Origin of the sequence: Colwellia sp. C1TZA3, assembly GCF_007954265.1 — a bacterium.
Lineage (GTDB): Bacteria > Pseudomonadota > Gammaproteobacteria > Enterobacterales > Alteromonadaceae > Cognaticolwellia.
Map to the genome: position 1 here is coordinate 1 of NZ_VOLS01000012.1, position 90,085 is coordinate 90,085.

68 protein-coding genes and 2 pseudogenes are annotated in these 90,085 nt (G+C 39.1%); 37 read left to right on the forward strand and 33 right to left on the reverse strand.

What is annotated here, in order from left to right; all coding sequences use genetic code 11:
- Positions 1 to 190: 190 nt before the first annotated feature.
- From ESZ39_RS05455 to ESZ39_RS05470, 4 genes are all read right to left on the reverse strand, one after another.
- Entirely contained in the window at positions 191 to 1,333 is a 1,143-nt protein-coding gene (locus ESZ39_RS05455) for a polysaccharide pyruvyl transferase family protein (RefSeq protein ID WP_146878801.1), read from the reverse strand.
- A 2-nt stretch (positions 1,334 to 1,335) separates the two neighbouring features.
- Entirely contained in the window at positions 1,336 to 2,154 is an 819-nt protein-coding gene (locus ESZ39_RS05460) for a glycosyltransferase family A protein (protein WP_191321710.1), read from the reverse strand.
- Positions 2,155 to 3,671: 1,517 nt separating this feature from the next.
- A complete protein-coding gene (locus ESZ39_RS05465) occupies positions 3,672 to 3,935 on the reverse strand; it encodes a hypothetical protein (protein ID WP_146878804.1) in 264 nt (87 codons plus the stop codon).
- A gap of 3 nt (positions 3,936 to 3,938) precedes the next feature.
- Entirely contained in the window at positions 3,939 to 5,246 is a 1,308-nt protein-coding gene (locus ESZ39_RS05470; protein WP_146878806.1) for an arylsulfotransferase family protein, read from the reverse strand.
- A 443-nt stretch (positions 5,247 to 5,689) separates the two neighbouring features.
- On the opposite strand from ESZ39_RS05470, the gene ESZ39_RS05475 reads away from it, so the two are divergent.
- Positions 5,690 to 5,869, forward strand: coding sequence for a hypothetical protein (locus tag ESZ39_RS05475; RefSeq protein ID WP_146878808.1), 180 nt, complete (start codon positions 5,690 to 5,692; stop codon positions 5,867 to 5,869).
- Between the two features lie 519 nt (positions 5,870 to 6,388).
- Here ESZ39_RS05475 and ESZ39_RS05480 read toward each other — a convergent pair.
- Together ESZ39_RS05480 and ESZ39_RS17735 are read right to left on the reverse strand one after the other, a co-directional pair.
- Complete coding sequence (locus ESZ39_RS05480; protein ID WP_317615706.1) at positions 6,389 to 6,898, reverse strand: IS1634 family transposase; 510 nt, start codon at positions 6,896 to 6,898, stop codon at positions 6,389 to 6,391.
- A 17-nt stretch (positions 6,899 to 6,915) separates the two neighbouring features.
- The gene (locus ESZ39_RS17735; RefSeq protein ID WP_191321711.1) at positions 6,916 to 7,068 is read right to left on the reverse strand and encodes a hypothetical protein; all 153 of its coding nucleotides are present in this window, start codon (positions 7,066 to 7,068) and stop codon (positions 6,916 to 6,918) included.
- A 153-nt stretch (positions 7,069 to 7,221) separates the two neighbouring features.
- Between ESZ39_RS17735 and ESZ39_RS05485 the strand changes: the two are divergent.
- From ESZ39_RS05485 to galE, 10 genes and pseudogenes are all read left to right on the forward strand, one after another.
- Positions 7,222 to 8,283: pseudogene (locus ESZ39_RS05485) on the forward strand (IS3 family transposase); the annotation flags it as partial.
- A 592-nt stretch (positions 8,284 to 8,875) separates the two neighbouring features.
- The gene (locus ESZ39_RS05490) at positions 8,876 to 9,214 is read left to right on the forward strand and encodes a hypothetical protein (protein WP_146878812.1); all 339 of its coding nucleotides are present in this window, start codon (positions 8,876 to 8,878) and stop codon (positions 9,212 to 9,214) included.
- Between the two features lie 64 nt (positions 9,215 to 9,278).
- On the forward strand, positions 9,279 to 9,500 hold the full coding sequence (locus ESZ39_RS05495; RefSeq protein ID WP_223270258.1) for a DUF234 domain-containing protein: 222 nt from the start codon (positions 9,279 to 9,281) through the stop codon (positions 9,498 to 9,500).
- 444 nt (positions 9,501 to 9,944) lie between these two features.
- Entirely contained in the window at positions 9,945 to 11,594 is a 1,650-nt protein-coding gene (pgi, locus tag ESZ39_RS05500) for a glucose-6-phosphate isomerase (protein WP_146878816.1), read from the forward strand.
- A gap of 582 nt (positions 11,595 to 12,176) precedes the next feature.
- On the forward strand, positions 12,177 to 13,076 hold the full coding sequence (cysD, locus tag ESZ39_RS05505) for a sulfate adenylyltransferase subunit CysD (protein WP_146878818.1): 900 nt from the start codon (positions 12,177 to 12,179) through the stop codon (positions 13,074 to 13,076).
- A gap of 791 nt (positions 13,077 to 13,867) precedes the next feature.
- Complete coding sequence (gene cysN, locus ESZ39_RS05510; protein ID WP_146878819.1) at positions 13,868 to 15,292, forward strand: sulfate adenylyltransferase subunit CysN; 1,425 nt, start codon at positions 13,868 to 13,870, stop codon at positions 15,290 to 15,292.
- A gap of 322 nt (positions 15,293 to 15,614) precedes the next feature.
- Entirely contained in the window at positions 15,615 to 17,342 is a 1,728-nt protein-coding gene (locus tag ESZ39_RS05515; RefSeq protein WP_146878821.1) for an SLC13 family permease, read from the forward strand.
- Between the two features lie 173 nt (positions 17,343 to 17,515).
- The gene (cysC, locus tag ESZ39_RS05520) at positions 17,516 to 18,118 is read left to right on the forward strand and encodes an adenylyl-sulfate kinase (RefSeq protein WP_146878823.1); all 603 of its coding nucleotides are present in this window, start codon (positions 17,516 to 17,518) and stop codon (positions 18,116 to 18,118) included.
- Positions 18,119 to 19,042: 924 nt separating this feature from the next.
- A complete protein-coding gene (locus ESZ39_RS05525; RefSeq protein ID WP_146878825.1) occupies positions 19,043 to 19,999 on the forward strand; it encodes a DHH family phosphoesterase in 957 nt (318 codons plus the stop codon).
- Positions 20,000 to 20,052: 53 nt separating this feature from the next.
- Positions 20,053 to 21,063 carry a UDP-glucose 4-epimerase GalE gene (gene galE, locus ESZ39_RS05530; RefSeq protein WP_146878827.1) on the forward strand — a complete coding sequence of 337 codons (1,011 nt, stop codon included), beginning with the start codon at positions 20,053 to 20,055 and terminating at the stop codon, positions 21,061 to 21,063.
- A 414-nt stretch (positions 21,064 to 21,477) separates the two neighbouring features.
- On the opposite strand, the gene ESZ39_RS05535 is transcribed toward galE, so the two are convergent.
- The gene (locus ESZ39_RS05535; protein ID WP_146878829.1) at positions 21,478 to 22,698 is read right to left on the reverse strand and encodes an EAL and HDOD domain-containing protein; all 1,221 of its coding nucleotides are present in this window, start codon (positions 22,696 to 22,698) and stop codon (positions 21,478 to 21,480) included.
- A gap of 289 nt (positions 22,699 to 22,987) precedes the next feature.
- On the opposite strand from ESZ39_RS05535, the gene putP reads away from it, so the two are divergent.
- Entirely contained in the window at positions 22,988 to 24,475 is a 1,488-nt protein-coding gene (gene putP, locus ESZ39_RS05540; protein ID WP_146878831.1) for a sodium/proline symporter PutP, read from the forward strand.
- Between the two features lie 678 nt (positions 24,476 to 25,153).
- Here the strand turns inward: putP and ESZ39_RS05545 are convergent.
- From ESZ39_RS05545 to ESZ39_RS05580, 8 genes are all read right to left on the reverse strand, one after another.
- Positions 25,154 to 25,867 carry a DUF3379 family protein gene (locus ESZ39_RS05545; protein WP_146878832.1) on the reverse strand — a complete coding sequence of 238 codons (714 nt, stop codon included), beginning with the start codon at positions 25,865 to 25,867 and terminating at the stop codon, positions 25,154 to 25,156.
- Positions 25,860 to 26,402 (reverse strand): sigma-70 family RNA polymerase sigma factor, encoded by a 543-nt coding sequence (locus tag ESZ39_RS05550; RefSeq protein ID WP_146878834.1) that lies wholly within the window; start codon positions 26,400 to 26,402, stop codon positions 25,860 to 25,862. Before ESZ39_RS05550 ends, ESZ39_RS05545 begins: the two co-directional genes overlap by 8 nt.
- Positions 26,403 to 27,790: 1,388 nt before the next feature.
- Positions 27,791 to 29,470 carry a BatD family protein gene (locus ESZ39_RS05555; RefSeq protein ID WP_223270249.1) on the reverse strand — a complete coding sequence of 560 codons (1,680 nt, stop codon included), beginning with the start codon at positions 29,468 to 29,470 and terminating at the stop codon, positions 27,791 to 27,793.
- The gene (locus tag ESZ39_RS05560) at positions 29,464 to 31,347 is read right to left on the reverse strand and encodes a vWA domain-containing protein (protein WP_146878835.1); all 1,884 of its coding nucleotides are present in this window, start codon (positions 31,345 to 31,347) and stop codon (positions 29,464 to 29,466) included. Before ESZ39_RS05560 ends, ESZ39_RS05555 begins: the two co-directional genes overlap by 7 nt.
- 1 nt (position 31,348) lies before the next feature.
- Positions 31,349 to 32,368 (reverse strand): vWA domain-containing protein, encoded by a 1,020-nt coding sequence (locus ESZ39_RS05565; protein ID WP_146878837.1) that lies wholly within the window; start codon positions 32,366 to 32,368, stop codon positions 31,349 to 31,351.
- Positions 32,365 to 32,931 carry a DUF4381 domain-containing protein gene (locus ESZ39_RS05570; RefSeq protein ID WP_146878839.1) on the reverse strand — a complete coding sequence of 189 codons (567 nt, stop codon included), beginning with the start codon at positions 32,929 to 32,931 and terminating at the stop codon, positions 32,365 to 32,367. The genes ESZ39_RS05565 and ESZ39_RS05570 overlap by 4 nt, the downstream gene beginning before the upstream one ends.
- Entirely contained in the window at positions 32,919 to 33,932 is a 1,014-nt protein-coding gene (locus tag ESZ39_RS05575) for a DUF58 domain-containing protein (RefSeq protein ID WP_146878840.1), read from the reverse strand. Before ESZ39_RS05575 ends, ESZ39_RS05570 begins: the two co-directional genes overlap by 13 nt.
- A gap of 15 nt (positions 33,933 to 33,947) precedes the next feature.
- A complete protein-coding gene (locus tag ESZ39_RS05580) occupies positions 33,948 to 34,904 on the reverse strand; it encodes an AAA family ATPase (protein ID WP_146878842.1) in 957 nt (318 codons plus the stop codon).
- A gap of 274 nt (positions 34,905 to 35,178) precedes the next feature.
- On the opposite strand from ESZ39_RS05580, the gene fadI reads away from it, so the two are divergent.
- From fadI to ESZ39_RS05595, 3 genes are all read left to right on the forward strand, one after another.
- Positions 35,179 to 36,486 carry an acetyl-CoA C-acyltransferase FadI gene (gene fadI / locus ESZ39_RS05585; protein ID WP_146878844.1) on the forward strand — a complete coding sequence of 436 codons (1,308 nt, stop codon included), beginning with the start codon at positions 35,179 to 35,181 and terminating at the stop codon, positions 36,484 to 36,486.
- Positions 36,486 to 38,639 carry a fatty acid oxidation complex subunit alpha FadJ gene (gene fadJ / locus ESZ39_RS05590; RefSeq protein WP_146878846.1) on the forward strand — a complete coding sequence of 718 codons (2,154 nt, stop codon included), beginning with the start codon at positions 36,486 to 36,488 and terminating at the stop codon, positions 38,637 to 38,639. Before fadI ends, fadJ begins: the two co-directional genes overlap by 1 nt.
- Before the next feature lie 238 nt (positions 38,640 to 38,877).
- On the forward strand, positions 38,878 to 39,081 hold the full coding sequence (locus ESZ39_RS05595) for a hypothetical protein (protein WP_146878848.1): 204 nt from the start codon (positions 38,878 to 38,880) through the stop codon (positions 39,079 to 39,081).
- Positions 39,082 to 39,308: 227 nt separating this feature from the next.
- Here the strand turns inward: ESZ39_RS05595 and ESZ39_RS05600 are convergent, their stop codons facing one another.
- The 3 genes from ESZ39_RS05600 to ESZ39_RS05610 all read right to left on the reverse strand — a co-directional run bounded on the left by ESZ39_RS05600 (position 39,309) and on the right by ESZ39_RS05610 (position 47,271).
- Positions 39,309 to 39,563, reverse strand: a complete 255-nt coding sequence (locus ESZ39_RS05600; RefSeq protein WP_146878850.1) for a hypothetical protein — start codon at positions 39,561 to 39,563, stop codon at positions 39,309 to 39,311.
- Between the two features lie 141 nt (positions 39,564 to 39,704).
- Complete coding sequence (locus ESZ39_RS05605) at positions 39,705 to 44,279, reverse strand: EAL domain-containing protein (protein WP_146878851.1); 4,575 nt, start codon at positions 44,277 to 44,279, stop codon at positions 39,705 to 39,707.
- 196 nt (positions 44,280 to 44,475) lie between these two features.
- Positions 44,476 to 47,271, reverse strand: coding sequence for an insulinase family protein (locus ESZ39_RS05610; RefSeq protein ID WP_191321712.1), 2,796 nt, complete (start codon positions 47,269 to 47,271; stop codon positions 44,476 to 44,478).
- A 235-nt stretch (positions 47,272 to 47,506) separates the two neighbouring features.
- On the opposite strand from ESZ39_RS05610, the gene sixA reads away from it, so the two are divergent.
- Positions 47,507 to 47,986, forward strand: a complete 480-nt coding sequence (gene sixA, locus ESZ39_RS05615) for a phosphohistidine phosphatase SixA (protein ID WP_146878854.1) — start codon at positions 47,507 to 47,509, stop codon at positions 47,984 to 47,986.
- A 74-nt stretch (positions 47,987 to 48,060) separates the two neighbouring features.
- On the opposite strand, the gene smrB is transcribed toward sixA, so the two are convergent.
- A complete protein-coding gene (smrB, locus tag ESZ39_RS05620) occupies positions 48,061 to 48,603 on the reverse strand; it encodes an endonuclease SmrB (protein ID WP_146878856.1) in 543 nt (180 codons plus the stop codon).
- Between the two features lie 86 nt (positions 48,604 to 48,689).
- On the opposite strand from smrB, the gene prmB reads away from it, so the two are divergent.
- From prmB to ESZ39_RS05635, 3 genes are all read left to right on the forward strand, one after another.
- Complete coding sequence (gene prmB / locus ESZ39_RS05625) at positions 48,690 to 49,622, forward strand: 50S ribosomal protein L3 N(5)-glutamine methyltransferase (RefSeq protein WP_223270250.1); 933 nt, start codon at positions 48,690 to 48,692, stop codon at positions 49,620 to 49,622.
- Between the two features lie 94 nt (positions 49,623 to 49,716).
- Positions 49,717 to 50,808, forward strand: a complete 1,092-nt coding sequence (gene aroC / locus ESZ39_RS05630; protein ID WP_146878860.1) for a chorismate synthase — start codon at positions 49,717 to 49,719, stop codon at positions 50,806 to 50,808.
- A 39-nt stretch (positions 50,809 to 50,847) separates the two neighbouring features.
- Complete coding sequence (locus ESZ39_RS05635; protein WP_223270251.1) at positions 50,848 to 52,017, forward strand: MFS transporter; 1,170 nt, start codon at positions 50,848 to 50,850, stop codon at positions 52,015 to 52,017.
- A gap of 688 nt (positions 52,018 to 52,705) precedes the next feature.
- Here ESZ39_RS05635 and lipA read toward each other — a convergent pair.
- The 13 genes from lipA to leuS form a co-directional block, all read right to left on the reverse strand.
- The gene (gene lipA, locus ESZ39_RS05640) at positions 52,706 to 53,674 is read right to left on the reverse strand and encodes a lipoyl synthase (protein WP_146878862.1); all 969 of its coding nucleotides are present in this window, start codon (positions 53,672 to 53,674) and stop codon (positions 52,706 to 52,708) included.
- Entirely contained in the window at positions 53,664 to 54,326 is a 663-nt protein-coding gene (gene lipB / locus ESZ39_RS05645; protein ID WP_146878864.1) for a lipoyl(octanoyl) transferase LipB, read from the reverse strand. The genes lipA and lipB overlap by 11 nt, the downstream gene beginning before the upstream one ends.
- A 71-nt stretch (positions 54,327 to 54,397) precedes the next feature.
- Positions 54,398 to 54,661, reverse strand: a complete 264-nt coding sequence (gene ybeD / locus ESZ39_RS05650; protein WP_146878866.1) for a DUF493 family protein YbeD — start codon at positions 54,659 to 54,661, stop codon at positions 54,398 to 54,400.
- A 487-nt stretch (positions 54,662 to 55,148) separates the two neighbouring features.
- Positions 55,149 to 56,336, reverse strand: coding sequence for a serine hydrolase (locus tag ESZ39_RS05655; protein WP_146878868.1), 1,188 nt, complete (start codon positions 56,334 to 56,336; stop codon positions 55,149 to 55,151).
- A gap of 184 nt (positions 56,337 to 56,520) precedes the next feature.
- Entirely contained in the window at positions 56,521 to 57,438 is a 918-nt protein-coding gene (locus ESZ39_RS05660; protein ID WP_146878870.1) for a septal ring lytic transglycosylase RlpA family protein, read from the reverse strand.
- Positions 57,439 to 57,511: 73 nt separating this feature from the next.
- Positions 57,512 to 58,627, reverse strand: coding sequence for a rod shape-determining protein RodA (gene rodA / locus ESZ39_RS05665; RefSeq protein WP_223270252.1), 1,116 nt, complete (start codon positions 58,625 to 58,627; stop codon positions 57,512 to 57,514).
- The gene (mrdA, locus tag ESZ39_RS05670) at positions 58,627 to 60,606 is read right to left on the reverse strand and encodes a penicillin-binding protein 2 (RefSeq protein ID WP_146878873.1); all 1,980 of its coding nucleotides are present in this window, start codon (positions 60,604 to 60,606) and stop codon (positions 58,627 to 58,629) included. The genes rodA and mrdA overlap by 1 nt, the downstream gene beginning before the upstream one ends.
- Positions 60,607 to 60,609: 3 nt before the next feature.
- The gene (gene rlmH / locus ESZ39_RS05675; protein ID WP_146878875.1) at positions 60,610 to 61,080 is read right to left on the reverse strand and encodes a 23S rRNA (pseudouridine(1915)-N(3))-methyltransferase RlmH; all 471 of its coding nucleotides are present in this window, start codon (positions 61,078 to 61,080) and stop codon (positions 60,610 to 60,612) included.
- Positions 61,081 to 61,091: 11 nt separating this feature from the next.
- The gene (gene rsfS / locus ESZ39_RS05680) at positions 61,092 to 61,409 is read right to left on the reverse strand and encodes a ribosome silencing factor (protein ID WP_223270253.1); all 318 of its coding nucleotides are present in this window, start codon (positions 61,407 to 61,409) and stop codon (positions 61,092 to 61,094) included.
- Between the two features lie 180 nt (positions 61,410 to 61,589).
- Positions 61,590 to 62,249, reverse strand: a complete 660-nt coding sequence (nadD, locus tag ESZ39_RS05685) for a nicotinate-nucleotide adenylyltransferase (protein ID WP_146878879.1) — start codon at positions 62,247 to 62,249, stop codon at positions 61,590 to 61,592.
- Entirely contained in the window at positions 62,236 to 63,279 is a 1,044-nt protein-coding gene (holA, locus tag ESZ39_RS05690; RefSeq protein WP_146878881.1) for a DNA polymerase III subunit delta, read from the reverse strand. The genes nadD and holA overlap by 14 nt, the downstream gene beginning before the upstream one ends.
- A gap of 10 nt (positions 63,280 to 63,289) precedes the next feature.
- Entirely contained in the window at positions 63,290 to 63,796 is a 507-nt protein-coding gene (gene lptE / locus ESZ39_RS05695; RefSeq protein WP_146878882.1) for an LPS assembly lipoprotein LptE, read from the reverse strand.
- A gap of 109 nt (positions 63,797 to 63,905) precedes the next feature.
- Complete coding sequence (gene leuS, locus ESZ39_RS05700) at positions 63,906 to 66,497, reverse strand: leucine--tRNA ligase (protein ID WP_146878885.1); 2,592 nt, start codon at positions 66,495 to 66,497, stop codon at positions 63,906 to 63,908.
- 319 nt (positions 66,498 to 66,816) lie between these two features.
- On the opposite strand from leuS, the gene ESZ39_RS05705 reads away from it, so the two are divergent.
- The 18 genes from ESZ39_RS05705 (at position 66,817) to hppD (ending at position 89,736) form a co-directional block, all read left to right on the forward strand.
- Entirely contained in the window at positions 66,817 to 67,305 is a 489-nt protein-coding gene (locus tag ESZ39_RS05705) for a zinc ribbon-containing protein (RefSeq protein ID WP_223270254.1), read from the forward strand.
- Positions 67,306 to 67,432: 127 nt separating this feature from the next.
- Positions 67,433 to 69,823 (forward strand): Lon protease family protein, encoded by a 2,391-nt coding sequence (locus ESZ39_RS05710; RefSeq protein ID WP_146878887.1) that lies wholly within the window; start codon positions 67,433 to 67,435, stop codon positions 69,821 to 69,823.
- 660 nt (positions 69,824 to 70,483) lie between these two features.
- Entirely contained in the window at positions 70,484 to 70,987 is a 504-nt protein-coding gene (gene ndhC / locus ESZ39_RS05715) for an NADH-quinone oxidoreductase subunit A (RefSeq protein WP_223270255.1), read from the forward strand.
- A gap of 47 nt (positions 70,988 to 71,034) precedes the next feature.
- Positions 71,035 to 71,625 (forward strand): NuoB/complex I 20 kDa subunit family protein, encoded by a 591-nt coding sequence (locus ESZ39_RS05720; RefSeq protein ID WP_411266858.1) that lies wholly within the window; start codon positions 71,035 to 71,037, stop codon positions 71,623 to 71,625.
- A 111-nt stretch (positions 71,626 to 71,736) separates the two neighbouring features.
- Positions 71,737 to 73,536 carry an NADH-quinone oxidoreductase subunit C/D gene (gene nuoC / locus ESZ39_RS05725; RefSeq protein WP_223270256.1) on the forward strand — a complete coding sequence of 600 codons (1,800 nt, stop codon included), beginning with the start codon at positions 71,737 to 71,739 and terminating at the stop codon, positions 73,534 to 73,536.
- A 101-nt stretch (positions 73,537 to 73,637) separates the two neighbouring features.
- Positions 73,638 to 74,162 carry an NADH-quinone oxidoreductase subunit NuoE gene (gene nuoE, locus ESZ39_RS05730; RefSeq protein ID WP_146878891.1) on the forward strand — a complete coding sequence of 175 codons (525 nt, stop codon included), beginning with the start codon at positions 73,638 to 73,640 and terminating at the stop codon, positions 74,160 to 74,162.
- On the forward strand, positions 74,155 to 75,546 hold the full coding sequence (gene nuoF / locus ESZ39_RS05735) for an NADH-quinone oxidoreductase subunit NuoF (protein ID WP_146878893.1): 1,392 nt from the start codon (positions 74,155 to 74,157) through the stop codon (positions 75,544 to 75,546). Before nuoE ends, nuoF begins: the two co-directional genes overlap by 8 nt.
- Position 75,547: 1 nt before the next feature.
- Positions 75,548 to 78,601 (forward strand): NADH-quinone oxidoreductase subunit NuoG, encoded by a 3,054-nt coding sequence (gene nuoG / locus ESZ39_RS05740; protein WP_146878895.1) that lies wholly within the window; start codon positions 75,548 to 75,550, stop codon positions 78,599 to 78,601.
- Positions 78,594 to 79,565, forward strand: a complete 972-nt coding sequence (nuoH, locus tag ESZ39_RS05745; protein WP_146878923.1) for an NADH-quinone oxidoreductase subunit NuoH — start codon at positions 78,594 to 78,596, stop codon at positions 79,563 to 79,565. Before nuoG ends, nuoH begins: the two co-directional genes overlap by 8 nt.
- 57 nt (positions 79,566 to 79,622) lie before the next feature.
- A complete protein-coding gene (gene nuoI, locus ESZ39_RS05750) occupies positions 79,623 to 80,138 on the forward strand; it encodes an NADH-quinone oxidoreductase subunit NuoI (RefSeq protein WP_146878925.1) in 516 nt (171 codons plus the stop codon).
- A gap of 54 nt (positions 80,139 to 80,192) precedes the next feature.
- Complete coding sequence (nuoJ, locus tag ESZ39_RS05755; RefSeq protein ID WP_223270257.1) at positions 80,193 to 80,723, forward strand: NADH-quinone oxidoreductase subunit J; 531 nt, start codon at positions 80,193 to 80,195, stop codon at positions 80,721 to 80,723.
- Positions 80,720 to 81,028 carry an NADH-quinone oxidoreductase subunit NuoK gene (nuoK, locus tag ESZ39_RS05760; protein ID WP_146878897.1) on the forward strand — a complete coding sequence of 103 codons (309 nt, stop codon included), beginning with the start codon at positions 80,720 to 80,722 and terminating at the stop codon, positions 81,026 to 81,028. Before nuoJ ends, nuoK begins: the two co-directional genes overlap by 4 nt.
- Positions 81,028 to 82,935 carry an NADH-quinone oxidoreductase subunit L gene (nuoL, locus tag ESZ39_RS05765; protein WP_146878899.1) on the forward strand — a complete coding sequence of 636 codons (1,908 nt, stop codon included), beginning with the start codon at positions 81,028 to 81,030 and terminating at the stop codon, positions 82,933 to 82,935. The genes nuoK and nuoL overlap by 1 nt, the downstream gene beginning before the upstream one ends.
- Positions 82,932 to 84,374 (forward strand): NuoM family protein, encoded by a 1,443-nt coding sequence (locus tag ESZ39_RS05770; RefSeq protein WP_146878901.1) that lies wholly within the window; start codon positions 82,932 to 82,934, stop codon positions 84,372 to 84,374. The genes nuoL and ESZ39_RS05770 overlap by 4 nt, the downstream gene beginning before the upstream one ends.
- Positions 84,375 to 84,377: 3 nt before the next feature.
- Positions 84,378 to 85,886, forward strand: coding sequence for an NADH-quinone oxidoreductase subunit N (locus ESZ39_RS05775; protein ID WP_146878903.1), 1,509 nt, complete (start codon positions 84,378 to 84,380; stop codon positions 85,884 to 85,886).
- 25 nt (positions 85,887 to 85,911) lie between these two features.
- A complete protein-coding gene (locus ESZ39_RS05780; RefSeq protein WP_146878905.1) occupies positions 85,912 to 86,190 on the forward strand; it encodes a hypothetical protein in 279 nt (92 codons plus the stop codon).
- Between the two features lie 354 nt (positions 86,191 to 86,544).
- Positions 86,545 to 88,356 carry a DEAD/DEAH box helicase gene (locus ESZ39_RS05785; protein ID WP_146878907.1) on the forward strand — a complete coding sequence of 604 codons (1,812 nt, stop codon included), beginning with the start codon at positions 86,545 to 86,547 and terminating at the stop codon, positions 88,354 to 88,356.
- A 336-nt stretch (positions 88,357 to 88,692) separates the two neighbouring features.
- Complete coding sequence (hppD, locus tag ESZ39_RS05790; RefSeq protein WP_146878909.1) at positions 88,693 to 89,736, forward strand: 4-hydroxyphenylpyruvate dioxygenase; 1,044 nt, start codon at positions 88,693 to 88,695, stop codon at positions 89,734 to 89,736.
- A gap of 185 nt (positions 89,737 to 89,921) precedes the next feature.
- Here hppD and ESZ39_RS05795 read toward each other — a convergent pair.
- Positions 89,922 to 90,085 (reverse strand): annotated as a pseudogene (locus tag ESZ39_RS05795) (IS1595 family transposase); the annotation flags it as partial.

A 90,085-nucleotide genomic window follows, 5' to 3' on the forward strand; every position in this document is an offset into this window, starting at 1 on the left:
AACTTAATCAAAGCACACCCACTAACAGATAGTGTTGCAGGTAAAATGCAGCGGGCATGTTGGGATGCTAAATTTAGAGCGGAAATTTTATTTGGTTAAAAATAAAGCAAAGCATAATCCCGCCCTGCGGTATCTTTTAAAAAATGTAATAAACCATATCCTTTGGTAATATTGATAGGGTTAAGGAAATTTATGTTTGCATTTTATCAAATACAATTTTCCACATCGCTTTACATTGATTGTTATGTATTTGTGATAAACGTAGTAGCTTTCTTGATTGTTGCTCACGTTGGTTAATGATTTTTTCTATTTTTTTTAATAATTCTACTTTACTTATCGTTGTTTCGAGTAAAAAATCTTCGCATTGATATGAACGGTATAATTCTTCATATTTATGGCTCCAACTCGTCGATATTGCAGGTACTCCTTGAGAAAGGCTACTGATACAACCGTGAAAGCGTGACGAAATACAAAAAAAGCTCTGTGCAATGACTTTTTTTACTTTCAATGCATCTAACTCATTCAAAATTATTAATTTATTTTTGTTTTGTTCAACAATAGTTAAGCAAATATCATAATCTTCTTTACCTTCATGATTGAGTAATACCGGCGTCAAACCACATTCTTCAATCGCTTTTATACTAGTTATCAAAAACTGAATATAACATTTTTTATCCGCAGGTGACTTTTGTGAGAACATTTTGTGGTTGGGAATAACACATACATACTTTGTAGGAAGATGCTCAGGTAGAGATATTTTATTCACACTGAGTAGTGTTGTAAAATCTGGGAAACATAACGCCTCACCTCTTTTAGCTAACAATGATACATGTTTATAAGATACTTGATCTCGTGTAATGATCAGTTGTGATTTAGCAATTATTTTTTGCATTAACTCATCATTTTTACCCGTAAATGGACCAAATGCCTGAGGTAAAAAAATATAACATTGACCATTTTTTTGCATTTTTGTTAACTGCTTAAGGGTTTTTTTTAATCTGTTTTCTCCCCACTCATCACTATAAACAAAACCTGAAGCATCGAGTACTATGTCAATGTCTTTTTCAACGATAATACCAAAATGATGTAACATTTTTCGTATTTTCGTAGGAAATAAGTTACCTAGCCATGTCCAATCTATTCCAAAAAATGAAAAACTAAATTTTTGCCAAGCACCCAGTTTTGCTCTTTTTTCATAGGGTAATAAATGACCTGGAGATAAGACTAATTGATAGGTATGTAAATGGATGTCAAGAGCTTGAATAATACTGAGTAGCATAAGTTCAGCACCTTTATTATTAAACTCAACACCTTTGATTTCTATTTTAAACATGGTTATTTATGCCACCTAGGTAAAAAATTTCTGCGTATATAGTATTTGAATTTATTTAATATATAGCCAGCAGGTAAGTGTGAGATAAAGGTTTTAAAGGCATAGGGAGCGTCACGGGCATACAAATCTCTAAACTCATGATTAATTAAATTATGAGTATTCATCTTATGTTTATGTTTTGCTAAAAATTGATGATTACCGATAATATTGTTATCACTTGATGTTACACGTTCTATATCACGACATCTATTTAAGATATATGTGGGGTGATCAATACGTAAAGCACAACCATACCTTTCAATTAAAAGTGTCCAAGAATCATAATCAATTCTTGCCACTAAATTATTATCAAAACCACCGATTTTCATAAGCCGTTCTTTTTTAACTAAAACTTGAGTCGTCGCATGATTATAGTTTAGTTGTTCCGTCAAATTAATGATTTTACGGCGACTGTCTGCTATTTTTGTCCTAACACCAAAATCCCATATGACACTGCTGCAAATAAAGCTGTATTTATCATCGTAAGAGACCATTAAAGAGCTTAAGCGATCAGGATAAAAATAATCGTCATCATCAATACCGGTTACAAATTCACCAGAGCAGCTTTTCAGTGCTTGATTTCTTGCTTGAGCAATACCTTTACTAGTTTTATTGTGAACGCAGTAAATGTTTGCATATCTATTTTGATAATCTTGTAATACGAAAAGTGTATCATCTGTAGAGCCGTCATTAATAATGATAAGTTCAAAATTTTCATAATCTTGATTTAATACCGAGTCGATAGCTTTTTTTAATAAGCTAGACCTATTCTTTGTAGGCATATACACACTGATCAATGGCCACTTTATGTGATTATTCATAATTAAATCAAGTTCATACTATTTTTAAAAGATCTGTTCAATGTTTGGTTCAAGTTATTACTTAACAAATTATTTCTCGAGATGATAATTTATTTTAATTATATTGACAAAAAAAACACACACCTATTTTTTCCATCACATCTTGGTGGTTTGAAACAAATGTTTAAATATCATTAGAGTGTACTTTTTTGAAATACGCATCGTGGTTAAGTACGGTATTAATTTCCTGTTGAGAAATATCTAAATCTATTAAGTCAAAAAAATGATTAAGATAACTAGATTTATCTGCCAAAAAATTCTTGCATCACAATGGGTAAACGTCAATACCGGCAGATTTAAATTCAATCAATAATTCATGTCTTCGAATAAGAATATTTTTACACTTCTTAATGAACTTATCAAGACGTTTACAATTAACGATGATATTACCTATGTATTTTTTTGCGTCTGGTCATTAGCTAATTTAAGTTATAAATGACCAGGTTTACCTGTACCGTCATCATAATATTTTGATAATCCGCACCTCAATAAGTCTTGACGCACAGAAAAAGTACTACATCTTTATATTTATTAAATACTTTAGGTAACATATTTTAAATGAATCTCCATTTGTTCTTTGTATTAGTTTACGAACAAGTTTATTCCAAATTGCAACACTAGAGATATGAAATGGGCTGTGTGGATTAATAAAGCGCATCTTAAAACCAACTACGACTTTCCTATGAATTGGAACAAGAGAATGGGTTGATGTTTTGGTATAAATGTCATTGAGCTGCTTGTTGTCGATTGGAGCAAATTTAAATATCTGACCCAGACAAGATTTAAGTGCATCTATGGACATAAGCCAACAGCACTTGACGTCAAAAGGTTTCCATGTCAAGTTTCTACCTGATGAATAATTGACACCTGTTTAAAGTTATCAAGTAATCGGACAGGTGTGCTGCCTTCTTTTTTGGTAAAAAATAATAAAATTACGCATATTTATACTTCTGCAAAGAACGGAAATACCCCCTGGATAGCATAGGGTACACATTTTTTATAATCAAGAATATGTATTCTATCTCAGAGACGTTATCTAGACTCTTTGGCCTACTTATTGTTTGCTCTTAACCGATGTGCAAATAGACCTACCAATAAAAAAGAGACGATATATATTGGAGAATTGAGCAGTGAATAAATTACGTCAATTGAATAACCTGTAACGGGCTCGAGCAGGTATAATATTACAAAAGGTGCACCTAAGCATATAAATGTTAAAAAGCTAATGACAATAAATAGTTTAAGCATCTCAAACGCAGCATTCTGTGATATACGTTCTTTTTCTTTATCACTTATTGAACTGTCGAACAGTGCTTTTTTCGTTTCTTGGGAAAGGGTGATTATATTTTTAGCTTGGCTCACAAGTGTTAATTTAGTAAATAGATAAGAAGTTAAAAATATAGTTAATATTACTTCAATATGAGCAATCATGTCTTGAATCACTCAGATGTTTCATTGTCGATTTTTTGCTCTTTTTGCTCTTTTTGCTCTTTTTGCTCTTTTTGCTCTTTTTGCTCTTTTTGCTCTTTTTTGTTGAGTAGACGTTTAAGTGGGAACCAAAAAAAACCAATTAATGAAAATAAAATTAGGCTTATCAGCGCAATAAAAGAACCGATTGCAGATAATCCACCACCAGGGCCGATGTAAGCAAGTGAGCAAGTTGGATATAGTAGTATTAAAAATAGAACTAGATTTTTGATCATATATTACCTGGCTATACACTCTTGTTGTTTTGTTTTAAAAAAATTGATATTGAATTCAGCTGAAAGGCGCTCTCCACCTTCCATGATACCAGCAATGGACATACTATCCACTATATTTATATATTCCCAAATCAATTTCTTTTGTGGGGAAATCTCGAATACTCTACCATTCATGGATTCAGTTAGTAATAAGTTACCATTGCTTAACCATTGGTGTTTACCCATTATGTTACTATAAAATGGGAGTTGCCTAGTTCCTGAGAAGTAGTTGGTTTTCTGTCCACTCAACGCATCAATAAAGACTATGTTACTTTTGCCTCGTCTTCCTCTGGTAGATGTATTATTATCAAAAATAGACAAGGTATTTCCATCTATGAAATCAGGATCATGCTGTCGCGTAACTAGTCCAGTACTTATAAATTTAATTTTTAAATTTATCGGGTTAAATACAAGCACCGTGCTGATATTTCGTAGTGACACAAGTAAGTCTCCTTGAGAAAAAATGCCTTCTTTAAGGTGAGGGGGGAACTCTTCAATATCATTCAGATGAAACAAATCGCCAGTAACTGGAATATTACGGCTTTTGAGTGTTGATAAGTAAAGTAATCCTTCATAACCATTTTTTTTCAAAAGTGAGGCGATTGATATTTCTTTTAAGACCTCACCTTTTTGAGATACTTTTAATATCAAGTCATCTTTAAACGGAGGGATAAAATTGGGGAATCCAGTAAGTTTATTTTTATACCTGATTTGACTTGGTATCCAAAAATCACCTGACGAAGATTGATTAATAGAGTGATGAGTCAGCCTAGGCAACTTCCAGACTACATTTCCACAGATATCTAGTCTGACTAATCCTAAGTTTTCAAAGTTGAATAATATATCGCCATTAGCCAAAAGTTTGGATCCATGTATGTGTGTACCTGGGAGATTTTTTGGAATCATTTTTTTAGGAATATGCGTTGCATCAGGCCATATTTCGAACCAGTTTAGTTTCCAAGTGTGTACAGTCACTCCGTGTTTATCAATTACTTTAATATTTGGTATAAATGACGGCCCCATTGCTGTTATTAATGTAAGAGCATGTTGTATTTCTGATTGTTTTTGGTGTACGAGGGACTTTTCTACTGAGTGTCTAATATAATACCAAGGAAGCTCTCCTTTAAAGGTACTTATAGCCGAGTTTGTATTACGATAAAGAAAATCGAATGCACGCGAGGGGAATAAATTATATTTACTTGAAATGACTCCTAAGCTGAAAATAATAATGATACAACTGGTAATAAAAAATAGCCTTGAAAATCGTTCCATTTGGTAGCACCTAAGTAAAAATCGATTTACTATACCTAAGTGACTTCAAAATGCGAATTTCATTATTTCCCAGGTATTTCAAGTAAACTACTGTGCACTAAAGTACTAAGCTTCTGATTAGTATTTTAGGCCAGCCATATTTTGCTGACGTTTCTTGATTTGCGATAGCTCTTTTTGCGTTTTTGACTAAGTTCCAGTCTTATGACCGATAACTTTATTTGTGAAATTTAGAAAAGAAGATGAGATCTAATGGGTTTAGTTGATTTACGCAAACACCCGTTGAAAAATCAACCATTGTGTGGCGCGCATCTGACTCATTTTAAAAAATATATTTAAGATTTTAAAATAAGATATTTTGAGCTACTTTATTAAATAATAAAGTAGCTCAAATGTACAGATCCACCTACACAAGAAGCCGTTATGTGAAGAGGTAAATAAAACAAATGAATTTTAAAACATATTTAGGTAATGCAATAAGGAAATTAGAGCAATTTCCGCCATACCTTCTTTTTTATCCATTTTTTATGTCTGATGTAGAAATAGCTATTTTTGACGATGCAATTAAAGAATCACAGTATTATCTGGAGTTTGGCTTAGGTGGCAGCTCTTTACGATCCATTTAGAAATCAAAAAAGATGATGTATACGGTTGAGTCAAGTTCTGAATGGCTAAGTTTTATGCGAAAGTACATAGTTGTTAGATATTTTGAGAATAAACGTTTGAATGTTTTTTGGTAAATATTGGTCCTACAAGGGATTACGGTTATCCAAAATATGCAGGTTCTAAAACGATTTTTGAAATGTATTCTTCAAATTTTTTTGACTCAATTGATGTTAAATTAATAGATTTAGTTTTAATTGATGGACGATTTAGAGCGGCGTGTATTTTGAAAGTGATTATAGAATGTCACAAAAATCTTAGGCTAAAAATACTAATTCATGATTTTTGGAATCGGGAGAAGTATCATATAGTGTTGAAATATTTAAACGTTGTGTGCAGGGCTGACACTATAGGACTTTTTTTATAATAGATGATGTTGATATAGAATTGGTAGAAAGAGATTACGAAGTTTATAAACTTAACCCAGCCTAAATTACAGAACACCTTAAATTGAAAAATTATAACAGACATTGATCAGACCCCTAGGTAACTTTTTGGATTTTATATAAATGCAATGCATGTCCACCAATGAGTCTTATTATCTTTTCCCTTAACTCATCAAAACCAACCAAGCTTATTTTTTCGCCTTGCTGGAGTAGATTAATTTCCTCAAAACACGGAACGACCCAACGTAATGTTGGGTTAGGTATTTCTTTATTGATTTGATCCGCTATGATGGTTCTTTTTTTTTCTTTCTTCAAATTAGCTTTCATTCGTCTTTGCGCGATAGAATAAATTAACAATGAAAGTGTCATCACCATCAACAGAATATCTATTCTACTTGGCTTTTTGATAAATAATGATGATACAAAAAATAAGGGTTCTTTTAAAAACTTAAACTCTTTTTCTACTTCAAATTGTGCTTTGTAATGCTTAAGCAAACCTTCAAGTGAAAGCGCTTTTTTATAAATATTCGTTGCTAATATAAAACACGATTTTTGTTCTACAATCTTTTTTATGGCGGTTTCGTTTTCTTCCATTTCTGTGGTGATTTTCCATTAAATACTTTTTATTGGTGCATTTTTTTATGCCGTCCTTTACCTTCGTAGACTTTATGCTCAATAAACTGTCGAGTCGCTATTTGATGGTGCTTCATCTTTTTCGCCAATTTATCTAGTGCCCGTTGTGCATCAGTTTGACAAGCGAAACGTTGAGCTTGCAAATGAAAAAGATCTTTTTTGATTCCTGTGTATGCCGGCTCAATTTGTCGAATAATGTTTTTTGTGCTCTGCTATTTGCAGCCTCTGAATAATGACATGGTCTAATTGATCCGACTACCTTAGTTAAAACATAATTGACTTTACTCGGGATACAAATGAAAAATCGTAAAAATTATTCAAAAGAATTCAAACTAGATGCAATAGTTCTCGTTAGAGATCAAAACTACGCTGTAGCAGAAGCAGCTAGAAATCTAGAAGTCAGTGTTCAAATACTTGGTTAATGGATCAAAGAAGCTGAAAAAGATTATAGGCATGCTTTTGGAGGTAACGGAAAACTTACGCCTGAGCAAGATGAGATACGTAAACTTAAAGCTCAAGTGAAGTGCCTAGAAATGGAGCGTGAAATATTAAAAAAAGCGACGGACTTCTTTGCAAAAGAAACAAAGTAAAATACGCATTTATTACCCAACATAAGAAGATCTGGCCGGTGATACTGATGTGTCGCGTGCTGGGTGTAAAAAGCAACAACTATCATAATGCTCAAAAAAGAAAGGCTCAAAGGCCGATTGATACAACCTATCAAGAGACGCTGGCACGGGTGAAAGATATCGCAAAATATAGCGATAATACTTATGGCGAAAGACGTATTCAAAAAGCCTTAAATGCACTTAATTTCCTTGTGAGCCCCAGAAAAAATGGTAGTTAATGAAAGAGGCAAACGTTTGGGTACGTTATGAGAAAAAATATAAAGCAACGACAAACAGTAAATACAACAAGCCCGTCTGCGCTAACGAACTTGAGCAAGACTGTGATTTTCAACAACCTGATCAGGCGTGGGTTCAAGACATTACCTACATATTGACTTCACAAAGCTGGCTATATTTGGCGACAGTAAGGGGCCTATATTTTTGTAAAGTGGTCGGTTGGAGCATGGGGACAAGAATGAAAGCTCAACTTGTTTGTGATGCACTCACGATGGTGGTGTGCAACGAAACCCAAAGGCTGGATTGATAGTCCATTCAGATCAAGGTTTTCAATATAGACGAATACTGAGGTTACATGGTTTTGTTAGTAGTATGAGTAAGAAAAGTTGTTGTTGCTGAGATAATGCGGTAACAGAGAGCTTCTTCGGTAGTTTAAAACAAGAGCGAGTAAATTGGTGTAATTACCGAACACGTTATACATCCCAGCAAGATGTACTGAGCTACCTCACGATGTGATACAGCAGCAACAGAATGCACTCATATCTTGATTATCAAAGTCCAAATGTATTTAAATGTAAAGAAAGATAATTGAAAAAGGTAACTTTAAGAACTTAACTAGGGTGACTGAATTTAGTTGACCAAGTCAGCAGTTGTTGGTTGAAGAAGAGTAGGAAAAACACGTTTATTAAAAGAAGCATTCTCTACTATTGATAGTGAATTTTTATATTTGTTTATCATTAGAAAACCTGAGGCTGTACTGGTAAAAGAGTTCGCAAACCTTATAGCTGTGCAACTTTATGTTAAATTTTTTAAACCGTCTTTATTGAGAGATATTTTTGACTTTCTTTTTCATTACACCATGACTACTCCCATTATTGTTTTGGTTGATGAGTTTCAGAATATAGCTAAAATTAATTCTAGTTTGTTTTCTGGCCTTCAGAATTTTTGGGATCCAAGTAAGTCAAAGTCAATGATGCATTTTTTATGTTGTGGCTTTATATAGTTTAATGATTAAAATTATTAAAGGCTCAAAAGAGCCGTTTTTAAATCGCGATGATGACTTTTTAAAATTCAACCTTTAGCCCTTTCTTACATTAAAGGAATAATGCTTGATTCCAACAAGTACTCAACAGAAAAAATGCTGCAGTGGTGGTATTTTTCAGGAGGGATCCCAAAACATCTTGAATGGTTGAAAGGGGCTAGTGATGATGTATTTAACAGTTTACTTTCAGAATACTCTCCTATTATACAAGAAGGGGTGTATAGGTTAGTTGAAGATTTCGGTTCAGATCACAGAACATATTTTAGTGTACTAGGGGGAATATCGAAAGGAAACACAACAAGGGCAAAACTTGAAGGCTTTCTAAAAATGGGTGTTGGTACCGAACTGAACGAGCTAGAAGAGGTGTTTGATGTTATTGAAAAAACATCCGTTAACATCTAAAGAAAACTCTAGAGATGTTAGGTACAGTATAACCGACCCTTTTTTACGTTTTTGGTTTCGATAAATCTACAGTAACAGTAATGCTGTTGAAATGGAGAATTTTAAGTATCTTCGAAGTGTAATATCAAGAGATTTTAAAACCTTTTCAAGCATTGAACTTGAATCATTATTTAAAGCATTACTTATTGAGTCTAAAAAGTATAATGCTATTGGTGGTTACTGGGATAGTGAAGGACATAACGAAGTAGATATTATTGCAGTAAATGATGTTGATAAAAAAATCTGATGGTTGAAGTTAAGCATCAGTCAAAAAATTATGAAGTAGGGAAGTTTGAAGTAAAGGTGGATCTTGGATTAACTAAGCTGAAAAGAAGGGCTATAGTGTCGATATAAGGTGCTTTTCTTTAAATAATATAGAACTGATTTTAATGAGTTTTTATAGTGACGGTGGGTAATGTGGCCAGGTAACCCTGAGATATGGTTTTATATTTTTTACAGGAGGAAACAATGAGTAGGGGATGAAGTAGGGCTTTAGGTATTTTAAAGTACTGCGTATTTTGTGTGTTTGCCTTCTGTTCTTCCTGTGAATAATTTTGTTGTTTAGTTACGTGGAGTGTCTTCCATGGGTTATGATGTTTTTTTGTTGGCTTGGGGTGACGGACTAAGGTCTTACTTACAGGTGCATTGGAATTTTTCTTTATTAACACACATTTATTAAAAGTATAGGTATATGGACGTAACTAATTTATCGCAGTTTACTGAACTGGCACTAACCCGTAATATTTTTTCATTATTTGTAAACCCCAAGCGCAGTGAAAACTATGCCATTTCGGCGGCGGGATTGTTCTTAGATTATGCTAAGCAAAACATTGTTGATAGTGAATTTACGCCACTATTTACTTTGGTTGAGCAGGTTGACCTTGCCGGTAAAATAGCAGCGCAGTTTTCGGGTGAAATGTTAAATACTACCGAGCAACGAGCGGTTTTACATACCGTATTACGTGCACCTGATACGGTTAAAGTTGATGTTTTAGGCGTGCAAGCCGAAGAGGTTATTAACACTGAAGCCAGAATGGCCGCTATTGTTGATGATGTGCACTCAGGTAAGGTTCGCTCGGTTACTGGTGAAAAGTTTACTGATATCCTTGCTATTGGTATTGGCGGCTCTTATTACGGTATTAAGGTGGCCTTGTCAGCACTTGTGCCTTACCATCAGCCAGGGCTGAAAGCCCATGTGCTGGCTAATGTTGATGGTGATGCCGCGCAAGAAAAATTTGCCAAACTTAACGCTTCAACAACACTCGTGGTGGTGATTTCTAAAACATTCTCTACCCAAGAAACTTTGCTTAATGCCACTATTGTAAAAGCTTGGATGCTTAATACTTTGGCTGAACCTCACTATTCGTCGGCAGAGGTTATGGCTCAACATTGGTATGCGGTTAGCAGTAATATTGAGGCTGCAACAGCGTTTGGTATTAATGCCAATAATATTCTGCCAATGTGGGATTGGGTTGGTGGGCGATTTTCTTTATGGTCAGCAGTGGGGTTGCCACTGGCATTGATTATTGGTAATAGCCATTTTAAGGCTTTAAAAGCCGGTGCTTATACCATGGACGAGCATTTTAAAAGCGCCCCGTTTCAGCAGAACATGCCGGTAATGATGGCGTTGCTAGGTATTTGGAATCGAAATGCTTTAGGTTACCCTAGCTTAGCTATTCTACCTTACAATCATGCGCTAAGAGCCTTACCGGGTTATTTGCAGCAAACCGATATGGAAAGTAATGGTAAGTCGGTCTCTAGTACCGGTGAAACGCTGAATTATTTAACTGCACCTGTGGTTTTTGGCCAGGAAGGTACCAATGGCCAACATGCCTTTATGCAGTTAATGCATCAAAGTGCCGATATTATTCCAACAGATTTTATTCTCTCTCTTGCTCCAACCAGTAAACATTTGGCTAATCATGACGCTTTAGTGGCTAATTGTTTGGCCCAGAGTGAGGCATTAATGCAAGGTAAAACCTTGGCACAAGCGAAAGCCGAAATGCTTGATGCTGGCGCTAGCGAAGCTGAAGCGAATAGGCTAGCCGCTCATAAAACCATGAAAGGTAATACCCCAAGTAATACTATTTTAATGGAACGCTTAGACCCCCACTCGCTTGGCGCTTTATTAGCGCTGTACGAACATAAAATATTTGTTCAAGGCGTAATTTGGCAGGTAAATTCATACGACCAATGGGGTGTTGAATTAGGTAAGCAACTTGGTAAAGAAGTGCTGAACGTGATGGCGCAGCCAATGAGCGATCTTGACAGCGAAAAACTTTCTGCCTCGTCATTGGCATTAATCCGTCGTTATAAGAGTAACTTAACCAATAGCATTTAAAATAAATAACCGACTATTCTAAGGGTCTACCTCGGTAATGCCCTTATTACTTTAATGACTTACCGCCATGTAACAATATGGCTTCATGGCATGAGTAAATTTTTTATGTTGATGTGGGTACTTATGTTTAGTCTCGAACAATAAGCATGTGTCTACGGTGTTGTTCCTCGCCATCTTCACCATCTTGGTAATTTCTTCTGCATTACTTTAACGACTTACATTGACGTAAAAATATGGCTTGCTGATATGAGTAAGTCCCTTTCGTTGCTGTTGCCAGCTATGTTTGGCCTATAGTAATAAATATGTGCTTTTGACTATTTATTCTCATTATCCTTATTTGTTATTGGCTCATTAGTTATTAGCTACTCCTTAAAGTTATTATTTAAAGTTATTAGTTAAAGCTATTCCTTAAAGTTATGACTAAATTTACTTGCAATAGCTTTAACTTTTAGAATGAGAAGTTTAATCTTTCTTTCTCTTTATACTTTTTTAGTATAAACAAGCATTTACTTATATGGATAATGATTTGCCGCTGTGGCATGATATTAAACAATAATATCATGTCAACATTAGTGGTCAGCAATGCAATTAACCCATTTACAAAAGCTAGAAGCCGAATCAATGCACATTATTCGAGAAGTTGCCGCAGAATTCGATAATCCTGTGATGCTTTACTCGGTTGGCAAAGACTCTGCCGTCCTTCTTCATCTTGCCCGCAAAGCTTTTGCACCTGGCAAAATACCTTTTCCGCTATTACATGTTGATACCAATTGGAAATTCAAAGAAATGATTGCATTTCGTGACCAAATGGCAAAAGAGCATGGTTTTGATTTGCTGGTGCATAAAAACCCTGAAGGCATGGCAATGAATATTAGTCCGTTTGAGCATGGTAGTGCTAAACATACCGATGTGATGAAAACCCAAGGCCTAAAGCAAGCACTTGACCAATATGGTTTTGATGCCGCATTTGGTGGTGCACGACGTGACGAAGAAAAGTCACGTGCGAAAGAGCGGGTATATTCATTTCGTGATAAAAATCATCGTTGGGATCCTAAAAGCCAACGTCCTGAGCTGTGGAATATTTATAATGGCAAAGTGAATAAAGGCGAAAGCATTCGCATTTTTCCTTTATCGAATTGGACCGAGCTTGATATTTGGCAATATATCTATTTAGAAGGCATTAAAATTGTGCCACTTTATTTAGCTGAAAAACGCCCAGTAGTAGAACGCGATGGCACTTTAATTATGGTTGACGACGAGCGTATGCCGATTGGTAAAGATGAAGTGGTGCAAATGAAAAGTGTACGCTTTAGAACCTTAGGCTGTTATCCGTTAACCGGTGCTGTTGAGTCAACTGCAACAACCTTACCTGAAATTATTCAAGAAATGTTATTAACAAAAACCTCCGAGCGCCAAGGCCGTGTAATTGATCACGACTCAGCAGGCTCAATGGAGAAGAAAAAGATGGAAGGGTACTTTTAAGGCTAAGCTTTAAAAGAAGTTTTAAGCTGTCAGCTTTCAGCAATAAAACTATTTCATGCAAGTTGGGTTTGGTCGATTAGGTTTTATGGCAGCCTGTGGTTGACAGACTAAAGTCCGACCTACAAAAAAATCGCCAAACTCGATATTACCAGCTGTATGCTCTATGTAGGTTGGACTTTAGTCCATCAGCTTTAAAATATAGCGTTAAGTTTAAAGTTTTCTGTGGTTGGTAAGTGAAATAGAAGTTTGAAGCTTTCAGCAATAAAACTATTTTATGCAAGTTGGGTTTGGTCGATTAGGTTTTATGCCAGCCTTGTGGTTGACGGACTAAAGTCCGACCTACAAAAAAATCGCCAAACCCGATATTACCAGCTGTATGTTCTATGTAGGTTGGACTTTAGTCCATCAGCTTTAAAATATAGCGTTAAGTTTAAAGTTTTCTGTGGTTGGTAAGTGAAATAGAAGTTTGAAGCTTTCAGTAATAAAACTATTTCATGCAAGTTGGGTTTGGTCGATTAGGTTTTATGCCAGCCTTGTGGTTGACGGACTAAAGTCCGACCTACAAAAAAATCGCCAAACCCGATATTACTATCCGTAGAGTCTATGTGGGTGCTATGTAGGTTGGACTTTAGTCCATCAGCTTTAAAATATAGTATCAAGTTTAAAGCTGTCGGCGGTCGGTAAGTGAAATAGAAGTTTCAAGAAAAGAATTAAGAGAAGGTTTTAGTGTTTTTACTGACAGCTTCTAACTAATAGCTAACACCTATGTCTTTACATATTTAGGAATGATGATGATAGATTCACCGAAGAAAGATTTACTGACGAACGACTTACTTGAAACCGATATTGAAGCTTATTTGAAGCAGCATGAAAACAAAGAAATGGTGCGCTTTTTTACTTGTGGTAGCGTTGATGATGGCAAAAGTACATTAATTGGCCGGTTATTACACGATTCAAAAATGATCTTTGAAGATCAACTAGCGGCAATTAAAAACGACAGTAAAAAGTCGGGCACTACCGGTGAAGCTATCGACTTAGCTTTGCTCGTTGACGGTTTGCAGTCAGAGCGAGAGCAGGGCATTACTATCGATGTTGCTTATCGTTATTTTGCTACTGATAAACGAAAGTTTATTATTGCCGATACGCCTGGCCATGAGCAATATACTCGCAATATGGCTACGGGCGCTTCAACTTGTGACCTGGCTATTATTTTGATTGATGCGCGTCACGGCGTGCAAGTGCAAACTCGCCGTCATTCTTATATTTGTTCTTTGTTAGGCATTAAGCATGTTTTAGTGGCAGTTAACAAAATGGACTTGGTGGATTATAGCCAAAACCGTTATCAAGAAATTAAAAAAGATTATCGCAAATTTGCCGATGACTTAGCTTTTGAAGATGTGCGTTTTGTGCCTATTTCAGCCCTTAATGGTGACAATGTTGTTGACGAAAGTAGCAAAATGCCCTGGTATCCGGGTGCTACGTTAATGAAGTTATTGAACACTATTAAGGTAGATGATCAAAAACACTTTACCCAATTTCGCTTGCAAGTGCAGTATGTTAATCGTCCAAATTTAGACTTTAGAGGCTTTGCTGGCACAGTTGGCTCAGGGCATATTCGCGTTGGTGATGAAATTGTTGCCTTACCATCAGGTAAGCAAAGTAAGATAAAATCGATTGTAACTTTTGAAGGTAACATTGATCGCGCCGACCACGGTATGGCGGTTACTTTGACCCTTGAAGATGAAATTGACATCAGTCGTGGCGAAATGATTGTCAAAAAAGGCAGTATTCCTATATCAGCTAAAGAACTAAGTGCGACCATTGTTTGGATGCATGAAGACGAATTAGAGCCAGGCCGTGAATATTATATTAAACATGGTAGCAAGCTAACAACAGGGCACGCATTAAAAATTGATCATCGCATTGATGTTAATACCCTAGAGGAATTCTCTGTTGACCAATTAGCGTTAAATGAAATCGGTGTTGCTCAATTTGAAGTGGCTGAAGCGTTACATTTTGACGCTTATGGTGATAATAAAGCGACCGGTGCTTTCATTATTATTGATCGATTGAGCAATGTTACTGTCGGTGCCGGTATGATTAACGGCGCGCTTGAAGCGAAACAAGATCATCAGTACTCAGCGTTTGAGCAAGAACTTAACACCTTAGTTCGCAAGCACTTCCCACATTGGGGCGCACGCGACTTATTGAAATAACATTAAAGTTAAGTGCCTATATGTAGGTCGGACTTTAGTTCGTCAACCGTAAAGCGGGCGATTAACGTGATGGACCTACAGGTTTTATGTAGGTCGGACTTTAGTCCGTCAACTGTGCAGCGGGCAATTAACGTGATGGGCCTACAGGTTTTATGTAGGTCGGACTTCAGTCCGTCAACTGTGCAGCGGACAATTAACGTGATGGGCCAAAAAAATGGCAGAGGATACTGTTTTATCACTCAGTATTTGTACACTTAATTGTTTATAATTTTACGATATTTACTTTTCGAACAGTAGTTAGAACTTGGATTAGGTTTACATTATGTTGTATACGCAGTGGCTACTGGTCGCAATATTTGCATTAACGCTTATTGGACTGGTTTTTTTTCCAAACAAACCGGAACGGGTTTTTGGTAGCACAACATTATTGTGTTTAGCGGCGTCATTTGTTGGCACTGACGATATTCTCAGTAACGCGGTAAATCCTGGTTTAGTCACGTTATTATTATTGGTGTTATGTTCTTTTGCTTATGAACGCACCAGTATTTTAAGGCGTATATCAGCGTTAATGCTCAATGGCAAAGCATCTACTGCAAGTTTTAGAACGCTTATATTTACTGCTTTGAGCTCGGCATTAATTAGTAATACGGCGGTGGTAGCTACGTTAATTTCGGTAGTGAAAAAAAACACCGTGGTCAATCCTGGTAAATTGTTATTACCCTTGTCATTCGCCGCTATTCTTGGTGGCACTTTAACCTTAATTGGTACTTCAACTAACTTAATTGTTAATTCGTTATGGCTAGAACAAGGTCAACAAAGTTTAGGTTTTTTTGACTTTACTTTAGTTGGTGGCGCTGCACTTATTGCCTGTTTATTTATTATATTATTGCGTCAACATACTTTAGCTGATACGCCAAACGAGCAGTTAGGTGATAAGGAATATCTTGTTGAAGCACAAGTAAAGCCTAACTCTAAACTCATTGGAAAAAGCATTGAAGATAATGGCTTAAGAAATTTAGACACTTTGTTTTTGGTCGAGTTAGTACGCTACGGGCGGCTTATTTCCCCGGTAACGCCAGATGAGGTAATACAACCGAATGACAGGCTTATTTTCAGTGGTGACATCAGCAAGGTTTTAGTCTTGCAGCAATTTGATGGCTTAACATTATTTGCTGAGCAAAAGGGTTTGTTACGGGAAAACCTAACCGAAGTATTGATTAAACCTGACTCTGCTATTGTCGGTAAAACCTTAAAAACCGCAGGATTTAGGGCTAGATTTGATGCCGCTGTTGTCGCTATTCGCCGAGAGGGTACGTCGCTTTCTGGCAAACTTGGTGATATAAAAGTTCAAGCTGGCGACTTTTTAGTTTTAGCGGTTGGCTCTGATTTTTGCGCGCGCACTAATTTAACGAAAAACTTTTTTATTCTTTCCGGTCATAAACCCGACGATATGCTAACAGGTTGGCGTGACTCTTTAGCTATTTTTGGCTTTATTATCGCCATTGCACTGACCATGGTGACTAATATAAGTTTATTGTCGAGCTTAATGTTTTATCTTGGGTTATTGATTTTAACTGGTTGTTTAACGGTTAATGAAATTAAGCGCCGATTTCCGATTGAAATTTGGCTAATTGTGCTGGGAGCATTAACCTTAGCGCAAGCGTTTGAATATAGCGGTGTCGCAGGAATTTTTGCCAATGAAATTGAGCAATTGTTAGCAGGAGAAAGTGCCATCATCGCCATGGTGGTGATGTTTTTTATTACCTTAGTCTTGACCGAAGTTATTACTAACAGCGCTGCTGCGGCTTTAGTGTTTCCGCTAGCGTATAATATTGCCATTGGCTTAGGTGTTAACCCTTTGCCGTTAGTTATGGCGGTGGCCTTTGGCGCTAGTGGTAGTTTTATCAGCCCTTATGGTTATCAAACTAATATTATGGTGTTTAATGCCGGTAACTATAAGATTACTGATTTTATTAAATTCGGTTGGCCGATAACACTGACTTATAGTGTAGTGGTGTTAATCTTAATACCGCAAATATTTCCTTTTTAGTTTTGCCTAAAAAGCTCGTACAGTGTTTTTGACCAGGTTATTTTAAACACTAATATAAATTTAAAACTGACTACTATTTTTAACTGAAGGCTAATCGCCTGGCACTTAAAGTGTTAACTGAGCGCTTAAAACGATAAAAATATAGTTAATCAGCAATATGTCACTGGACTAATATGAAAACTGAAAATACGGTTTGGCACACTCAACAAGTAAGCAAAACACAACGCGCTGATATCAAAAAGCAAAAAGCTTGTTTGTTATGGTACACCGGTCTTAGTGGCTCAGGTAAATCGACCATTGCTAATGCGGTTGACGCGCTACTTTTTCAACGCCATTGCCATAGTTATTTACTGGATGGCGACAATGTTCGCCATGGTTTAAACGGCGACTTGGGTTTTAGTGATGAAGATAGAGTTGAAAATATTCGCCGTATTAGCGAAGTGGCAAAACTGTTTGTTGATGCTGGTTTAATTGTTTCAACCGCATTTATATCTCCTTTTGCCGCTGATCGCGTAATGGCGGCAAACAAGCTTGAGGATGGAGAATTTATTGAAGTCTTTATCGATACGCCGATTGCTGTTTGTGAGCAACGCGACCCTAAAGGCTTATATAAAAAAGCTCGAGCAGGTGAGATTAAAGACTTTACCGGTATAGACTCTACTTATGAAGCGCCTGAAAACCCAGCGATTCATCTTGATACGGCTGATAAAAATATTGAACAATGTGCTCAACAAGTTGTTGATTATCTCATTGAACAGGGTTTTATAGCTGCTTAATTTAAGTCAGTAATAAAGCTGTCAGCTAGAAGTAAAGCTGTCAGTTGTTAGTAAAATCAAACAGACAATTATTCTTTTACTGACAGCTACTCTTGACCGATAGTTTAAAATTTTTGTAGGTCGGACTTCAGTCCGTCAACGGTTAAGCAGGCTATATAAGGCGATGGGCCAACAAACATTGGCAGCAGGTGTTGTTTTGTTTGGGATTAATGGCAAGTACGGTTAAATTTTATTTAACTTGATGGACTAAAGTCCAACCTACATCAAGCCTACGGGTGACAATGTAGGTTTAGGTGATTGTTTATGTAGGTCGGACTTTAGTCCGTCAACCGCAAAGCGAATAAAAAATGCAGTAGGGTAAAGCCAAACGGGTAAATAAACTGAAAGTGGTTTTTCTTTAAAACTAACAGCTTAAAATTTCAAACTGATAGCTGTTTTAAAACCTGATTGACTAAAGTTAAACCTACAAAGGCCTAAGGGTGACAGTGTAAATTTAAGCGATTGTTTTGTAGGTCGGACTTCAGTCCGTCAACGGTTAAGCAGGCTATATAAGGCGATGTGCCAACAAACATTGGCAGCAGGTGTTTTTTTGTTTGGGATTAATGGCAAATACGGTTAAATTTCATTTAACTTGATGGACTAAAGTCCAAACTACATCAAGCCTACGGGTGACAATGTAGGTTTAGGTGATTGTTTATGTAGGTCGGACTTTAGTCCGTCAACCGCAAAGCGAATAAACAATGCAGTAGGGTAAAGCCAAACGGGTAAATAAACTGAAAGTGGTTTTTCTTTAAAACTGACAGCTTCAAACTGATAGCTGTTTTAAAACCTGATGGACTAAAGTCCAACCTTGAACCTACAAAAAACTTACAAGTAACCTTTGCGTATTGCATAGGTAAATCATTTTTTATAGGAGATTTTTGCATGCATTATGATGTTTTTAATGGCGATGCTGACGGCATTATTGCCCTGTTACAATTGCGTTTGGCTGAGCCTAAAGCCTCAACACTGATCACTGGCGTTAAACGCGACATTCAATTATTACAGCAAGTACCTGTCGAACAGGCAACTTCTGTCACCGTGCTTGATATTTCTATGGAAAAAAACATTGTTGCTTTAGAGGCCTTACTTAGCAATAATATCCAAGTATTTTATGTTGATCATCATCGCACGGGTGAAATACCAACCTCTCCGTATTTAGATAAAATTATCGATATTGACGCCAATACTTGTACCAGCTTATTGGTGAATCAATATTTAGCTGATAAATATGTTTTATGGGCTATTGTCGGGGCTTTTGGCGATAATATGTTACTGGCGGCAGAGAAGCTAGCGCAGCAAGCCGGTTTGTCAGATAGCGAGCAGGCACAGTTGAAAGCTTTAGGAATTTATATTAACTATAACGGCTACGGTCGCACGGTTGATGATTTACATATTGCCCCTGATGTTTTATTTACCACCTTACTTAGCTATCCAGATCCATTTACCTTGATTAATGAAGCCAATTCTATTTTTGCTATTCTTGAGCAAGCTTATCTAAGTGATATGGCACAAGCTAAACAGGCCAGTGTATTGCACGATGATGCTTTTTTACAGCTTATTGAACTTGAAGATGCTGCTTGGTCACGCAGAGTTAGTGGTGTTTATGGTAATGAATTAGCGAATCAAGAGCCTAATAAAGCGCATGCGGTAATTACCTTAAATATTGATGCTAGTTATACGCTAAGTCTACGCGCACCTATTAATAACAAAGTAGGCGCTGGTGAACTGTGTGCACAATTTGACACCGGCGGTGGTAGAGCCGCAGCGGCGGGTATCAATCAACTGCCAAAAGAAAAACTTGGTAAATTCATTGCGTTGGTGTCAAAATATTATCAATAGTTTACTTTCGAGTATTCAATAATAAATAGCATTAACCTTATAAGGATTTAAAGATGAGTTTGTTGATCACGGGCGGAACGGGCTTTATTGGTAGCCACACCGTTGTTGAATTATTGGCGCTAGATAAAGATATTGTTATTGTTGATAACTTATCAAACTCTTCAACATTAGTGTTGGACCGTATTAAGCAAATAACAGATAAGTCGGTGACATTTATTCAAGCCGATATTTGTGATCGCCAAGCACTAAAGCAAGTATTTGAGCAACATGACATCGAAGCTGTAGTGCACTTTGCCGGTTTAAAAGCTGTGGGTGAGTCGAGTGTTATGCCATTAAGTTATTATCATAATAATGTCTCTGGTTCGGTAACACTCTTGCAAGTTATGGCAGAGCACAAGGTTAAAAACTTAGTATTTAGTTCATCAGCAACAGTTTATGGTGAAAATAATCCCTCGCCACTTGATGAAACTATGCCAACGTCTGCGACCAATCCTTATGGTCAAACTAAACTGATGATTGAAAATATTCTCTTTGATCTAGCGCGCAGTGATGAGCAATGGTCAATCGCTTGTTTACGTTATTTCAACCCGATTGGCGCGCATGAATCTGGCCTTATTGGTGAAAACCCTAATGGTATTCCGAATAATTTATTGCCTTATGTGTCACAAGTCGCTGTTGGCCGATTAGCGCAGTTACAAGTTTTTGGTGACGATTATCAGACACCTGATGGCACAGGTGTTAGAGATTATATTCACGTAGTCGACCTGGCCCAAGGACATGTTAAAGCGTTAGAGGCATTAAGTGACATTAAAGGCTGCGTACCGATTAATTTAGGCACAGGTAATGGTACCTCGGTGTTAGAGATTGTTAACACTTTTCAAGAGATTTCAGGACAAGATATCCCTTATAACATTGCGCCGCGCCGCGCCGGTGATATTGGCACTGTTTATGCCAATGCAAGTGTGGCGAATACTTTACTGGACTGGCATGCAAAACGTGATTTAGCGACTATGATTACAGATACGTGGCGCTGGCAGTCTAAAAACCCTAATGGTTTTGAATAGTTAAGTTACTGAAAATAAAAGTAAAGCTGTCAGCTATCAGTTATAAGCTTTCAGTAAAACCAAGCAGACATTAGTACGCTTGGCAGATGAATAACTGACAGCTATCTTTACTGATAGCTGTATTTAAACTTGATGGACTAAAGTCCAACCTACATAGGGCCTATGGGTGATAATGTATCGTTGGGTGATCGTTTTTTGTAGGTCGGACTTTAGTCCGTCAACCGTTAAGTGGGCGATTAACGAGATCGGCCAACAAGCATTTACAACAGAGTCTTGTTTTTTCAGTCGGTATTGGTGCCAAAGGCAGTTAAATTTCAGTTAACTTGATGGCTTTAAGCCCATAAAGTTAACTGAAAGCTGAGCGCTACTTCACTGACAGCTATGCAATGCCTTTAAAGCCTTGTTAACTGATGACTAATAATTGGCAAGTTTTTGTTCGTCAGCCCAAGCGAGTGCTTGATTATAGCTTTTAAGGACCTTGGCCTTTTTTAAGCCAAGCTTAGCCATTACTATGTTGGTTTTCGACCATTCTGCTCGTTCAATAAACTCTAACAGTATAATTAATGCGGCCATATCCCCTTTGCGGGTTAATAACGTATCTTTGATTTGTTGAGCTAATGGTAGCTTGGTGAGAATATTTGCCAAGTCTTCGTCAACAATGGCATCAATTAACGACAATAAACCGGTTAAAAAGGCGATGGAGTTATCCAGTGGTGATTTAATTTCGCTGGCCATTAAATCACAAAATTTTGCTCGGGTCATAGCTGCGTTAATAAGCTCAGAGGGTTTGTCGGGGTTAATATTTGCTGCAAACATTAAACCAAGAAAACGTATTAATTCAGCTGAACCTAATATAACAAGTGCTTGTTTAATTGTGGAGATTTCAGTGCGGCGTCTAAAAATAGCTGAGTTTGCATAACGCAGGAGTTTATAGGATAAAGTCACATCCCGTTCAAAAACTGATGTAATACTGGCAAGGTCTAACTCTTTTTTTGAGGTTTCATAGAGTAGCTCTGCCATTGCTATTTGTGATGGTGATAGGCTTTTAGTTTTTATCATCTCAGGCTTAGCGAAAAAGAAGCCTTGAAATAATTCAAAATCTAATGCTAATGCTTGGTTATATTCTTGGTAGGTTTCAACTTTTTCTGCTAGCAGTTTAATATGTGGGAAATCTTTAATAGCAGCTTTTACAACTTTTATGGTCTCTAATGTGGTGATTTGCCAGTCAATTTTTATGATCTGTATAAAAGGATAGAAATGTTGCCATACCGGTTGATGAATATAATCATCTAGCGCGATGGTATAGCCTTTTGCATGTAAATCTTTGCATAGCGATAATAACTTTTTACCTGGTGTTACGGTCTCTAAAATTTCAACAACAACTTCTTCTGGTGTTAATGTTTCTGGATAACCCTTTATGAGGGTTTCTAAAGTAAAATTAATAAAGGCAGGTTTGTTGCCAGTAAATTCACTAATGCCAAGATTAAAGTTACTGGCTTCAATAATTTTTGTTGTTGCTTCATCACCATCAATATCAGGGAAAACATTGATGATGCTGTCGCGAAATAATAATTCATAGGCAAATAGATTTTTATTTATATCTAGTATTGGCTGCCTAGCTGCGTAAAAGTACATTCAAATTCCTAATTAATCCTATGTTATAAAAGATAATTTTATTATTTTTATTTAGTATTATTGTTTAGTTAACTTAATTTTCACATTAGCTGACTCATTTATAACACAAATAATTGTTAATACTTACGAAAAACATGGAATCCACTATTAACTAAGCTTATTATTGTTGTTCACGTTCAATTGAGTGGTAATGTGCTATTTATTTGAGCAGTTTTAATACCAAACAAATTAATTACCATAAGTAAAAAAATAGATTAGTTCGGTTGGTAGAATGTTTTTCGGAGGTTAAATGGCTGTAGGAACAATGATTTCATTGGCACTATATTTTGTCGTTATGTTAGGGATAGGTATTTATGCCTATAGAAAATCAACTAGTGATGTTTCTGGCTTTATGCTTGGGGGGCGCAGTTTAGGCCCTGGGGTAACGGCGCTTTCTGCCGGGGCCTCTGATATGAGCGGTTGGATGCTAATGGGTGTACCTGGACTCATGTTCACCGTAGGTTTGAGCAGTGCTTGGATTTCTTTTGGCTTAGTCCTCGGCGCATATTTAAATTATCTCATCGTCGCACCCAGGTTAAGAACTTATACCGAGATGGCAAATGATTCAATTACTTTGCCTGATTTTTTTGAAAATCGCTTTGCTGATAGCTCACATGCCCTTCGCATCACCTCTTCGATTGTTATTATTTTATTTTTTACCTTATATACTTCTTCAGGCATTGTTGCTGGAGGGAAATTATTTGAAAGTTCGTTTGGCTTAACCTATGAAGTAGGCTTATATATTACCGCTGGTGTTGTTGTACTTTATACACTTTTTGGTGGTTTTTTAGCCGTGAGTCTGACTGATTTTGTGCAAGGCTGTATTATGTTTGTTGCCTTGGTGCTAGTGCCTATTGTTGCGATCTCTGATGTTGGAGGGACTGAAGCTATGCTAAAAGCTGTTGAAAATGTTGACCCTGCATTTATAGACTTATTTAGTGGTGTCAGTATTGTCACTATAATTTCTGCTATGGCATGGGGCTTAGGTTATTTTGGTCAACCTCATATTATTGTACGCTTTATGGCTATTCGTTCGGTAGATGATGTACCGGCAGCAAGAAGAATTGGTATGAGTTGGATGATCGTAGCATTATTTGGTGCTATGGCTACTGGTCTTGCTGGCGTGGCTTATGCGGCTAAAACAGGCTTGGTAGTCGATGACGCTGAAACAATATTTATTTTATTAGGGCAGGTACTGTTTCATCCTCTTATTGCGGGCTTTATACTTGCGGCGATTCTAGCGGCGATTATGAGTACCATTTCTTCGCAATTATTGGTGACATCAAGTTCATTAACGGGCGATATTTACCAAGCCTTTTTGAATAAGAACGCTAGCGAAAAGCAATTAGTGTTTGTTGGTCGAATATCAGTTGCCTTGGTAGCCATTGTTGCTATTTTCCTTGCTTACGATAGAGAAAGCTCAATATTAACCTTAGTCAGTAATGCTTGGGCCGGTTTTGGTGCTGCATTTGGACCCTTAGTTATTATGAGTCTGTATTGGAAAAAAATGAATCGACATGGTGCATTAGCCGGTATGTTAACTGGCGCTATTACTGTTTTAGTGTGGATATATGCACCTATAACGATAAATGGTCAGCATCTTAGTGATGTGATGTATGAAATTGTACCCGGCTTTATTATGGCAAGTATTGCTATTGTATTGGTCAGTCGTTTAACAACAAAAGATCAACCAGAGATCGAAAAATTATTTGATGAGGTTGTTGCTAAACATAGCTAATAGATATAGTTAATAGATATAGCTATCAGTGTTAAGTTATTAGCTTTCAGTTGAAAAAAACAGATAGCTGAAAGCTTTAGTTTTAAGTAATACTAGTTCCATTAAGTTTGTGATCTTGTTGTACGCAGGAAAAATAACTCAAGGTAAGGCGCTCGATTGAGCAATAGCTGGCTATTGGGATTGAGAGCAACACAGCCTTGAGCTATTTTAACTAGTACAAGTGAGCAATAACTTAATGGGATTGGTATAAGTTATAAAAGCCGTTAATGTATTATTAACGGTTTTTTATTTGCTCTTTTTTTGTTGCTGACTCATAGTGATTTTTAAGCCGGTTGGTTTAATTATGAGCTGTTTAATCTGTGTGGTTTATACCTAGTTAACTTTGTATAAGCTCGCTCTGCCCTTGAAGTGGAGCGGGTATATAGGTATTTAAGAAATTAAGGTAACGGGGAGTCGCTACCTAGAATAACTATTGACTGTTCAAAAGTTTTGGTAACATTTTTGAGAAGCTTTAGCTGACCTTTAAGCAGAAGCTATGGATCTTTGCCCGTACTAATCAGTAATCAGTATTAAATATAGATACTTAGGTTCAGTCTGGCAAGATGAACCCGTGTCTCTAAGTATTTTTAAGTCTCGCGGAGTGGTATGGAACTTATTAAAATAGGTGTTATTTGGCTACTAAATTGACCAAGTAATATGCTTACTAACTCTTTCTTGCCACTGCTTTATTGGCTCTTGTTTATCTCCTACCACAATGATATTTGAATGATTAAAGTTTAATGACCGGCCTTGTAACTTATCATTAGCAAAATTAGCAATAAATTTTATGTCTTCGTCATCAGGTAAGATAAAAATATTAACTGGACTTGATTGACCTTGAAACACTAAATGCAGACTTTTACTGCCGTCAAAGCGACAATAATCAGCAAAAATTAAGCTACCAAAGGTACTATCAAAACTGCCTTTAAATGCGGCCATTTTTTCGTTTAATGAAGCTAACGTCACTGTTGGTTGATCATTGTTAGAAAAGTGTGATGCCTCATAATTAACATGTGCAATAGCATAGTCACCTAGGTTTTTATAGGTGCTAGAAAACATCATAAAGTTAACGGTTAAGCCCATCACCAATGCAACAGATGCCGCCATCGATAAACGCACCCGCGTTTTACGTTTTTGTTGCTGATGACTCGCAAAAGTTTGGCGTAAAATTAATTTATTAGCTAAATCGTCAGGCACAGTGATATGCATGGCTTGCGCAATTTTATTTTCTAATGTATCAAGTTCTTGCGAAAATTTTTGTTTTGCCGAATCACTTTTAATCGCGGCATTGATAGCATCATCACGGTTATTTGGATCTGCCAACATACTGCGTCTAAACTTCAAGTCATCCATTGTGTAGACCTCTTAATTTTGGCTCGTCGTCTACGGCCTCTTTTAATTGATTGCGTGCACGAAATAATCGTGTCATCACAGTATTTTTATTTAGTGATAAAATGCCGGCAATTTCTTCACCACTGAAACCACCAATCACCTGTAAAACTAATGGCTCACGATACTCTTCAGGCATTTTTGCTATTTTTTCCCGTAGCCAATAGTTTTCAATTTCTTGTTCGCTACTGGTGGCTTTGATATCGGCAATGCTTGCTTCTTCATATTCGCTCATATCAAAACGCTTACGCTCAAACCGGCGAGCGTTTTCTCTGCGCAGAATAGTAATTAACCATGACTTTGCCGCCTTTTCGTCTTTCAACGAGTCAAGCGCGCGCCATGCACGTAAAAATGTTTCTTGCACTAAGTCTTCAGCAATATGCTTATCGTGGCATAACCAATAGCCATAGCGATATAGATCTGCATGTAATGCTTTAACGAGTGCTTCGTATCTAACTTGTTTTGTCGCCATGTTGTAAAAGACCTGAGGCTTTGTCATTATATTTCACACAAATACATTTATTTATATAGGGCCACTATAGCGTGAATAGTTGTCAGTAAAAAATGCTTAGGATATTAACTGTCTTTTTTCAGTAAAAAATAGCGGCCAGTTTTAAGTTTGCTTGCCAAGTTGAGGCATAAATGCGGTCGAAAAAATAATACCCGCTACTGATGTTTTTTGGCTCATCAGATTAATCACCCGCTTAACGATTGACGGACTGAAGTCCGACCTACAAAAAACGATGGCCCATGGCTACATTGTCAGCTGTAGGTTTTACTTTCTTTTATCATGTTGAGTGCACACTTGACGGACTGAAGTCTGTCAACCGCAAGGCAGCCACAAAATATAATAACCTATGCCACCAAAAAAATAACAAAATATCACAGGGAGAAGAGAATGAGGACTACATGAGGACTACATGAGGAAACACCAAAACATAAAATACTTTATCAATATTTAAAGCCCTATCTCATTCATTCCTCATTGTTTCCTCGCTGTAAAAAAATAAAACCTGACGGACTAAAGTCAACCTACATAGGGTCTACAGCTGCCACCATAAACGTTGCAGCTTGTTTTTGTAGGTCGGACTGAAGTTCGACCTACAAAAAAGCGATGGCCCAAGGCGACATTGTCAGCTGTAGGCTTTACTTTCTTCCGTCATGTTAATCACCCGCTTAACGATTGACGGACTGAAGTCCGACCTACAAAAAAACGATGGCCCAAGGCTGCATTGTCAGCCGTAGGTTTTACTTTCTTCCGTCATGTTAATCACCTGCTTAACGATTGTCGGACTGAAGTCCGACCTACAAAAAAACAATGGCCCATGGCTACATTGTCAGCCGTAGGCTTTACTTTCTTTTATCATGTTGAGTGCCTACTTAACGGACTGAAGTCTGTCAACCGCAAGGCAGCCACAAAATATAATAATCTATGTCACCAAAAAAACAACAAAATATCACAGGGAGAAGAGAATGAGGACTACATGAGGAAACACCAAAACATAAAATACTTTATCAATATTTAAAGCCCTATCTCATTCATTCCTCATTGTTTCCTCCCTGTAAAAAAATAAAACCTGATGGACTAAAGTCAACCTACATAGGGTCTACAGCTGCCACCATAAACGTTGCAGCTTGTTTTTTGTAGGTCGGACTGAAGTTCGACCTACAAAAAAACGATGGCCCAAGGCTATATTGTCAGCTGTAGGTTTTACTTTCTTTTATCATGTTGAGTGCCTGCTTAACGGTTGACGGCATAACTGCTGAGCTACAAAACAAGGCTCAAACTATTATGTTAAATGGCATCTTTTAAGTTAAAAGAAATAGCGGTCAGTTAACAAAAGGCCAACCTTGAAAGGGTCGGCGCTATTTGTTTGGCAAAGATTGCTAGGGATTAATGCTGATATCAGCAGAAGGTGATTTACTGAATTTACTTTTATTCAGGGCTTGGATGGCATCGAGTAGATTTTTTCCTGACCATGGACTTGGGCTTTTTCCATAATAACTTTGTTGCAACTCAATAATGGCGTTAGATAGCGCTGGGTCGTTAAAATAATCATGTAATGAGTCAAGTGTTGTTAGTGCTTGGCTTTCATTGCTGCCTGATGATTGTGGTTGAGAGCGTGCCCATGGCAGTAAACAGGCTAAGGCTAATTCGCCATTATTTTTTTTACATGCCGCTAAGATAGTAAGATGAGCATTATTGACTTTGGTGTTAGTTTCGCTATTGGCTTGCTTAGGCTTAAAAGGGCGCTTTGCTGTTATATACCAAGCTAATAAGGTCAGTAGCCATAAGGCTAGAAATAGCCATTGTAAGAAGGTGTTTTGCTGAATTATTACGCTTTCTACAACCCTTGGTGTTGTTGGATTTTCAAGGTTAATGCTTGGTGGTTGCTGCATAGTGCTTGGTGCTATATCGGCGTTGGGTAATACAATGATTTTCTGTCCTGCTATTGTCGCTACTTCTGCTTTATTCGTGACGGTATTCCACCATGGAATATTAATTTCAGGTAATTGATATTCACCGGCTTTACTGGCAACAATGGCAAAGTTGACCACTTTTTGGCTGACTAAACGCTGATTGTTTAGGCCGGTATGCAGTTTAGCTTGATCTGGGTATACTTTCAGTCCTTGCGGAACTTGCATGGTAATTTCAGGTAGTTGCTCCTCTGAAAGCCCAACTGCGGTTAGTGTAATGGTGCGAGTGATCGGCTCGCCCACTTTAAATTCTCTTGGCGCGGGTTGAAACTCTTGCTGCAAAGCGAATAACTCGCTGGGTAACCATAGCCCATTAACTTGCGTTGGAATAGCTTTAACCGTTAACGCTATATCGTCACCGACAACACTGACAGGTTTAGTATCGGCAAAACTTAAAAAGTTAGAACGCCTTGCTGAGGGCATGATAATTTCACCAGAAAAAACCGGTGCTTTTACTATCATATCACCGCTTTTTTGTGGGCTAATGGCATACACGCGTTCAATAACGCGATAACGCTTACCCTTGATAATACTTTCTGATTCTTTATCTTTGCCGATTTGTAAAATATTTGCGCTGATTAGGCTTGGCTCGCTTAAACTGCCACGTTTTAATTCTGCAGCGAAGTGTAGTTTTACGGTTAGGGTAATTTGCTGTTGTACATATAAATCGGTGGCAGAGACTTGTGTAGTGATAAACAGGTCTTGCTGGTTTGAAGTGGCTGATTCGTTTGCCGCTAGTGAATTAATGGTAATGGCTTGCGTTTTTACACCATTAATATCAAACGCGGGAATAATCAGCTCACCTGAATTGCGTGGTATTAACACCGTACTCCAAGTGGTAGTGCGTGTGGTGTCAAAATTGATCATACTAGTTTGTGAGCTAACCGATGTTCTACCGACAATAAAGTCAGTTAATAGTGCGGATGTATCTAAGGCGTTTCTGTCAACATCATCATTGGCGGTAATGGTTAATATTAACGATTCATTAGCCATGGTCAGGTTTTTATCAACCGATGCGCTGACTTTCGTTAACGCGTAGCTATGACATGATAATAAAATAGCCAACAAAGAAATTATAACTTTTACCACTTTTTCTTAACTCCTATATTTCGGCGGTCTTGACGACGTTTTTGATACTCTAACTGCATTTTATTTCTCAGTAACATATAGGGGTCATCAGTGACTTTGTTGAGTAATTGTTGATGTTTTTGTTCGGTTTCTTTGGCTAATTGTTCTGCCATTTTTTGCGCTTGGGCGCTTTGTGCATCGTTTGCTTCTTCACCGTCTTTGGCTTGTTGCGCATTTTTAGCTTGCTGCTCAGCTGACGTCTGTTGTTTATCGCTGTCAGTTTCTTGCTGATTTTCTTGCTCTTGCTGTTCTTTAGCATTTTCTTGCGCCGAAGATTCATCTTTTTCGCTTTGGTCTTGTTGATCTGAGTTCTGCTGGCCTTGCTGCTGATCGCTGTCTTTGCTGTCACTGTTTTGGCTTTGGCTGTCTTGACTCTCACCGTCTTGGTTTTCACCCGGTTGATCATTGTCTTGCTGGTCGTCGCTTTGTTGATCATCTTGCTGTTGATCGTCACCTGATTCTTGCTCTTGCTGTTCTTGTTGCTGCTTTAATTTTTCAAGAATAGCTTTATTAGCTTTTGCATCAGCTAAGTTTGGATCGCGCTGTAAGGCTTGTTCATAGGCCGCTATTGCATCGTCAATTTTTTCTAATTTAGCTAAAGCATTACCTTGGTTAAATAGCGCTTCAGCGCTGTTTTCTTGTTGAAATGCGGCTAAGGCTTGTTGGTAATCACCGGCCTTGTAGTGAGCACTGCCTTGCCAGAGTGGGTTTTTAAATTGTGCTGCTGCTTGTTGATATTGCTCACTGTTAAAGTAGTCTTGGCCTTGTTGATCTTTAGTTTTCCAAAGATCTTGCCAAATATCAGCCTGAGCTTTGTTATTGGGTATTAACATTAGGGCGAACGGTAGCGTTGCTAGCAGTGCGCCGCGTCTGAAATAGCTTAATACCATAGGCAGAATTAATAACAGCAAGTAGGGGCCAAACTCTTGCCATTGATCGCCGGTATTTTCACTGGCTTTGGTGTTGTCAGTGTCAGCGATTAGTGGTTTAAACGTCAGTCGTTCAATATCCTTGTTGTTCTGAGTCAGGGTGGCGTAATTGCCTTTGCCGCGTTGAGCCAAACCCTGTAATGCTTGCACTGTTAATTTGGGCACAATAATCGCACCGTTATCATCTTTCATCAGCTCACCATCACTAAGTTTAATGGGCGCACCTGTTTTTGTACCAATACCAAGAATATTAAGCCGATAAGGATGATCGCGCGACCACTGGGTTATATCTTGAATATCTATATTATCAATACCGTCAGTGAACCAATAAATATCGCCATCTTTATGGCCAGCATTCACTAACATTTCATTGGCCAGTGCCAGCGCAGCAAATGGGTTGCTACCGAGCACCGGCATAAGTTCGGGGCTTAATGACGGTAAAAGTAATTTTATATTATTGCTGTCATCGGTTAACGGACTAATATTAAAAGCATCACCGGCATAGGCAATAAGACCGACTTCACCGTCTTTAATACTATCGAGTAAATCTATAGCTTTATAACGTGCTCGTGTCAGGCGATTAGGAGCAACGTCGGTGGCATACATTGAGTATGACATGTCCATGATCAACACTGAGCCTTGTGCTACTTGATACACCGGCTGTGGTAGTTTTTGCCAACTCGGTCCTGCCATGGCTAAAATTGACAGTAAGCCAATTAACAACGGCAGTACTAATGAGTTAGATTTTGCTTTAGCGTTACCTTGCACTAATACTTTTGCTAAATGTGCCGGTAACAGTTGCTGCCAGCCGGACTGCTTAACCCGCAGTTTTTTTAACATAAACAACATTAAACACAAGACAATAATGGCTAATAGCCATAGCGGGCGAATAAAATGAAAGTCAGCCATATTAATCCGTCACTCCGGTTGCTGCTTTTTTGCCGATAAAAAATTGACCATTGGACATACTTTTAATTAACAGCGTGAGTAGGCTTATCACTAACGCTAAGCCTAAAGGCCAGTAGAATAAAGCGGTTAAAGGTCGCATTTGTTGTTGTTCTTGTTCTACTGGTTCGAGAGCGTCCAATAGTTGATAAATTTTACTCATGTCTTCACTGGCTCGAGCGCGAAAATAATACCCACCAGTTTCATCAGCTAGGCGTTGTAAAGAGTCTTCATCAAGATCACTTGACGGGTTGACGCGACGAGCGCCAAATAATGAGTTTTGCACCATAACATCAGCGCCAATACCGATAGAGTATATGGTAATGTTTTTTGCTACCGCTAATTCAAGCGCTTGGTCGGGGGTAATTTTACCCGCGGTATTTTGGCCATCGGTCAGTAACAATAACACCCTGTTCGACTCTTTCTTTTCATCAAAGCGTTTAACGGCGAGGGCGATAGCATCACCAATAGCGGTTTTTTTGCCAACTAAGCCTAATACCGTTTCATCGAGCATTTGCTGCACGGTTTTACGATCAAAGGTCATCGGCGTTTGCATATAAGCATCGTCACCAAATAAGATCAAACCTAGCCTGTCACCGCTGCGTCGTGCGATAAATTCACCCAGTAATACCTTTAACATATCAAGACGATTAACGCTGCGGCCATTGAGGCTCATATCTTCTACTTGCATACTGCCGGATAAATCAACCGCGATCATCATTTCGCGTCCTTCAGTCGGTACATTGACCGATTCACCGAGCCATTGTGGCTGAGTGCTTGCCATGACCAGTAATAGCCAAATAAGGCTAAGTATTAGTATTGATGACTTTTTCTTTTCTGGGGCGAACTCTTGTGTCTGAATACCCTTAATAATGGTGGGCATTCTAAGTGGCGCGGCTTGTACTTGTTTTTTAGCCGGTAACCAATAAACCAATAATGGCAGTGGTAGGGCGATTAAGGCCCAGAGCAAGTCAAAATGGATCATGATTTTACTCCGTCTTTTTCAATCACTACTTTGGCTGATTTATCTGCTGCTAGGCTACTATGCAAGCTAATGTTTGTATTTTTAGTGATTGCAGGCGCTAACATAGCTAAGTCTTTTTTTGGTGGTAAAGCATGGCTAAGCCATAATTGAGCAGCACTTGAAAATGCAGCAGAATTTTTACTGGTAGCAGCGCTTTGGTAGACAGAAACAAAGTGTTCGGCGCTAAGTTCTGCAAATTTCTGCTGTTGTTTAATCGGTAATGTGGCCATTAAAAATGTTTTAAAAGCATCACCAGTTAAGTGGGCGACTTGTGAGCGTGGAAAGTATTGTAAAGCGGCCCACTTTAGTAAGGCTACCATTGCGCTGATGTCAGTCGCCGTTGATAATTGTTTCAGTGCCATTTTTTGCGCTTTACGTTTAACAAAATATTGACGCAGCTTTAATGTGCCATAAATGATTAATGCTAAAACAATAACGGCTAAAAGCCACCAACCTGGTGCGATAGGATAACTGTGCACATTGGCCGGTAGATGAATATCATTTAATTGTGCTAGCGGATCCATGAGGCTACTCCGCGATGTAATTGAGTTTCGAGTGCTTCGCTGGCACAAAAGTGCAGTAAGCGCGCGCCAGCTTTGGTGAGTTTGTCTTCTTTGGTGTTACTTAAGCTCATGGCCTGTTGATGATATTTTTCAGCAAGTGCTGGGTCACCGAGTATGAGTTGTTGACGCTCATCACCATCAGCACCATTAGTGATGGCAACACTTATTTTTTGTTTTCTATCAGGTAGTTGCTGCTCTAATGGATCGCTGAGCAAGCAAACGACTAATTCACAATGTCGAGTAATATTAGCTAAATGGCGCACCGCCTCATCAGTGAGGCTAAAGGCATCGGTGATCAAATAAACTAAGCTACCCGGTTTAGCGAGGTGACGTAGGCGCGCACAGTTTTGTTCAAAGGCTAATGTTGCTTGCTGATGGTCTAAGGGGTCGCTAGCAATAGTTAAAGAGTCAGCGTGTTTCTTGACCAATGCATGCAAGTAATGCAGCACGCCTTGTTGTCGGCTGCGGGGTTTTAATTCATGGTGACTGTGTTGATTAAAGACCATACCGCCAATGCGATCGCCGCGTGATTTAGCATGCCAAGCCACTAAGGATGCAATATGGGCCGCTTGCACTGACTTAAAAAGTAAACGACTACCAAAAAGCATGCTGGTGCTTAAGTCGGTGGCAATAAGCACCGGGCGTTCCACTTCTTCATGAAATAATTTTGTGTGTGTTTTTCCTGTACGAGCAGTGACCCGCCAGTCAATAGCGCGAATGTCGTCACCATTTTGATAATGGCGAACTTCATCAAACTCCATGCCTCGGCCTTTGCTGCGGGCAAGATAATTACCAGACATTTTGCCGCGTAAGCTTTTTGACGCAGCCAGATTAATAAGTGAGCTTTTAGCTTGATAACGAATTAACTCTTCAATGGTTAATTCGATGCCATTACTGACCAGTTCATTAAGCAATAACTGCGGGTTGCTTTGCTCAGTCGATTTTTTTTGATTAAACCACATAAAGGTAACTTGCGCTTAGGCAACCGCCACTAAGCTGAGTAAGTGATCAAGTAGTTGATTACTACTGATACCTTCTGCTTCAGCTTGATAAGTCATTATTATACGGTGACGCAAGACGTTGTGAAAAACCGCTTGGACATCTTCAGGGCTAACAAAGTCTCGGTTATTTAGCCAAGCTCGCGCTCGTGCACAGCGGTCAAGTGCGATAGTAGCACGCGGGCTAGCACCATAAGCAAGCCACTGTTTTAATTTGTCGTCGTATTTTTCTGGATGACGGGTTGCCATAATCAAGTCAACGATATAATTTTCCACCGCGGGCGCCATGTGAATTTGCATGGTTTCTTTGCGAGCAGCAAAAATATCAGCCTGAGTCATTTTTTTAACGGCTTTTTTATCTACTTTTAATGCTTCACCACGGTTAAGTTTTAAAATTTCTAACTCACTAGTGGCATCAGGATAATCAATTTCAACATGCATTAAAAAGCGGTCGAGCTGTGCTTCAGGCAACGGATAAGTGCCTTCTTGCTCTATCGGATTTTGGGTTGCCATCACCAAAAATAATTCAGGTAATGGGTAAGTATTTCGACCTACAGTAATTTGGCCTTCCGCCATTGCCTCTAATAAGGCAGACTGAACTTTCGCGGGTGCGCGGTTTATTTCGTCAGCTAAGACTAAGTTACGAAATAATGGTCCCGGTTGAAAAACAAAGGTACCATCTTCAGGGCGATAGATATCGGTGCCGGTTAAATCTGCCGGTAATAAATCGGGGGTAAATTGAACGCGATGAAAGTCTGCTTCGATACCTTGCACTAATGCGTTAACAGCACGCGTTTTGGCTAAACCCGGAGGACCCTCGACAATTAGATGTCCATTAGCTAAAAGCGCTATTAGTAAGTTTTCAACAAGGGCGTGCTGTCCAATAATTTGTGAAGATAAATGTTCTTTTAATGAGGAAAAGTGTTCAATAGCCATAGTTTATCGTTCTTATTGATTATAAAAATTTAAGTCAGCAGGTCTGACACATAAATTGATATAAGGTTCAGGTTTTAAAAAAACAACCGCTACGACAAAATTGTAGGGGTTTTTCTTTAGCTTTTGAACACCTTGGTACGCTCTTGGTATGTTACTAGTATAAGTTTGCTTAAATTTTGAAGCTAATGATTGAATTATTTCTGTAGTTGGTTAGAATTATCACAAACCCGAAGAGGTCTGACCTCTTGAGTATTGCAACAAGATGGAATTAAAAATGACAAAATCAAAATTAATAACCGGCAGTGGAGAGCGCATAGCTATAGTTGCCGGCTTACGTACCCCGTTTGCAAAACAAGCAACTGCTTTTCATGGTGTTCCTGCCGTCGACTTAGGCAAAATTGTTGTCAATGAATTACTACAAAAGCATGACGTTGACCCAAAAATTATCGACCAGTTAGTGTTTGGGCAAGTGGTGCAAATGCCAGAAGCGCCAAATATTGCCCGTGAAATTGTCTTAGGTACTGGGATGAATGTTCATACGGATGCTTATAGTGTATCTCGTGCCTGTGCGACTAGTTTTCAATCAACGGTGAATGTTGCCGAGTCTATTATGGCCGGTTTTGTTGATGTTGGTATTGCGGGCGGTGCTGACTCATCGTCTGTTGCGCCAATCGGTGTCTCGAAGAAATTTGCTCGTACCTTATTAGATTTAAGTAAAGCCCGCTCATTTGGCGCAAAAATGGCGCTTATTCGTCAGCTTAATTTTAAAGATATATTACCGGTACCTCCGGCTGTAGCCGAATACTCTTCTGGTTTGTCAATGGGACATACCGCAGAACAAATGGCAAAAACCCATGGTATTACCCGTGAAGCACAAGATGCATTAGCGCATCGTTCACATACCTTAGCCACGAAAAGCTGGCAGGAAGGTAAGTTAGCCGGTGAGGTGATGACCGCCCATAGCGAACCCTATAAGTCATTTATCGAGAGAGATAACTGTATTCGTGAAAACTCAGAGTTAGCCAGTTATGCAAAATTACGCCCGGTTTTTGATCGCAAACACGGGACGGTAACGGCAGCGACAAGTACGCCGCTAACTGACGGTGCTTCAGCTATTTTAATGATGCGTGAAGGCCGAGCTAAAGAACTAGGTTATAAACCCTTAGGTTACATTCGCAGTTACGGCTTTGCCGCGATTGATGTTTGGGAAGATATGCTAATGGGGCCAAGCTATGCCTCGCCAATTGCCTTACAGCGTGCTGGGATGAATTTAGCTGATTTAGATCTAATCGAAATGCATGAAGCTTTTGCGGCACAGGCTCTGGCCAACGTGAAAATGTTTGCCAGTAACAAGTTTGCACAGACGCATTTAGGGCGCGATAAAGCGATTGGTGAAATTGATATGGACAAGTTTAATGTCATGGGCGGTTCGTTAGCTTATGGTCACCCGTTTGCCGCAACAGGCACTCGATTAATTGTACAAACATTAAATGAATTAAACCGTCGTGGCGGCGGTGTTGGCTTAACCACGGCTTGTGCAGCTGGTGGTTTAGGCGCGGCTATGATTGTGGAGACAGATTAATGACTGATGTAATAAATAGTGAACAAGCAGAAAATAATAAAACCTTTAGTTTAGCTCGCCAAGAAAGTGGTATAGCGCATTTGATCATGGACGTTAAAGGCGATTCCATGAACACATTAAAAGCTGAATTTTCTGATGAAATCGCGGAAATACTAAAAGAGATACGTGAAGATAAGTCCATTATTGGTTTAGTATTAGCCAGTGGTAAAGCCGATTCTTTTGTTGCTGGCGCCGATGTGCATATGTTGGCGAACTGTACTTCTGCTGCACAAGCAACTGCTTTGTCACGTCAAGGGCAAATGATTTTTGATCAACTGGAAAATTTAACTATTCCTGTTGTGGCTGCAGTGCATGGCGCTTGTTTAGGCGGCGGATTAGAGCTCGCGATGGCGTGTCATGCCATTGTTTGTAGTGACAGCCCTAAAACAGCACTAGGCTTACCTGAAGTGCAATTAGGTCTATTGCCAGGTAGTGGTGGCACACAACGATTGCCAAAACGTGTTGGTATTCAAAAGTCATTAGATATGATGTTAACCGGTAAGCAGTTACGCGCTAAGCAAGCATTAAAAGCCGGCTTGGTAAATGATGTAGTGCCGCAGAGTATTTTACTGAAAACCGCAGAGCAGTTGGCGCTCTCTGGCAAGGTAAAAGCTAAAGCTCGCCAATTATCAATGATGGATAAGTTGCTTGAAGGTAACGGTGTAGGGAGAAACATTTTATTCTCTAAAGCGACAAAAATGGTATTAGGCCAAACTAAAGGTAATTATCCTGCGCCTTTAAAAATAATTGACTGTATTCGAGCCGGTGTTGAGCAAGCGCCTTCAAAAGGTTATCAAGTGGAAGCTGACCATTTTGGTCAATTAGTGATGAGTGATGTTTCAGTTCAGCTTAGACAACTATTTTTTGCTACCACAGAGATGAAAAAAGAGCAGGGCGTTGAAGGTGTGGTGCCTAAAAAAATAACGAATACCGCAGTGCTTGGTGGCGGCTTAATGGGTGGTGGTATCGCTTTTGTTACCGCGACAAAAGCTAAATTACCTGTGCGCATCAAAGATATTTCAAATCAAGGCATCAGCCACGCCTTAAAATATGGTTATGATTTATTAAACAGAAAAGTTAAACGCCGTTTTATGCGTCATAGCGAAATGCAAAGTCAATTAGCGCTGATAACCGGTACCACAGAATATACTGGCTTTGGTAATGTTGATATGGTTGTTGAAGCGGTGTTTGAAGATTTAACCTTAAAACAAAGTATGGTGGCAGATATTGAAAGTCATTGTAAAGACAATACTATTTTTGCCAGTAACACCTCAAGCTTGCCGATAGGTCAAATCGCAGAGCATGCTTTACGACCTGAAAATGTTATTGGCCTGCATTACTTTTCGCCGGTTGACAAAATGCCGTTAGTGGAAATTATTGCCCATGCTAAAACCTCTGATCAAACGATCTCAACCACAGTCGCATTTGCTAAGCAGCAAGGTAAAACACCGATTGTTGTTAAAGATAAAGCGGGCTTCTATGTTAACCGTATTTTAGCGCCTTATTTGAATGAAGCCGCGACGTTACTACTTGAAGGTTGCTCTATTAAAGCACTTGATAAGGCCATGGTTAAATTTGGTTTTCCCGTTGGACCCATGCAACTATTAGATGAAGTTGGTCTCGATGTTGGTGCTAAAATTGGTCCAATCCTACAAGCAGAATTAGGTGACAGATTTACTCCACCAGCGGCATTTTCTAAATTAATTGATGATGGCCGTTTAGGCAAAAAAACCAAAAAAGGCTTTTATCAATATAATACTAAAAGTAAGAAGAAATTAGTCGATGAAAGTGTCTATACATTGCTCGGACTAAAGGTTAGTAATACCAAGGTGACTGACGCGCAAGCTGAACGCTGTGTTTATATGATGCTTAATGAAGCAGCCCGTTGTTTAGATGAAGACATTATTCGCAATGCTCGTGACGGCGATATTGGCGCCATTTTTGGTATAGGTTTCCCGCCTTTCCTTGGTGGCCCCTTTAAATATATGGATAAAATTGGTGCGGTAACCTTAGTGAGTAAATTAAACCAATGGCAAGCCGAATTTGGTGAGCGATTTACCCCCTGTGATACCTTAGTGAAAATGGCAGAGCAAGGTGAGAGCTTTTATAAATAACGTTAATGCCAGCGCTAACGGTATTTATTTTCCGTGATGGTGGTAATAGTTGATGAACTAAGGGGCAATTTATTGCCTCTTTTTTTATTGGTTTTTTAGGCATAGGTGTCTATTAATTTGAGATAATAAAGAGGACAAGTGAAGACAATTTTTTGAATAATTACTCTAAACTTGCTAAAATATGTGTGTTGATTGGTTTTTTATTTTATAAGTATAATACTTTTGAAGTGAGTAGAGCATGATTTTGTTATTCAGCGGTGCATTAAGTGTTGTTTTTTCGTTATTTTTTTATTGTCAGGCAATCAGTGGTGGTTTAGGCATAAAGCGGTGGGCAATAGCGGGTTTAATTTTTGGTCCGTTTGTTTGGCCAATGTTTTGTATGAAAAAACGTTTAAGGATATATCAACGTTTTGGTTTTGATTGTTTGTTGTTTTCAGCATAATAAGAAAAATATAGCCTGTTTTTATAACAGTAATTTTTAATTTATAAAGACGCTAACTTCCTTGTAGCGTAGTGTCCAATGAGCTTTATAAACATCAACAGGCTTTATAAGACCTTAATTCCACCAAGTACTTGCAGGCATTTCTTTTATTTCAATGTTTGCAGCAATAGTGTTTTCAGTTTTACGAAAAATAAACAAAGATTTAATTAAATTAATCATAAAGCCTCCTAGATGCTGACTTCGTTATGGTTAGTGTCATCTATACGAACTTGGTCACGGCGAGTGCCAATACGAACTTGGTCACGGCGAGTGCCAATACGAACTTGGTCACGGCGAGTGCCAATACGAACTTGGTCACGGCGAGTGCCAATACGAACTTGGTCACGGCGAGTGCCAACTTCTTCTATTATAAAAGCTTCATTGTTTACATCTGCTGTTGGATTTATTGACATTGCAAAAGAAAAAATTAAAGAGTTAAGCATGGTATTCCTTATTGTTATTAAATTAAGTTAAATTCAATAAGAGTAAAGCGAAGATCGTGCCAACAATATAAGCCTTAATTTACAAGGCTATTAGCACGATTTTCACAGTAGATTTACATCGCCAAAAAATTGACGATTCGTTTAAAGAGCATTTTTCCCAAATGCAGTGGATTTATTGGTAATTTGAAAAGAGAGCAAATATTTTTGGAAGTCACCTTTAGGTAGCGGTTTACTATAAAGATAGCCTTGTAACTGCTCGCAACGCAAACCAGATAAAAAGCTCAGTTGTTGATTGGTTTCAACGCCTTCTGCAACCACTTGCATGTCTAGGTTATGTGCGATGGTCACTATAGTTGCCACCATGTTTCGTCCTTGCTCTGAAGTTTCAATATCATCAACAAAGGCTTTGTCTATTTTCAGCGTATTTAAGGGGAATTTTTTTAAATAGGCGAGTGAAGAATAACCAGTACCAAAATCGTCTAGCGATAAATGGATGCCCATTGCACGAATTTGCAACATAATGTCAATCGCTTTTTGTGGCGAATCCATCACTGTGCCTTCAGTTATTTCTAGCTCAAGATATTTTGCTGGTAAGCCACTTTCTTTTAAGGTATCAGCAATCATTGCCACCAAGTTGGGTTGGGTAAACTGCACCGCAGAGAGGTTAACCGCGACACGGCCGTCAAAAAGTCCGGCGTCGACCCACTTTTTAGTGGCAAAGCATGCCTTGCGCAAAACTATCTCACCGATATCTATAATTTGCCCTGTTTCTTCTGAGACAGGGATAAAAACGACTGGGCTTATTATGCCTTTATTCGGTGTTTCAAAACGAACTAAGGCTTCCATACCGGATATTTTTCCTGTTGCGATCTCAATTTTTGGCTGATAAAAAACCGAAAATAAATCTTCCTTTAAACCATGTCGAATTAAACTTTCTATTTGCAGGCGTTTAACTGCAGTTTTATTCATTGAATCACTGAAGAATTGGTATTTATTACCGCCAGTGTTTTTCGCATGGTACATGGCTGTATCGGCATTTTTAAGAAGCTCTTGTGGGCTTGCGCCATCTTCAGGATAAATTACGATGCCAATACTACTATAAAGCACAATTTCTTGGCTTTTAAGCCGAAGCGGTAGTGCAATAGCTTTTAAAACTTCTTTGGCGATATGGGTGATGGTATGAAGATCATTGGTGTTCTCAACAATTAAACTAAATTCATCACCACCTAAACGATAAACCGTATCTTGACTCCGTCCTAAAATTTTAATGCGTTCGGCAACTTTACATAGCAAAACATCGCCAACTTCGTGTCCTAATGAGTCATTAACTTTTTTAAAGTTATCTAAATCAAAGACCAGTAAGGCATGTGGGATTTTACGGTTAACTAATTTTTGCTGATTAGCTTGAAAATAAGCGCGATTTGGTAGCCCAGTTAGGGTGTCGGTATTGGCAAGTTTTCTTAACTCTGCTTCTGTTTGTTTGCGCTTGGTGATATCAGAAAAAACGCCAACAAAGTGCGATACATTGCCACTTTCGTCACGAATTATATCGATATTAAAGTCAGTTGAATAAATTTCGCCATTGTCACGTTTACTTTGGATTTCACCGTGCCAACTACCCTTGGTCATTAAATGTTGTTTAACATTTTGATTAAAGCTATCAGGGTATTGTTCAAACTTAAGTAAGGTGCCCTGCATTTGTAACTTATTTTTACCCGTAATATGTTGAAATGCTTTATTGATATCGACCACGGTAAATTGACGGTCATAAATAACAATGGCGTCTGAAATATTCTCGATACATTTGGCAAAAAGCTTTAAACGTTCATCAGCTCGCTTAATATGGCTAATATCTTTTAAGGTCCCTGTCATTCGGCTGGGTTTATTTTTCTCATCCCGTTCAACAACTTTTCCACGATCGAGCACCCAAATCCATTTTTCGTCTTTATCTTTAACACGATAGGTAGCTTCAAAGTGTTCGCTATTATTTTCCATATGCTGGTTTAAAGCCTCCCGTACCCGCGGGATATCGTCTTGGTGAATATTCGTTTGATCTGCACCAATATTACGTTTGCCATCTTGCGGGAATTCTAAAATGCCCCAAATATTTGAACGAAATATCTTTCCGCTCTTAATGTTCCAATCCCACATTTCATCACCGCTGCCCCAAAGGGATAACTTAAGGCGCTCTTCACTTAATTTTATTTGTAGGTGATAAAGACGCTTATGACGAATCTGTTGCAAAATATAGGCGAAGATTAATAGCATAATAAGACTATAGAAAAATAGGGCGCTAGGTGATAACCACCATGGCGGCATAATAGTGATTTTTAGTGTTTTTATTGCACTTTTTTGGTTGTTTTGTAAATCATATGCCTGTACTTCAAAGGTATAGTCTCCTGAGTTTAAATTAGTGTATGTAGCTCGTAAGTTGTTTTTACCAGCATCAATCCAGTTTTCCTCTAAACCTATAAGACGATATCTATAATTTAAATGGCTTGGCATTTTGACGTTAGCGGAAACAAATTCAAGGCTAAATTGTGACTGTTTGTGTACTAAAGTGAGTAGTTTTAATTTGTTAGGGGAGCTATTTAAACTAAAATCATTACTATTATTTAAAATAGGTATATCTTTATTTGCAATCAAAATATTGGTGATAACAGGGGATGGTAAATTTTGAGATATTTGTAATATTTCTCTTGGTAAAAATGAAAGAAAGCCGTTCATGCCACCAAAATATATTATTTCTTCTTCTTCAGCTATTAATGCACTATCACTGATGAACTCATTATCGTGTAACTGTAAGTCTTGGTTAAATGAATTGACTGTTTTTAATCTTGGGTTTATTGCATTTATGCCTTTGTTTGTTGAAACCCATGCATTTTCAAAGTTATCTATGATTATATTAGCGATAAAATTATTTGATAACCCAGTTAATTCGTTAATGGTTATATTTTTTTTACTTGATTTATTAATTAACGTTATCCCTTCGCCTCTAGAACCTAACCAAATCCAACTTTTTGATGTTGAAATATTCGTATAATTATTCAAATTTTCATTTTTTTGATATGTTGGAATAATAGTCTTGAATGTACTAGTGGTCGTATCAAACTTTAAAATTTGGCTATCGGTCGCAGATAACCATATGTTTTTCTTATTATCACTTGTGAACGTTGTAAATTTGAGTTCTGTTTCGCGATTAAAATAGGAAAACATGTTGGAACTCATAGTAAAACAAGCCAGATTCCCCTTCTTATCAATGAACCACAACTTATCTTCTAATAAAATTAGTTTACTATTATCTTGTTGTGTTGATTCTTTTGCCCATTGGGTATTTTCTGTAAGTTTTCCTGTTGCCGTATAATAATAATATAAGTTACCAGGCTCAGAAGGTGTATTTGGCTCTGTTTTTAACCAAAAGTTATCTTTTTCATCAACAAGTAGGTGAGAGATGGGTTGGTTATTTTTAATTTTAGCTTGGTGAATTTTTCCAAGTTTGTCAATTTTATTAAGCTGGCCATCGTCGGTTGTAAACCAAACGATGCCATCAGAGGTCTCGGCAAAGGCATATACTGCTTGACCTGAGTTATTATAATCAAACAAGCCGTGGTGAATTTTTAATTGTAAAGAGCTAAACGTATTAATACCACCACCATTAGTACCAATCCACATTTTGTCAGAGCTGTCTTTAAATACTTTTAAAATAAGGTCAAACGATAAAGAGTTTTCATGTGGTGTACTTTGATAGGCCGTAATTTCACTAGTAAGTAAATTAATACTATTCAAACCGTTTTGTGTGCCTAGCCAGATAGTCGTATCATCCAGCTGTGCTATAGAACGAACTTTGTTTGAAAGAATTTTTGTTGAACCGTCTAAATTGCTCTCATTATATTGCTTAATGATTTCGTAATCTTTTGAAATGATATAAAGGCCATTATCGGTGGCTAACCAATATTGGTTATCAATAAGTTTTAGATCGTACAGAGCATCTGCGTTGAGTTTTAAATTCCATTTATTGTCTTCGCTTAAAGAGATCGCAAAAGACATTGTGCTATTTGCTAGATATATACCTTTGTCATAAGTACCAAGCCAATAATTACCTTTTTTATCTTGAAAAATAGTTTTAATTTCTCTTAAAGCGGTATCAAAACCTCGAATTCTTATGCGAGAGAAGTTTTTATTTTTTTGGTCGAATTTATGTAGACCTTCTTTGGTGGATACCCAAATATTACTTTGTTGGTCTTGATAAATATCCCAAATTTCATTATCTTTAAGCGAGTTACTGTTGTTGGTTTGATGAAAGAAGTTGTCGAAGCTGTCTAATTCTTCATTGTAACGGCTTAAACCTTCGTTTGTACCAACCCATAATACATTTGCGTCATCTATAAAGAGTTTGCGAATGAAGTTGCCGGCAATGGAGCTTGTATTGGTACTATCATGACGATAATAAACGAAATTTTTGCCATCGTAACGATTTAAGCCATCTTGTGTGGCAATCCATATAAAGCCGTTGTTGTCTTGTATAATATCGTAAACATAGCTTTGTGATAAACCTTCAGCAATTGAAATGCGCTCAAACTTTAAAGGAGGGCTATTAATAGCGTTTTCTGACGCTAGAACTTTGTTATAAGGGCATAGCAGAGTCAGTAGAGCTAAGACAGCAAGCGTTAGATGAAATTGAGAAATTAATCTTTTTTTGAAAAGAAGCAAAAGCACTAATACAACCCTTTTTAGTTAAACCTATACCTGAATGATTTAGCTTATTAGGTATGCCATATATTTTTATTATTTCTGGATGCTAGGCCCTATTACAATGGATGTGAGGAACTAAGTCAATCTTTGCTGTTATTGTGTTGCGATTGTGTGGTGATATTCTGGTTATTAATCGGATTTCTTGCTTGTGTCGACCAAATTAATATTTTCTTTGGCATTTTTTCAATAAAAATTCGATATTGTTGTTAATGGTTATGTTTTTCGCCATTTTATCTAACTGTGTTTTGTTTTCATAACTTAATAATGACAAGTGATCTTTTATCTCTGCACCATGAAAATATTGTTGGAGAAATTCAGCTACATTATCTATTGATAAACTTTTAATAACTGAAATGAGTTTTTGCTTTTGATCAAAAGATACTTCTTTATTACAAATAGCGGCCCAATAACGCTGACTTTTAATTCTCAAGTTTGTATCTTTTTCTTGTAACTGGCTGGCTAGGCCAAATTGTAAATGCTGCCAGTGCTCAGCAGGCAAATTTTTAATGTAGTTATTTGTTCGAGCGATAAAGTCATTCATTGCCTGAGTTAACGTGACGGAGTCGGTATGCGGCGATTGAATATAAAAAGCAATGCCAGGATAGCGATTAATCGGTATGAAACCGACACCCACCAAATAGCCATATTGTTTTTCTGTGCGCATTTCTTGAAAGAAAATAGGCGACAATAATTGATTAGTTAACATGGTTAAGGCTATTGTGCGCAAATCCTTATTGGGCATGGGATAGTAAAGTAAAGCGGCGTGATCATGCGCTGGCAATTCCATTGGTAGCGTTAATGCTCCTAGGCCTTGAAGATCAATACAAGGAATTTGCACTTGGTTGCTTTGCGATAACTTACCGTCAAAAATTTGTTTAACCTTGCTAATAATATGGTCAGCAGATTTTCTTGACCAATTGCCATGAATAAGTAAATCGACCGCGGTGTTTTCAAACATACGCGCAACAAAAATTTCAAACGCTTGAAATTCTATCTTTTCTAGGGCAGCAATTAACGTTTGACTACTGGGACTTTTCGGTTGCATTGTGGCGCTAAGGTGGGCAAATAGTTGTGAAATTGATTTACTATTTTCTGCATTATGCCAATGAATTAGCAGTTGTTGCTTAAATAATTTGAATTTACTCTGACAGAACTTTCCTTGCATAAGGCTAGCTAACAGCAAGGGTAATAGTTGCTCTTGTTTTGTACTAATACCGGATAATTTCAGCGTTAGCCCACTCTGATGAGAATATAGGTGATAATGAATACCTGCTAGTTCGGCGTTGTAATGCTCTTCAATAACCGCGTCGCTATAGAGATCAATAAACAAGCGTGTCATTGCTATTGTGCTAGCATTTTCGATCACGGCTGGAGAGTCTATAGAGAGATAGATATAGCCCTTAGGGGTATTGAAGCTTGTGTCATGTTTAAACCAAACATTTAAGCCATCCTGATGATAAATTTTTTCAGGTGGTGTCAGTGAGCTACTTTCTGCATCATCTTCTTTGATCAGCTCAGGCCAAGATACTATATATGGATTTTTATTGGGTAAAAAAAGTTCGTCTATATAGGGAGCGTTTTGCCATTGCTCAATGTCTTCTGGCTTAATATCGTTGACCGAGTAAGGCACTTGATACCATTTGCTGACGTTGCTATGGGGCTGTTGATGAACATTTTTATTGATATAAATAAGACGAATGTTAGTTGCAACCATCAAGTCAAGTAAGGTGTTTAGTGTTGCTTGATGTTGACCTTCCATCACGTAATCACCAAAAATGTAATCTTGCTCTGGGTAATGTTGCATATTGATAACAAGTTGGCTGACAGAGTTCAGAGGTGATAGTTTTTCTTGGTAAGAAAATGATAACTCGGCTAGGGCTTTTTTTTCTTGATAATATTGTTGATTAATTGGCGCTTGTTTAAGTAAATGTAGATATGAAAATATAATACTGACAATGGTCGTTATGTGCTGTGTACCTAATTCAGACAGCGAGATGCTAATGTTAAAGTCTTTAAAATTAGAGCCATTGATGCCTGAGCCTGCGGTTAAAGCTAGAGCCCACTGTTTACTCTTTAATAATGATAAAATGCTACCTGGACCTTCATGACCAATTAAATAGGCCAGAATAGCTTCAGGCTTTTGACGATAAAATTGGTCAATACTTGGCATGGCAAAGCTAATGATCAGTTGTTGATCATTTTTAACTGGCTGCACTGTTATTAATTTTTGTTGATGCTGGCTAAGGTAAAGTGGCTCACTAATTTTAGTTTTAGCAATACCATCAGATTTGACCTTGGAAAAATGCTTATTGGCTAAACTTTCTAATTCGGCGAGCGTTTGTGGCCCTTCTAGCACTAAGGTCATAAAATGCGCTTGATAATTTTTTTGAAAAAACTCACACAATTCATCACGTAAATTGTAACCCACTTTGTCTGCTAAAGTTTCACTGCTACCGACAGAAAATTTTGCGAAAGGGTGAGCTTGATTAATTGTTTCTTTGTGAACGTCGTACAGGCGTCGAATATCGTCTTTAAGCTTGAGTTTGAATTCAGCATCAATGTTCTTGCGTTCTTTGTTAACAAACTCCTCAGACAGTAGCGGCATAGTAAAAAACTCGCCAAAACGTGCTATTGCTGGGCTGAAATGTTGATAACCAATATCAAAGAAAAAACAGGTATGTTCTGTTGCTGTCCAAGCGTTATTACTACCACCATGCTGATTAATGAATTTTTGATACTCACTGCCGTCAGGAAAGTTTTTGGTGCCAAGAAATAGCATGTGCTCAAGAAAATGGGCAAGTCCTTGTCGATGTTCAGGATCATCGAAGTGGCCCACATTAACAGCTAGTGCGGCGGCAGATTTATTTGATTCGGGGTTATGGACCAATAAAGCTCTTAAGCCATTGCCTAAGGTCATTGTTTTATAGTGTTTAGTGTCATTCGGGCTTTTTTTCACGGTTGCTCCCGCACAATTTATGCTGTAGCTCGGCATGACTATGCTCTATTCATAATCATTCTAAATTACCCTAAGGAATAAGGTGAGTCCATTTTATTCTTAATAGTTGTTATAAAAAGCTAAACAATTCCTTTATTATAGCCGTAATTATTGAGAACTATAGCTAAACTACTTGAATATGCCTGACTCATATTGTCTGGATATACGATCAAGTCGTGTTGAAATTAAGGTGTTTATGCAAATTTTCGTTATGCGTCACGGACAAGCTGAAATGGTTGCGCCGTCTGATGCACTTAGACCATTAACTGAAAACGGCGTCAAAGAAGCCAAAATTATGGGACAATGGTTATTAGAAAATAGTCTGATATTTGATTGTATTTTTGTTAGCCCATATTTACGCGCACAACAAACGGCAGATGCTGTAATTAGCCAGTTAGGTCAGGTAGCTAATAGGCAAACGTTAAGTATTATTACGCCAGAAGATAGTGCTAAAGATGTTCATGATTATCTTGATGCCGTTTGCGCTGTTGAGCAATACCAGAAAATATTATTAGTGTCGCATATGCCTTTGGTGAGCTACTTGGTGGCTCAACTGACCAGTGATAACACTATGCCAATATTTCAAACTGGCTCAGTAGCGCAAATTGACTATGATACCGATCAAATGCATGGCGAACTTATTAGGTTAATGTCACCTAGTGAAAGTACTACCTAATGAACTTTAGGGCTAGGTTGCCATTATACTTTTTGACCTTGTTTTTTGATCTAATAGCCCGTTGAGCCTTGAGGTTAATCAGTACTAAACTTGTCTTTTAGTTCGACTAAAACCAGTATGGCGCCATTGCCGCCCCATTCTAGTGGCGCTTGATGAAAAGCCATCACATCAGGGTGTTGTACTAACCAGTGCGGCACTTTAGTTTTTAATATACCGCCACCTAAACCATGAACGATACAAACACATTGCGCGTGTTCTTTTTCGCAAGCGGCTAGTAATGCGGCGATTTCACGTTTTGATTGGTGCTGATCAAGGCCGTGTAGGTCTAAAATTAAGTCAGGGACGTATTGACCACGGCGTAAATTTTTAGCTTCAAAACTATCAACACCATCACGAACATACTTTAGCGGACCGTTAAGATTCAGCGCAGGTTCAAATTCATCAGAGAAATGAAACTCAGCTAGGGCTTTTTTATCTTTTTGTTTTGCTAAAGAGTTTTTCTGCTTGCTGGTTCTTTTTACCGGGTGTATTCTGTCCTGCACCATAGGTTTTACCTTACCTATGGCATCTTTAAATAAATTTTTTTCTTCCACATTTGGCACGTATTTGAATTTCATTTATTAAGTCTAAAAACATCGACGAACAATAACAAGTGAAAGTATAATAAAAAACAAGTGTTATGATAATAAAACCTGAGGAAAACGTGGAAATAATAAATTTTGCAGAGGTAAGCGAGCAATTGCATACGGTTAATGATTATGTGCGTTTTGGTGCTAGTCAGTTTAATCAGGCTGAGTTGTATTTTGGTCATGGTACAAACAATGCTTGGCATGAAGCGCTTATTTTGGTGATGCATCAACTGGCTTTACCGCAAGAAATATCCAATGATCTTATGCAATGTCGTTTGGTATCCCAAGAGCGAATAGCGATTTTACAGTTGTTTGAGCGGCGAATTGTTGAAGGGCTACCTGCGGCATATTTAACCAATCAAGCGATGTTTTGCGGCTTACCGTTTTATGTCGATGAACGGGTGCTAGTGCCACGTTCGCCAATAGGTGAGTTAATCGATAATAAATTTTCCGGTTTAATTGAGCATGCGCCAAAGCAAATTTTAGATTTATGCACTGGTAGTGGCTGTATTGCCATTGCCTGCGCTGTTGCGTTTCCTGAAGCAGAAGTTGATGCGGCAGACCTCTCAATTGATGCGCTCAATGTCGCACAGATCAATATTGAAGGTCATGGTTTATCAGCACAAGTTATGCCAATTGAATCTGACGTTTTTTCTGGCGTGGTAGGGCAACGCTATGACTTAATAGTGACAAACCCACCTTATGTTGATCAAGAAGATGTCGATGCATTGCCGCAAGAATATTTACACGAGCCAGTAATGGGCTTAGGCAGTGGTTTTGATGGCTTAGATATCGTACGAAAAATTTTGGCGCAAGCCGCGAGTCACCTGCACGATAATGGTGTATTGATTTGTGAAGTGGGCAATTCACAAATCCATTTAAGTGCTGCTTTTCCAAACGTGCCATTTCAGTGGCTAGCGTTTGAACGAGGTGGCCATGGCGTGTTTCGCTTAACTAAAGCACAACTAGAAAATCATCAGCAAGATTTTCAGACAATAAATAATTAATACCAAACAGCTGCTTAGAGTAGTTTGTTAGGCACTCTGATACCAATTGATTAAGCGATTTGGTATCTCATCATTTTTTACGGGTAGATTCATTATGTCAGGTAATACTTTTGGTAAGCTATTTACGGTTACTTCATTTGGTGAAAGCCACGGGTTAGGCTTAGGAGCGATTATTGATGGTTGTCCTCCGGGTGTAGAACTTAGCGAGGCTGATTTACAACTTGACCTTGATCGCCGCCGACCGGGCACCTCACGCTTTACCACCGCGCGCCGAGAGGCGGACGAAGTCAAAATAATGTCGGGTGTTTTTGAAGGTAAAACTACCGGCACACCTATTGGTTTATTAATTGAAAACACCGACCAACGTTCGCAAGATTATGGTGATATCGCCAAGACATTTCGTCCAGGACATGCGGATTATACTTACTGGCAAAAATATGGCATTCGTGATTACCGTGGTGGTGGTCGCTCTTCTGCCCGTGAAACCGCAATGCGTGTGGCGGCTGGTGCGGTAGCAAAAAAATATTTAAAACAGAAGTTCGGTATCACTATTCAAGCTTGTGTCACTCAAATTGGTGAAGTATGTGCTGACAATATTGATTGGAATATTGTTGAAGAAAATCCATTTTTCTTTCCTGATGCGAATAAACTTGAACAATTAGATGAATTGTTACGCGGCATTATGCGTAAAAAAGACTCTATCGGCGCTAAGTTGATGGTAGTAGCGAATAATGTGCCGGTGGGTTTAGGTGAACCTATTTTTGATCGTTTAGACGCAGATATTGCACACGCATTAATGGGTATTAACGCCGTGAAAGCGGTAGAAGTTGGCGATGGCTTTGCTGTGGTTAATCAAAAAGGCTCTGAGCACAGAGATGAGTTAACGCCTGAGGGTTTTGCGTCAAATCATGCTGGCGGTGTTTTAGGGGGGATATCTTCAGGCCAACCTATTGTTGCGTCGATTGCCTTAAAGCCAACCTCTAGTATCGGTGTTAGTGGTAAAACAGTTGATCTAGCGGGTAAGTCTGCCGATATTGTGACCAAAGGCCGTCATGATCCTTGTGTCGGTATTCGTGCGGTACCAATTGCTGAAGCCATGTTAGCCTTGACCTTGATGGATCATTACTTGAGACATCGTGCACAAAATATGGATGTAATTTGTCAAACGCCAGATATTGAACGTTAAGCTTGCGGTTAAATACCCAAGTGATGGTAGGCTAACCTAGTGGCTTCAAAACAATTCATGCGTTTGTCGACAAATTATTTTTGGTATTTTGGTCTCTTAGGTTTAATCGTACCTTTTTTGGCTGTATTTCTTGATGCCAGAGGTTTTACCTCGCTAGAAATTGGCGAAATATTAGCGGTGATCACCGCAACAAAAATAGTAGCGCCGTCATTATGGGCGCAACTTGCTGACAAGTCAGGTCAACAACTAACGATAGTAAAAGTAGGTTCATTACTTTCATTGCTTTGTTTTAGTTTGATTATTTGGACATTCAGTTACTGGCCATTAATGTTTAGTTTGGCAATGTTTAGTCTCTTTATCACTTCAATTTTACCGCAAATTGAAGTGATGACCCTTAACTCTATTCGCAAAAGTGCAAAAATATATGCCCGTATTCGTTTATGGGGCAGTATCGGTTTTGTCATTGTTGCTATGCTCAGTGGTGAACTGATTGAGCGTTATTCTGCCGAAGCCTTTAGTTATATTGGTATTGTTATATTAGTAGGGCTTTTTATCTCAACATTGCTTAATAAGCAACCTCGGATAGCCAAAAAAACCTCCATTAACAGTGTTTCTATTAAAGCTAAAGTGTTCAACCGTAACTTTTTGTTATTCTTTTTCGCGGGCTTAATGTTGCAAATGAGCTTTGGCCCTTATTATGTTTTTTTTGCTTTATACCTTAAGAATTTAGCTTACTCGGGATTTTTAATCGGCATTTTTATCGCTATTGGTGTGGTGGCTGAAATTGGGGTTTTTGTTTTTGCCGCTATTTTCTTTAAGAGTTTCTCGCTAAAAACTTTAATTAGCATGAGCATATTATTGACGGCATTACGTTGGTTTGTTGTGGGACATTTTGCCAATAGCGATATGGCACTGGCATTCTCCCAACTGATCCACGCACTAAGTTTTGGTTTATACCATAGTGCCAGTATTAGCTTTATTCAACAGCACTTTAACGCGAACCAACAGAGTCGAGGTCAAGCGATTTATATCGGTGGGGTTTATGGTGTTGGTGGTGCGATTGGTGCCTATGTAGCGGGCTTATTATGGCAAGAGGGTATTGGCGCAGTGATAACCTTTGATTTTGCGGCGATTACCGCATTGATTGGCGGGATTTTAGCGCTATTTTTGCGTAATAAACCTATCAAGCGAGACGTTAGCCGTGTCTGATTTATTCGCAATAAGAAAAAGCGTCAGGTTTGATTTACTCATAATAAAAAAGCTAGCAGTTTTATCTGCTAGCTTTTTTATTTTGTATCGTTAAGGTGAATTAACTTAGCGATATGATCTTATACCCGCTCCACTTCAAGGTGCAGGTTTGTGCAAGTCGAGAAAGGGTTAGGTACCAGGCATTGATTGAAGAGAATAGTTATTCTTGGCAACTGCTCCTGCGTTGCTCTAATAACCCACATCCCTGTGGGAATATTGTCGAAATCCATAACGCAGGAGATGACCCTTTATCGGCTTGCCCGTAGGGAGCTAAGCTAGAAAACCAGTCCAGCGTTGCATACATGGATGTATGTACTTAGGTTTTGTCTGGAACAAAAAACCTGTGCACTACTTGATAAGGTTCCTACATGGATGTAGGACATTAGGGTAACGCAGGAGCAGTTACCGAGAATAACCATTACCTTCGTATCGCGCCTTGATCTGATTTCCTAGCTTAACTCTGAAACTGCATCTTGAAGTGGAACGGGTATATAGCAATCCCATTAAGTTATTGCTCACTTGTACTAGTTAAAATAGCTCAAGGCTGTGTTGCTCTCAATCCCAATAGCCAGCTATTGCTCAATCGAGCGCCTTACCTTGAGTTATTTTTCCTGCGCACAACAAGATCACAAACTTAATGGAACTGGTATTATTTTACTTCTTCACCAGCAGCTTGTTTGTCAGCATGGTAGCTAGAACGCACGAGTGGGCCACATGCTGCGTGATCAAAGCCCATTTTGTCTGCTTCACGTTTAAACATAGCAAAGTCATCTGGGTGAACGTAACGCTCGACCGGTAAATGATGTTTACTCGGTTGTAAGTATTGGCCAATAGTTAGCATGGTAACGCCATGAGCACGTAAGTCCCGCATCACTTGAATAATTTCTTCGTTAGTTTCACCTAAGCCGACCATTAAACCTGATTTAGTCGGTACACTTGGGTTGGCCTCACCAAATTTTTTCAATAGATCTAACGACCATTGGTAGTTAGCGCCTGGGCGAGCTTTAGTATATAAACGCGGTGCGGTTTCGAGGTTGTGATTGAAGGTACCAGGTGGATGGGTATTTAAAATTTCTAAAGCGCGATCCATGCGGCCACGAAAATCAGGGACTAAAATTTCTACTTTAGTCTGTGGTGAATGCTCGGCAATTTCGGTAATACAATCAACAAATTGTTGTGCGCCGCCATCACGAAGGTCATCACGGTCAACAGAAGTGATTACCACGTATTTCAGCTTCATGTCTTTTAGCGTTAAGGCTAATTTGCGTGGCTCTTCTTTATTTACCGCCATTGGGCGGCCATGGCCAACATCACAAAATGGACAACGACGGGTACAAATATCACCCAAAATCATAAAAGTTGCTGTGCCGTTATTAAAACATTCTGATAAATTTGGGCATGACGCTTCTTCACAAACCGAATGTAAATTATGTTTACGTAATGCTGCTTTTATACCATCAATACGCTCTGAACTTTTTGGCAGTTTAATGCGTAACCAACTAGGTTTTCTTAGCATAGTTTCGCGCTCAGAAGTCATAACCTTAATAGGAATATGCGCCATTTTTTCGGCATCGCGTAGTTTAGTGCCTGGGGTAATTTGTGATGATTTAGTGGTCATGTATTATTTCCAATCCCGTTTGATAAGATAAATGCTGGGTGTTTAATAACTCACTTAGGTGTTTTACCAATGAGTCACCCGCTTGATCTACTGTGGCAGGGCCCTGTAAATCGATTGTTTGTATCATTTCTAAGCCTTGGTAACCGCAGGGGTTAATGCGTAGAAATGGTGATAAGTCCATATTAACATTTAATGCCAAACCATGAAAAGAGCAGCCTTTACGTACTCGCAATCCCAAAGAGGCAATTTTTTTATTTTCGACATAAACACCGGGTGCGTCAGGCTTTGCTGTTGCCGTAATGCCAAAATCTGCCATTGCGGCTACGATGCCATCTTCAATTAGCGTAACCAGTGCTCTTATGCCCATTTTTCTGCGGCGTAGATTGATCATAAAGTAGACCACTTGTTGGCCAGGGCCGTGATAAGTAACTTGTCCACCTCGATCCACTTTTACCACGGGTATATCTCCAGGCATAAGTAGGTGCTCATCTTTACCTGCTTGCCCTTGAGTAAATACTGGTGGATGCTCCACCAGCCAAAGTTCGTCAGCGGTATTTTCATCTCGATTATCGGTGAAATTTTTCATGGCATGCCAAACTTCGACATAGTCGAGGTTATTCAGTTGCCGAATAATCAATGTGTTTTTCAAAATACATCTCTATAGATTTTATTACAGGTATTATAGCCAAATAATAATGGGAATACACCGGATAAGTAGTAGGGTCAAAGTACGTAACGTACTTGCTCAATGGCATTCAAGGTTTTATATATTGTTTCAATATGTGCTTTACTGGTAACGGTAACAACCACTGAAATTGAATGATAATTTCCTTTCGAGCTTGGTTTTACCTTTGGTGCATAATCACCAGGCGTATGCTTTTGCAACTCACCAACAACTAAGTCTGGCAACTCGTCACACGCTATACCCATAACTTTAAAGTTTAGTACGGTGGGGAAATCTAATAATTCATCAAATTTAGTATTCATTTTTTTCTCTTAATCGGTAAAAAACCAATATGCTGTAGCTATTTTAATCATGGCTAGCATATTCGAGTTAGTGGTAAATAAACCAATCCATGTGGTAATAATTTAAGCGGCTGAATGTGCCAATTGGTGATATTTTAACACTATTTGCTACGAATGTGACTAGTCGAGGCTAGTTATTGGCTATAAATGAGGGGGAGAGTAACTAATATCAACGTTTGATGGTAATTTTATTTTCTAATACATCCAAATAAAAGCAGAAAACTTAGCCTAGGCTAAGTTTTCTGTGCAAGTAATACCAATCCCATTAAGTTATTGCTCACTTGTACTAGTTAAAATAGCTCAAGGCTGTGTTGCTCTCAATCCCAATAGCCAGCTATTGCTCAATCGAGCGCCTTACCTTGATTTATTTTTCCTGCGCACAACAAGATCACAAACTTAATGGAACTGGTATAATAGTGTCGCAGGGCCCACAAAACAGTGATGAAGATTAGTTAATAAATTGAAGTTTTACATAGTCCATCAATTTATTAAACAGGCTGCCTTCTTGAACTTCTTGCAGGGTTACTAATGGGTATTGAGCAATATCTTCACCGTCGAGTTGTAAAAACAATTTGCCGACCACTTCACCTTTTTGCAGCGGCGCTGTGAGTTGCTTGTCTAATTCAAAATTCGCCTGTAAGTTTTTGCGTTGACCACGAGGAATGGTAATTGGGGTATTAACCATAATACCTAAATCAACTTCTTTGCTATCGCCCATCCACACTCTATCACTAACAAATTTTTCACCCGCCTTATATGGCGTATATGTTTCGTAAAAACGGAAACCGTAGTTCAGTAGCTTTTTACTCTCTACTTTACGAGCGCGCTCGCTGTCTGTACCCATAACGACACTAACTAGGCGCATATCACCTTTAGTGGCTGAGGTGACTAAACTATAGCCTGCTTGCGAGGTATGACCGGTTTTTAAACCGTCAACATTCATACTTTTATCCCACAATAAACTATTGCGGTTATATTGTTTAATATTGTTATAAGTAAAAGATTTTTGGCGATACAACTTGTATTCATCGGGTACATCGCGAATAAGGGCAATGGCCAGTGTTGCCATATCACGCGCTGTGGTTTTATGTTCTTTACTGTCTAAGCCATGGCTGTTTTCAAAAAAGCTACTGTACATGCCTAATTGTTCAGCGTGGGCATTCATTAATTGGGCAAATGCACCTTCACTACCGGCAATATGTTCAGCCATAGCCACACAGGCGTCATTTCCTGATGCAACGATAATACCTTGATTTAGCAGGCTTACTGATACTTCCGTACCGACCTCAATAAACATTTTTGATGATTCGGGGAAATTTTTTGCCCAAGCTTTTTCGCTAATTCTAACCGGATCATCATTATTGATATTACCATTTTCGAGCTCTTTACCTATGATGTAACTGGTCATCATTTTGGTTAAGCTCGCCGGAGCAAGTAAGATATCAGCATTACTTTCTGTAATAACTTTACCGGTGGCATAATCTATTAAAATGTGGCCTTTAGCACTTACTTCGGGAGCGGGTGGGATAATAGTTTGTGCATGAGAAAGGCAGCAAACACTTAATAATACAGAGCCTAAAATAGTTAGTAATTTTATCGGTTTTTTAGGTACTCGAGTAACCTTGATTTGGGGCATAATTGTCCTACAGCGCTGTCATTTAATGGAGATTATAAAAATTTTATGCAGTATAACATTTTTTATTTCTAATTCTAATCAGCTCTACCATCAATTTGTTACCCTTGATGAATTATGCTGATTTTTTGTATACTTTAAGTTGCAGTAAGTTATTTTTCATTAAAAAGAAAAAAAAAGAATAAAGTTATTGGCGGATAAAAGCTTTAGGGTAACCATCGGCTTTAATCGCTAACAATAATCTTGCTAAGTCATCACTGCGCTTTATCGGACCAACGAGAACACGAAAAATTCCATTTATTTGTTCTAATTGGCTATTTATTTGATATTGCTTCATTAACGCTTTAGCAAGTTTGGTCGCTTGAGTCTGACTCTTACTAGCAAATACCTGAATATATTGTGTTGTAGCCAAAACGTCTAATGGTGATGCTGTTGCTGTTACGAGCTCAAATTTTCTTTTTATTATTGTTTTAGCCATAGTTGAAACCGTTGTTTCTAGCAAAGGCGTAATTTTTTCTGTGTTATTTACTGAGCGTGGACTTTCTTCCTGAAGTTGGGCTAAACCATTAAGCGTAAAGTCGGTTATTGCTGTAATGGTCACATTGGCAGTACCTGTTTCTAACATATCGAGCTTATAGGCGGCACTGTATGACAAATCGACAATGCGGCTTTGATGAAAAGGACCGCGGTCATTAACTCTAACAATTACTGATAGCCCATTGCTATTATTAACAACTCTTAAATAACTCGGTAAAGGTAAGTTCTTATGGGCGGCACTCATGGCATACATATCGTAAATTTCACCATTAGAAGTTAAGTGACCATGGAATTTTCGGCCATACCAAGAGGCTGTTCCGGCTTGGCTAAAATCTTCTGCACTGTTTAATACTTGATAGTTTTCACCGCGTACTTGATAGTCTTTATTACCACCATGGCTAAATGCTTCAGCTCGCGGCGTAGCATCATGAAGTTCGCTAGCGGTAGGTAAGCGGGTTGGCGTACTGTCATTTTTTTGTTGGTAGCGACCATAGTTAGCGCTACAAGCCGAGACAAGTATTATCAGTACACATAGGTAAATGTGTTGGGTGATTTTTAGTTTCGCCATAAATATCAGTAGACTCTATTATTATTTACATCAGTCATTTATTAGGTGATTTTTTCATCTGCCATTACTTTTGTTAGATATTAAATCGTCTATGAGTGCTTACTGCCATAAGCATGCCAAATCCTGCCATTAATGTCACCATCGAAGTTCCGCCGTAGCTAATTAAAGGTAGGGGTACACCAACCACAGGCAATAAACCTGAGACCATACCGATATTAACAAAGATATAAACAAAAAATGTCAGGGTTAAGCTGCCAGCCAAAAGTTTAGTAAAGGCATGCTGAGCATTAACCGCAATCCATAAACCGCGCATAACAATGGCCAAATATACGGTTAACAATAAGCCGACGCCAATTAAGCCAAACTCTTCACTAAATACGGCAAAAATAAAGTCAGTATGGCGCTCAGGTAAAAACTCTAGTTGCGATTGTGTACCTTGTAACCAGCCTTTACCATTTATACCACCAGAGCCGATGGCAATTTTAGATTGAATAATATGGTAGCCTGAGCCGAGGGGATCTTGTTCAGGATTTAAAAATGTTAGCACTCTTTGTTTTTGATAAGGTTTCATCAAAAACATCCATAAGACTGGCGCAAATGCAGACGCTAAGCCAACACAGGCCCCGATAAGCTTCCAACTGGCACCAGCAAGAAATATAACAAATATACCTGAGCTTGCGATCAGTAAAGACGTGCCTAAATCTGGTTGTCTAGCAATCAGTAAGGTAGGTATTAAGACTAAAATAAAGGCGATAATTATTTTAGATATTTTGATTGGTAAATCGTATTGACTAACATACCAAGCGATCATAATAGGCATGACAAGTTTCATAATTTCAGAGGGTTGGAATTTAGTGAAACCAAGATCTAACCAACGTTGAGCACCTTTGCCAATATGGCCAAATAGTAGTACGGCACTTAACAACATTAAGCCAATAATGAATACAGGTACCGCCCATCTTCGATAAGACAAGGGCGGAATTTGCGCGACAATAAACATCACAAATAGTGCTAGGCCGACACGCTTTGCATGTCTTATTAGCACGGCAGACTCTTGTCCACCGGCACTATAGACGACAAATAACCCTAGTGTTAGTAAAGCTAAAAGGCCCATTAATAATGGCAAGTCAATATGTAATCGTTGCCATAAAGTACGCTGTTGATGTTGATCATGTCCAGTATTACGCACTAAGGATTACCTGCTGAATTTTTGATGTTTTGTTGAAAGTCGCTGCTATGATGTGGATGCTTGCGTGGGTCTTTACTGACAATTTCGCGATCACCAAAATACTGATCCATAATCTGGCGTGCCACGGGTCCAGCGTTTGCGCCACCACCACCTTCGGCGACATTTTCTATCGCAACCGCAATCACTATCTCAGGCTTCTCAAACGGAGCAAAAGCAATAAACATGGCATTGTCGCGTTTACTTTCTTTAACTTTACTCGCATCATATTCTTCACCTTGCTCGATGTTAGCGGTTTGTGCGGAGCCGGTTTTACCTGCTGCATCATATTTACTGCCTTTAAATGCGGCATAGCCGGTCGCGCCAAAATTTTGCACGGTATTATGTAAACCGTCTAAAACCAGATCCCAGCTATGTTGGTCTTTCAGGACAATAGGTTGTTTTTCATCAACAACATATTCAGTAATAATGGTTTGCCCTGTGCTAGTATCTTTGTCGTTAGTAACTACTTCAGTGCTTGCTTTTAATAAGTGTGGCACCTTAATCTCACCCTTGTTGACTAAAATGGATAAGGCTTGTGATAATTGCAGTGGCGTGACTGACCAATAACTTTGACCAATACCTACTGATAGGGTTTCACCAGTATACCAAGGTTTATTATAACGGGCTCTTTTCCATGCAATACTGGGCATAATTGCACGACTTTCTTCATGCAGATCAATACCGGTATATTCACCGAAGCCAAATTTTCTCATCATTTGACTAATGCGGGTAATGCCCAATTTATAGGCTAAATCGTAGTAAAAAACATTACAAGATTGCTCTAGCGACTTAGTTAAATTGACTTTGCCATGGCCCCATTTTTTCCAATCACGTCGTTTAGTTTCTATACCGGGGAGTTGATAAAAACCCGGATCATAAATTTCTGTTTCCGGCGTAATCACCCCCGCGTCTAAACCGGTAATGGCTAACAAGGGTTTAATTGTTGAAGCGGGTGGATAACCTTGTAATGTTCTGTTAAGTAAGGGTTTATTACTTTGTGGAGCTAGAAGTTTTTTATATTTTTTGCTGCTAATGCCATGCACAAACAGATTGCCATCAAAACTTGGGTTTGAATACATCGCGAGTACACCACCGTCTCTTGGGTCGATGGCGACAATCGCGCCACGTTTACCCGAAAGTGCCCGTTTTGCGATCATTTGTAGCTCAATATCCAAGGTTAAGGTTAGGTCTTTACCTGGGATTGGTGGGGTAAAGTCTAAGGTACGAATGATCCGACCTTGATTATTAATTTCAACTTCTTGGTGGCCAATGGTGCCGTGTAAAATATCTTGGTAATAGCGTTCTAATCCGCGCTTACCAATATTACGCGTAGCGGCATAGTTTTCAGCTAAGCCTTGCTGTTCTAACGCGAGTGAGTCTCTGCCATTAATACGTGCGACATAGCCAAGCGAATGGGTAGTTAATTCAGCAAAAGGATAATAACGCTTTAAACGCGCATCAATAAAAAAACCAGGAAATTTATGCTGATTGACCGAAAATAAGGCGACCTGTTGCTCGCTTAAACGTGAGTAAAGCTCTATCGGTTTAAAGCGACGTTTACTTTTCATCGCTTGAAGTAGTTTGTCTTGTTTTTCTTGGCTTATATCTAATAGTTGACTAACTTCTGACAAGCGTTTTTTAATGTCATTTACTTGCTCGGGGATCACTTCTAAACTGTAAACAGGGGTATTGTCAGCCAGTAAAACACCGTTTCTATCGTAGATTAAGCCTCGATTAGGGGCGACAGGTAAAAGTTTAATACGGTTGGAGTTCGAGCGTGTTTGGTATTTTTCATAGGAGCTAACTTGAAGATTATAAATATTACTAAATAGCACCAATGAAAGTACGATGATAGCTATAAAGGTGATAAAAGTACGGCGGGCAAATAAATTGGCTTCAGCGCTATGATTTCTAATAACAACACGTTTTTTGGCTGCCATTATTTATTCCCTATGATAAGGGTGATTATTATTGATTGACCAAGCACGATAAAGGCTTTCAGCGACAACAATTCGAACCATAGGGTGTGGTAAAGTCAGTGGTGATAACGACCACTTTTGCTCAGATGCCTGAATGCAAGCGGGGGCTAAACCTTCAGGCCCACCCACTAAGAGTGCAACATCTCGGCCATCTATATGCCAGCGTTCCAGTTGCTTGGCAAGATCAGGTGTCGTCCAGGGCTTGCCTTCTACTTCTAACGTAACAATGCGATTACCCTTTGGAATAGCCGCTAGGATTTGCTCACCTTCTTTTTCAAGAATGCGGGCAATATCTGCATTTTTACCGCGTTTGCCCGGTGAGATCTCCACTAGATGGAAACTCATATCACGAGGGAATCTGCGGCAATATTCGCTAAACCCTTGGCTAACCCAAGTGGGCATTTTATTACCAACGGCATATAAGGTAATGCGCATTGTTGTTTAGACTACTGCCATAGTTGTTCTAGTTGATAACGCTCGCGAGTTTCATCAGTCATCACATGCACAACAACATCACCTAAGTCGACTAAAGACCATTCACCAATATCATTTCCTTCAACACCTAAGGCTTCAATACCGGCAGCACGGCATTCAATGGTGAGTGATTGGGCAATGGAAATAACGTGGCGTTTTGAGTTACCAGAGCAAACTAACATGTAGTCAGTGAAACTCGATTTTGTAGCTACTTCTAATGTAACGATATCGCGGCCTTTCATATCTTCGATTTTTTCGGTAACAAAAGTAATTAGGTCTGAACTTTGCAAAGTGGGATCTCTATAATTAACAACAATAATCGGCGATAATAGCATTATTTTGTTTGTCAGTTAACCATCTAATGCAGTAAATAGCCGTTTTTTTGCACAACAATTGATTTATTTCACTTAACCTCTATCAAATAATACAAAATGAGTGATTTGGATGCGATTATTGAGCAAGTAATGACGTTATTGGTAAAGCTTATGTTGCTCTATATAATCATGTACACACTGAGGTAGGTATTGACTGGCGTTTAAACCGGCTTTAATTTTTGCTCTTATTGTTGTCGATGAAATATCCACAGGGCTACTTTCATGGATAAGTATTTGTCCTGTTTGTCGGCGCTGTAATTGCGCAAGACTATAAATTAAACGCGACGTTAGTGCTGGCTCAAGTGCCGCTTCTAACGCTAGGTGCGGGTAACCTGGGCGAATATTAACCACTAAGTTACATAAGGTGAGAATGTCTTGCCAGCGGTGCCATTTTGTAAATGATAAGAGTGAGTCCATACCCATAATAAAATATAAATCTGCCTTAGGTTGCTCAGCTTTTATTTGCTGCAAGGTATCGACAGTATATGAGCGGCTTTGACGCTTGAGTTCACGATCATCAAGGGTAAATAACTGACTTTCATCACAGACTAAAGCCACCATTTTAGCACGCTGTTTGGCATTGGCATGGGTGCTGGTTTTATGTGGCGGTATATGGGCAGGAATTAAATGTAATTGTTTTGCGCCTAACCAGTGTGCAGTTTCTTGGGCAGGTAAGATGTGACCGAGATGAATAGGGTCGAAGGTACCGCCAAGTAACGCGATAAGCTTTGGCGTTTTTTGGTTAGTTATACTCATAATCTAAACTGAAATGTTGACTGATGTTATTGTGAAATAAGCTGATAAAAACATCACTGAGCAGAATAAAAGCGTTAAAGTCGCTACTGGTTTTACTGAGTAAATCTACTTGCGCTAACCTCGCTAAAGCTTGTTCAGCATTGCTTAAACTTATATTGTTTAAGGCATGTTGATATAAGGGTTTTTTCTTATCCCAAATACGATACTGCTTAAAAATGTCGTTAATACGGCTGCCTTGTTCTATTTGTTCTAACATGGCATAAAGCTGACTAATTTCTTTGTGAACCACCCAGACTAATTGGCCAAATGCGCTGCCATCATGCTGCATTTGATCTAACATAGATAAGCACTTTTTAAGGTCGCCAATAAGCAAGGTGTCGATCAGTTGAAACGGATTAAATCTTGCCTGTTTAATTAAAAGTTGCTCTGCCTCTTCAATACTCACCGGTTGTTGTGAGAATAATATCGATAGTTTTTGCAACTCTTGGGCTAATGCCGGTAAATTACCTTCAAATAATTCTGTCATTAAATTAATTACATCGTCAGGTAAGCTTAATTGTAACTGCCGAGCTTGATTGCTCAGCCATTGTTTTAATTGTTTACCTTCAATATCGTATAAAGGCACAAAGCAACCGGCAGCTTCTAAGGCTTTGAACCATTTGCGCTTTTGTGTGGCAGCGTCAAGTTTAGGACCATGAAATATCAGTTGAATATCTTGATGTAACAGGCTGAGTAATTGCGCTACACCTTTTGCGCCATTATCGCCAATTTTACCGGTGGTAAACTCCACTTCTATAATACGCAATGACGAAAACAAACTCATTGACTGATACTCTTGAAATAGCTCATCCCAATTAAATTTATCGTCAATGCTAAAGCGAATAACTTCGTCAAACCCCTGTTTTTTCGCGCTAGTTTTAATTTGTTCTAAAGCGTTATTTTTTTGCCATGGCTCATCACCAAAGACTAACCATATCGGTTTAAAGCCTTGTGTTAAGGTTTTTTCAAGATGATTATGATAGATGCGCATGTGAAGTTACCTACAGCTGAATACTAGCCATGTCACGTAAAATTTTATTGGCAGCTTCTTTACGCATTTCTCGTAGCATTAACGATAATTCGCGACTTTTTGCTAGTGCAATATCAGGATCATCTTGATAATCACGATTAAGCTCAAAGCGAAAACTTTGAATATCTTGTCCGGGAATTAACACTTGATAACGTACGGTATAAATAAGCTCGTATTCTGCTACTTGACCATTGGGGAAAACCGATAGGGTTCTTCGGTCTAAATTGTCTCGCAATATACGCATTTGCGGAATATTTTTTTCGCTTTGTCGTACTAAAGTAACATCATTAATGGTTAAGTGCTGCTTAACTAAACGGGTAAGTTCACCATATTGATCAACCGAGCTAAATATAATAGTTTGTAGCTCAGGCGCTAATAAATAATTGCCGCGTAGTTGAAAGCCACAACCATTTAACATCATCAAGATAATGCTAAAAGATAAGAGTTTACTTACTCGACGAATTATTAATGGCTGCATAAGGTGTTCACTTTTAATAGGTAAAATTCAATCAGTGCATAGCCAATAAGCTTTAGCTATGCACTTTTAACGCACTGTTTTGATTAATTTATCGTAACAATAGAAGCTATTAATTAGCCACAATATTCAATAGTTTACCTGGTACATAAATCACTTTACGTACGGTTTTACCGTCAATGAATTTGCTAACATTGATATCATTAAAACCGATTTCTTCAACCGCTTCTTTGCTTGCATCGGCTGAAACGGTAATTTTAGCACGCAATTTACCGTTAACTTGTACAATAATAAGCTTTTCATCTTCCACTAAAGCGCTGGGGTCAACTACCGGCCATGCTGTATTTTCAACTGGCTTACCATCGCCAATTATGTGCCATAAATGATGACTTAAATGTGGCACAATAGGCGTTAGCATTAATACCACCGCACGAATAGCCTCATGCATAATCACCCGATCTTCAGTGCTGGCAATACTTGCTTTACCTAAATGGTTCATTAATTCCATAATGGCGGCAATAGCGGTGTTAAAGGTGTTGCGACGACCAATATCATCACTGACTTTAGCAATAGTTTTATGCAATTCTAGGCGGAGTGACTTTTGCGCTGAGTTAAGCGTTAAGTTGGTAATGTTAGGTGCTGCTGTTGACACTTCTGCCGCTTGAGTAAAGTCATAGGTAAGTTTCCAAACCCGCTTTAAGAATCGATGTGCACCTTCGACACCGGCATCACACCATTCTAATGTTTGCTCTGGTGGTGAGGTGAACATGATAAATAATCGTACGGTATCTGCGCCATATAAATTAATTACTGCTTGTGGATCAATGCCGTTATTTTTTGATTTTGACATTTTGCTCATACCAGCAGAAATGACCGGTTTGCCATCTAATTTACTGATAGCAGAAGTGACTTGGCCTTTTTCATCACGCTCAACGTCAACATCTGTCGGTGCAATCCAATCTTGACCACCATTGTCTGCTTCACGATAATAAGTGTCAGCTAAGACCATGCCTTGGCAGAGTAACTTTTTAAAAGGTTCGTTAGATGTTACTAAGCCAGCATCACGTAATAATTTATGGAAAAAACGCGCATAAAGTAAATGTAAGATAGCATGCTCAATGCCGCCGATGTATTGATCAACCGGCAACCAATAATTAGCTTTGGCTGGATCTAACATTTGTGTGTCATCGTTTGGTGAACAATAACGCGCGTAATACCATGATGATTCCATAAAGGTATCAAAAGTATCGGTTTCGCGAAATGCTTCTTCACCATTGTATGTGGTTTTCGCCCATTCAGGGTTGTCTTTAATGGGCGAGGTTACGCCATTCATCACGACATCTTCGGGCAGCTCAACAGGTAATTGATCTGCTGGAACTGGTACAGACTCACCATTGGCTAAATGCATCATGGGGATTGGCGTACCCCAATAACGTTGACGAGAAACACCCCAGTCACGTAAGCGATAATTTACCGTTACTTTACCTTTGTTTTCACTAATTAATTGCTCTGAAATAGCTTTAAAGGCCTCTTCAAAACTTAAACCGTCGAATTCGCCTGAGTTAACTAAAACATTTTTTTCAGTAATCGCCGCTTTTGTAACGTCATCGCTTTCATTGCTGGCAATAACTTGTTTAATCTCTAAACCATACTTAGTAGCGAATTCCCAGTCGCGTTGGTCGTGACCCGGTACCGACATAACGGCACCTGAACCATAATCCATTAGCACGAAATTTGCTGCCCAAACTGGCACTATTTCACCGCTAATAGGGTGTAGTGCTTTTAAGCCAGTATCAACGCCTTTTTTCTCCATTGTTGCCATATCGGCTTCAGTAGATTTATTGGTTTTACAGCCTTGAATAAAGGCCGCTAATTCTGGATTATTTTCAGCCGCAGCTAGCGCTAATGGATGCTGTGCAGCTAATGCGACATAGGTAACACCCATTAAGGTGTCAGGGCGCGTGGTGTAAATATCGAAGCTTTCTGCAGAGTCGACAACTTGAAAGGTCATGTCTACACCTTCAGAGCGACCAATCCAGTTACGTTGCATGGTTTTAACTTGTTCAGGCCAATCGGTTAATTGGTCTAAGTCGTTAATTAACTCTTCAGCATAAGCGGTAATTTTAATGAACCACTGCGGGATTTCTTTGCGCTCAACTAGTGCGCCAGAGCGCCAACCACGACCGTCAATTACTTGCTCGTTAGCTAATACGGTTTGATCAACAGGATCCCAATTCACCGTGGCATTTTTCTTATACACTAAGCCTTTTTCATATAGCTGAGTGAAGAACCATTGTTCCCAACGGTAATAATCTTTTTTACAAGTCGCTAATTCACGACTCCAGTCGTAACCAAAACCTAATGACTTTAATTGGTTACGCATATAATCAATATTTTCATAAGTCCACTTTGCCGGCGCAGAATTATTTTTAATTGCCGCATTTTCAGCAGGCAAACCAAAAGCGTCCCAACCCATAGGTTGCATTACGTTTTTGCCTAGCATACGTTGGTAACGAGAAATTACATCACCTAAACTGTAGTTACGCACGTGGCCCATATGAAGTCGGCCACTTGGGTATGGAAACATCGCCAAGCAATAAAACTTTTCTTTTCCTGGTAACTCTTCAGCTTTGAAGGTGTCGTTATCAGTCCAAAATTTCTGAACGTCGGCTTCAATTGATTGGGGATTGTAAATGGATTCCATTAAGATTTCTCAAGCACGCTTAAATAAGAGCATCAACCCACTTGTTTGACAATTTTATCTTGATAAAATTTGTCATGTTAAGGTCAGGTTTTAGCGATAAAAATATTCTTGATAGGATACCTTATCTCTAGCCATTGCGACAAGTTAAAGCAGGGCTATGCGGAAATTTTCTCTAGATAATCTAAAAATATCTCGCATTAACAGCTAAATAACTGATAAAAGCCACTTTAGTCGTGGTTATGTGCTTTAATAAAATGCTAATGGGTGAGGTTATCGTCTCGATAAGTAGACCAATAAGTGATTTTTAAATGAGGGAAGCATGATGAAAAAACAGCAATCTCAAATTCAAGAGCTTTATCAAAAGTTACAAACATGGCTGGAAGATACTAAGGAGAATGAAATTCGCTCGGCTGTTGAATTACTCGAACAAGCGAAAAAAATATTGCTTGCTGCTGAGCAAATTCCTGAGCAGCAAGTTAAACAGTTTATCGCTAACCTTAAGTACGATCTTGGGGATTTTTATCAGCAATATCAAGCAGACATTAAGCATTCAATTTACCTAGACTTACTCAATGAAAACCTTTGGGCAAGTTTGGCGCAAATTACCGATAAGTCACAAGTCGAATGGACTGAGTTGATGGATGATTTTCAACATCAAGATGGCTACCATGTCGGTGATTATGTTGGTTTTGGCCGGTTACAATGCCGAACCTGCCGACATTGTGTGACCTATAGTCATCCCAATGTGGTCACGGATTGCATTAGCTGTGGTGGTAAAGATTTTAATCGCTTGAGTTTAACGCCATAAAACAACTTTTTTTTAATAGTTTTTCTTATATTATTTTGCTGTTCAGTAGGGTGTCGCTGTACACTGTGTTTACTGTAGCCGTATTTAGTTCACGTGATATAAAAATCGCATTCCCGAGAGATCTTCTATGACCAATGTGTCAACAAATGCACGCCTTAAACCTTGCCAATTAACCGCAGATTTAACGGTTAAACAATTTGCTAATGCCACAACAAGCTCAGAAGTCGAACAAGTATTTATCGGCCATGAAAGAGCGAAAGAAGCGCTCACTTTTGGTTTGTCGATCGATGCACCAGGTTTTAATGTTTACGCCATGGGCGAGCATGGTACCGGGCGTCAAACCCTGATCAAGCAAATGTTAGCCACGACAGCCAGCCAAGAACCCACACCTGATGAATGGTGTTATATCAACAATTTTGATGACCCAAACTCTCCATATAGACTTTATGTTAGCCCAGGTGATGGTAAGCAATTACTTACTCGGATGAATACCTTTATTGATGAGCTAATGGATTTGTTTCCAGAAATTTTTGATAACCCAGGTTATCAAAGGCAAAAAGCGGCTATCGATCGTGACTTTAATAAAAAATATGATCAAGCGATTACTGACGTTGAAAAGGCGGCATTAAAAGATGACGTGGTGTTGTTTGAAGAGCATGGCGAAATAGGCTTTTCACCACTAGTCAAAGGTAAGCGACTTAATGATAAAGAGTTTGCACAATTAAATGAACCAAAGCGTGCTGACTTTTATGTTTTATTGGCCAAGTTAGAAGATTTACTTTCTGAAAAATTGATTGAATTACCGCAATGGAAACGTATTTCTTCTGACAAGTTACGTAAGTTAAAGCGTGAAACTGCGGCCCAAAGTATTCAACCCTTTTTGCAAGAATTAGAGACAGAATTCGCTAGTAATACCGGCGTTCAGAAATACTTAGCTAAAGTTAAAGCGCACGTTGTTGATGCTGTTTTAGAGTTACTGGTTGATGAAAGTAACGAGGCGCCTAATGACAAAGATATGCGTAAATTGATGGTGGAACGCTTTTTACCTAACTTACTGGTGACCCGTAAAGCCGATGAAGGTGCACCGGTTATTTATGAACAGAATCCGACCTTTCAAAATTTATTTGGTCATGTAGATTTTGGTAGTTTTCAAGGCAGCAGTTACACCAGTTACCGCTTAATAAGACCCGGTGCACTGCATAAAGCCAATGGCGGTTACATCTTACTTGAAGCAGATAAACTCTTGACCCAACCTTTAGTTTGGGCGCGTTTAAAGCTAGCGTTAAAGTCGCAGCAAATTACTATTGAAAATCCGCATTCAGAATATGCACAACCGGGCGCCTTTAGCTTACAGCCGGAAGCAATCCCATTAAACGTCAAAGTGATCTTGCTGGGCGACCCTGAAATTTATTATACCTTACAAGATTATGATCAAGAGTTTACCGAGTTATTTCGGGTCTTGGCAGATTTTGATCGTCACTTAGAAAAAAGTCAAAATAACCTCAATGACTACGCCAGTTTAATTCGCCAACGCGCCCATCGTAACCATTATCCAGAAGTGACAAATGAAGCGGTACTCGAGTTAGTTAAATATGCGCTGAGACGCGCTGAACACCAGCATAAAATATCGGCTAATATTGTGCAGGTTAATGACTTATTAGACGAAGCTTTTTATTTATGGCAGCGATTAGATGGAAAAAATGGCCTGTGTGGTAAGCATGTGACTATGGCATTAGCGGCCAAACAACGACGTACTGGCCGCATGAGTGAAGCTTGGTTAGACGAAATTAAAGAGCGTCAGTTACTTATTGATACCGAAGGCGGACAAATAGGTAAAATTAATGGCCTAACCGTGTTAGAGATTGGTGATAGTGTTTTTGGCACGCCAGCTCGTATAACAGCGACCGTATATGCCGGTAGCCAAGGGGTGACAGATATTGAACGTGAAGTGGATTTAGGCAAGTCTATTCACTCAAAAGGCGTGTTGATTTTAACCGGTTATTTGGGCCACAAGTATGGACAGAAATTTCCAGTGACCATTTCTGCTAACATTGTTATTGAGCAATCTTATGGTCATATCGATGGTGACAGTGCCTCAATGGCTGAGCTTTGCGTGTTAATGTCTGCCATCGCTAAATTACCGATAAATCAAGGTATCGCAATAACAGGCTCAATGAATCAACATGGCGAAGTGCAATCTATTGGTGGCGTTAATGAAAAAATAGAAGGCTTTTATCGCCTCTGCAAAGACAAAGGCTTAACGGGTGAGCAAGGTGTTATTATACCTAAAACCAATACCATTAATTTGATGTTGGCACCTGAGGTTATTCAGGCAGTAGCCGATGGCCAGTTTGCCATTTATGCAGTCGATAATATTGATCAAGCGATAGAGATTTTAATGGCGCAACCCGCGGGAGCAATCACTCGAACCGGTCGTTATCCAAAAAAATCAATACATGGCATGGTGCTGGATAAATTATCAGCGTTTTCAGAGCTCATTAATGGTGCTGAAGAATAAGCTCAAAATATAAGCTCAAAAGATAAACAGTCCTGAATAATTAACCGCAAATTCCATCCTATAAATAAACACGGCAAGCGCCGTGTTTATTGCTTTTTACCCTATCTAAAACTTTAAAATGTAAATATTTGCTTAAAAAACAAGCATTACTTGAATTCTTCTCTATACTCAAATTATCAACAATATTTTTCATCGTAACATTTTGCAAAGCACACTCGCAGAATTTGATGATGGAAATATTGTTTAAATTATACTTAATTAGACTTAATTATAGGTGCTATCTTATACCAGTTCCATTAAGTTTGTGATCTTGTTGTGCGCAGGAAAAATAATTCAAGGTAAGGCGATCGATTGAGCAATAGCTGGCTATTGGGAGTGAGAGCAACACAGCATTGAGCTATTTTAACTAGTACAAGTGAGCAATAATTTAATGGGATTGGTATTAGTAGGATTTATAAAGAGAGAGGGTTAGCGAAAGCGGCTAATACCAATAACAACAATAATAAGTAAATGCAGCGAGTTAAGGTTATTAACAGGTAATAACGAGCTCCCTATAAGGTCAGGAGTTTAACCTGCCAACATACATTTCTTGTGTGCTCATCTACTTAGTTGTTAATTTGCTATGAATTTTAGTCACACTAAAACAAGTGAAGGGGCTTTGTGGAAACATCCGATCAAATAACACAAGTGTGGCCAATTGCGGCTTACTTTATTATCTTGGCTGGTATGCTCATTGTGATGATGCTGCTATCACATTTTCTTGGTCCCAAAGGTAAACAGCGAGCTAAAGACAGCCCTTATGAATCCGGCATTATTTCCGTCTCCGACAACAAAACCCGCTTTACTAATCACTTCTTTTTATATGCCATTTTCTTTGTCATTTTTGATTTAGAAACCATTTATCTTTTTGCTTGGGTTATTGCTTTTGATGAGGTGGGTTGGCCAGGTTTTATCGAAGCCAGTATTTTCATTACGGTATTACTGGCAGCATTAATTTATTTAGTTCGCATTGGCGCATTAGCGTTAACCCATCGCCATCAACCTTTTAGAGCAAGGCAACTGCAACGCTTACAACAAGCTGAAAGTCAGCCAGCTCAACAAAGCCTTTTTGATAAAGTTATTTCTGATAAAACTATTTCTGATAAAAATAAGGGACAGCAATAATGGAATGGTCACTAACCAAAGCAAAACTAGATGACGCAATGGGGGCAATGAAGGGCGTTTCTGAAGCAGAATTAAAGCGCAGTGTTCTTTTCGCTAGGCTTGATGACATGGTGAACTGGGGGCGAAAAAACTCCATCTGGCCGTTTAATTTTGGTTTAAGTTGTTGTTATGTCGAAATGGCAACGAGCTTTACCTCACGACATGACATTGCCCGCTTTGGCGCTGAGGTAATTCGTGCAACCCCAAGACAAGCCGACTTAATGGTGATTTCAGGTACTTGCTTTCGAAAAATGGCGCCAGTAATTCAACACCTTTATGAACAATTATTAGAACCTCGTTGGATTATCTCAATGGGTTCGTGTGCTAATTCTGGCGGTATGTACGACATTTATAGTGTTGTGCAAGGGGTTGATAAATTTATCCCAGTTGATGTCTATGTGCCGGGATGTCCGCCAAGGCCAGAAGCTTTACTTGAAGGCTTATTGTTGTTGCAAACCAAAATACAACATCAACCACGACCATTAAGTTGGGCGGTTGGCGAACAGCAAGTCAGTGAAATTGGTAAACCGTCATTACGTGATATTAAACACCAAGAGCGCATTCAAGTGACAAATTTAGATTCACCCGATCACATTTAAGCGGCTTTTGCCTTATTTTAATAGTTGAAGCTTTAATAAGTGAAGTTTTAATAAAGTGAAAACACAATAAAGCAAACTAATAATAAAAATGGCGAGAGTGAAGGGAAGTTAATGGCAATACAAGTAGATATGAAAGCGAGTAATGATTGGCAGATGCTGCAAGCTGTGCCTTTACTCGATGAAATTATTGCCCTTTCACCTAAGCTTAATTTACAACCAGTCAGTGCTGTCGAAAACATTGTCGACGATATTCCTTCCTATTGGTTAGAAAAAAACCAGTTAATGAAATTGATGCAAGTGTTAAAGCAAGAATTAGCTCAGCCATTTGATATGTGTTTTGATCTTACCGCTATCGATGAAAGCGAGCGAGAGCACCAATCATTATTATCACAAGCCTTTACGGTCAGCTACCATTTACGCTCTTATCAACGTAACCAAGATATTCGCATTAAAGTTGCCCTGAACACCAAAGATAAAACCTTAGAGAGTGTTTGTAGTTTATGGCCAAATGCCAATTGGTACGAACGAGAAGTGTGGGATATGTTTGGTATTGTTTTTGAAAATCATCCGCATTTAAGCCGTATTTTAATGCCAGATACTTGGCAAGGACATCCGTTACTGAAAACCCACCCAGCGCGCGCTACAGAAATGGATCCGTTCACTTTACCGCCTTATCAACAAGACAAAGAACAAGCCGCACTGCAGTTTAACCCCGAAGCTTGGGGTATGAAGCGACAAAGCAAAGATAGTGATTTTATGTTCTTAAACCTTGGGCCTAATCACCCAAGTGTGCATGGTGCTTTTCGTATTGTGTTACAAATGGAAGGCGAAGAAATTGTCGATTGTGTGCCAGATATTGGTTACCACCACCGCGGCGCTGAAAAAATGGGCGAGCGACAATCTTGGCATAGTTACATTCCTTATACCGACCGCATTGATTACCTTGGCGGCGTAATGAATAACTTTCCGTATGTGATGGCGGTTGAAAAGCTGGCGGGTATTACCGTGCCGGATCGCGCGAAAGTTATTCGTATTATGACCGCAGAAATGTTCCGCATTCTTAGCCACCTGCTATTTTACGGCACCTTCGCGCAAGATCTTGGCGCACTTTCACCTATTTTTTATATGTTTATCGACCGGGAAAAACTCTTTGGCATTATTGAAGCCTTTACCGGTGCGCGCATGCATCCAAGTTGGTTCCGCATTGGCGGTGTCGCGCAAGACCTACCAAAAGGTTGGCAGGGCTTAGTACGTGATTACGTTAACTATCTACCTAAGCGTCTTGATGAATATGAAAAAATGGTCATGCAAAATTCAATTTTTAAGCAACGCACGGTTGGTATTGGCGCTTACTCAACACAAGAAGCCATTGACTGGGGCGTAACTGGCCCAGGTTTAAGAGCAACGGGATTTTCATGGGATCTACGTAAGCAACGGCCTTATGGTGGTTATGATCAATTGGATTTTGAAGTACCGCTTGGTCACAACGGTGATTGCTATGATCGTTGTCGGGTTCGAGTAGAAGAAATGCGTCAGAGTATTCGTATAATTGAACAGTGCCTGAACAATATGCCCGAAGGACCCTATAAAGCTGAACATCCGCAAACCACACCACCATTAAAAGATCGCACCATGCGTGATATTGATACCTTAATACCGCATTTTCTCAATGTTTCATGGGGGCCAGTGATCCCCGCAGGTGAAGTATCTATCAGCGTTGAAGCCACGAAAGGCATTATGGCTTATCACTTGATCAGTGACGGCAGCACCATGAGTTATCGCACGCGTATTCGCACCCCCAGCTTTCCCCATTTACAAATGTTGCCATTAATTAGTAAGGGTCAGATGGTGGCGGATCTTATCGCCACATTGGGCAGTGTTGATTATGTGATGGCAGATGTTGATCGATAAACGATTAATATTGCCCAAAGGCATTAGATTCAATATTGGAAAAATATAGCTGAGCAAATAACTTAGAAAATAACGGTATTAAAGCAAATAAAGAGATAGTGATGGAAACAATCGACATAACGACAATTGATTATCAACATTATTTAACGGCAACTGAAATTGCTGCTATTGAGCATGAGGCCAGTATTATGGAAACTCGTGAGGCCGCCGGTATTGAAGCACTTAAAGTTGTACAAGCACACCGTGGTTGGATCAGTGATGAAAGTCTTTTTGCTATTAGTGACTTGTTAGCTGTGCCCATTGCTCAGTTAGAAGGCGTAGCGACTTTCTATAATTTAATTTACCGACAACCTGTTGGTCAAAATGTTATCCACTTATGTGACAGCATTGCTTGTCATTTAACTGGCTTAGACTCAGTGCTTGCCGCGATTAAGCAGTACTTAAACATCGACTATGGCCAAACAACAGTAGATGGCAAATTCACACTGCTTTCAAATGCTTGTTTAGGCAGTTGTGATAAAGCACCCGCGATGATGATAGGCACCGAGCATTACCAGCACTTAAGCCCAGAAAGCGCCGTTGATATCTTGCAACAGCTTGCGGTTAAGGGAGAAGTTAATGGCTGAACAAATATCCAATAATCCCCTAAAGCCGTTAACCCAATGGGTGAATTTACAACAGCCATTGTCATTTGATGATTATTGCCAAGCTGGCGGTTATCAAGGGGCAAAAGTAGCGCTACAACATTCACCAAAAGAAGTGCTAGACATTGTTAAAAATTCAGGCTTAAAAGGACGGGGTGGTGCCGGTTTCCCCACCGGCATGAAATGGAGTTTTGTGCCTATGTTTGAAGAGGGCGATGAAGATGCGCCTGATAATAAGTATTTAGTCGCCAATGCCGATGAAATGGAACCAGGCACATTTAAAGACAGATTATTGCTCGAAGGTGTGCCGCATCAATTAGTTGAAGCTATGATTATTGCGGCTTACACCATAGGCGCGAACAAAGCTTATATTTTTCTGCGCGGTGAATATCATTTAGCAGCAAAGCGTTTACAACAAGCCATTGACCAAGCCTACCAAAATAATTGGCTAGGTGAAAAAATTCAAGGTAGCGCATATTCAATAGATTTATATGTCCATTGTAGTGCCGGTCGCTATATTTGTGGTGAAGAAACCGCGTTAATAAATGCGCTGGAAGGCAAGCGAGCAATCCCTAGAGCTAAGCCGCCATTTCCGCAAGTTAGTGGTTTATTTGGCAAACCTACCATAGTGAACAATGTTGAGACCTTGTGTAATCTGCCGCATATATTAAAAAATGGTATTGAATGGTTTCAGGCCATTGCTCCTAACAGTGATGCCGGCAGTAAAATTTATGGTGCTTGTGGGCGGGTAAAAAATCCGGGCTTGTGGGAGTTACCTATGGGGCCGACCTTGCGTGAGGTGCTATACGACTATGCAGGTGGTATGCAAGATGGCCTGCAATTTAGAGGTTTACTGCCCGGCGGCGCTTCTACTGATTTTCTTGTTGAAGAGCATTTAGATACGCCAATGGACTTTGACTCTATCGCTAAAGTGGGTAGTCGTTTAGGCACAGGTGGCTTGATTGTTTTAGACGATAAAAACTGTCCGGTAGCTATGGTGTTAAATTTGATGCGCTTTTTTGCTCAAGAATCTTGCGGTTGGTGTACGCCTTGTCGAGATGGCACGCCTTGGGCAGTGGAAGTACTCACACGCATTGAACAAGGCCGAGGCAAAATACAAGATTTAGACACTTTAGCTAAGCTCTGTGATTTCATGTGGATAGGTAAAACCCATTGTGCACTAGCGCCCGGGGCAGTCGAACCGTTAAGAAGCGCTTTAAAATATTTTCATGATGATTTCTTGCAACATATTGAGCATGGTTGTTGTCATTATAATCCGTCAATGACAGCTAAACGCACTCACGTATCACAAACTCATTCATCTCAGTCAATTAAGTCACCTCTTTCACCAAAGGCAGGGCAGTAATATGAGTGAAAAGAAAGTTACGATTTTCATTGATGATGTGCCTTATCAGCTCAGCACTGAAGATAATTTGCTGGCTGGGGTGCTATCACAAAAATTAAACTTGCCCTATTTCTGTTGGCATCCGTCTATGGGTTCTGTTGGTGCTTGTCGTCAGTGCGCCGTTACGCAGTTTCAAGATGAAGCGGATCAACGCGGCCGTATTGTCATGGCTTGTATTACCCCAGTTACTGACGGTATGCGCATTAGTATTAAAAATAAAGCGGCTAGCGAATTTCGTGAGCAAGTTATCGCCGCCATGATGACTAATCATCCTCACGACTGTCCCGTTTGTGCTGAGGGTGGCGAATGCCATTTACAAGATATGACGGTAATGACCGGCCACAGCGTGCGGGAATATCAGGGTACAAAACGCACATTTAGCAATCAATATTTAGGCGAATTAGTTGGTCACGAAATGAACCGTTGTATCACCTGTTATCGCTGTACGCGTTTTTACAATGACTACGCTGGCGGTAAAGATTTTGGTGTTTATGGTTCAAAAAACCAAGTTTATTTTGGTCGCCAGTCTGACGGTGCTTTGGAAAGTGAATTTAGCGGTAACTTAGTTGAGGTTTGTCCAACAGGCGTGTTTACCAATAAAGTTTTTTCATCGCACTATACCCGCAAATGGGATCTACAATCTGCACCGTCGGTTTGTAGCCATTGCTCTGTGGGTTGCAACTTGAGTATTGGCGAACGTTATGGCTCAGTGCGTCGGGTGATGAATCGCTACAATGGCGATATTAATGGCTATTTTATCTGTGACCGCGGTCGTTTTGGTATTGGCTTTGTCAACGGTGAACAGCGTATCAGACAAGCTAAAGGTATCGCGCAACAGTCAACTATAACTTTAACTAAATTAGATGTTGCAAAAGCTTTGTCGCATTTTAGAAAAAAACAATTTATCGGTATTGGCTCTGCTCGTGCCTCGTTAGAAGCTAATTTTTATTTAAAAAACATTGTTGGCGCTGAGCAATTTAGCCCCGGCTATTATGATGAAGAAATGAAAGTGGCGGCGCAACATGCGCAATTACTGGCATCAAACAAAGCACCAAGTCTCTCGGAGATAGAAAACAGCGATTTTATTTTTGTTATTGCGGAAGATATCAGCCAAACCGCACCAAGAATGGCCTTGTCAGTGCGCCAAGCACTGGGCAATGCCGCGAATGATAAAGCCGCAAAAATAGGGATCCCATCATGGCAAGATAGCGCGGTGCGAACCATTGGCGGTAAATTACTATCACCGTTATTTTCTCTGCAAAGTACCACGACTAAACTCGATGATGTTGCCGAGCAAGCCTTACTTTTACCGGTAGATCAAATATCAAAATGTTTAGCGACACTGACTAAGCTTTTACAGCTTAGTCATGTTCAAAAGATTAACAATGACAAAAAGGCAGAAAAAGCGCTTAAGGATTTAGCTGAGCAAGATCAGTTAAGCGTTACTGAGCAAAGCTTTATTACTTCAATTTATAAAGCTTTGCGCAAAGCCACTAAACCATTGTTTATTTCTGGTACCAGTGCCGTTTGTGCTGAACTATTGAGTAATATTACCAATTTAATGTCGGCGTTTAAATCGCAAAATGACATGATAGCGCCAGCATTAATTATTGTGCCGACTTGTAGTAATAGCGTTGGTTTATTATCAATTTTAGATGAACAATCGCTGTCAATTGAACAAGTTTTAGCGCAGCTTAATGACCCAGATAAAAGCTATCAAGGGTTGATCTTGCTGGAGCAAGAACTGGCAAATCTCTCAGCTATTCAAATTGCGCAGTTACGAAAATCAGCTCAAACCCTGATTGTGCTAGATCATTCTGAGCACCGACTTTCAAGTATCGCCGATATTGTGCTGCCGGTTGCGGCGGTTAGCGAAGGAGATGGTCATTATGTTAATTACCAAGGCCGAGCACAGCAGTTCGTGCAAGTGCATGTACCGGTACTGCCGATACAAGAAAGCTGGCGTTGGTTAGATAATATTGCCGATATTGTCGGTATAAAAGTAGCCAGTAAAGTGACAGAAGCAGGTGGTGTTAAGTCCAACCAGCATACTCAAGTTGTCGTTAAAAAAAGCGCTTATGAATCACTGGCTCAGTTGCATCAATTTTTTATCGACACTTATGCTCAATGGCCTAAGTTGATGGCGAAAGCGAGTGATGAAACAAAGAGTGATGAAGCTCAGAAAAAAGCTATTGCGAGAATGAGTCACCGAGCCAGTGGACGCACAGCGCAAATGGCTAATATCACGGTACATGAAGCAAAAACCACCCAAAAAATTGATGATAACTTTAGTTTTTCAATGGAAGGACGATCCGCTGGGCAGAGTAGTGATATGCCCTTTACTTGGTCGCCAGGTTGGAATTCAAACCAAGCTATTGGTCAATTTCAAACAGAAATTAATGGTCAATTATTAACGGAAAAAGCTGCAGTATTTATTCCAATATTAAGCGAAATTGCCAGTAACCCTTGTTGGCGATTAACCGAAAAAATTACAGATCGTACTTTTAAAAGTGACGCGGCTGAAAGTAGTGCGGCTAAAAACCAAGCGGCTAAGCCTTTAACTTATGTTCAACAGAAAAATGTTTATTTCAGTGAGTGGCAAGCGGCGCTAACTCCTGAATTTCAAATGTTACGACAAAGTAATAAAATTTATATTAATGCTGAGACAGCTCAGCAAGCTGGGGTTAAAAAAAGTCAGTGGTGCAAAATTATCTTTTCAGCCACTAACGAAAAAATGCAATTAGCTAGTCAGAGCATTATCAGCCAAGTTTGTATCGTAAAGCAGTTAACTAGCTCTCTCGTTTTTGGTAATTTCTCTCTCTGTCAGTCATTGTCGCATGAACTGGAAATGACTATTTCCTTAGCGTGTGATCAGGAAGTCACTGATTATCTTGCTCAATTTAATAATGGGTTAATAGCGGCGAAAAAAAGTAAAGAGAAGATGCTCGAAAGGTTAAAAGTAAAAGATCAAACTATTCCCATTCGACTGTTCTTAGGAGGGTTGAATGATGGTTGAAATGCTTTGGAAACTGTTTGAAATAACCACCATTATCGCTTTACTGATCCCCATAGCGGCGATGTTGGTATGGGTTGAGCGCCGAATGATTGGCATTTGGCAAGACCGTTGTGGTCCAAATCGAGTGGGGCCATTTGGTATTTTACAGTCATTGGCAGATTTGCTGAAAATTCTTGGTAAAGAAGATTGGATACCACCTTTTAGTGATCGGCTCGTTTTTGTTTTAGCGCCTGTTATTGGTGCTATGTGTGTATTAATGAGTTTCGCCGTGGTGCCTTTTTCTCCAAGCATTGGTGTTTCTGATTTAAATATTGGCTTACTATTTTTTCTTGCGATGGCTTCGCTCGCTGTTTATAGCGTGGTGTTGGCGGGCTGGGCGTCAAACTCTAAGTATGCTTTGTTAGGGGGCATGAGAGCGGCGGCACAAACCGTGAGTTATGAAGTGTTTATGGGGCTGTCTGTAATGGGTGTGGTGCTACTCACCGGTAGCTTCAATTTGCGTGAAATCGTGTTGGCACAAGTCGATGGTTGGCTTATTCAATCACAATTTGTTGGCTTTTTTATTTTCTTAGTGGCGGGTATTGCTGAAAGTCATCGACTGCCTTTCGATTTGCCAGAAGCTGAAACTGAACTAACCGCTGGCTTTCATACCGAATATTCTGGGCTGAAATTTGCCTTGTTTTTTCTCGGTGAGTATTTAAGCGTTACCTTAATATCAGCCATGTCAGTAATACTGTTTTTTGGCGGTTGGTTGATGCCTGAACCGCTTGCTTCATGGTTGCCTCCGCTACTGTGGTTTATTATTAAAGTGATGTTTTTTGTGATGTTTTTTATTCTTTTAAGAACATCACTGCCACGGCCACGTTTTGACCAACTGCTAAAGTTTGGCTGGGTAGTAATGTTACCTCTAGCGTTATTAAATCTTTTGGTTACCGCGGTATTGCACCTAACGGGAGTGCTATAACTATGATTAAACTCAATCAAATTCATACTGTTAATATTAATGTAAACGGGGGTGATGATGTTTAGTCAACTTCGAACCATGTGGTTAGTGCTTAAACATACCTTTACCAAAGCCGATACGGTGCAGTATCCAGAAGAAAAACCCTATTTAGCACCCAGATACCGAGGTCGTATTGTGCTAACCCGAGACCCTGATGGCGAAGAGCGCTGCGTTGCCTGTAACCTTTGTGCGGTCGCTTGTCCGGTTGATTGTATTGCGTTGCAAGAAGTGGTTGATGTTGATGGCCGCAAGCGCGCTGATTTTTTTCGTATTAACTTTTCACGTTGTATTTTATGTGGTTTTTGCGAAGAAGCTTGTCCGACCTATGCGATTCAGTTAACCCCAGATGTCGAATTGGCAGAATACGATAGGCAAAATTTAGTTTATGAGAAAGAACATTTATTAATTAATGGCCCAGGTAAATATCCAGATTATAGCTTTTATCAACAATCGGGTATTGCGATTGCGGGTAAAGGCAAGGGAGAAGCGGAGCAGGAAAGGCCGCCGATTGATATTAAGGGATTAATGCCATGAATTGCGACATAGCTATGTTATATAAAGCTAAAAATAGTGGCAAGGAGAGAGAAAATGTTAGCTAATTTAAGCTCAATTGAAAGCCTATTTTACCTTGCCGGTTTGGTCGCTGTTATTGCTAGTTTAAAGGTGGTTACTGGTCATAATGCCGTGCACGCGCTGTTATATTTAGTGGTGTCGTTATTAGCCGTTGCGATTTGCTTTTATTTGATGGGAGCGCCTTTTGCAGCTGGGTTAGAAGTGATTGTTTATGCGGGTGCGATCTTAGTATTATTTGTTTTTGCTGTGCTGATGTTCGGCTTAGGTACAGATGAAACAACAAACGCGCCAAGGAATACAAATTTAGCAAATATGCTGGGCGCGATGTTGTTGGCATTTGCGCTGTTAGTAGAAATTGTTGTGATTATTAACAATGCTGATATGCAACAAAGCCTGCACGCGAGCGTTATCAGCTCAAAAGCGGTTGGTATTATGTTGTATGGCCCCTATTTACTTGCGGTTGAAATTGCCTCTTTTTTACTCTTATCAGGTCTACTAGCCGGCTATCACTATGCAAAACCTGATGTTACTGGGGGCCCACTATGACCGTTATTCCCTTGTTTCATGTGCTTATTCTATCGACTCTATTATTTGCTATTGGCTTTATTGGCGTAGTGGCAAGAAAAAATACGCTATTTATCTTGATGAGCTTGGAAATCATGCTAAATGCCGTCGGCGTTGCTTTTATCGGTGCCGGTAGCGTTTGGCAACAAGCTGATGGCCAAGTGATGTTTCTTTTAATTTTAACGCTTGCCGCTGCTGAAGTGGCCGTAGGGTTAGCCTTATTAATCCGTATGCAAAAGAAATATCGCTCTTTAGATATTGATTTGTTAAATCAGATGAAGGGGTAATGATAGTGCTATTAGCGAGTTTACCTTTTTACCCCTTAGTGAGCTTCTTAGTGTTAATTGCCTTTGGTAAAAAGCTGTCATGGCAGCTTGCGGCCATCATTAGTGTCAGTAGTATCGCGCTGACGGTATTAGTTAGCGCGATATTATTATTTGAATTATCCGCTAGCCAAAACCAGGTGCTGACCGTTAATCTTTGGCATTGGTTTGATCTAACTAATCAAATGGGTACTAGTGAAGTTAATATGCGCTTTTACCTTGATGGTTTATCCGCTGTCATGATCAGTGTGGTTACCGGTGTGGGTTTTTTAATTCACTTATTTGCTGCCATATATATGAAAACTGATGCGAATTTTTCGCGTTTTATGGCGTATATGAATCTATTTATTGTCGCTATGTTGATATTGGTCTTAGCCGATAATTTAGTGCTGCTATATTTGGGCTGGGAAGGCGTTGGTTTATGTAGCTTTTTATTGATTGGTTTTTGGTATCAAGAAAAGAGCAATATTTTAGCTGCGCGTAAAGCTTTTATTGTTACCCGTATTGGCGATACTTCAATGGTGATAGGCTTGCTGCTGTTGTTTAATACTTTTGGTGAATTAAACATTAAAGCGGTAACGACACTTGCTCAACAAGGCCATAATCTTGCTGCTGGCTCCAGCCCTGTTTCTAGTGCTGAGCAAGCCAATGATATTTACTGGATTGCCTTATTATTGCTTGGTGGCGCTGTTGGTAAGTCAGCGCAATTGCCACTGCAAACTTGGTTACCTGATGCTATGGCAGGGCCAACGCCGGTCAGCGCCCTGATACATGCTGCGACTATGGTCACGGTAGGGGTGTATTTAATTGCCCGTATGCATGGCATCTTTTTATTGGTACCAGAAGTGATGAATTATGTCGCTTGGCTCGGTGCCTCAACCTTATTACTCGCCGGCGTTGCTGCACTGGCACAAACTGATATTAAACGCGTTTTGGCTTATTCAACCATGAGCCAAATTGGTTATATGATGCTGGCACTCGGTGCTGGTGCTTGGTCTGCCGGCGTTTTTCATTTAATGACGCATGCCTTTTTTAAAGCGCTGCTGTTCTTAACGGCAGGAGCCGTTATCTATGCGCTGCATCATCAACAAAATCTTTTTAAAATGGGCGGTTTATTTAAAAAATTACCCTTTGAAACTAGTTTGTTTGTGGTGGGTTTAATTTGCCTAATGGCCTTACCGGGCACTTCTGGGTTTTTCTCTAAAGAAGCGATTATTGCACAGCTTTGGTCGTCAAGCACAGCAGGGCCAATGTTATGGTGGTGTGCTATTTTAGGCGCGTTGTTAACCAGTATTTATAGCTGTCGGTTATTTTTTCTCGCCTTTCTTGGTACGGCACGCTTCTCTGAAAACACACACCCAGAAAAAAGTACACTGTTACGCAGTGCATTAATCGTTTTGGCTTTGTTGTCTTTATTTGGTGGGCTTATTCCACTTGATCTTACTTTGGTGTTCTCAACGGTTATTCAGACGCCTTTAGCGCAGCTGATTGAACCGACTTGGTTACATACCGTTGCTATTATAACGCCCTTTATCGGTATTTTGTTTTCTTGGTTTTATTTTAAAAATTATCGCCTATCGCCGCTTAAAGGTACTAAACATAATATTCAGCCGAGTAAAGGTAAATTTGTGGTGTTTTGTCGTCAAGGTTTAGGTTTTGATGCTTGTTATAATGCACTGTTAGTTAAACCTTATCAGTGGCTTGCCCAGATAAATAAGCACGATATTTTCGACCAAATTATTATGCTCAATGCTGGGTATGTTAACTTATGGCACGACAGCTTGATTTTCGTGCAAAATGGTAGCTTACGCTGGTACTTAGCTGCCTTTGGGCTAGCAATAATGCTGTTGTTAGGAGTAAGCCTCTTATGACTCTAAGCCTTATTATGCTGGCATTGCTGATTACGGGTGCATTAGCTTGGCGCGCTGAAAGATACTGGCAAGGTAGTGCTAAATGGCTAGCATTAATGAGCTTAGCGTTATTAGCAATAACTTTTGCGGGCTTTGTTATCAACTATGCTATTAGCCACAATAATGACTTTGCGCAGTTACAGGTATTGAGCCGAATAAATTGGATCAAAACTTTTAATATTCAATACAGTATTGCGCTTGATCAGTTAAGCATTGTGCTAATAGCACTGACTTGGCTGTTAGCGATTATTTGCGTGTTAGTTTCTTGGCGTGAAATTAAGCGCCATGTCGGTTTTTACTATTTTAATTTACTGCTCACTATTGCCGGCATTATTGGCGTTTTTGTTGCGGTTGATATGTTTCTTTTCTTCTTTTTTTGGGAAGTCATGTTATTACCCATGACCGCTATTATTGCTATTTGGGGCCATGAAAAAAGATACTTTGCCGCGCTAAAATTTTTCATTTTTACCCAAGTCAGTAGTTTATTGATGCTAGTGGCTATTATTGCCACGGGATATTTTCATTTATTGCAAACGGGGCAGTTAAGTTTTTATTACCTCGATTGGCTTTTGTTGGATATTCCGCTCGAAATTAGTCAATATTTGATGTTAGGTTTTTTTATTGCTTTTGCGGTTAAATTACCTTCGGTGCCGGTGCACAGTTGGTTACCTGACGCGCATACCCAAGCGCCAACAGCCGGTAGCGTATTGCTTGCTGGGGTACTACTAAAAACCGGCGCTTACGGCTTAATTCGTTTTGTTATTTTCTTATTTCCGCAAGCCAGTGTGCAATTCGCCCCTATTGCCGCGACATTGGCAGTGGTGAGTATTGTTTATGGCGCGAAAATGGCTTTTGCACAACAAGACTTTAAACGCTTAGTCGCCTATAGCAGTATTAGCCATATGGGCTTTGTGATGCTGGCATTGTTTGCGTTTAACAGCATGGCTTATCAAGGTGCAATCGTCACTATGGTGGCACATGGTTTAAGTAGTGCTGCTTTGTTTGCTATGGCGGGTATGATTTATCAACGCATTCACAGTAGAGATTTGGCAGATATGGGCGGTTTTTGGCAAAGTGCGCCTCGTATGGGCGGATTTGCTTTGGCTTTTGCTGGTGCTGCTTTTGGTTTACCGGGTTTAGCTAACTTTATTGGTGAATTTTTGAGTTTAGTTGGCGTATTTCAAGTCATGCCTGAGTTTGCCATTATCGCTGCCTTGGGTCTTATTGGCTCGGCTATTTATGGCATGGTGTTGTTCCAAGCAAGTTTTCAAGGTGCGCCCAAGCGAGAAATTATTGATCTGCAGTCTAGGGAGCTGATTATTTGTGGCTCATTATTATTGATGCTCTTAGCTATTGGCTTATATCCGATGCTACTGCTTAAATTCTCATTTGGAGTCTAAGTGATGATGTCTATAGCGAGTAACTCACAACCTTTGCTAACCATGACGATGGCTAGCGCAATTTTGCCGCAGCTCATTATTGCTTTTGGCATTACATTAGCCTTATTGCTGGTGGCGTGGAAAAGATCACAACGCACCATAGCACTATTCACTTTTTTGACACTTTTTATCGCCTTGTTAGCCAATGTAAGTTTGCAAGCAATGCCAGCAACCCAAGTAACGCAACTATTAAAAGTTGATGGTTACAGCACTTTTGCCTTTAGTTTGATACTGATCTCTGCCTTGGTGGCTTTACGAATGAGCCATAGTTTTCTAAAAGCGCATGTAGAAGTGCATGATGAATATTATTTATTGTTATTGCTCCTAGTACTTGGGGCGGGTGTTTTGGTTGCTAGCGACCATTTTGCCAGTTTGTTTTTGGGCTTTGAGCTGTTAAGTATTAGTTTGGTGGGTTTAGTGGGTTATCATCGCGAGAGTAATTACAGCGTTGAGAGTGCCTTTAAATATTTGGTATTAAGTGCCACCGCATCGAGTTTTATGCTGTTAGGCATTGCTTTTATTTATAGCGTTACTGGTGATCTGAGCTTTAATGCCACTATACCTACTGCGATATACCATCAGCAAGGCTTAGGGTTGTTTTTTCAGCTAGGGCTATTGTTGTTTGTTTCTGGCATTGCCTTTAAATTATCAATTGCGCCGTTCCATTTCTGGACACCCGACGTTTATCAAGGAGCGCCAACACCCATAACTATGTTAATGGCCACGATATCAAAAGTCGCTATGTTCGTTGTTTTGCTTAAGTGTATTATCGCTCAGCGCTATTTATTACTGGAAAATTTTCAATTGTTTTTAACATCATTTGCAGTAATCTCGATGTTGTTGGGTAATGTTATGGCGCTTCAACAGCAAAATTTAAAACGTTTATTAGCTTATTCATCGATTGCTCATATGGGTTATTTACTGATTGTCATTATTGTTACTTCAGCGCAAAGTTTGGCGTTTACTTGGCAAAGTGCGTTATTTTATTTAGCGGCTTATACCGTTGCTAACCTCTCCATTTTTATCATTATTGCGTTAATTCAACAGCAAAATACCAGCTCGCTTTACCAAGAAGATATTTCATTAACTGATTTACAAGGTTTGTTTTGGCGTGCACCGAGTTATGCTTTGTTGATGATACTTGGTTTGCTGAGTTTGGCGGGTATTCCTTTAACCATGGGCTTTATTGGTAAATTCTATATCTTAAGTCAGGCCACTATTGCTCATGCCTGGTGGTTAATTGCCACGCTTATTATCGGTAGTGCTATCGGCTTAGCTTATTATTTACCGATGATCTTTAAGATTTTTGCTGATACGCCATCCGATACGCTATGCGATACGCAAAAAATGAACGGCAAAGTTAAAGCGCTTGGAGGTGATATTATTGAGCAAGTATTAGTGTATAGCTTTATTACATTTGGCTTGGTCTTTGGCGTATTGCCAGAAGTGATCAATCAACTTATTGCTTCTTAGCTATGGTTGGTAAACTGGCTAATTAATGGTTGTTTTCAGCAGAAAACATCTAATCTGTAGATCTATTATTGAAGGCTCTAGAGCAATAGAGATTAATAACGCTGATGGTAATCTTGATATTGAAGATAGTTCAGGTGACTTAATGGTCAAAAAAGTAGCCGGCGAGATTACTATTGACTACAACTATCACTCTAGTGATATTGATATTGAGATAGAGCAAGCTGGTGGGTTAGAAATCCTGGCAAGCGGTTCAGGCAATTTACGGCTTAAAAAGGTAAAAGGCGGCTTTAAAATTGACAGTTAAGTAAGATTTGTTTTAATTATTGTAGAATGTTCAGCAGAGCTTAAAGCGCCATTTATAGGTTTTTATGCTTTTTTTACGGTTTAATAGCGTTTGATAGACATTATAGCTTGTATAAATTAAGCGCATCTGTATAATGCGCGCCTCTGTAATCGTCAATCGAAAAAGTTTCCAAGTGAAACTTAGCGAATTACAGAAACTTAAAATGAGTGGGGTATATCCGCCCATAGACTTGCCCAGTTAACCTTTCAACGTTAACGTAAGAATGTGCCTTAAGTCTTCCTGGTGGTTTCCTCGTATATGTACGTAGGAATTTTGGCGTATAGCCAGTTTCTACCATGAGAAGACAAAAATTATATGACTGATCTTAACAACGCCTCTGTAGGCTTTGACTCCCTTGGTTTGCCTGAAAACTTAGTATCTGCTGTAAAAGCACTAGGTTTTGAATCATCTACTGCAATTCAAGCACAAACAATTCCGCCTTTACTGCAAGGTAAAGATGTCCTTGGTGAAGCGCAAACAGGTACCGGTAAAACGGCTGCATTTGGTTTGCCTGCACTAGCAAAAATTGATGTAACGCTTCGTAAACCACAATTAATGGTTCTAGCGCCAACGCGTGAGTTAGCTATTCAAGTAGCCGAAGCGATTGAAACTTTTGCACAACACATGAAAGGTTTACGTGTTGCTACTTTATATGGTGGTCAATCATACCAGCCACAATTTCAACAACTAGAGCGTGGTGCACAAGTTGTTGTTGGTACGCCTGGTCGTTTGATGGATCACTTACGTCGTAAGAGCCTTAAATTAGATAATTTATCATTTTGTGTGCTTGATGAAGCTGATGAAATGTTAAACATGGGTTTCTTAGAAGACATTGAGTGGATCCTTGAGCACTTACCGAAAGAAACACAAATGGCCTTGTTTTCTGCAACGATGCCAGCACAAATTCGTAAAGTAGCGAATCGCTTTTTGAAAAATCCTGAGCATATTAAAATTGCGGCAGTGAAAAAAGAAAAAGCTAATATTACTCAATATGCATGGAAAGTTAGCGGCATTAACAAAATGACGGCTTTAGAGCGTATTGCTGAAACTATTGAATACGATGCGATGCTAATCTTTGTACGTACTCGTAATGATACTATTGACGTTGCTGAAAAATTAGAACGTGCCGGCTATGCCTCTGTTGCTTTAAATGGCGATATGAACCAAGCACAGCGTGAACGTACTGTTGATCAACTTAAATCTGGTGCGTCATCAATTCTTGTAGCAACAGATGTTGTTGCTCGTGGTCTTGATATCCCTCGTCTTTCATTAGTTATTAACTATGATTTACCAGGTGACAACGAAGCTTATGTTCACCGTATTGGCCGTACTGGCCGTGCTGGCCGTAGTGGTACTGCCATTTCATTTGTTCGCCCACGTGAAATGTATTCTTTACGTCATTATGAGCGTTTAACTTCTGGTACCATTGCCATGTATGACTTACCTAATATCCAAGAAATAGGTAAGGCACGTATTGAGCGTACTTGTAATGAGTTATCTAGTATTGTTGCTGATAAAGAGTTAACGGCAATGCGTGAAATTATTGAAACAATGGCCAGTGAGTCAGAACTTTCAATGACAGACTTAGCGGCAGCGTTACTTTATCAAAAACAGTTAAAGCAGCCTCTACAACCAAAAGAAGATCCAAAACCTCGTCGTGATGCACGTGAAAGAAATGACCGTGATAGCAAAGGTAGTGATAGTCGTGGTGCTCGTAATGACAGCCGTGGTGGTCGTAATGAAGCTCGTGGCGGTCGCAGTGAAGCCCGTGGTGATAGTCGTAATGAGAACCGTCCAGAGCGCGCTCCTCGTAAAGCGAAAGTTGCACGTTCAGATGTTGATTGGCAGACTTACCGCCTAGAAGTAGGTAAAGAGCATGGTGCACGTCCTGGTGATATCGTTGGCGCTATTGCTAATGAAATTTCATTAGATAGTAGCTACATTGGTGCGATTAACTTACACGACAAACATAGTTATGTGCAATTACCTAAAGGTATGCCTGACAAGTCATTTACGCAATTAAAGCGTGTTCGTGTTCGTCGTCAAGCATTAGAGATTACAGTTTCTGATACTCAGACACCAGCAGCATCGTCTGAGCGTCCACGTAAAGAGCAACACACTAGTTAGTCATTAGTGTAAATATAATGCTTAAAACGCTAATTCTTCACTAGAGTTAGCGTTTTTTTTTGCCTATAGAATTTAGTTCAAGTGGTGACTTGTTCAAATTATTTAAGACTTTTTGACGGTTAACTGAACGAATTGTCGAGGCTTAAATTTGCTGTAAATATATAGTTACATCTGTGGGCGGTGCTAGCTATAGCTTAGATCCTCATCGCTAACAATTCATCTGTTTTGTACGTAAAAATAGATTTACGCCGCAAAAAATGTCAGTTTTTTCATTCACTTCCACTGTGTCGAATTCACGGTAATAATCGCTCTATTGCTACAACGAGAGAAATAACTATGACAGAAGTAACTAACCCACTTAATTTACGTGGTATCGAATTTATTGAATATGCGTCGCCAGATTCTGATTTTATGGAAAATGCTTTTTATGGTTTCGGCTTTTCAAAAACAAAAAAATTCAAAGGCCGTGATATCGATTATTTTAATCAGAACGATATTAATTTTTTCTTAAATCATGAACAAGCGGGTTTTTCTAAAGAGTTTGCTAAAAGCCATGGCCCAGCAATTTGTTCAATGGGTTGGCGTGTAGAAGATGCTGAGTTTGCTTTTGAGCAAGCCGTTGTTCGTGGTGCAAAGTCAGCGCAAGAGGTTGACAATAAATTACCTTACCCTGCTATTTTTGGTATTGGTGATAGTTTAATTTACTTCATTGAAAAATTTGGCGCTAAAGGCTCAATATACCAAGATGATTTTGAAGATATTGCTGAGCCAGTATTAGTAAAAGATAAAGGCTTTAAAGCCGTTGATCATTTAACTAATAATGTTTACCAGGGCACAATGGAGCATTGGGCTAATTTTTATAAAAACATCTTTGGTTTTACTGATATTCGCTACTTTGATATTAAAGGGGCAAAATCGGCTTTGGTCTCATACGCTTTACAATCGCCTTGTGGCACCTTCTGTATTCCTATTAATGAAGGTAAAGGTACCAGTAATAACCAAATAGACGAATATTTAGATGAATATAATGGTCCAGGTGTGCAACACTTAGCCTTTATCTCAGATGATTTATTAGGCTCTTTAGATCAATTAGATAAAAACATCATCGATACCTTAAATATCGTACCTGAATATTATGACGATGTATTTGATCGTATTCCTTGGGTAAAAGAAGATCATCAGCGCATTCGTGATCATCAAGTATTAGTCGACAGCCAAAAAGAAAATTCATACTTGTTACAGATATTCACCAAGAATATTTTTGGACCTATCTTTATTGAAATGATCCAACGTGTTGATGACCAAGGTTTTGGCGAAGGTAACTTCACCGCTTTGTTTAAGTCAATCGAACTCAATCAGATAGAGCGTGGCGTGCTTTAATTTAATATTTTAGCGCTATAACTTATCTTAAAAGCCAGCATTCGCTGGCTTTTTACATTCTGAGCGTTCACTGCATTCGTAGATGAGTTTACTAATACCAATTTGATTAATTAAGTGATCACCTTTTTCATGAGGAAAAATGGATAAATACAAGGCATAAAATTTAGTAATACCAATCCCATTGGCTATGTCCCAATTAACTGTGTCTGCGATAACAACAGACTGTTTTCATTGGGGTTATCACTTGATTCAATAAACCTATACCAACTTAGGTAATTATCGAGGTATTTCGTTGCTACGCCGTGAAACCGAGCTATCCAGCCGTGAAGTCTGCCGTGATAAGCGTTAA

Excerpts from the sequence above, each read along its gene's own strand:
- ESZ39_RS05455 (WP_146878801.1), bottom strand. The coding sequence starts at position 1,333 with ATGTTTAAAATAGAAATCAAAGGTGTTGAGTTTAATAATAAAGGTGCT.
- ESZ39_RS05460 (WP_191321710.1), bottom strand. The coding sequence starts at position 2,154 with ATGCCTACAAAGAATAGGTCTAGCTTATTAAAAAAAGCTATCGACTCG.
- ESZ39_RS05465 (WP_146878804.1), bottom strand. The coding sequence starts at position 3,935 with ATGATCAAAAATCTAGTTCTATTTTTAATACTACTATATCCAACTTGC.
- ESZ39_RS05470 (WP_146878806.1), bottom strand. The coding sequence starts at position 5,246 with ATGGAACGATTTTCAAGGCTATTTTTTATTACCAGTTGTATCATTATT.
- ESZ39_RS05475 (WP_146878808.1), top strand. The coding sequence starts at position 5,690 with ATGAATTTTAAAACATATTTAGGTAATGCAATAAGGAAATTAGAGCAA.
- ESZ39_RS05490 (WP_146878812.1), top strand. The coding sequence starts at position 8,876 with ATGCTTGATTCCAACAAGTACTCAACAGAAAAAATGCTGCAGTGGTGG.
- pgi (WP_146878816.1), top strand. The coding sequence starts at position 9,945 with ATGGACGTAACTAATTTATCGCAGTTTACTGAACTGGCACTAACCCGT.
- cysD (WP_146878818.1), top strand. The coding sequence starts at position 12,177 with ATGCAATTAACCCATTTACAAAAGCTAGAAGCCGAATCAATGCACATT.
- cysN (WP_146878819.1), top strand. The coding sequence starts at position 13,868 with ATGATAGATTCACCGAAGAAAGATTTACTGACGAACGACTTACTTGAA.
- ESZ39_RS05515 (WP_146878821.1), top strand. The coding sequence starts at position 15,615 with ATGTTGTATACGCAGTGGCTACTGGTCGCAATATTTGCATTAACGCTT.
- cysC (WP_146878823.1), top strand. The coding sequence starts at position 17,516 with ATGAAAACTGAAAATACGGTTTGGCACACTCAACAAGTAAGCAAAACA.
- ESZ39_RS05525 (WP_146878825.1), top strand. The coding sequence starts at position 19,043 with ATGCATTATGATGTTTTTAATGGCGATGCTGACGGCATTATTGCCCTG.
- galE (WP_146878827.1), top strand. The coding sequence starts at position 20,053 with ATGAGTTTGTTGATCACGGGCGGAACGGGCTTTATTGGTAGCCACACC.
- ESZ39_RS05535 (WP_146878829.1), bottom strand. The coding sequence starts at position 22,698 with ATGTACTTTTACGCAGCTAGGCAGCCAATACTAGATATAAATAAAAAT.
- putP (WP_146878831.1), top strand. The coding sequence starts at position 22,988 with ATGGCTGTAGGAACAATGATTTCATTGGCACTATATTTTGTCGTTATG.
- ESZ39_RS05545 (WP_146878832.1), bottom strand. The coding sequence starts at position 25,867 with ATGGATGACTTGAAGTTTAGACGCAGTATGTTGGCAGATCCAAATAAC.
- ESZ39_RS05550 (WP_146878834.1), bottom strand. The coding sequence starts at position 26,402 with ATGACAAAGCCTCAGGTCTTTTACAACATGGCGACAAAACAAGTTAGA.
- ESZ39_RS05560 (WP_146878835.1), bottom strand. The coding sequence starts at position 31,347 with ATGGCTGACTTTCATTTTATTCGCCCGCTATGGCTATTAGCCATTATT.
- ESZ39_RS05565 (WP_146878837.1), bottom strand. The coding sequence starts at position 32,368 with ATGATCCATTTTGACTTGCTCTGGGCCTTAATCGCCCTACCACTGCCA.
- ESZ39_RS05570 (WP_146878839.1), bottom strand. The coding sequence starts at position 32,931 with ATGGATCCGCTAGCACAATTAAATGATATTCATCTACCGGCCAATGTG.
- ESZ39_RS05575 (WP_146878840.1), bottom strand. The coding sequence starts at position 33,932 with ATGTGGTTTAATCAAAAAAAATCGACTGAGCAAAGCAACCCGCAGTTA.
- ESZ39_RS05580 (WP_146878842.1), bottom strand. The coding sequence starts at position 34,904 with ATGGCTATTGAACACTTTTCCTCATTAAAAGAACATTTATCTTCACAA.
- fadI (WP_146878844.1), top strand. The coding sequence starts at position 35,179 with ATGACAAAATCAAAATTAATAACCGGCAGTGGAGAGCGCATAGCTATA.
- fadJ (WP_146878846.1), top strand. The coding sequence starts at position 36,486 with ATGACTGATGTAATAAATAGTGAACAAGCAGAAAATAATAAAACCTTT.
- ESZ39_RS05595 (WP_146878848.1), top strand. The coding sequence starts at position 38,878 with ATGATTTTGTTATTCAGCGGTGCATTAAGTGTTGTTTTTTCGTTATTT.
- ESZ39_RS05600 (WP_146878850.1), bottom strand. The coding sequence starts at position 39,563 with ATGCTTAACTCTTTAATTTTTTCTTTTGCAATGTCAATAAATCCAACA.
- sixA (WP_146878854.1), top strand. The coding sequence starts at position 47,507 with ATGCAAATTTTCGTTATGCGTCACGGACAAGCTGAAATGGTTGCGCCG.
- smrB (WP_146878856.1), bottom strand. The coding sequence starts at position 48,603 with ATGAAATTCAAATACGTGCCAAATGTGGAAGAAAAAAATTTATTTAAA.
- aroC (WP_146878860.1), top strand. The coding sequence starts at position 49,717 with ATGTCAGGTAATACTTTTGGTAAGCTATTTACGGTTACTTCATTTGGT.
- lipA (WP_146878862.1), bottom strand. The coding sequence starts at position 53,674 with ATGACCACTAAATCATCACAAATTACCCCAGGCACTAAACTACGCGAT.
- ybeD (WP_146878866.1), bottom strand. The coding sequence starts at position 54,661 with ATGAATACTAAATTTGATGAATTATTAGATTTCCCCACCGTACTAAAC.
- ESZ39_RS05655 (WP_146878868.1), bottom strand. The coding sequence starts at position 56,336 with ATGCCCCAAATCAAGGTTACTCGAGTACCTAAAAAACCGATAAAATTA.
- ESZ39_RS05660 (WP_146878870.1), bottom strand. The coding sequence starts at position 57,438 with ATGGCGAAACTAAAAATCACCCAACACATTTACCTATGTGTACTGATA.
- mrdA (WP_146878873.1), bottom strand. The coding sequence starts at position 60,606 with ATGGCAGCCAAAAAACGTGTTGTTATTAGAAATCATAGCGCTGAAGCC.
- rlmH (WP_146878875.1), bottom strand. The coding sequence starts at position 61,080 with ATGCGCATTACCTTATATGCCGTTGGTAATAAAATGCCCACTTGGGTT.
- nadD (WP_146878879.1), bottom strand. The coding sequence starts at position 62,249 with ATGAGTATAACTAACCAAAAAACGCCAAAGCTTATCGCGTTACTTGGC.
- holA (WP_146878881.1), bottom strand. The coding sequence starts at position 63,279 with ATGCGCATCTATCATAATCATCTTGAAAAAACCTTAACACAAGGCTTT.
- lptE (WP_146878882.1), bottom strand. The coding sequence starts at position 63,796 with ATGCAGCCATTAATAATTCGTCGAGTAAGTAAACTCTTATCTTTTAGC.
- leuS (WP_146878885.1), bottom strand. The coding sequence starts at position 66,497 with ATGGAATCCATTTACAATCCCCAATCAATTGAAGCCGACGTTCAGAAA.
- ESZ39_RS05705 (WP_223270254.1), top strand. The coding sequence starts at position 66,817 with ATGATGAAAAAACAGCAATCTCAAATTCAAGAGCTTTATCAAAAGTTA.
- ESZ39_RS05710 (WP_146878887.1), top strand. The coding sequence starts at position 67,433 with ATGACCAATGTGTCAACAAATGCACGCCTTAAACCTTGCCAATTAACC.
- ESZ39_RS05720 (WP_411266858.1), top strand. The coding sequence starts at position 71,035 with ATGAAGGGCGTTTCTGAAGCAGAATTAAAGCGCAGTGTTCTTTTCGCT.
- nuoC (WP_223270256.1), top strand. The coding sequence starts at position 71,737 with ATGGCAATACAAGTAGATATGAAAGCGAGTAATGATTGGCAGATGCTG.
- nuoE (WP_146878891.1), top strand. The coding sequence starts at position 73,638 with ATGGAAACAATCGACATAACGACAATTGATTATCAACATTATTTAACG.
- nuoF (WP_146878893.1), top strand. The coding sequence starts at position 74,155 with ATGGCTGAACAAATATCCAATAATCCCCTAAAGCCGTTAACCCAATGG.
- nuoG (WP_146878895.1), top strand. The coding sequence starts at position 75,548 with ATGAGTGAAAAGAAAGTTACGATTTTCATTGATGATGTGCCTTATCAG.
- nuoH (WP_146878923.1), top strand. The coding sequence starts at position 78,594 with ATGGTTGAAATGCTTTGGAAACTGTTTGAAATAACCACCATTATCGCT.
- nuoI (WP_146878925.1), top strand. The coding sequence starts at position 79,623 with ATGTTTAGTCAACTTCGAACCATGTGGTTAGTGCTTAAACATACCTTT.
- nuoJ (WP_223270257.1), top strand. The coding sequence starts at position 80,193 with ATGTTAGCTAATTTAAGCTCAATTGAAAGCCTATTTTACCTTGCCGGT.
- nuoK (WP_146878897.1), top strand. The coding sequence starts at position 80,720 with ATGACCGTTATTCCCTTGTTTCATGTGCTTATTCTATCGACTCTATTA.
- nuoL (WP_146878899.1), top strand. The coding sequence starts at position 81,028 with ATGATAGTGCTATTAGCGAGTTTACCTTTTTACCCCTTAGTGAGCTTC.
- ESZ39_RS05770 (WP_146878901.1), top strand. The coding sequence starts at position 82,932 with ATGACTCTAAGCCTTATTATGCTGGCATTGCTGATTACGGGTGCATTA.
- ESZ39_RS05775 (WP_146878903.1), top strand. The coding sequence starts at position 84,378 with ATGATGTCTATAGCGAGTAACTCACAACCTTTGCTAACCATGACGATG.
- ESZ39_RS05780 (WP_146878905.1), top strand. The coding sequence starts at position 85,912 with ATGGTTGTTTTCAGCAGAAAACATCTAATCTGTAGATCTATTATTGAA.
- ESZ39_RS05785 (WP_146878907.1), top strand. The coding sequence starts at position 86,545 with ATGACTGATCTTAACAACGCCTCTGTAGGCTTTGACTCCCTTGGTTTG.
- hppD (WP_146878909.1), top strand. The coding sequence starts at position 88,693 with ATGACAGAAGTAACTAACCCACTTAATTTACGTGGTATCGAATTTATT.